Annotated in this window: 108 protein-coding genes, 2 tRNA genes and 3 pseudogenes (2 of these 113 cut by a window edge); 56 read left to right on the forward strand and 57 right to left on the reverse strand. The window is 60.0% G+C overall.

Annotation, left to right across the window (positions count from 1 at the left end; translation table 11 throughout):
* The 25 genes from QZH45_RS14180 to QZH45_RS14300 form a co-directional block, all read left to right on the forward strand.
* Positions 1–35: the end of a phage holin family protein gene (locus tag QZH45_RS14180; RefSeq protein ID WP_258650732.1), read on the forward strand. Its footprint begins 319 nt before the window's first position; 35 of the gene's 354 nt are visible here — the last part of the coding sequence; its start codon lies off the left edge, out of view; its stop codon occupies positions 33–35.
* Positions 28–318 carry a phage holin family protein gene (locus QZH45_RS14185; RefSeq protein WP_432780497.1) on the forward strand — a complete coding sequence of 97 codons (291 nt, stop codon included), beginning with the start codon at positions 28–30 and terminating at the stop codon, positions 316–318. Before QZH45_RS14180 ends, QZH45_RS14185 begins: the two co-directional genes overlap by 8 nt.
* Positions 318–662 (forward strand): HNH endonuclease, encoded by a 345-nt coding sequence (locus tag QZH45_RS14190; protein ID WP_432780498.1) that lies wholly within the window; start codon positions 318–320, stop codon positions 660–662. The genes QZH45_RS14185 and QZH45_RS14190 overlap by 1 nt, the downstream gene beginning before the upstream one ends.
* Before the next feature lie 250 nt (positions 663–912).
* Positions 913–1,389, forward strand: a complete 477-nt coding sequence (locus QZH45_RS14195) for a phage terminase small subunit P27 family (RefSeq protein WP_432783788.1) — start codon at positions 913–915, stop codon at positions 1,387–1,389.
* A complete protein-coding gene (locus tag QZH45_RS14200; RefSeq protein WP_432780500.1) occupies positions 1,355–3,115 on the forward strand; it encodes a terminase large subunit in 1,761 nt (586 codons plus the stop codon). Before QZH45_RS14195 ends, QZH45_RS14200 begins: the two co-directional genes overlap by 35 nt.
* Positions 3,115–4,536 (forward strand): phage portal protein, encoded by a 1,422-nt coding sequence (locus QZH45_RS14205; RefSeq protein ID WP_432780501.1) that lies wholly within the window; start codon positions 3,115–3,117, stop codon positions 4,534–4,536. The genes QZH45_RS14200 and QZH45_RS14205 overlap by 1 nt, the downstream gene beginning before the upstream one ends.
* 16 nt (positions 4,537–4,552) lie before the next feature.
* Positions 4,553–5,437 carry a head maturation protease, ClpP-related gene (locus QZH45_RS14210; RefSeq protein WP_432780502.1) on the forward strand — a complete coding sequence of 295 codons (885 nt, stop codon included), beginning with the start codon at positions 4,553–4,555 and terminating at the stop codon, positions 5,435–5,437.
* Between the two features lie 3 nt (positions 5,438–5,440).
* Positions 5,441–6,658 carry a phage major capsid protein gene (locus tag QZH45_RS14215; protein WP_432780503.1) on the forward strand — a complete coding sequence of 406 codons (1,218 nt, stop codon included), beginning with the start codon at positions 5,441–5,443 and terminating at the stop codon, positions 6,656–6,658.
* Between the two features lie 42 nt (positions 6,659–6,700).
* A complete protein-coding gene (locus QZH45_RS14220) occupies positions 6,701–7,141 on the forward strand; it encodes a hypothetical protein (protein WP_432780504.1) in 441 nt (146 codons plus the stop codon).
* Positions 7,142–7,143: 2 nt separating this feature from the next.
* On the forward strand, positions 7,144–7,494 hold the full coding sequence (locus tag QZH45_RS14225) for a head-tail connector protein (protein ID WP_432780505.1): 351 nt from the start codon (positions 7,144–7,146) through the stop codon (positions 7,492–7,494).
* Entirely contained in the window at positions 7,495–7,857 is a 363-nt protein-coding gene (locus QZH45_RS14230; RefSeq protein WP_432780506.1) for a head-tail adaptor protein, read from the forward strand.
* Positions 7,850–8,371 (forward strand): hypothetical protein, encoded by a 522-nt coding sequence (locus QZH45_RS14235; RefSeq protein ID WP_258650755.1) that lies wholly within the window; start codon positions 7,850–7,852, stop codon positions 8,369–8,371. Before QZH45_RS14230 ends, QZH45_RS14235 begins: the two co-directional genes overlap by 8 nt.
* 23 nt (positions 8,372–8,394) lie before the next feature.
* Positions 8,395–8,985: a phage tail terminator protein gene (locus QZH45_RS14240; protein WP_432780507.1), complete on the forward strand. Its 591-nt coding sequence runs from the start codon at positions 8,395–8,397 to the stop codon at positions 8,983–8,985.
* Positions 8,982–9,188, forward strand: coding sequence for a DUF2635 domain-containing protein (locus tag QZH45_RS14245; protein ID WP_217861829.1), 207 nt, complete (start codon positions 8,982–8,984; stop codon positions 9,186–9,188). Before QZH45_RS14240 ends, QZH45_RS14245 begins: the two co-directional genes overlap by 4 nt.
* On the forward strand, positions 9,188–10,684 hold the full coding sequence (locus QZH45_RS14250; protein WP_432780508.1) for a phage tail sheath subtilisin-like domain-containing protein: 1,497 nt from the start codon (positions 9,188–9,190) through the stop codon (positions 10,682–10,684). Before QZH45_RS14245 ends, QZH45_RS14250 begins: the two co-directional genes overlap by 1 nt.
* Positions 10,685–10,744: 60 nt before the next feature.
* Positions 10,745–11,092: a phage tail tube protein gene (locus tag QZH45_RS14255; protein WP_217861831.1), complete on the forward strand. Its 348-nt coding sequence runs from the start codon at positions 10,745–10,747 to the stop codon at positions 11,090–11,092.
* Positions 11,089–11,385, forward strand: coding sequence for a phage tail assembly protein (locus QZH45_RS14260; protein ID WP_334597489.1), 297 nt, complete (start codon positions 11,089–11,091; stop codon positions 11,383–11,385). The genes QZH45_RS14255 and QZH45_RS14260 overlap by 4 nt, the downstream gene beginning before the upstream one ends.
* Before the next feature lie 130 nt (positions 11,386–11,515).
* The gene (locus tag QZH45_RS14265; RefSeq protein WP_432780509.1) at positions 11,516–13,531 is read left to right on the forward strand and encodes a phage tail tape measure protein; all 2,016 of its coding nucleotides are present in this window, start codon (positions 11,516–11,518) and stop codon (positions 13,529–13,531) included.
* Between the two features lie 3 nt (positions 13,532–13,534).
* Positions 13,535–14,791 carry a DNA circularization protein gene (locus QZH45_RS14270; protein WP_432780510.1) on the forward strand — a complete coding sequence of 419 codons (1,257 nt, stop codon included), beginning with the start codon at positions 13,535–13,537 and terminating at the stop codon, positions 14,789–14,791.
* A 2-nt stretch (positions 14,792–14,793) separates the two neighbouring features.
* Entirely contained in the window at positions 14,794–15,909 is a 1,116-nt protein-coding gene (locus tag QZH45_RS14275; protein ID WP_432780511.1) for a phage baseplate assembly protein, read from the forward strand.
* Complete coding sequence (locus QZH45_RS14280; protein WP_432780512.1) at positions 15,906–16,412, forward strand: phage baseplate assembly protein V; 507 nt, start codon at positions 15,906–15,908, stop codon at positions 16,410–16,412. The genes QZH45_RS14275 and QZH45_RS14280 overlap by 4 nt, the downstream gene beginning before the upstream one ends.
* Entirely contained in the window at positions 16,412–16,810 is a 399-nt protein-coding gene (locus QZH45_RS14285) for a phage GP46 family protein (RefSeq protein WP_258650771.1), read from the forward strand. Before QZH45_RS14280 ends, QZH45_RS14285 begins: the two co-directional genes overlap by 1 nt.
* Positions 16,800–17,837 carry a baseplate J/gp47 family protein gene (locus tag QZH45_RS14290; RefSeq protein WP_432780513.1) on the forward strand — a complete coding sequence of 346 codons (1,038 nt, stop codon included), beginning with the start codon at positions 16,800–16,802 and terminating at the stop codon, positions 17,835–17,837. Before QZH45_RS14285 ends, QZH45_RS14290 begins: the two co-directional genes overlap by 11 nt.
* The gene (locus QZH45_RS14295) at positions 17,828–18,427 is read left to right on the forward strand and encodes a YmfQ family protein (protein WP_432780514.1); all 600 of its coding nucleotides are present in this window, start codon (positions 17,828–17,830) and stop codon (positions 18,425–18,427) included. Before QZH45_RS14290 ends, QZH45_RS14295 begins: the two co-directional genes overlap by 10 nt.
* A 10-nt stretch (positions 18,428–18,437) precedes the next feature.
* Positions 18,438–19,643: a hypothetical protein gene (locus QZH45_RS14300; protein WP_432780515.1), complete on the forward strand. Its 1,206-nt coding sequence runs from the start codon at positions 18,438–18,440 to the stop codon at positions 19,641–19,643.
* Between the two features lie 183 nt (positions 19,644–19,826).
* Here QZH45_RS14300 and QZH45_RS14305 read toward each other — a convergent pair whose 3' ends face one another.
* Positions 19,827–20,651 carry an alpha/beta hydrolase family protein gene (locus QZH45_RS14305; protein WP_432780516.1) on the reverse strand — a complete coding sequence of 275 codons (825 nt, stop codon included), beginning with the start codon at positions 20,649–20,651 and terminating at the stop codon, positions 19,827–19,829.
* A complete protein-coding gene (locus tag QZH45_RS14310; protein WP_432780517.1) occupies positions 20,648–21,763 on the reverse strand; it encodes an acyltransferase family protein in 1,116 nt (371 codons plus the stop codon). Before QZH45_RS14310 ends, QZH45_RS14305 begins: the two co-directional genes overlap by 4 nt.
* Positions 21,764–21,859: 96 nt before the next feature.
* On the opposite strand from QZH45_RS14310, the gene QZH45_RS14315 reads away from it, so the two are divergent.
* The 4 genes from QZH45_RS14315 (at position 21,860) to QZH45_RS14330 (ending at position 24,667) form a co-directional block, all read left to right on the forward strand.
* Positions 21,860–22,393 (forward strand): glycoside hydrolase family 19 protein, encoded by a 534-nt coding sequence (locus tag QZH45_RS14315; protein ID WP_432780518.1) that lies wholly within the window; start codon positions 21,860–21,862, stop codon positions 22,391–22,393.
* Complete coding sequence (locus QZH45_RS14320) at positions 22,390–22,896, forward strand: lysis system i-spanin subunit Rz (protein WP_432780519.1); 507 nt, start codon at positions 22,390–22,392, stop codon at positions 22,894–22,896. Before QZH45_RS14315 ends, QZH45_RS14320 begins: the two co-directional genes overlap by 4 nt.
* A gap of 97 nt (positions 22,897–22,993) precedes the next feature.
* Positions 22,994–23,815: a hypothetical protein gene (locus tag QZH45_RS14325; RefSeq protein WP_432780520.1), complete on the forward strand. Its 822-nt coding sequence runs from the start codon at positions 22,994–22,996 to the stop codon at positions 23,813–23,815.
* A 54-nt stretch (positions 23,816–23,869) separates the two neighbouring features.
* Positions 23,870–24,667 carry an HNH endonuclease gene (locus QZH45_RS14330; RefSeq protein ID WP_432780521.1) on the forward strand — a complete coding sequence of 266 codons (798 nt, stop codon included), beginning with the start codon at positions 23,870–23,872 and terminating at the stop codon, positions 24,665–24,667.
* An 8-nt stretch (positions 24,668–24,675) separates the two neighbouring features.
* Here QZH45_RS14330 and QZH45_RS14335 read toward each other — a convergent pair whose 3' ends face one another.
* Positions 24,676–25,395, reverse strand: a complete 720-nt coding sequence (locus QZH45_RS14335; protein ID WP_432780522.1) for a hypothetical protein — start codon at positions 25,393–25,395, stop codon at positions 24,676–24,678.
* Between the two features lie 468 nt (positions 25,396–25,863).
* Between QZH45_RS14335 and QZH45_RS14340 the strand changes: the two genes are divergently transcribed.
* A tRNA-Leu gene (locus QZH45_RS14340) sits at positions 25,864–25,950 on the forward strand.
* An 82-nt stretch (positions 25,951–26,032) separates the two neighbouring features.
* On the opposite strand, the gene QZH45_RS14345 is transcribed toward QZH45_RS14340, so the two are convergent.
* Entirely contained in the window at positions 26,033–27,064 is a 1,032-nt protein-coding gene (locus tag QZH45_RS14345; RefSeq protein ID WP_055135490.1) for a site-specific integrase, read from the reverse strand.
* A 76-nt stretch (positions 27,065–27,140) separates the two neighbouring features.
* Positions 27,141–28,862: pseudogene (locus tag QZH45_RS14350) on the reverse strand (DNA cytosine methyltransferase); the annotation flags it as partial.
* Between the two features lie 99 nt (positions 28,863–28,961).
* Between QZH45_RS14350 and QZH45_RS14355 the strand changes: the two are divergent.
* Entirely contained in the window at positions 28,962–29,606 is a 645-nt protein-coding gene (locus QZH45_RS14355) for a hypothetical protein (RefSeq protein ID WP_055135479.1), read from the forward strand.
* 300 nt (positions 29,607–29,906) lie between these two features.
* Here the strand turns inward: QZH45_RS14355 and QZH45_RS14360 are convergent, their stop codons facing one another.
* The gene (locus tag QZH45_RS14360; protein ID WP_055135480.1) at positions 29,907–30,215 is read right to left on the reverse strand and encodes a hypothetical protein; all 309 of its coding nucleotides are present in this window, start codon (positions 30,213–30,215) and stop codon (positions 29,907–29,909) included.
* Positions 30,216–30,290: 75 nt separating this feature from the next.
* A complete protein-coding gene (locus QZH45_RS14365) occupies positions 30,291–30,779 on the reverse strand; it encodes a hypothetical protein (RefSeq protein WP_055135481.1) in 489 nt (162 codons plus the stop codon).
* 108 nt (positions 30,780–30,887) lie between these two features.
* On the opposite strand from QZH45_RS14365, the gene QZH45_RS14370 reads away from it, so the two are divergent.
* The 5 genes from QZH45_RS14370 (at position 30,888) to QZH45_RS14390 (ending at position 35,982) form a co-directional block, all read left to right on the forward strand.
* The gene (locus tag QZH45_RS14370; protein ID WP_237140480.1) at positions 30,888–33,989 is read left to right on the forward strand and encodes a host specificity protein J; all 3,102 of its coding nucleotides are present in this window, start codon (positions 30,888–30,890) and stop codon (positions 33,987–33,989) included.
* Complete coding sequence (locus QZH45_RS14375) at positions 33,986–34,309, forward strand: hypothetical protein (protein ID WP_081036523.1); 324 nt, start codon at positions 33,986–33,988, stop codon at positions 34,307–34,309. Before QZH45_RS14370 ends, QZH45_RS14375 begins: the two co-directional genes overlap by 4 nt.
* Entirely contained in the window at positions 34,309–34,983 is a 675-nt protein-coding gene (locus tag QZH45_RS14380; RefSeq protein WP_081036524.1) for a hypothetical protein, read from the forward strand. Before QZH45_RS14375 ends, QZH45_RS14380 begins: the two co-directional genes overlap by 1 nt.
* Positions 34,984–35,050: 67 nt before the next feature.
* Positions 35,051–35,476, forward strand: coding sequence for a cell wall hydrolase (locus QZH45_RS14385; RefSeq protein ID WP_055137357.1), 426 nt, complete (start codon positions 35,051–35,053; stop codon positions 35,474–35,476).
* Complete coding sequence (locus QZH45_RS14390; protein ID WP_055135482.1) at positions 35,473–35,982, forward strand: lysis system i-spanin subunit Rz; 510 nt, start codon at positions 35,473–35,475, stop codon at positions 35,980–35,982. Before QZH45_RS14385 ends, QZH45_RS14390 begins: the two co-directional genes overlap by 4 nt.
* 277 nt (positions 35,983–36,259) lie before the next feature.
* Here the strand turns inward: QZH45_RS14390 and QZH45_RS14395 are convergent, their stop codons facing one another.
* The 4 genes and pseudogenes from QZH45_RS14395 to QZH45_RS14410 all read right to left on the reverse strand — a co-directional run bounded on the left by QZH45_RS14395 (position 36,260) and on the right by QZH45_RS14410 (position 39,559).
* A complete protein-coding gene (locus QZH45_RS14395; protein WP_055135483.1) occupies positions 36,260–37,108 on the reverse strand; it encodes a hypothetical protein in 849 nt (282 codons plus the stop codon).
* A 584-nt stretch (positions 37,109–37,692) separates the two neighbouring features.
* The gene (locus QZH45_RS14400) at positions 37,693–37,989 is read right to left on the reverse strand and encodes a hypothetical protein (protein WP_231983237.1); all 297 of its coding nucleotides are present in this window, start codon (positions 37,987–37,989) and stop codon (positions 37,693–37,695) included.
* Positions 37,990–38,157: 168 nt separating this feature from the next.
* A pseudogene (locus QZH45_RS14405) lies at positions 38,158–38,350 on the reverse strand (hypothetical protein).
* 846 nt (positions 38,351–39,196) lie between these two features.
* Positions 39,197–39,559 carry an NUDIX hydrolase gene (locus tag QZH45_RS14410; RefSeq protein ID WP_055135484.1) on the reverse strand — a complete coding sequence of 121 codons (363 nt, stop codon included), beginning with the start codon at positions 39,557–39,559 and terminating at the stop codon, positions 39,197–39,199.
* Between the two features lie 279 nt (positions 39,560–39,838).
* Here QZH45_RS14410 and QZH45_RS14415 point away from each other — a divergent pair, with 279 nt between their 5' ends.
* Both QZH45_RS14415 and QZH45_RS14420 read left to right on the forward strand, forming a co-directional pair.
* Entirely contained in the window at positions 39,839–40,024 is a 186-nt protein-coding gene (locus QZH45_RS14415; protein ID WP_024780004.1) for a hypothetical protein, read from the forward strand.
* A 196-nt stretch (positions 40,025–40,220) separates the two neighbouring features.
* Positions 40,221–40,448: a PLD nuclease N-terminal domain-containing protein gene (locus QZH45_RS14420; protein ID WP_024780005.1), complete on the forward strand. Its 228-nt coding sequence runs from the start codon at positions 40,221–40,223 to the stop codon at positions 40,446–40,448.
* Here the strand turns inward: QZH45_RS14420 and QZH45_RS14425 are convergent.
* The 3 genes from QZH45_RS14425 to QZH45_RS14435 all read right to left on the reverse strand — a co-directional run bounded on the left by QZH45_RS14425 (position 40,445) and on the right by QZH45_RS14435 (position 41,330).
* Positions 40,445–40,609, reverse strand: coding sequence for a hypothetical protein (locus QZH45_RS14425; protein WP_155514779.1), 165 nt, complete (start codon positions 40,607–40,609; stop codon positions 40,445–40,447). The genes QZH45_RS14420 and QZH45_RS14425 overlap by 4 nt on opposite strands.
* Before the next feature lie 87 nt (positions 40,610–40,696).
* Entirely contained in the window at positions 40,697–40,927 is a 231-nt protein-coding gene (locus tag QZH45_RS14430; protein ID WP_024780006.1) for a hypothetical protein, read from the reverse strand.
* 148 nt (positions 40,928–41,075) lie between these two features.
* Entirely contained in the window at positions 41,076–41,330 is a 255-nt protein-coding gene (locus QZH45_RS14435; RefSeq protein WP_024780007.1) for a DUF6555 family protein, read from the reverse strand.
* A gap of 235 nt (positions 41,331–41,565) precedes the next feature.
* Between QZH45_RS14435 and QZH45_RS14440 the strand changes: the two genes are divergently transcribed.
* Positions 41,566–42,465 carry a polysaccharide deacetylase family protein gene (locus tag QZH45_RS14440; protein WP_024780008.1) on the forward strand — a complete coding sequence of 300 codons (900 nt, stop codon included), beginning with the start codon at positions 41,566–41,568 and terminating at the stop codon, positions 42,463–42,465.
* Between the two features lie 87 nt (positions 42,466–42,552).
* Complete coding sequence (locus tag QZH45_RS14445) at positions 42,553–42,744, forward strand: hypothetical protein (RefSeq protein ID WP_024780009.1); 192 nt, start codon at positions 42,553–42,555, stop codon at positions 42,742–42,744.
* Positions 42,745–42,953: 209 nt separating this feature from the next.
* Here QZH45_RS14445 and QZH45_RS14450 read toward each other — a convergent pair whose 3' ends face one another.
* The 3 genes from QZH45_RS14450 to QZH45_RS14460 form a co-directional block, all read right to left on the reverse strand.
* Positions 42,954–44,747, reverse strand: coding sequence for a DAHL domain-containing protein (locus QZH45_RS14450; protein ID WP_024780010.1), 1,794 nt, complete (start codon positions 44,745–44,747; stop codon positions 42,954–42,956).
* A 262-nt stretch (positions 44,748–45,009) separates the two neighbouring features.
* Positions 45,010–45,864, reverse strand: coding sequence for a prohibitin family protein (locus tag QZH45_RS14455; RefSeq protein WP_024780011.1), 855 nt, complete (start codon positions 45,862–45,864; stop codon positions 45,010–45,012).
* Between the two features lie 121 nt (positions 45,865–45,985).
* Positions 45,986–46,073 (reverse strand) — tRNA-Ser (locus tag QZH45_RS14460).
* Between the two features lie 123 nt (positions 46,074–46,196).
* Here QZH45_RS14460 and QZH45_RS14465 point away from each other — a divergent pair.
* The gene (locus tag QZH45_RS14465) at positions 46,197–46,868 is read left to right on the forward strand and encodes a Bax inhibitor-1/YccA family protein (protein ID WP_024780012.1); all 672 of its coding nucleotides are present in this window, start codon (positions 46,197–46,199) and stop codon (positions 46,866–46,868) included.
* A 378-nt stretch (positions 46,869–47,246) separates the two neighbouring features.
* Positions 47,247–48,587, forward strand: coding sequence for a hypothetical protein (locus tag QZH45_RS14470; RefSeq protein WP_055135485.1), 1,341 nt, complete (start codon positions 47,247–47,249; stop codon positions 48,585–48,587).
* 41 nt (positions 48,588–48,628) lie between these two features.
* Here QZH45_RS14470 and QZH45_RS14475 read toward each other — a convergent pair whose 3' ends face one another.
* Positions 48,629–49,066, reverse strand: a complete 438-nt coding sequence (locus tag QZH45_RS14475) for an Lrp/AsnC family transcriptional regulator (protein ID WP_024780014.1) — start codon at positions 49,064–49,066, stop codon at positions 48,629–48,631.
* 134 nt (positions 49,067–49,200) lie between these two features.
* Here QZH45_RS14475 and QZH45_RS14480 point away from each other — a divergent pair, with 134 nt between their 5' ends.
* Entirely contained in the window at positions 49,201–50,094 is an 894-nt protein-coding gene (locus QZH45_RS14480; RefSeq protein ID WP_055135486.1) for a DMT family transporter, read from the forward strand.
* A gap of 6 nt (positions 50,095–50,100) precedes the next feature.
* Here QZH45_RS14480 and QZH45_RS14485 read toward each other — a convergent pair whose 3' ends face one another.
* The 14 genes from QZH45_RS14485 to QZH45_RS14550 all read right to left on the reverse strand — a co-directional run bounded on the left by QZH45_RS14485 (position 50,101) and on the right by QZH45_RS14550 (position 72,205).
* Complete coding sequence (locus tag QZH45_RS14485) at positions 50,101–51,726, reverse strand: NADP-dependent glyceraldehyde-3-phosphate dehydrogenase (protein ID WP_024780016.1); 1,626 nt, start codon at positions 51,724–51,726, stop codon at positions 50,101–50,103.
* Positions 51,727–52,048: 322 nt separating this feature from the next.
* Positions 52,049–52,963 carry an autotransporter domain-containing protein gene (locus QZH45_RS14490; protein WP_024780017.1) on the reverse strand — a complete coding sequence of 305 codons (915 nt, stop codon included), beginning with the start codon at positions 52,961–52,963 and terminating at the stop codon, positions 52,049–52,051.
* 300 nt (positions 52,964–53,263) lie between these two features.
* A complete protein-coding gene (locus tag QZH45_RS14495) occupies positions 53,264–55,687 on the reverse strand; it encodes an autotransporter outer membrane beta-barrel domain-containing protein (protein WP_055135487.1) in 2,424 nt (807 codons plus the stop codon).
* Positions 55,688–55,867: 180 nt separating this feature from the next.
* Positions 55,868–56,668: an endonuclease/exonuclease/phosphatase family protein gene (locus tag QZH45_RS14500; RefSeq protein ID WP_055135488.1), complete on the reverse strand. Its 801-nt coding sequence runs from the start codon at positions 56,666–56,668 to the stop codon at positions 55,868–55,870.
* Positions 56,669–56,933: 265 nt separating this feature from the next.
* On the reverse strand, positions 56,934–57,698 hold the full coding sequence (locus tag QZH45_RS14505) for a PIG-L deacetylase family protein (RefSeq protein WP_055135923.1): 765 nt from the start codon (positions 57,696–57,698) through the stop codon (positions 56,934–56,936).
* Positions 57,699–57,952: 254 nt separating this feature from the next.
* Complete coding sequence (glgX, locus tag QZH45_RS14510; protein ID WP_024780021.1) at positions 57,953–60,121, reverse strand: glycogen debranching protein GlgX; 2,169 nt, start codon at positions 60,119–60,121, stop codon at positions 57,953–57,955.
* Between the two features lie 211 nt (positions 60,122–60,332).
* Complete coding sequence (locus QZH45_RS14515; RefSeq protein ID WP_024780022.1) at positions 60,333–60,674, reverse strand: DUF2934 domain-containing protein; 342 nt, start codon at positions 60,672–60,674, stop codon at positions 60,333–60,335.
* A 20-nt stretch (positions 60,675–60,694) separates the two neighbouring features.
* The gene (locus QZH45_RS14520) at positions 60,695–63,481 is read right to left on the reverse strand and encodes a malto-oligosyltrehalose synthase (RefSeq protein ID WP_055136140.1); all 2,787 of its coding nucleotides are present in this window, start codon (positions 63,479–63,481) and stop codon (positions 60,695–60,697) included.
* Positions 63,478–65,556 (reverse strand): 4-alpha-glucanotransferase, encoded by a 2,079-nt coding sequence (gene malQ / locus QZH45_RS14525; protein WP_053191710.1) that lies wholly within the window; start codon positions 65,554–65,556, stop codon positions 63,478–63,480. Before malQ ends, QZH45_RS14520 begins: the two co-directional genes overlap by 4 nt.
* Positions 65,553–67,355, reverse strand: a complete 1,803-nt coding sequence (gene treZ / locus QZH45_RS14530) for a malto-oligosyltrehalose trehalohydrolase (protein ID WP_024780025.1) — start codon at positions 67,353–67,355, stop codon at positions 65,553–65,555. Before treZ ends, malQ begins: the two co-directional genes overlap by 4 nt.
* 8 nt (positions 67,356–67,363) lie before the next feature.
* Positions 67,364–68,935 carry a glycogen synthase GlgA gene (glgA, locus tag QZH45_RS14535; protein WP_024780026.1) on the reverse strand — a complete coding sequence of 524 codons (1,572 nt, stop codon included), beginning with the start codon at positions 68,933–68,935 and terminating at the stop codon, positions 67,364–67,366.
* A 681-nt stretch (positions 68,936–69,616) separates the two neighbouring features.
* Positions 69,617–70,579: a D-2-hydroxyacid dehydrogenase family protein gene (locus QZH45_RS14540; protein WP_053191712.1), complete on the reverse strand. Its 963-nt coding sequence runs from the start codon at positions 70,577–70,579 to the stop codon at positions 69,617–69,619.
* An 11-nt stretch (positions 70,580–70,590) separates the two neighbouring features.
* Positions 70,591–71,622, reverse strand: a complete 1,032-nt coding sequence (locus QZH45_RS14545) for an alpha/beta fold hydrolase (protein ID WP_055136139.1) — start codon at positions 71,620–71,622, stop codon at positions 70,591–70,593.
* Between the two features lie 136 nt (positions 71,623–71,758).
* Complete coding sequence (locus QZH45_RS14550; protein WP_053191717.1) at positions 71,759–72,205, reverse strand: DUF411 domain-containing protein; 447 nt, start codon at positions 72,203–72,205, stop codon at positions 71,759–71,761.
* Between the two features lie 531 nt (positions 72,206–72,736).
* Here QZH45_RS14550 and QZH45_RS14555 point away from each other — a divergent pair.
* The 3 genes and pseudogenes from QZH45_RS14555 (at position 72,737) to QZH45_RS14565 (ending at position 74,531) form a co-directional block, all read left to right on the forward strand.
* The gene (locus QZH45_RS14555) at positions 72,737–72,880 is read left to right on the forward strand and encodes a hypothetical protein (protein ID WP_155514780.1); all 144 of its coding nucleotides are present in this window, start codon (positions 72,737–72,739) and stop codon (positions 72,878–72,880) included.
* Positions 72,850–73,209: pseudogene (locus QZH45_RS14560) on the forward strand (dienelactone hydrolase); the annotation flags it as partial. The gene QZH45_RS14555 and the pseudogene QZH45_RS14560, both read left to right, overlap by 31 nt.
* Before the next feature lie 275 nt (positions 73,210–73,484).
* Entirely contained in the window at positions 73,485–74,531 is a 1,047-nt protein-coding gene (locus QZH45_RS14565) for a class I SAM-dependent methyltransferase (protein WP_024777763.1), read from the forward strand.
* A 136-nt stretch (positions 74,532–74,667) separates the two neighbouring features.
* On the opposite strand, the gene QZH45_RS14570 is transcribed toward QZH45_RS14565, so the two are convergent.
* The 3 genes from QZH45_RS14570 to QZH45_RS14580 all read right to left on the reverse strand — a co-directional run bounded on the left by QZH45_RS14570 (position 74,668) and on the right by QZH45_RS14580 (position 79,657).
* The gene (locus QZH45_RS14570) at positions 74,668–77,241 is read right to left on the reverse strand and encodes a bifunctional diguanylate cyclase/phosphodiesterase (RefSeq protein WP_055136138.1); all 2,574 of its coding nucleotides are present in this window, start codon (positions 77,239–77,241) and stop codon (positions 74,668–74,670) included.
* A 356-nt stretch (positions 77,242–77,597) separates the two neighbouring features.
* The gene (locus tag QZH45_RS14575) at positions 77,598–78,920 is read right to left on the reverse strand and encodes an ATP-binding protein (protein WP_053191721.1); all 1,323 of its coding nucleotides are present in this window, start codon (positions 78,918–78,920) and stop codon (positions 77,598–77,600) included.
* Positions 78,917–79,657: a response regulator gene (locus tag QZH45_RS14580; RefSeq protein ID WP_024777760.1), complete on the reverse strand. Its 741-nt coding sequence runs from the start codon at positions 79,655–79,657 to the stop codon at positions 78,917–78,919. The genes QZH45_RS14575 and QZH45_RS14580 overlap by 4 nt, the downstream gene beginning before the upstream one ends.
* A gap of 231 nt (positions 79,658–79,888) precedes the next feature.
* Between QZH45_RS14580 and QZH45_RS14585 the strand changes: the two genes are divergently transcribed.
* The 3 genes from QZH45_RS14585 to QZH45_RS14595 all read left to right on the forward strand — a co-directional run bounded on the left by QZH45_RS14585 (position 79,889) and on the right by QZH45_RS14595 (position 81,899).
* On the forward strand, positions 79,889–80,152 hold the full coding sequence (locus QZH45_RS14585) for a DUF2790 domain-containing protein (protein ID WP_024777759.1): 264 nt from the start codon (positions 79,889–79,891) through the stop codon (positions 80,150–80,152).
* A 98-nt stretch (positions 80,153–80,250) separates the two neighbouring features.
* Positions 80,251–81,462, forward strand: a complete 1,212-nt coding sequence (locus tag QZH45_RS14590; RefSeq protein WP_053191723.1) for a cytochrome c biogenesis protein DipZ — start codon at positions 80,251–80,253, stop codon at positions 81,460–81,462.
* Positions 81,463–81,581: 119 nt separating this feature from the next.
* A complete protein-coding gene (locus tag QZH45_RS14595) occupies positions 81,582–81,899 on the forward strand; it encodes a hypothetical protein (RefSeq protein WP_033034297.1) in 318 nt (105 codons plus the stop codon).
* 10 nt (positions 81,900–81,909) lie between these two features.
* Here the strand turns inward: QZH45_RS14595 and QZH45_RS14600 are convergent, their stop codons facing one another.
* Positions 81,910–83,790 carry a sigma-54-dependent Fis family transcriptional regulator gene (locus QZH45_RS14600; RefSeq protein WP_024777756.1) on the reverse strand — a complete coding sequence of 627 codons (1,881 nt, stop codon included), beginning with the start codon at positions 83,788–83,790 and terminating at the stop codon, positions 81,910–81,912.
* A 347-nt stretch (positions 83,791–84,137) separates the two neighbouring features.
* Between QZH45_RS14600 and QZH45_RS14605 the strand changes: the two genes are divergently transcribed.
* The 5 genes from QZH45_RS14605 (at position 84,138) to QZH45_RS14625 (ending at position 89,511) form a co-directional block, all read left to right on the forward strand.
* A complete protein-coding gene (locus tag QZH45_RS14605; protein ID WP_053191724.1) occupies positions 84,138–85,220 on the forward strand; it encodes an ATP-NAD kinase family protein in 1,083 nt (360 codons plus the stop codon).
* Between the two features lie 2 nt (positions 85,221–85,222).
* On the forward strand, positions 85,223–86,200 hold the full coding sequence (locus QZH45_RS14610; protein ID WP_024777754.1) for a thiamine pyrophosphate-dependent dehydrogenase E1 component subunit alpha: 978 nt from the start codon (positions 85,223–85,225) through the stop codon (positions 86,198–86,200).
* 36 nt (positions 86,201–86,236) lie between these two features.
* Complete coding sequence (locus QZH45_RS14615) at positions 86,237–87,253, forward strand: alpha-ketoacid dehydrogenase subunit beta (RefSeq protein WP_024777753.1); 1,017 nt, start codon at positions 86,237–86,239, stop codon at positions 87,251–87,253.
* On the forward strand, positions 87,253–88,365 hold the full coding sequence (locus tag QZH45_RS14620) for an acetoin dehydrogenase dihydrolipoyllysine-residue acetyltransferase subunit (RefSeq protein ID WP_053191725.1): 1,113 nt from the start codon (positions 87,253–87,255) through the stop codon (positions 88,363–88,365). The genes QZH45_RS14615 and QZH45_RS14620 overlap by 1 nt, the downstream gene beginning before the upstream one ends.
* A gap of 81 nt (positions 88,366–88,446) precedes the next feature.
* Entirely contained in the window at positions 88,447–89,511 is a 1,065-nt protein-coding gene (locus QZH45_RS14625; protein WP_231995063.1) for a 2,3-butanediol dehydrogenase, read from the forward strand.
* A 63-nt stretch (positions 89,512–89,574) separates the two neighbouring features.
* Here the strand turns inward: QZH45_RS14625 and QZH45_RS14630 are convergent, their stop codons facing one another.
* The 16 genes from QZH45_RS14630 to QZH45_RS14705 all read right to left on the reverse strand — a co-directional run bounded on the left by QZH45_RS14630 (position 89,575) and on the right by QZH45_RS14705 (position 105,131).
* Entirely contained in the window at positions 89,575–90,132 is a 558-nt protein-coding gene (locus QZH45_RS14630) for a DinB family protein (protein WP_053191729.1), read from the reverse strand.
* A gap of 256 nt (positions 90,133–90,388) precedes the next feature.
* Complete coding sequence (locus tag QZH45_RS14635) at positions 90,389–91,306, reverse strand: dihydrodipicolinate synthase family protein (RefSeq protein WP_053191731.1); 918 nt, start codon at positions 91,304–91,306, stop codon at positions 90,389–90,391.
* Positions 91,307–91,389: 83 nt separating this feature from the next.
* Entirely contained in the window at positions 91,390–92,418 is a 1,029-nt protein-coding gene (locus tag QZH45_RS14640; RefSeq protein ID WP_053191733.1) for a trans-3-hydroxy-L-proline dehydratase, read from the reverse strand.
* A gap of 106 nt (positions 92,419–92,524) precedes the next feature.
* Entirely contained in the window at positions 92,525–93,247 is a 723-nt protein-coding gene (locus tag QZH45_RS14645) for an amino acid ABC transporter ATP-binding protein (protein WP_024777747.1), read from the reverse strand.
* Positions 93,240–93,890, reverse strand: a complete 651-nt coding sequence (locus QZH45_RS14650; protein ID WP_053191735.1) for an amino acid ABC transporter permease — start codon at positions 93,888–93,890, stop codon at positions 93,240–93,242. Before QZH45_RS14650 ends, QZH45_RS14645 begins: the two co-directional genes overlap by 8 nt.
* A 9-nt stretch (positions 93,891–93,899) precedes the next feature.
* The gene (locus QZH45_RS14655) at positions 93,900–94,565 is read right to left on the reverse strand and encodes an amino acid ABC transporter permease (protein ID WP_024777745.1); all 666 of its coding nucleotides are present in this window, start codon (positions 94,563–94,565) and stop codon (positions 93,900–93,902) included.
* Positions 94,558–96,336: a cis-3-hydroxy-L-proline dehydratase gene (lhpI, locus tag QZH45_RS14660; protein ID WP_053191737.1), complete on the reverse strand. Its 1,779-nt coding sequence runs from the start codon at positions 96,334–96,336 to the stop codon at positions 94,558–94,560. Before lhpI ends, QZH45_RS14655 begins: the two co-directional genes overlap by 8 nt.
* Positions 96,337–96,346: 10 nt before the next feature.
* On the reverse strand, positions 96,347–97,165 hold the full coding sequence (locus tag QZH45_RS14665) for an ABC transporter substrate-binding protein (protein WP_024777743.1): 819 nt from the start codon (positions 97,163–97,165) through the stop codon (positions 96,347–96,349).
* 231 nt (positions 97,166–97,396) lie between these two features.
* On the reverse strand, positions 97,397–98,146 hold the full coding sequence (locus QZH45_RS14670) for an AraC family transcriptional regulator (protein ID WP_024777742.1): 750 nt from the start codon (positions 98,144–98,146) through the stop codon (positions 97,397–97,399).
* Positions 98,147–98,323: 177 nt separating this feature from the next.
* The gene (locus tag QZH45_RS14675; RefSeq protein ID WP_053191740.1) at positions 98,324–99,580 is read right to left on the reverse strand and encodes an NAD(P)/FAD-dependent oxidoreductase; all 1,257 of its coding nucleotides are present in this window, start codon (positions 99,578–99,580) and stop codon (positions 98,324–98,326) included.
* Positions 99,577–99,813, reverse strand: coding sequence for a 2Fe-2S iron-sulfur cluster-binding protein (locus QZH45_RS14680; RefSeq protein ID WP_024777740.1), 237 nt, complete (start codon positions 99,811–99,813; stop codon positions 99,577–99,579). Before QZH45_RS14680 ends, QZH45_RS14675 begins: the two co-directional genes overlap by 4 nt.
* Before the next feature lie 128 nt (positions 99,814–99,941).
* Positions 99,942–101,060 (reverse strand): NAD(P)/FAD-dependent oxidoreductase, encoded by a 1,119-nt coding sequence (locus tag QZH45_RS14685; RefSeq protein WP_053191742.1) that lies wholly within the window; start codon positions 101,058–101,060, stop codon positions 99,942–99,944.
* Entirely contained in the window at positions 101,057–101,989 is a 933-nt protein-coding gene (locus tag QZH45_RS14690; protein ID WP_053191744.1) for a 4-hydroxyproline epimerase, read from the reverse strand. Before QZH45_RS14690 ends, QZH45_RS14685 begins: the two co-directional genes overlap by 4 nt.
* Before the next feature lie 115 nt (positions 101,990–102,104).
* A complete protein-coding gene (locus QZH45_RS14695) occupies positions 102,105–103,016 on the reverse strand; it encodes a hypothetical protein (protein ID WP_053191745.1) in 912 nt (303 codons plus the stop codon).
* A gap of 140 nt (positions 103,017–103,156) precedes the next feature.
* A complete protein-coding gene (locus QZH45_RS14700) occupies positions 103,157–103,828 on the reverse strand; it encodes a GntR family transcriptional regulator (protein WP_024777736.1) in 672 nt (223 codons plus the stop codon).
* Positions 103,829–103,964: 136 nt separating this feature from the next.
* Positions 103,965–105,131 carry an MFS transporter gene (locus tag QZH45_RS14705; protein WP_024777735.1) on the reverse strand — a complete coding sequence of 389 codons (1,167 nt, stop codon included), beginning with the start codon at positions 105,129–105,131 and terminating at the stop codon, positions 103,965–103,967.
* Between the two features lie 138 nt (positions 105,132–105,269).
* Here QZH45_RS14705 and QZH45_RS14710 point away from each other — a divergent pair, with 138 nt between their 5' ends.
* The gene (locus tag QZH45_RS14710) at positions 105,270–106,655 is read left to right on the forward strand and encodes a PLP-dependent aminotransferase family protein (protein ID WP_055135828.1); all 1,386 of its coding nucleotides are present in this window, start codon (positions 105,270–105,272) and stop codon (positions 106,653–106,655) included.
* Between the two features lie 205 nt (positions 106,656–106,860).
* On the opposite strand, the gene pstB is transcribed toward QZH45_RS14710, so the two are convergent.
* The 4 genes from pstB to pstS all read right to left on the reverse strand — a co-directional run bounded on the left by pstB (position 106,861) and on the right by pstS (position 110,597).
* Positions 106,861–107,640, reverse strand: a complete 780-nt coding sequence (gene pstB / locus QZH45_RS14715; protein ID WP_024777733.1) for a phosphate ABC transporter ATP-binding protein PstB — start codon at positions 107,638–107,640, stop codon at positions 106,861–106,863.
* Positions 107,640–108,512: a phosphate ABC transporter permease PstA gene (pstA, locus tag QZH45_RS14720; RefSeq protein ID WP_024777732.1), complete on the reverse strand. Its 873-nt coding sequence runs from the start codon at positions 108,510–108,512 to the stop codon at positions 107,640–107,642. The genes pstB and pstA overlap by 1 nt, the downstream gene beginning before the upstream one ends.
* Complete coding sequence (gene pstC, locus QZH45_RS14725; RefSeq protein WP_033034292.1) at positions 108,509–109,477, reverse strand: phosphate ABC transporter permease subunit PstC; 969 nt, start codon at positions 109,475–109,477, stop codon at positions 108,509–108,511. The genes pstA and pstC overlap by 4 nt, the downstream gene beginning before the upstream one ends.
* A gap of 103 nt (positions 109,478–109,580) precedes the next feature.
* Positions 109,581–110,597 carry a phosphate ABC transporter substrate-binding protein PstS gene (pstS, locus tag QZH45_RS14730; protein ID WP_024777730.1) on the reverse strand — a complete coding sequence of 339 codons (1,017 nt, stop codon included), beginning with the start codon at positions 110,595–110,597 and terminating at the stop codon, positions 109,581–109,583.
* 419 nt (positions 110,598–111,016) lie between these two features.
* On the opposite strand from pstS, the gene QZH45_RS14735 reads away from it, so the two are divergent.
* Positions 111,017–113,164, forward strand: a complete 2,148-nt coding sequence (locus QZH45_RS14735; protein ID WP_053191747.1) for a TonB-dependent siderophore receptor — start codon at positions 111,017–111,019, stop codon at positions 113,162–113,164.
* Positions 113,165–113,285: 121 nt separating this feature from the next.
* On the opposite strand, the gene QZH45_RS14740 is transcribed toward QZH45_RS14735, so the two are convergent.
* A protein-coding gene (locus QZH45_RS14740; protein WP_024777728.1) for an SDR family NAD(P)-dependent oxidoreductase crosses the window boundary here: on the reverse strand, positions 113,286–113,640 show its 3' portion. The gene runs 380 nt beyond the window's last position; the window shows 355 of its 735 coding nt (coding positions 381–735); its start codon lies off the right edge, out of view; its stop codon occupies positions 113,286–113,288.

Genomic DNA, 113,640 nt, shown 5'->3' on the forward strand with positions numbered 1-113,640 from the left:
TCGTTGCTGATCAGCAAGGGAGGCAGGATGGATAGCCCTCTGGTACCGCAAATCATGACGCAGGCTACGTTCTGGCTGTGTGTTGCGTTGTTCGTTCGGTTGTTCACGTTCCGCCGTCGCGGTGCTCGATTCCGCCGGGACATGAGCTGTCTCGCCTGGCTGGTGATGGTCGCCGCGGGATCTGCGGTGGTGTACATCGGCAAGGGTCTGTTGGTGATGCCTGCCAACTCCTGGCCGCTGGTGTTGTTGCTCGCGGTGTTTGTCGGCTCGGTGTGTCAGAGCGCGGGCAACTTGGCTCGCGTATGGAAGATGGGCTGATGAATGACGAGCCGAGGATTTATAACAGTCGCTGGGAAAAGGCGCGTTCGGCATTTCTCGTGAAGCATCCGCTATGCGTGATGTGTAGCCAGCAGGGGTTGGTCGCGGCCTCGAACGTGGTCGATCACAAGGTTAGGCACGGTCTGAAGGCCGCGCTTAAGTCTGGAAACAAACAGGCAATCGCGAAGGCACAGAAGCTGTTTTGGGATCAGGGCAACTGGCAGGCCCTCTGTAAGGTGCATCACGACTCGACAAAGCAGCGCGTTGAAAGGCGCGGGCATGAGATCGGATGCAGTGAGTTGGGCATTCCACTCGACCCAGGCCACCACTGGGCCAATCCCTGAGGGCTCAGTGGCACGCCAGTCCCCCGGGATGCGCACCGAAAGGGTGCGGCACGTCACTGCCCCAGGGGGAGGGTGGGTAGGAAAGTCTGGACCTTTTTCCTCCCTGACCCCACGCCCCGCTTTCTGTGCAAAAGCGGGAAAAATGGGGGGGTACCCCTTCGGTATGTTTGGCGTGCGTATGTGAAATCTGAGGTTCGAAATGGCCGGAAACGAGAACTCCGGGCGACCCGGGAAGCCGGCCGTCGTCCACTTGATCAATGGCAACCCCAGCAAGAAGAACCGCGCGGACCTGCTGCGCGAGCAAAGCCAGCCGGTTATGCCGGTGGAAGCTCCGCCGATGCCTGATTGGCTCGACGATGATGCGCGACGGGAGTGGGAGAGGGTTGTGCCCGATCTGGTCACCTTGGGGCTGATCTCCAAGATGGACATGCAGGTTATGGCTCAGTACTGCGAGGCAGTTTCCGACTACCGCCGCTGGACCTTGAAGATTCAGGAACTGAACGACAGCCTCTCCGCCTCAACACGCGGCGATGTGCAGACCTATCGCACCGGCGCCCAGGACCTGTCGATCTGGCGCAAGTTGCGCAACGATGCCGAACGCCGCGCCAACGATGCCGGCGGTAAGTTTGGGTTCTCACCAATGGCCCGTAGATCGCTCAAGCCTGCGGCGCCTCAGGGAGACCTATTCCCAAATGAACACAAACGCATCGCCGACACCTACTTCTGACCGGGCCACAGCGTTTGCCCTGGATGTCATCGCCCGCCGCATCATCGCCGGCCCTGATGTGCGCAACGCTTGCCAGCGTCACCTCAACGACCTGAAGCAAGGCCCGTCTCGGGGGCTGCGCTGGGATCTGGCAGCGGCCCAGCGTGCCATCGGTTACTACGAAGACGTGCTGTGCCTCAACGGCGGCGAGTATGAGGGCCAGCCCTTCATCCTGAACCCATGGCAGGCATTCGTTATAGGCTCGCTGTTCGGCTGGAAAGCCGCCGACGGGTACCGTCGTTTCCGTACCGCCTATATCGAAACCGGCAAGGGCTCGGGTAAATCGCCCTTGGCGGCCGGGATCGGCTTGTTGGGCATGACCTCCGACGGTGAAGCGCGGGCCGAGGTATACGCGGCTGCGACGAAGAAAGACCAGGCGATGATCCTGTTCCGCGATGCTGTGGCAATGGTCGACCAGTCGGAGCTGCTAGCCGAACGGATTGAGCAATCTGGTCGTGGCGAGAAGGTGTGGAACCTGGCGCACGCCGCATCCGGTAGTTTCTTCCGCCCGATAAGTGCCGACGACGGCCAGTCCGGTCCACGCCCTCATATCGCGCTGCTGGACGAAATCCACGAACACAAAACGCGGATGGTCGTGGACATGATGCGGGCCGGTACCAAAAGCCGCCGGCAAGCATTGATCGTGATGATCACCAACAGTGGGCATGACCGCACCACCATCTGTTACGAGTATCACGAATACGGCATTGCGCTGTGCAAGGGCGATAAGCAGGACGACAGCCTCTTTGCGTTCATCTGCTCGCTTGATCCGGGTGACGATCCGATCAAGGACGAAGGATGTTGGTACAAGTCGAATCCTAGCTTGGCGTTCGGTCGCCCAGGCGATGCCAACGGTGGGGTGCCAGGGCTCAAATACTTGCGCGAGCAGGTCACCGAGGCCCGGGGGATGCCATCGAAAGAGTCGAGCGTGCGCCGCCTTAATTTCTGCGAGTGGGTGGACGCTGCCAACCCCTGGCTGGCTGCCAACATCTGGATGGCTTGTGAGGATGATTTTGACGTCGACGAGATACCCGAGGGTGAACCTTGTTATGGCGGGCTCGACCTTTCCGGTACGCGCGACCTAACAGCGCTGGTGCTGTACTTCCCTCGGCTGAAAAAGGCGATCGCGTTTTTCTGGACGCCCAAGGACAGCTTGCTGGATCGCGCCCGGGTTGACCGGGTGCCCTACGACGCCTGGGTGCGCGGGGGCTTCTTGAATGCACCACCTGGTATGGCCGTGGACTACGCGGCGGTTGCCAGCGTGGTCGGCGAACTTGCTGTTCGATACAGCATTCAAGGCATCGCGTTCGACCCGTACCGCATCAAGTACTTCACGCCCGAGCTGGAAGCCCAGGGTATCGAGGTTCCGTTACTGCCTCACGGCCAGGGCTACACGGTTTCGAAAGAAACTGGCCTGTGGATGCCGCGCTCAATCGAGTTGACCGAAACACTGCTCACTGAGCAGAGCATCACGATAAAAACCAACCCTGTGCTGCGGTGGAACGCGGCCAGTGCGGTGCTGGATGCGGACCAAAAAGACAATCGAATATTTGCCAAGCGCAGGAGTACCGGGCGAATCGACGGCGTTGTTGCGCTGGCGATGGCCATTGGTGCGGCAGATCTTCAGCCTGTCTTCGCTGGTGACCGCGACGGCTTCTTCGATAATCCGATCATGGTGGGAATTTAATGGCTCGCGAGAAAAAGACCGGGCGAGTTCGTGCCGCCCTCCAGCAGTGGCTGGGCGTGCCGATCGGGTTGAATAACACCGCCTTCTGGCAGGAGTGGTTTGGAACCTCCAGCAGCGGTAAGTCGGTGACGGTGGACAGTTCGCTCCGTTTGTCCACGGTTTGGGCGTGTGTACGATTGCTGTCTGAGTCTGTCTCGACCCTGCCGCTGAAGCTTTACAAGCGGATGCCTGATGGATCAAGGCAAGCGGCCACGGACCATCCCTTATATCGCGTGCTCTGCCGCTCCCCCAATATCGAGATGACCCCGCAACGCTTCATGCTGATGGTCGTGGCGAGTATCTGCCTGCGTGGCAATGCCTTCATCGAGAAGAAGATGATCGGCGGGCGCATAACGGCGCTGGTGCCTTTGTTACCGCAGTATATGAAGGTGGAGCGCGCCACCAGTGGACGCCTGGAATACACCTACACGGAGAACGGGGTGCGGCGTGAGATCCCCGAAAAGTCGTTAGTGCATATCCGTGGCTTCGGCCTCGATGGCGTATGCGGGATGCTTCCCATCACTACCGGGCGAGACATCATCGGCGCCGCCATGTCGGCTGAAGAGGCTGCCGCGAAGGTGTTTGCCAATGGTTTGCAGGCATCAGGTTTCCTGACCGTTGAGGGTGGTAGCGCGCAGGGTGCGGGCACACTAACCGACAAACAGCGAGAACTGTTGCGCGCAAGCTTGGCGGCGTTCAGCAGCTCGACCAATGCCGGCAAGACCATGGTGTTGGAAGCGGGCTTGAAGTACCAGGGGATCACCATGAACCCCGAAGCCGCGCAGATGCTTGAAACCCGCTCGTTCAACGTTGAGGAAATTTGTCGTTGGTTTCAGGTTCCGCCGTTCATGGTGGGGCACATGGACAAACAGAGCAGTTGGGCGGCGAGCACCGAGGCCCAGAACCTGCACTTCCTCACCAACTGCCTACGGCCATTGTTGGTCAACATCGAGCAAGAAATCGCCCGATGCCTGATCGGCGATTTGGACTCCGAAGAGTTCTTCGTGGAGTTCTCTGTCGAGGGGCTGCTGCGTGCAGACAGCGCAGGGCGTTCCGCCTACTACAACAGCGCGTTGGATCACGGTTGGATGAACCGTAACGAGGTTCGCCGCAAAGAGAATATGCCGCCGATACCTGGTGGTGAGGTCTACACAGTGCAGGGCGCAATGGTGTCGCTGGAGTGGCTGGGTCAGAACGGTGGGCTTTCCGCTAACGCCGCCAAATTCATGCAGGACCTGATGGCCGCCAATGATGCAGGTGACCTAGCGTCCATCCGCCTGGCCTATGCCGAGGCGGCAAAAGCGTTGCAAGCTGGCGATCCGGACGGAACCGTGATGGCCCACGCGTTGATCTCTATCGATCGGCTGAACAAGGCCGCCTGACCCTCTCGGAGTTTCCATGACTATTAAATCGCTTCCGGCAGCGCCGGCAGCTCGGCCGCGCTCGGACGTTTCCTGCGATATGTCGCCGTTGGCGCTTGATCGCTGGAACCCGGAGATCCGCGCGGCTGCCGACGACGACAACACCATTTCGATCTATGACCCCATCGGCTACGACTATTGGACGGGAGAGGGGGTGACGGCCAAGCGCATCAGCGCGGCTCTGCGCTCGATGAATGGGGCTGACGTCATCGTCAATATCAACTCACCGGGCGGCGATGTGTTCGAAGGGCTGGCGATCTACAACTTGCTACGTGAGCACAAGGGCAAAGTCACCGTTCGCATCCTTGGGCTTGCCGCCTCGGCAGCGTCGTTTATCGCGATGGCGGGGGATGACGTCCAGATCGCCCGGGCAGGTTTCCTGATGATCCACAACGCCTGGACCATCGTCGGCGGTAATCGCAATGACATTCGGGAGGTCGCCGACTTCCTGGAGCAGATCGATACGGCGCTCGCAGACATCTACTCCGTCCGAACTGGCGAATCCACACAGGACATGCAGCGCCTGATGGACGCCGAAACGTGGATGGCAGGATCGGTGGCCATCGAAGAAGGCTTCGCCGACCAGTTGCTGCCGTCCGATGCCACAAAACAGGAAGCCAAGGCCGGCAGCCCGCAACAGATCGCAGCGCGGCGCCTTGACGTGATCCTGGCAAAACAAGGAATGCCGCGCAGTGAGCGGCGTTCGCTGATTCAAGACATCAAGACCGGCAAGCCAGGCGCTGCCGATCAGGGTACGCGAAGCGCTACCGACCCCCAGGCCATTCCGGCCGACGCCATTGCTGAGTTCGAACGGGCCTTCGCCCAGTTCAAGGCAGCAGCCTCAACAGTACCTGGAGTTTGATACATGAGCGATACAGCCGAACTACTCAAGAACGTCTCCGCCGAGCTGGCGAAGGCCAGCAGCGAATTCAGTCAGAAAGCGGAAGCTGCGCTGGGCGAAGCCAAAAAGGCGGGTGCCTTGTCCACCGAAACCAAGGCCGCTGTCGATGAGCTGGCTACCAAGCACAACTCGTTGATGGAAGCCGAAAAGCAACTCAAGGCGAAGCTGGGCGAACTGGAGCAAGAGTTCGCCCGATTACCGTCTCAGTCCGCTCCGCAAACGCGCGATACCCTGGGCGGCACAGTAATCAAGAGTGAAGCCCTCAAGGCTTTCGCGGCGAGCATCGAGGGTAACAAGCGGCTGAGCATCCCTGTCAGCGCAGCGCTGCTCTCTGGTGATGTTCCTGCCGGTATCGTCGAGCCCCAGCGCCTTGCTGGAATCGACGTGTTACCCAAGCAACGTCTGTTCATTCGCGATTTGATCGCCCCTGGCCGTACCACTTCGCCGGCTATTTTCTGGGTTCAGCAGACTGGCTTCGTCAACGCTGCCAAGGCGACGGCAGAGGGAACGGCCAAAGCTTACTCGTCCATCAGTTTTGCGGCAAAGCTGACGGGCGTTTCCACCATCGCTCACATGTTCAAGGCATCGAAACAGATCCTCGATGACTTTGCCCAACTGGGCTCCACCATCGACATCGAAATGCGCTACGGGCTGAAGTATGTGGAAGAGCAGGAAATCCTGTTCGGCGACGGTACCGGGGTTCATATGCACGGCATCATCCCTCAGGCTTCCGTTTTCGACCCGGCCTTCGATGTTGAGGACCAGTCGGGCATCGATGACTTGCGGCTTGCGATGCTCCAGTGCCAGCTGGCAAGACTGCCATCGAGCGGGCACGTGTTGCACTTCATGGACTGGGCCAAAATCGAGCTGACCAAAGATTCGTTGGGCCGCTACATCCTGGCCAACCCGCTGGGTCTCGCGGGTCCTGTTCTGTGGGGGCTGCCTGTAGTCGCCACTGAGGCTGTTGGCTTCGAGGGCAAGTTCCTCACCGGTGCCTTCCAGACCGGCGCCCAGCTCTTCGATCGTGAAGATGCAAACGTCGTGATCAGCACCGAAAACGCTGACGACTTCGAAAAGAACATGATCTCGATCCGGTGCGAAGAACGTGCTGCGTTGATCGTCAAGCGCCCTGAAGCGTTCGTTTATGGTCCGTTCACGGCGCCTGCTCCCGTAGGCGGCTGAACCTGATTCGGGCCGCCCACCGGCGGCCCGTTGGAGATAGCGATGAAACTTATCACGCTGAAACCACTTTTCCTGGGCGGCACAATTTTGGTCGAGGGCAAGCCTTTTGAGACCATCGAGCAGCACGGACGCGAGCTGATTACAAAGGGCTACGCAATGTTGGATGACTCTGACGCTGAGCCGGTGGTGACGCTTGCCGAGGACCCTGCGCCTTTTGTTCCAGCATTCACCAGCGATCAACTGGCGCCGACTCAGTTGGCCGCGGTTGCTGCGCCGTTTGGTGACCTGATGGCCGCGCCAGCAGCCGGCGCGCCCGAGGCTCCGGATCTGCTGGATCCGTCAGCCGCTGATGCGCCTGATGCTCCGGATCTGCTGGATCCGCCAGCCGCTGATGCGCCTGATACTCCGGACCTGCTGGACCCTCCAGCCGACGCGCCCGATGCTCCGCAGAAGCCCGTCACCTCGAAAAAGAAAGCGAGTTGACCATGGGGGCGATTGATATAGCCCTGGCAATGCAACACCTGCGGGCAGAAGTGGATGATCAGGTTTACGTCCAGGCGTTGCTGAATGCTGCCGAAGACAGTGCCGCTCAATATCTGCAAAGACAGTTCTATGCCGATGCGGCAGCGTTGGAGGCCGCGGTGCTCGCCGGGACTGCCGGTAATGATCCGATAGTCGTAACGGGCTCTATTGTGGCGGCGTGCTTATTGATCCTCGGACATCTGTATGCCAACCGAGAAGATACAGTCACCGGCATCAACGTCTCATCGGTGGCTGAGTTGCCAATGGGTTCACGAACGCTGCTACACCCTTACCGGGTGCAGATGGGGGTCTAAATGGCTTTTCGCGAACCTGGTGCGGGCGAGCTGAACCGAAAGGTTCTGATTCGTCTGCGCACAGATCTGCCGGCGGTGGACATGGGGCTCGACTCGGTGTACAGCGACGAGCGGCCCAGGTGGGCCAAGATCGAGCCGGTTGGTACATCGGTTTATTCAAACGGTGTCCAGACAGATAACAAACTGACTCATCGCATCACGCTTCGGCTGGTTCAGGGCGTTTCCGATGCGCATGAGGTCGTGCATGGCACTACGATCTACCGAGTGAAGCGCAGTGCTGATCTGAACGGTACCCATCGGTTTACCCAACTTGAGGTTGAAGAACTGGGTTCGATCCGCGCTGGAGGTGGTATCTATGGCTAACTCCGCCTCGCTTGAGGGCTACCTGCACTTCGAAGGGTTCGACAAGTTCGAGCGTGATGCCTTCGACAAGCGAAAGATCCGCGCCGGCATGCGTAAGGTCGGCCTGCTGATCACCCAGCGCGCCCAGATGAACCTGGTGCTGGGTAAGGGCCAGGATGGCTACCCCATCAACAGGACCGGCGCGACCGTCGAATCTGTCACCTTCAAGGTTTCCCGCTCCGGATTCCTGGTGCGGATTTCCCCGACCAAAACCTCGGCCATGGAAGAGTTCTACCCGGCTTACCTGCACTACGGCGTCAAGCAGGGGCGCAGGCCCGGCAAGCTTGCGCCGGGTAAGGGGAAGGGCAGGAAGAACCGGCGCGCCGCCGGTGCTCGGGCTCGTCTCGTTGCGGAGCGCGCCGCCGGCGAATGGCGCATCAAGCCCCGCGACAACTACATGGCCGACGCACTTCAGGATTCGGCTTCGCAAGTTAAATCGATCCTCTCGGCTGCGTTCGCCGCTGCCCTTGGCTGATCGCTGCCCCAACGGACTCACGCATGAAACTCACCCCCATCGTTGCCCATCTGCGACAGACGTGCCCAACCTTTGCCGAACGAGTTGCAGGCGGCATCGACTGGGACGCCGTCGTCGAGAGTGCCAAGCTGCCGTTACCAGCTGCCTACGTGATCGCGTCGGCAGATGCTGCCACCCCGAGCAAAGCGCAGAACATGGTTCTTCAAAGCATCACCGACCAGTTCACCGTTGTGATAGTCCTAGCCACAACCGACGAGCGCGGCCAAGAGGACAACGACCTGTTGCACGACGCTCGCGCCGAGTTGTGGAGGTCTCTGGTCGGTTGGGTGCCTGGTCCAGAGTACACGCGCATCGAATACGGTAAGGGCGAACTGCTGCACATCAGTCGCGCCCGGGTGGTTTATCAATTCACCTTCTTTTCGGAATTCCAGCTTGGCCGAAACCATGCGAGCGACCCGCCGGAGACTTGGCAGGAATACGAGCTGGACGGCCTGCCGGGCTTCACCGGAGCGAACATCAACATGGACTGCATCGACCCAGCAGACCCGAACCTGAAACGACCCGGCCCGGACGGGCGCATCGAAGCGCAATTCACTGGAGACGTAACACCATGACCAATCGCATCACTGTGGTGCCGGCCTCTGGCCGTTCTGTGCCCGACCCGGAGGCCGGCGACTTGTTGCCCAAGGAAGGCCGCGAGGTTCCAGACAACGCATGGTGGCGCCGCCGTCAGGCCGATGGCGACGTGACCCTGAAAGCCGACAAGGCCCCATCCACCAAAGCCGGCGCGCCGGCGAAAGCTGAGGAAGCGCAATAATGGCTATCGGATTCAGCAACATCCCGGCCGATATCCGTGTGCCGCTGTTCTACGCGGAGATGGATAACTCGGCGGCCAACAGCGCATCGTCGGCCATGCGGCGGCTGATCGTCGGTCAGGTCAACGACAACGCGACCAGCGAAAGCATCGGCCAGTTGGTCCTGGTTTCCAGCGTGGCGCTGGCGAAGGAAATCGGCGGCCAGGGCTCCATGCTCGCCGCGATGTACGAAATCTTGCGCAAGGTCGATCCCATCGGCGAAATCTGGTGCCTGCCGTTGCAGAACGACACCGGCACCGTGGCGACATCGACCGTTACCATCACGGGCGCCGCCACCGAGGCCGGCCTGCTGAACCTGTACGTCGGTGGCACCCGGGTGCAATCGGTCGTGGCATCGGCGGCGACTCCGACGGTTGCGGCCGCCGCCCTGGCGGTGAAGATCAACGCAACCCCAGACCTGCCTGTCACGGCTGCGGCGGTCGCCGGAGTGGTGACGTTGACCTGCAAGTGGACGGGCGAAAGCGGTAATGACATCTCCATCGCCATGAACCGCCTGGGCAAGTCCAACGGAGAAATGACTCCGGCAGGCCTGACCGTCGTCACCACGGCAATGACTGGCGGTGTCGGCGTGCCGGATCAGGTGGACGCCGCGGCGGCCCTGGGTGATGAGCCGTTCGAGTTCATCTGCATGCCATGGTCCGACACGACCAGCCTGAATGTCTGGAAGGACACGATGGACGACAACACCGGTCGCTGGTCCTGGGCCAAGCAGTTGTTCGGCCACGTCTACAGCGCCAAGCGCGGCACTATCGGCACGCTGGTAGCGGCAGGCCAGGCGCGCAACGACCAGCACGTCACCATCCAGGCCGTCGAGGCGGGCGTTCCGCAGCCGGTGTGGGTTCAGGCTGCCGCATTGGCTGGGCGCACGGCGGTGTTCATCTCGGCGGATGCCAGCCGGCCTACCCAGAGCGGTAGCCTGCCGGGCCTCGACCCAGCGCCGGCTAGTGAGCGGTTCACCCTGACCGAGCGCCAGTCTTTGCTGACCTACGGCATCGCCACGGCGTATTACGAGGGCGGTTACGTGCGCATTCAGCGCTCGATCACCACCTACCAGAAAAACCCCTTCGGCCAGGCGGATAACTCCTACCTGGACAGCGAGACCATGCACCAGTCGGCGTTCATCATCCGCCGGATGCGCAGCGTGATCACGAGCAAGTACGGTCGCCACAAGCTCGCGAGCGATGGAACCGCGTTCGGCGCCGGCCAGCCGATCGTCACCCCGGCGGTCATCCGTGGTGAGCTGATCGCGCAATACGCCAAGCTCGAGCTGGAAGGGCACGTGGAGAATGCCGAGCTGTTCGCGCAGCACCTGGTGGTGGAACGCGACACGCAGGACCCGAGCCGGGTCAACGTGCTGTTCCCGCCGGACTACATCAACGGCCTGCGCGTCTTCGCCTTGCTCAACCAGTTCCGCCTGCAATACGACGAAGCGGCGTAACCCCGACCCACGACACCCAGCCCGCCCTGTGCGGGCTTTTTCATTCTGGAGACACAGACCATGGGTCAAAAAGTAGCGGGCACCGTCTACGTCAAAGTGGACGGCGAACAGCTGATCATCACCGGTGGCGCCGAAGCCCCGCTGATGGACGTGAAACGAGAAACGGTCTACCCGGGCTATTACAAGGAAGAGGCAATGACGCCTTCCCTGAAGGTGACAGCGGTGCACACGCCGAACTTCCCGATCAAGGCGCTCACCAACGGTCGCGATATGACCGTGACCTGCGAATTCAGCAACGCATCGGTCTACGTGTTGGCCGGCGCCTACCTAGTGGATGAACCATCGTCGAAGGGCGACGACGGCACCATTGAACTCCAATTCGACGGCATCAAAGGGAGCTGGCAATGAGTCATGTTCAAAAGCTTCAAGTCGCGATCGAGGCCCACGGCGAGCCGGTGACTGAGCTCACCCTGCGCCGGCCTACCGTGCAGGAAGTACGGGCGATCAAGGCGCTGCCGTACAAGATCGACAAGAACGAGGAAGTCAGCCTGGATATGGACGTCGCGGCCAAATACATCGCGGTCTGCGCCGGCATTCCCCCGTCGTCGGTCAACCAGTTGGACCTGTCCGACCTGAACGCCCTGAGTTGGGCGGTTGCCGGTTTTTTCATGAGTGCGGCGTCGCAGCCATCGGCGACCTGATTGCAGCCGCCTATGACCTGGCCTGGTTCTGGAAGGTTGACCCCGAACAGATGATGGCCAGGCCACTGGATGTGCTCCGTGAATCCCTGGAGCACGCCCAACGAATTAACGCAGCCCAGCAGGTGCAGTGATGGCGGACAAGTTCCAGCTCAAGGCGTTGATCACCGGCGTCGACAAGCTGTCGCCGACGCTGGCGGGCATTCGCAAAAACGTTGCGGGTTTCAAGAAAAACCTGGAGAAGACCGGGCTTGGAAAGCTCAGCTTCGGCGGTATCGCAAGCGGTGGCGTCCTGGCCGCTCCGTTCATACTGGGCGCCAAGGCCGCGATCGATTTCGAAAGCCAAATGGCCGACGTAAAGAAGGTCGTCAGTTTTGATACGCCCGGGCAGTTCAAGGAGATGGGCGATGATATCGAGCGGATGTCCGAGCGCCTGCCTATGGCTGCCGGGGACATCGCGAAAATCGTCGCGTCCGGGGGGCAAGCAGGCATTGCCAAAGCCGAGTTGCTGGGTTTTGCCGAAGCGGCAGTGAAGATGGGTATCGCGTTTGACCAGACTGCCGAGCAAAGCGGCGACATGATGGCCAAATGGCGAACCTCCTTCAAAATGAGCCAAGTCGAAGTGGTGGGTCTTGCCGATAAGATCAACTACTTGGGGAATACCGGGCCTGCAAATACCAAGCAGATCTCCGATATTGTTACCCGCATCGGACCACTTGGTGCGATCGCGGGCGTAGCCTCAGGGCAGATCGCGGCGCTTGGCGCCACGATGGCAGGCGTAGGCGTTGAGCAGGAAGTTGCAGCCACCGGCATCAAGAACTTCATGCTGGCAATGACCAAGGGATCGGCTGCTACAAAATCCCAAGCGGAGGCCTTCAAATCCTTGCGGTTGGATTCGAAGAAGGTCGCGGTGTCGATGCAGAAAGACGCGCAAGGGACCATAGTCGACTTGCTGGACCGTGTGGCCAAGGTCGATCCGTCAAAGCGAGCTGGTTTGCTTACCGAGCTGTTCGGTTCAGAGTCGGTGACAGCGATCGCACCGTTGCTTACAAACTTGGATTTGTTGAAAAGCAACCTGCAGAAGGTCGGCGACGCGCAAAAGTACAGCGGCTCAATGGAGGCCGAATACAACTCGCGAGCGGCCACCACATCAAATAATCTTCTTCTTCTGCGAAACGCCGCCGATAACGTCGCCCGGTCTATCGGCAGCGCTTTGCTGCCAGGTATCAACTCGGTAGTTGAAGCAATTCGACCTTTCGTAAGTCGGGTGGCTGAACTCATTAAACAGAACCCTGATTTAGTGAAGGGGCTCGCAGCCGCAGGGATAACGTTCGGCGTGCTGACTGCTGCTGGTCTCACTGCGATGACGGCGATAAAGCTGGCAAGCATTGCGTTTAGCGCTACGCCCATTGGCTTGATCGCTCTGGGCATCGCTCTGGCTGCCGGCCTATTGGTAGCCAACTGGGAAAAGGTCGCTCCCTTCTTTCGAGAAGTGTGGGCAAGAATGCTTGGCCCAATGCTCACGGTTTGGAATTTGTTCAAGTCGTTCGTTGAGTGGACCCCGATCGGTTTGATTGTTGAGAACTGGGGGCCTCTTACGACTTTCTTCGGCGCGCTGTGGGATCTGCTAACGGCGCTTTCAACACCGGTGATGGACTTCCTCAAGACCATGTTCGACTGGTCGCCGCTGGGAATGATCATCAACAACTGGGCCCCCATCACCGCCTGGTTCCAGCAGCTCTGGGAAAAGCTGCGCCCCATCATCGAGCCGATCATGAAGTGGTTCGGCGGCGGGGAGGGCGGTGAAGGAATCATCCAGACCGCCACCGACAAAGTGAACGCCTTCACCGAAGCCCAGCAGAAACGCAACGCGGGCGCCGGTGGCGGTACCGGTGAGCTGCTGATGGCGGATGCCGCTCAATCGGCCGCCGCCCGCCAGGCGATGAACAATCAGGCGTTCGGCATCAGCAACAACCAGCTCCTACAGCAGACCGCTGCCACCAACGGGCAAAAGCTCAACGGCGAACTCAACATCAACCTGAACGGCGCACCGCCGGGCACGACAATCGAGCAGCCGAAAACCAACCAGCCAGGGCTGAACATCAAGCCCAACGTCGGTACCCGTACCGTGGGCGTCATGAAGGGGTAAAACATGGCACGTGATTGGCGGAAGGAACTATTGCCGGCGTCATTCCGAGGGATCAGTTTTTTGATCCCCCGGGCGTCGGTACCGGTCGGCCAAAAAGGGCAGCTTCACGAATACCCCCAGCGGGACAATCCTTACTTCGAGCAGCTAGGCAAGCAAGCCCAGGTCCACACCATGACCGCGTGGGTGATCGGTGACGATTGCTTCGAGCGTCGCGACAAACTGCTGGAGGCGCTGGATACCCCCGGCCCGGGCGAACTGGTTCACCCCTGGCTTGGGCGCATGCAGGTCAAGGTTGGCGACTGCAACTTGTCTCACGAGCTCACCGCCGGCGGCATGGTCAGCTTTGACCTGACGTTCTACCCGGACAAACCGCTGACGTTCCCGACGGCCAAGGTGAACAGCCAGCAGCAGGTGGTGAAAGCGTCGGACAGCATGCTGGGATCGGCCTTGGAGCGGTACAAGCAGGCAATGGCGAAGGTTGATCAGGCCCGCCTGGGCCTGCTCCGTTTGCGCAATAGCCTGTCGAACGTCTACGCCGTCATCCAGCAGCAGTTCGCACCTTTCGTGGGGGTGTTCACCAACCTGACAGGGTTCGCCCAGTCATTGATGAATTCACCCGGGGCGCTGTCGTCGCTGTTCTCCAGCTACTTCAGCGACTTTTCGTTGCAGGACAGCGCTTTCGCTGACACCAGTTCGAGCTACAAGAATGCGGTGGCCACCACCACCCAGCAAACCGAGGCGGTGACGGCCATCAACACCGTGAGCCAGTCTGGCGGCATCGACTCGGCGGCAGCCGCCCAGGCCACCGCGAATCTGGTACAGGACGCGCTGCTGGTTCAGATGGCACTGATCATCAGTGAAATGCCCATCGCCTCGCAGCCCGTCTCCAGCGGATCAACGCCCAGCGTCGAGCAACAGGCCATCTTGCCGGTGGTTCGGCCAGAGGTGCCCGTGGCGGATGACGTGCTGCAGCTGCGCGACAGCCTCAGTGATGCGATTTTTGAAGCATCGCTGAAAGCCGACCCCGCTCATTACGTTGTGATGAACACGCTGCGCCAGACCCTAGTGAAACACCTGACGGCGGTTGCCGAGTCTGGGGTGCGGCTGGTTGACATCACGCCGCCCGAAACCATGTCCGCCCTGGTGCTGGCTTACCAGCGCTTCGGCGATGCCACCCGCTCGGCAGAAGTCGTGCAGCGCAATCGCATCCGTCACCCGGGCTTTGTTCCGGCGGCATCGATCAAAATCGCCCAGAGGTAAACATGACCGAAGATCAGAACACCGTCAGCCTCACGGTTGACGGTCTGGATTACTCCGGCTGGAAATCGGTCGAAATCACCGCCGGGCTAGAAGATCAGGCCCGGTCGTTCACCCTGAGCATCACCTGGAAGTGGCCGGGGCAGAACGTCGCGGTACCGATCCGGCAGGGTGCCAAGTGCCATGTGCGTATCGGTGGCGACCTGGTGCTGACTGGCTGGGTGTTCTCCTCGCCGATTGACTACGACGACAAGCAAATCACAACGACCATCAGCGGCAGGTCATTGACTGCCGACCTGGTGGACTGCGCGGCCGTGAACAAGCCGGGCCAGTGGAACAACCAGAGCGTGCTCACCATCGTCAGGGCGCTGGCGGCACCGTATGGGATATCTGTGCGCACCGAGATCCCTGAGGGTGCGAAGCTGTCGGACCACACCATCGAGCCAGGCGAGACGGCTTTTGAGTCCATCGATCGCTTGCTCACGCTGTTCCGGGTGTTCTCTACCGACGATGCGCGCGGCATGGCCGTGCTGGCCCGGCCAGGAAGTGAAGGACGGGCCTTCGATCATCTGGAGGTCGGCAAGAACATCCTCACCGGTAGCGCGCCGCTGGATTTCTCCGGAGTGTTCTCCGAATACCAGGTGCTCGGCCAGCGCTCGGGCACGGACGACGAATTTGGGGAGGCGGCTGCCGAAGTGTCGGCGGTGCTGACCGATGAGCGAACCACCCGTAAGCGGGTGCTGATCATCCAAGAGTCTGGGCAGATGACCAGCGAGCTTGCGCAGGCCCGGGCCAACTGGGAGCGCGGTACTCGCATGGGCAAGGCGCTGACCACCACCTACACCGTCCAGGGCTGGCGCCAAACCAACGGGGCGCTTTGGAAGCACAACACCCTGGTGCGAGTGATCGACCCCATCATCGGTTTCGACCGTTGGATGCTGATCGCCCGGGTGACCTACACCCTGACCGATGCCGGGATGATCACGAAAATGGAAGTCGGCCCGCCGGACAGCTACGAGCCGGAACCACATGACCCGCACAAGAACCGCAAGCTGAAGAAGGGCGGCAAGGCCGACAATTTCGAATACCTGATCCCCGCCGACTACGAGCCAAAACAATGACCGTGAAAAACATGCTGGCCCGCGGCACCGTGGTGCTCGTCGACGCCTTGAAGAAAATGCAGTCCTTGCAGATGCGCCTCACCGCCGGCGAACTGAAGGACAACGCCGAGCACTTCGAGCCCTACGGCTTCACCAGCAACCCGCTTGCCGGCGCCGAGGTGCTGACGGCGTTTATCGGCGGCGATCGCTCCCACGCCGTCGTGCTGGTTGCTGCTGATCGCCGGTACCGGATTCAGTCGCTGGAGCCTGGCGAAGTCGCGATCTACACCGATGAAGGCGACAAGATCCACTTCAAGCGCGGCCGGATTATCGACATCGAAACCGGCACGCTGAACATCAAGGCCACGACGGCCGTGAATTTCGAAACGCCGGTGATCAACCAGACCGGCCAGATTGTCTCTGTAGGCGACCAGCTGGCCGGTGGCATCAGCCAGATCAACCACGTACACACCGGTGTCCAGGCCGGTAGCGGACAAAGCGGCGCGCCCGCTGCGGGGGGCTGATGCTTACTCAACCTTCCGTTGAATCCGCGCTGATTCGGGCGGTGGTGATCAGTCTGTACACCTGGCGCCGCGCTGATACCGATGACCCGGTAGACGATGACCAGTTGTACGGCTGGTGGGGCGACAGTTACCCGGCCATCGCCGACGACCGCATCGGCTCGCGCCTCTGGTTACTGCGCCGGGTCAAGCTCACCGATGCCACGCAGCGTGACGCGGAGTTCTATGCCGCCGAGGCGCTGCGCTGGTTGATTGATGACGGGCATGTCCTGGACGTTTCCATCAGCAGCAACAGGGCGGACACCAACCGATTGAACCTCGGTGTGATCCTGACCATTGCGGACGGCACGCGCCTGGAAATTCCATCTACCCCTACATGGCAGGTGATCTATGCCGTTTGAAACGCCCTCGCTGCCGGTGCTGGTCGATCGCACCCAGAGCGACCTTGCCAGCGACACGCTGCGCCGTTCGGACGCCCAGGTGCTGGCGCGTACGCTGGCCGGTACCGCTTATGGCCTGTACGGCTATTTGGATTGGATCGCTGAACAGATCCTGCCCGACCGGGCGGACGAAGAGACACTGGAACGGATTGCCCAGTTGCGCCTGACCCAGCCGAGAAATCCAGCGCAGCCTGCGTCGGGGACGGCTTCGTTCACCGCTGTAGCGGGCGCCGTGGTTGATGCTGAAACCGTGCTCCAGGCGGCTGACGGGCGCACCTACCGGGTAACGGCAAACGTCACCACCGTTGCGGGACTCAATACCGTGACGGTGGAAGCGGTAGACGCCGGAACCTTGGGTAACGCGGACACCGGCCTGGCCCTTACCCTGGTTCAGCCCGTGGCAGGCGTTACCAATAGCTTCACCGTTCTGGCGCCTGGCCTCACTGGCGGCATCGCGCAGGAGAGCATCGAGTCGCTTCGTGCCCGGGTCATTCGCTCGTACCGCGTCATCCCGCACGGCGGGTCGGCGGCAGATTACGAAACCTGGGCGCTTGAGGTGCCAGGCGTTACCCGGGCCTGGTGCCGAGGCAACTACGTCGGTCCCGGAACGGTGGGCCTGTTCGTCATGCGAGACGGTGACGACGTGCCAGTGCCCAATCCTGCCCGGCTGGCCGAGGTGAAGACCTACATCGAGCCGCTTCGCCCTGTGACGGCTGAACTGTACGTGCTGGCGCCCGTTGAGGTGCCGGTGACCTACAGCATTCACCCGGTGCCGGACACCACGACCATTCGCGCGGCCATCCAGGCCCAACTGATTGACCTGCACGACCGTGAGGCCGGCCTGGGTGAAACCTTGCTGCTGACGCACATCGCCCAGGCCATCAGCGGCGCGGCCGGCGAAACGGACCACGACCTTGTATCACCTGTGGCCGACGTGCCGGCGGGCATCAACCAGCTGCTCACCTTCGGAGGCATCACATGGCTGTAGCCCGAACTGCCGACCAGTATCGGCGGCAACTGAGCGGCCTGTTGCCGTCCGGCCCTGCCTGGGATCCCGAGCTGGTGCCGGAAATCGCGCTGGTTCTCTCTGGCGTGTCGCAGGAGTTCGCCCGGCTCGATGCCCGTGCAGTGGACTTGCTTAACGAGATGGACCCCGCCGACGTGAGCGAGCTGGTGCCCGATTGGGAGGCGATCATGGGCCTACCTGATCCTTGCCTGGGCCTGAACCCCGCGTTTGAGGATAGGCGCCTGGCGGTTCGCCGGCGGCTCGTCGAGGTGGGCGGGCAAAGCATCTCCTATTTCATCGACATAGCCGTCAGCCAGGGCTACCCCGACGCCACCATTACCGAACACCGAGCGCCCCGAATGGGGCGTTCTCGTTTTGGCGTGGCGCGCTTCGGTGGGTGGAACGCCCAGTTCATGTGGACCCTGAACACAGGAGGTCGCCAACGGCAGGGCCGGCGTTTCGGCGCGAGTTATTGGGGCGAGCGCTTCGGCGTGAATCCAGGCAACCCGCTCGAATGCCAGATCCGGCGCGCGGCGCCGGCGCACACCGTCGTACAGATAAATTACAACTGAGGGATAAAGCGTGGACTTTCCGAAAAGCGTACCGAGTGTCGGCCTGGTCGATGGCAAATTCGTGGACGAAGATGTGGTAGCGGGAACCCCTGGCTCGTTGATCCCTGCTCAATGGGGTAACGCTGTCACTGAAGAACTGTTGAACGTTATTGAGTCCGCTGGCCTGACTCCGGACGAGGACAACAATGCCCAGCTCTTGGCAGCGGTCAATTCGAAGATTGCCGCTGCGATTCCATCGGCGCCGCCCGACGCGTCTACTACGGTCAAGGGGCTTGTCGAACTCGCCACTAGTTTAGAGGCTCAAACCGGAACGGATCCGGAGCGGGCAATAACGCCTTTGGCGCTAAGTGCACGCACGGCGACCGATGCACGCACTGGCCTTGTTGAGCTGGCGACCAATTTGGAGACCCAGACTGGTACCGACCCCCAACGTGCCGTGACGCCAGCAGGGCTGGCGTCCATTGCGACTACCTCAACGCTTGACGCCACAGTTGGAAAACTTGCACGTATTGGCGACTTTGGAATTGGCGGTTTCGGCCCGGACGCTGCGAACGTGGACACCATAACGGCGGTGGGCGTGTATAGCGTATCTGGAAGCTCGGCGGGCACGCTGCCATCCCCTGGAATGCTAGGGACATTATTCCATTTGGAGCGAAGCAGCTCTCTTGCCCGCGCTCAGATTCTCGTGGATTCAGCAGGCGTGTTTTGGTACAGAAGCTCTGTGTTCGGTACTGGTGCGTGGCGGAGTTGGTCGAACAATATGCCTACTCCAGCCACCACATCTGTGGCGGGCGTTGTTGAACTTGCCACCAGTGCAGAGACTACGGCGGGCGCGGATAGTACGCGTGCGGTAGTTTCTAGCGGGTTGCAGACAAAGATGTCTGGGGTTGTCTCGGGGCAATATCCGATTACTCCAGGTTCTCAAGCTGTCTTCAACCACAACCTCGGCGTAATTCCGTTCATGGTTGAGTTCAGCTTTGTTTGCCTTACTGCCGAAGGTGGCTGGTCGGCCGGAGACGTTATTCACCGTGGGAACTGGTATCAGAATTCTTCAGGAACAGATATCTCGGTAGGAATATTCTGGTACGGAGAAACGACCACTCAGGTTACTTTTGGAATCGGTTCTGTAGCAATGCTGTTGCCAACCAAAACCACTGGCTTTCGGTTTGGTGCCACGGCTTCAAACTGGCGGTTTACTGCGAGGGTGATCGGATGAGTGGAGAATTGAAATTCTTTGTAAATGACCAAGGCACCTATCTAGGTGCCATGGGAGGGGAGTTGTTGCCAGAGTCACCGCATCCTTACCCTGCGGGAGTGGAAGTTGGTTCGGCTCCCGAGAGTATGTCTTGCCGATGGGACTTTTCGCAGAAGGTATGGCTGCCTCCGGAAGGCACCGTTGCTACTTAGGGGCAGACATTTGCTTGTCCGTTGTGTTCGCCCGCTGTTGCTGTGCCAGGGCCCACGCGGCGGCCATCTCATGCTCGCTCGTTGAGTGCCCTTTCTTTGGTGTCACGATTGCAGTCAGGTCCACGGCGTCTGGGTTCCCCGCCTTCGTTATTCCGGAAACCAAGGACAAGGTTTCCGTAGTTCCAACCCTGTCGTCATCATTGTTGATCTGGATAAATAGGTGCTTCTTCGAAAGGGCCTCGTAATAAGGTGTCAGGCTGTATGCCGATTTATTGGCTTTGGAATTATCAAACTCTCGCAGGCGGAATACATCGGTTACGGGCGCCATGGCGATTACGGTATCGATACCCGGTACTTCGGCGGCCGCCTTCATTGCGATGTATCCGCCACGAGATACACCGAGGACGGTGACGTTCACTAGGCGAGCTTTATGTTTGTCCGCTACATCGCCAAGCACGGAGTTCAGATTGCTTATATAGCTGTCGAAAATGTTGCCGCTGGTTTTGTCTGCTCTGGCTCGCCAACATTCCAAACCAGTTCCTTCTTTTTTGATTGTGTCCTTGCCGTGGCATGGAACATCAACAGCTACAACGCTATAGCCCTTGGCAGCCAAAATCTGTCCAATAGGGCTGTAAGTGTTGGTCATTGATTCCTTTACGTCGGTCGTAATAACGATTAGAAGCGGACCGTTCGGTGCACCTTGGTGATACCCGTACTCGACGCCTGATTTTGTTTTGTCAATAGTGTAATCATCTGCTGATGCGATAGCAGGCAGCAGCATTGTTAAGGCAAAAGTGATGCTTTTTAAATCAATCATTTTGGGGTAACCAGTCTCTTGGTGTTCAGGGCAAGCGAACGGAGAAGCTGCTTGTCCTCAGCGAAGTGGGCGATTAATTTTGCGGCTGCGATTGAGAAGACAATGGTTAGCGCGCCGACGATTATAGAGTTCGTCACTGATCCATAAATAAATTGCTGAGTAGCGCCGAGGATGAACAGCATTATGGGGAAGTGGATAACGTAAAGAGTGTAGGAGTACCCGGCTTGCTTGTGGAATAGTACAGGGAATCGCGCGCCGCCACCCATGATAAGGGCCATGAAGGAAGCGAACCACAGGCCAGAAATCAACCGGAAGTGATTCATACGATCCAACCATATGCCGTTGCCGAGAGGTTCCGCGAACAGAACAAGAGCGATTGCCAGGGCAACGGCGGCGGTAAGCAACACAAACAACCAACCGAATAGCCTGTTGTTCATTTGTGGCGTGCGCTGATGTAGGAACGCCAAGGCGAACCCAGAGAACCATATCGGAGCTAGCATGTAAAACAGCTGGTTCTTGCGTGTGATAACGATCGTGATTACAAAAAGAGCGATTGCCGCTGCCTTCCTTGAAGGCCACAAAAATAAAGCAGCAGCGACAACGTAATACCAAGCCTCAATCGACAAACTCCATAAAGGGCCGTTTGCGGTTGGTGTTGTAGTTTTGAACTCGTTGAGAAATGCCAATGCACCGAACAACTGTTTCGCGATTGCTGTGAACTCGGTTCTCACGAATTTCGCGCCAGGTATCGACAACAGTTGTTGAGTCCCGGAAGGGAAAAATAACGGGGCGACGGCAGCCAGCAGAGCGATCAGGATGATAGCCACAACCAGGGGCGGATAAAGCCTAAGTGCTCTGTCTCTCGCGTACTGCTTGATGCTGAAACCCTGATTCTTTGCAATGTTGTTGCAGACCGACTTCCCGATGAGGAAGCCGCTGAGCACGAAGAACACCATCACCGAAAGTTGAGTGAAGAAGCCAACGAAAACCGAGCCTGCTTTTAGCGTCGGCAACAGGATCGTTTGGTTTGTGTGGCCGAGCAGCACTACCAGTGCAGACAGCGCACGGATGGAATCCAGCTGCTGCGATTGGTCAGGAGTGATACGAGACAAAGTGAGTTCCCATCCATTGATTGTGTCGAACCCGGTACATCATACGGGGTGGCACTATGCCCGCCTAGCCGCGGGTTTTTTCGCCCGGAGAAAGCCATGCCAGTTACCGCGCAGCAGTTGCTGCAGATCCTCCCGAACGCCGGTGCTAAAGCCGGCGTTTTTGCGCCTGCCCTCAACACAGCTATGGGCCGGTACCAGATTGTCGGCCTGCAACGTGTGGCGGCGTTTATCGCGCAGATCGGACATGAGTCCGGCCAACTGCGCTATGTCCGTGAGCTGTGGGGGCCAACGTCGGCTCAGGCCCGTTACGAGGGCAGGGTAGACCTCGGCAACACCACGAATGGCGACGGCTTCAGGTTCCGGGGACGCGGGCTGATCCAGGTCACTGGCCGGGCCAACTACGCCGAGTGCGGCGAAGCCATGGGCCTTGACCTGACCAGCCACCCTGAGCTGCTTGAACAACCAGAATGGGCCGCGAAATCTGCCGCATGGTTCTGGTCTACGCGGGGGCTCAATGGGCTCGCGGATGCAGGCGCCTTCGATAAGATTACCAGCCGGATCAATGGTGGGCAGAACGGTGCTGCTGATCGCCGGGCGCTGTACGAGCTTGCCCTGGAGGTTCTTGCATGAATCCAGCCACCCTAAAATTTCTGATCGCCAGCGTAGCCGTGGCGTTGATCCTGGCGATGAGCGCGACCTGGAAGATCCAGGACTGGCGGTATGGCGGTTGGCTGGCTGAGCAGGGCCGCCTGCACCAGGACGACCTGAACAAGATCAGTAGCGCGGCCGCCGCCCAGGCCCAGGTAGAGCAGGGCAAGCGCCTGGCTCTGGAGCAGCAGCTTTCGGTCAGCGAACAAACCCACTATAAGGAGCTGAGCAATGCCCAGCGTGATCAAGATCGCCTGCGCGATCGCCTTGCCACTTCTGATTTGCGGCTGTCAGTCCTCCTTGAGGATCCAGCCAGTTGCAGCGCAGTGCCTTCCACCACCAGCCCCGGCGGCATGGTTCATGGAAGAACAAGAGCCCAACTTAACCCAGCGCATGCTCAACGAATTATCGCCATCACCGATGACGGGAACAAAGGACTGATTAAACTGGCCGCGTGCCAAGCGTTTGTCCGAGAGCTCAACTAGGTTCGATAACCGACTCGTTATCTTGTTGGTCATAACAGATCGTGTGAAAACGTTGCTCGTAGGCTAGGATCTATCCTAAGGGACTAGGAGTGTGGCGATGTCAATTGCACAAACGATCGAAGACGCTGAATTTCTAAAAAAAGAAGGCCGGTACATCGCCGCGTTGGCTCAAGCTTTTATCGCCATTGCAGCATCTTCAAAAATCAAATTTCCCGAAGGGGTAAGATCTCGTTGGAAACCGTCTAAAAATATGAGTGACCGAGAGGCGTTTATTACTTTTTTAGGAACTGAGCTTCGAAGGAAGTACTTCAGTTATGCTTATGGCTTAGATGCAAGTTCCGGTATCATTGTGGATTTAGATGGTGAGGCTCAGCCAATCGAACGGATTTTATACGAGAAATACCGCTGCGGGTTAATCCACGAGGCTAAACTATCATCGCAATTTGAGTTGATTGAGGATGCAGATCCAGCTGCCGTTTCGATAAATAGAGCAAATGGAAAGCTTGCGATAGGGTACAGCTGGATTGACCTACTTTTGCAAATCGTAAAAACTGCGCCGAGCAATGGGAAAGAGCTCGGGTATATAGGTTACGAATTTCGGATGATAGGCGTCTTTGATGAGGCGGAGTTATCTGATGGGTTAAGGTTGAAATATATGACTTGGCCGTGGAATGAGATTCCATTTCCGCTGCATGTGTTTCGTCAGTTTATCCAGCTAATGCCTGGGGTTAATTTGTCGCGGTTAGATGACCCAGCGTTGAGTGAAATGTTCGCGGAAAGTATAGATAAACAATTGATTTCCGGTTCGATCGCGGGGCTTCGCGATCGAGGGTTAATCGACCATGCGCACAAGCTCACAAAAATCGGAATTTTGATAGCCAGGGAAGTCGGCACTCGCTATGAAATGATTGAAATCTGAATCATTCTACAGGCGGCGGGCCGCCAGTTTACTATGCACGGTAATGAGGCTTATATGGGCGAGACTCGAGATATACCCGAACCGATTAAGCGCCAAGTCAGGCAGGAATGCTGTTTTGGCTGTGTAATGTGTGGTTCTCCACTATTCCAGTATGACCATATGGTCGGCTTTGCTGAATCTCCTGAACATAAAGTAGAGAATCTGGTTCTGCTATGTGGGGTTTGTCATCCGGACAAGACGCATAAGCGGATTTCCGTTGAAAGTGTTCGTCGCGCGAGATTGAAACCTTTTAATCTAAATCGCCTGCATACGGCTGGTTACAGGTTGGCCCCTAATCACCACATAAAAATCCTGTTGGGGACTAACGAATCTGTTATCGAACTTTCAGAGCGTCGAGATATACACCATGTGCTTTGGATTAGCGGTGAAAGTTATTTGGCGGCACATTTTGAGGATGGGGCTATAACGTTTTCAATGAAAATCACGGACGCCGGAGGAAGAGTCCTCTTGGCGGCTGAGCGTGGAGAGGTAAAGGTTACTACTCAGGCATGGGACTATCGTTACGAAGGGACTACCTTAAAGATTTGGAATGGTCCAAGGCAGATTTTGCTTGAGGCAAATTTGAGTAATGAGTTAATACACGTTGTTTACGGTGTGTTTATGAGTTCACGTCTTGACGGATTCGTGGTGGAAGGTGGTGCGCTGGCCACAATTGCGGATGGGGAGATGAGAGGAATTTCGAGCGGGTCTACAATTCATGGCTGTGCATTTGGTAGTTGGGGGATCGCAAATGCTAAAGACATAGATTTTAACGAATTGCCCACAGGCTTCGGTGTAATGCAGAAAATATGAACGATTAGTCACCGCATTGGCCGTGGAGGAATACGTTTAATAAAACCTAGACCATTACAATACGTACAGGAATCCCGCTCACCGAACCCATCCAGGCAAGAAGGGCATTGAGCAAACCTTGCCAGCTCTAAGAACGGCCTGAGTTTCTCCATCAATACCAGATTTCGATTTTCGTGCGCGATTAGCACGGCATCGACAAGCCAACGGTAGACGTCAGGATCTTCTATGGGTTTGTAAACCACTCCCCGAATCATCCTTGCCGTCTCGACCAAGTCGAACCGGCGTCCGTCGTCCAGCGTGAGGACTAGTCCTTCAATCACGCCGTTCGGCGCGGCTCGACAGATCAACGTCAGTTCTCCGCCTTGTCGATAGACCTGCCCATCGTATGCATGAATCCGCTGGCTCTCGGTTTTATCGGTGAATGTTGATTGGCGAATCGTGCCCAGGCTGGGCAAGCCGTCACGTGACATAAGTTCGTAGTGGGACGCGCCGTGATAGAGGGCCGTAGTCGATTGCAGCTCTTCCACGGCGTGCCAGTAAGCAGAGTTTGCCATCTCATCCATATCGAACTTCTCGGCTCGATCAATCAACCGTTCCTCGGCCAGCCGGGCGCTGGCTGCAAGCAGACAGGACCGGTGAGCCTCCGGGTTCTGCATCCTGAAGTCGTGGTCGTCGAGCGTGTCGCGCCATTGTTGGATCCTCAGCGCCTTAGCCTGTTCAAAATTCATGATCTGGATGGATGCTCAACTACTGTTTGTATATACAGTAATCGAGAGGCGCGCTTGAGGCGAGGGTGGGGCGACGAGCTGCTACCGGCCTGCTTCTGGATCCCAAAAAGCGTTCCGCAACCAAAAAGGCGAGCCAAGCAGGGCGCGAGCTGTAGCCTGTTAAAAATCAGTAGCTTGCGGAACGCTTCCAGTGCTAACCTATTGAAATACAGACAAAAGTGGATGGATTGCAAATCCACCTACGCCGGTTCGATTCCGACTTCGGCCTCCACTATAAAAAAGCTCTGTAGATCGATGATTTACAGAGCTTTTTTCTTTCTAGGGCAATGAAGCTTTTTGTCTTGAAAACGACATGGGCAACCTTGCTTCGTCGAGGAGGGATGTATATATTTCGTCCCTCTGCTGTACCAGCCTCGATACTGCCGGATCTTCTGATCCGCCGTTTACTGGAGGCTTGGCCGCGCTACCGCCCGAATGGCGAAACTGGTAGACGCATGGGACTTAAAATCCCCCGCTCGTAAGGGCGTGCCGGTTCGATTCCGGCTTCGGGCACCATTTAAATTCAAGGGTTTGCAAGCGAAAGCTAATGCAAACCCTTGATTTTTTCCGGTCCGCTATTTTGATGCCGGTCCGCAATTCACTTCGTTGGTGATACCTTTTTGCCTTTCCGATTGCGGATGTATTGCTCTGTCATGACAACGGTCGTATACCCAAGTTGATCCTTGGCCTGCATAATGTCTCCGCTGGATTCCGCCTTGTCCGTGCCCGCCTTGGCGCGCAAATCTCGCATCTGGAACTCAGGCTTGGAAACCCCAGCCGCTTCCCGGGCGATATCAAATCTCCTCCGCAACATTGCCGCCGTCATCGGTGAGCCATCCTCAGCAACGATCAGCCGTGTCGAGCGGACCTTGTGGCCAGCCTTTCGGGCCATGATTCGATCAATTAACACCTCCAGTTCACCGCTGATTTCAATGCGCCGCTTCGCTTTGGTTTTCCCTTGGGTGACCCAGATCTGCCCGTTGCGGACATCCCGCTCGTCCATTAATCGGGTATCTGTCACGCGCTGGCCGGTCAGGTAGGCCAAGTCCATTGCGTCCTGCAGGCCTACGTCAGCCTTGTCATGCACCCGCTTGAACAGCTCGTCTTCGACGTAGGTGTCTCTTCCAGTCTCCTTGTTGCCCTTGATCCCTGCGCAGGGGTTCGCCAGCGCCGTATAGCCCTTGTCCCTGGCATAGTTCCAGATCGCGCTCAGCAGCGCTTTTTCACGGTTGGCCCGGACGGGGGCTGATTTTCGCCAGGTCAGGTACTGTCGAACGTGCAGCGGTTCTATTGTTTCGAGCGGCGCCGGTGGATCATCGAAAAAGGCGATCAGGTTTTTCAGCTCACGCTTGTTATCAGCCTGGGTGGCTGTGCTCTTTGTCGGGACAACATCCACCATGTATTTTTCAGCGACATACCGGAACGTGATGACCTTTGACACCAGGTCCGTGGCGGTGCGATCGCGTTCGAGCTTTGCGTATTCCATAATCGCAAGCCCGTAGTCGCTCCCCAGCGGGATTTCCCGACGGCCTTTGCCGCCGGTGTCGTAATAGTAGTAAATCCGGCCGCTGGCCTTTTTCCGTTCGCGCAGCCGCGCTATCGATCCTGGCTTGCTTGGTCGTCTTCCCATGTCAGCTGGCCTTACGTGGCGTCCATACGGGTTTTTCTGATTCGAACATACCTACTGCAGTCACGGCCTGGGCCGTTACGCTGGGCCAGCCGCTGACCTTGATCGTATGTCTGATGCCATTTTTTTTCAGATTGAGGATCTGGCCAGCCTTGGTCCGCGCGCCGGTGAGCTCGCAAACCTCCTCATGGGACAGAAACTGGATGCTCATGCGATGTTCCATGCCGCGCGTGGCGGCAGAAGGTGTTGATGGATCAGGCCAGGTCGGCCAGCGAGAAGACGATGCCCCGGCAATATTTTTCGACGTCGTCCAGCACTTCGAATGTGGCGTGGGGGATACCAGTTGCTGCTGGCTGCCGGTGTTGGTCACCGTCGTCAGCGGTTCATCCATGCCCTTCGCGTCGGTGGTGTTGAACCCCCCATTCATCTGGGCCATGAACACCGTGGACACGCCCATAGCGTGAGCGGCCCCGGCTGGGCGCTGGTAGTTGTCACCGCTGGTAATGGTTGGCAGCGGTTCGTCGAGCGCTTTGCCTGCATCGTTGAACCGGAACTTCACCAGGTGCGCAGCGGCCGCGGCATATTTTCCGCCCGATGCCATGATGGTGCCGAGCGGTTCACTCAGATCAGCGGTGCGTGGTGCTGATCCTGGTTTATCGCCGTTCCCCAACTGCACCAGCGTTGCCGCAGACATAGTCAGCTCGCCGCGATTGGCGCACGTCACCGTCGGCAGCGGCTCAAGCGGGTCGTTGATTCTGTCGCTGCCCTGGTGGGTGGCTGGCGCGATAACCGGGCTGACTACACTGAATGCGCCACCCTTTGGATAGGAGGTGATGGTACGCAGCGGCTCATGAGCAGACTGGACGGCCTCACCTGACCAGTTGGCGATCGGCACAATAAACGGCGACGGGTTGTCGATGACGAACTTCTTCATGCCCTTGGCAACCCGTCGCAGAGTGGCCGGTGCCAGGTCTTTCTTGCGGCCGAAGATGCTTTTGCCCAAGTCGCTGAAGTCGATGCAGTCGGCGGCTGTCTTCCACTTCTGCTGACCCTTGACCGGGTTCTTCGCGTGGGTGGGCTCAGGCCACACGATTGGCTGGCCGTCGCACCGGGCGATCATGAACAAGCGTTCCCGGCTCGTCGGCGCGCCGAAGTCGCAGGCCTTGATTACCTTCCACTCGACGACATAGCCCATGCCCTCCAGCAGGGCGACGAAACGGCGCCAGGTTCGACCGCGGTGCTTCGGGTCTGGCACCAGGAACTGCTGGCCCACCGGCACCACCTCGCCCGGTACCGCCACGTCCCCGCCGAGCTTCACGACGCGGCCTGTAGCCTTGTCACGCTTGGCGATCAGGCGACCCCATTGGAGGATCTGCTTCACGTTCTCCAGGCTGATCACCCGGGGCCGCTTCATGCCGGCCCACTTGAGCCCGATCCACGACAGGTTGCGAATCTCTCGCTTGCGCGGCTGGCCGCCGGCGGCTTGGCTGTGGTGCGTGCAGTCCGGTGACATGTGGAACCAGCCAACCGGACGGCCGCCGCATTCCGTATCCGGATCACCCTCGAAGACATCGGTGGTGAAGTGCCGGGCGGCCGGATGGTTGACGGTGTGCATGCTGATAGCGGCGGGGCTGTGGTTCTTCGCCACGGCCACAGCGCGGCCCAGGCCCATCTCCAGCCCGGTACCAGCGCCGCCACCCCCGCAGAAGAGGTCGACGACGATCTCATCATCCTGGGGGTTGAAGCCGAGTCCATACTGGGTTTTGAAATCGAAGGGGTGTTTCTTCCGGTGAGCGGACATAGGGGATCCTCGCCAACTGGCGTAGTGAAGAAAATTAGGGTATCTATGGAGTTGAGGGTGGCATTAGGCCGCCATGGAGTTGATTGTAGGAGTTTCAAAATGGCGAAAAAAAATGACGATGTCCTAGAGAAGCCACCCTTGACTTGTGGATTGGTCATGCCCATTTCGGCAATGGATGGATGTAACGCGGAGCACTGGGTTGAAGTTAAAAATATTATCTGTGATGCAGTAAGTAGTATTGAAGATGTTACATTTGTGGCGAAGCTTGTAAGTGAGCAAGATGATGTTGGTGTTATTCAAAAGCGCATTGTTCAAAATATCTATTCATCAGACATAGTTGTCTGTGATGTCAGCTGTAAAAATGCCAATGTTATGTTTGAACTAGGTATGCGGTTGGCGTTTGATAAGCCAACTATTTTAATAAAGGATGATAAGACTGATTTTTCTTTCGATACTGGTGTGATTGAACATCTTTTGTATCCAAGAGATTTGCGTTTTTCACGCATTGTTACGTTCAAAAAGTTGTTGGCTGAAAAAATCACTGCGACGTACCAAGCCTCTATCGATGACCCACATCATTCTACATTTCTCAAAAATTTTGGAAGCTTCAAAGTCGCGTCTGTCGATCAGACAGTAGGTACGCCCGATCAAGTAATGCTAGATATGATGCAGGATTTATCTCGGGAAGTTGCACGAATTGGTCGCAGAGTATCTCGTGATTACTCACCCCCCAAGTTCTTATAAAGAGCCGCTAACTTCTGAATTTATTGATGAGATTATCGTTGCTTTGAGACATTATAAGGAGAAAAATCCCGCCGCGACGGTAGACAGTTGCGTGGGTGATGAAATGTTCTACGATTTTCTACTTAGTAACACAAGAAGTGTGCGTAATTTCAAATCTTATGACGAATTCAAGAGGAATGTTAATGGGCTTATTACTATGAATCCACATCTTTTCTAGTGGCTTGCGTTATACAGAAGCTTTGTTGTCGCTGGTTCGTTCGGTGTATCTGAAATACAACGAGTCACGGCTGAGATAAAGATTTAATCGATAGAGATACGTGATGCCTCTCGTTGACTGAACTGTTGAAGCTTCCGCGCCACAGACGGCGAAACCGTGATTTCGTGTCGCGGAGGTTGAAAGAAAGGCGCAGAGCCTTTCGGACCAAGTGCATGCAAGTGATGTAGGGCCAGGGTCATTGCCTCACCCTGTTCATCGATCTGATGCCACTCCATCAAATCAGCAAGCACCTGCCTGGTTCCGACCAGCGCATGCATCCGCAATTCCTCTTCGCCGCGCTCCTTTCTCTTCGCCGAGGCTTTCGCCGAGCGATCTGCATTGCTTTTGGCCATGGCCTACCTCTTCAATTCCGCTGGCCGGCAGTGCCAGCCAGGTCTGTCGTTTGCGTTGTTGGGCGCGGAAACGTCTCACGCTGCTACCTTCACCTGGTTCCATGCGCCGACCGAGGCCAGCAGAGAAGACAGTTGCGCCTCCGTGACCCGGGTGTTGCCAGGCACGGCCAGCCAGCCCATGCCAACCAGATGGTTTGCATTGCAGTCGGCTTTCACCTCTTCATAGAAATGCTCGAGCACATCAGAAAGCCTTTCCACCATGTGGACGCCATCCGGCGTGATGTCGATGGACTTGATGTATTGGGCACCATCCTGCCGAACGCAGATGCCGGCGATGTAGATCGTCCAGCGGTGGGCTATATCGCACAGGGCGTCGGAAACCGCTCTCGACAGAATCTGCTTCCCATTCTTCCAATTGATCATTACCTGTACGCCGCTTGGGTCGATATTGATGCGCGCCTCAGGCTCCAGCTCATGGCCTCTGCGCATTTGCCAGGTTTCAAAGCCTCCATCCAGCGGCGCACCGCCAATCCGCTCGACTGCTAACTCGAAGGCGTAGGTCAAAGCGGCGCTTGATGGCTCACCGACTTTCTCGCCGTCAAGGGCACGCTGAACGACCTCGGCTTTCGGTCCAGCCTTGTAGCCGGCCAGATCGCGGGCGCGGGCCTCGCTGTGGCCGGCAAGAATGGCGTCGACGTAGGTACGTTGCTGTGCGGAGAGTCAAAGCCGCGCCCGTCTGTTGAGGCGCCGGACAATCTGCAAAGCACCGCTTTTGCGCGGATCCTTGATCTGGTCAGCGAAGGGGAGATCCGGGGCCTGGTCAATGGCATGCGCTCGGTATTCCTCGACGAGACGCCGCTGGCAAACGCGGATGGCAGCCTGAACTTCAGCGGGGTGACCCTGGACGTGCGCACCGGTAGTCAGGACCAACTGCATATTCCTGGCTTCCCTGCTGTGGAAAGCGAGATTGGAATTGGCGTTGAGCTTCGCTCCGACCAGCCATGGGTGCGGGCGATCAGCAACCTGCAGCTATCAGCGGTACGTATCCGTCTTTCGGTACCGCGGCTGGCGCAGACCAACACGACCAATGGCGACACCAATGGCTACACCATCCGCTACCGGATCGAGTTGTCCACGGACGGCGGGCCATTCGTTCCTGTGCTGACTGCCGCCTTCAGCGGCAAGACCTCGACGAAATATGAGCGTTCGCACCGTGTGGATCTCCCTGAAGCAGCCAGTGGATGGACCGTGCGGGTTGTTCGATTGACCGCCAACTCCACCAGTGGCGCTATTGCTGACACCACCAATGTCGACGCCATTACCGAGATCATCGACGCGAAGTTGCGGTACCCAGGCTCAGCGCTCATGGGATTGCAATTCGACGCCTCGCAGTTTCAGTCGATTCCAACCCGCTCGGGCGACTGGTACGGTCGGATCATCAAGGTACCGAGCAACTACGATGCGGAAACCCGGACCTATACCGGCGTCTGGGACGGCAGCTTCAAGAGCGCCTGGACTGACAACCCTGCCTGGATCTTCTACGACCTGTTGCTGCACTACCGCTATGGCCTCGGCCACCTGCTGAATGCCGCGCAGGTGGACAAGTGGGAGCTGTACCGAATCGGGCAGTACTGCGATCAACCTGTTCCAGACGGTAAAGGCGGCACAGAGCCGCGCTTCACCTGCAACCTGTATCTGTCCGTGCGCGCCGACGCGTTGCGCGTGCTTCAGGACCTGGCTACCACGTTCCGAGGCATGGCGTACTGGGCTGCCGGCTCGGTGATGGCCGTGGCCGATATTCCCGAAGATCCTGTTTACACCTACTCGAATGCCAACGTCATCGATGGCAAATTCGGCTACACCGGATCGGCCAAGAAGACCCGTTACACCGTTGCCCTGGTGAGCTGGAACGACCCCGCCGACTTCTACCGCCAGAAAGTCGAGTACGTGGACGACCAGGCGGGGATTACCCGATACGGCATCCAGCAGACCGAGATCACGGCGACGGGCTGCACCTCCCAGGCACAGGCACAAAGGATCGGTAAATGGGCATTGCTCACCAACCGCCTGGAAACCGAAAGCGTTGGATTCTCGGTCGGCCTGGACGGAACCCTGGCCCGCCCCGGGCAAATTATCCGCGTCGCCGATAACGATCGGGCAGGCCGGCGCATTGGTGGCCGTCTACGCTCTGCCACCTTGGACACGCTTGTCCTTGATGCTGATGTCACCGCCTTCCCGGGCGACACCATCACGCTGATCATGCCCAATGGCAAGGCTGTCTCTCGTTCCATCCAGTCGGTTGGCTACCCGTTGACCTGGGACAGTACCGGTATCACCTGGGACAATGGGAGCATCACCTTCGACACCACGGGCTTTCCGTCTGAGGTTCAGCAGGTGGTGCTCAGCGTAGAGCTTGAGGACCTTCCGCCGAAACACTCCATGTGGGCTATCGACTCGCCAACGTTGGCTGTTCAGCAGTTCCGGGTCATGTCGGTGATTGAGGATTTTTCGGATACGGACATCAAGTTCACCATCAGTGCTGTTCGGCACAACTCGAGCAAATATGACGCAATCGACAATGGCAGCCGAATCGAGCGCCCGCCAGTCACCGTGATTCCACCCAGCGTTCAAAGCCCGCCTACCAATGTGACAGTCAGCAATGACCACTTTGTTGACCAGGGCAGCGCCGTCAGCGTGATGACCATCGCATGGGACAAGCCAGAGTCTGCGATTGCCTATGAGGTGTATTGGCGCAAGAACGATGGCGACTGGATCTTCGCGGGCCGCACCGGGACCACTTCAATCGAGGTGAGCGGTATTTATGCCGGCCGCTATGTTGCCAAGGTTCGGGCGATCAACTCGCTCGACATTGGGTCGATCTTCGCGACATCCGAGGAAACAGTGCTGAACGGAAAGACAACGCCGCCGCCGGTGGTGTCCACGTTCACTGCTGACTCGATTGTGTTCGGCATCAAGCTCAAGTGGGGCATCCCGCAGGAGTTGAACACTGCCGATCTGCAGCGGACGGAGATCTGGTACGGCGAGACAAACCAAATCAGCAACGCGATCAAGTTCGGCGACTACGCATATCCGCAGACCGACCTGACGATCATGGGGCTGGCCTCCGGAAAAACGTTCTTCTTCTGGGCTCGCCTGGTTGATCGAATCGGCAATGTGGGGGCTTTCTTCGGTCCCGTCTTCGGGCAGTCGTCAGCGGATGCAGGACCGATACTCGATTACCTCAACGACCAGATCACGGAGACACAACTCAGTCAGCATTTGCTGGAAAAAATCGATTCTGGTGGCGGCGCTCAGATTGAAGTTGAGGCACTGAAAACCGAGCTCGCTGCGATGTACAGCATCAAGACCCAGCTTACCGTTGACGGAAAACCTTACCTGGCCGGCATCGGCATTGGTGTTGAGAATGATGAGGGAATCATCACTAGCCAGGTGCTGATCGCGGCCAGCCGCTTCGCCGTGGTCGATCCGAACACCACCAATGTGTTCTACCCATTCGTGATTCAAGGCGGTGCAGCATACATCGATACCGCCTTTATCCGTGACGGTAGCATCAGCATGCTGAAGATCGGTCAATACCTGCAATCCGATAATTACGTAGCCGGCGTTCAAGGATGGCGCCTGGACAAAGCAGGGAATCTCGAGTTCAACGGGCCAGCGCCCGGAGGCGGTCGACTGACTATGACCAATCGCGCCATCAAGGTTTTTGACGAAAACGGTGTTAAACGGGTGCAGCTCGGAGATCTATCGGCATGAGTTATGGCCTGCAAATCTGGGATGAGAGCGGAAACCTGACGCTTGATGAAACCTCGTTCACGATGCGAGTTGTTTACAGTGGGATTGTGAAGGGGGCTAACTCAGTTTCGTATCAAACAATCTCAGTCCCTGGGTTGACTCCTACCAATGGCACGGCTTTTGTCGTGCCTATTGGAAACTACAATGTAAACTCTGACAAACAGCTTGAAACACAAGTTCTGACAGGTGCTGTTCGCGTATATAGCTATATAAGAGGTCGCGAGCAATACAGTAATACTACCGGAACAACAATGCGGCTTATTGTGATAAGGTTTTCGTGATGTCATATGGATTACAGTACGCAAACAGTAGTGATGTCATAACCGTTGATTCAGAATTCACGCGGCTTGTGGTGCTTGCGAAGGGGGCATATGTTCCTAACCAAGAATCTGGCCTTGGATCGGCTACCACATTTCCTAGGACGATAACGAGCCAAGAACCACCTCTTGTATTTATAAGGCCGTCGGGTAGCAGCGGTATAGCTGGTTTGTGCCAGATGCGTGTGACCGGGTCTCCTGGAGCCTGGACCGGCTTCTATGTTCGGGCCTATGACGTAAACACGCTGCAGCCCAATGGGTCCTATTTTGCCTGTGGTTTTGCTGCGACAGCCTTGGCTGATTTCGGTATGAGGCTGTGGGACGGTGATTCGAAGCTGCTTTTTGATAGCGGCACGCCTTATGCGAGGTTTACACGATCATTTCAAAATTGGACCTATGTAAAAACCGACTACACAGGTCCGGGGCTTCCCAGAAACTATTATCGAGTTGCGTTTAATTTTCCTGCTGGTGAGTTTATGCTGATTAATACATTTGGCATGCCTATGCTTGATGATGGGGTGCAAAGTAGGCAGCTTTACTGTTGGTGGGATTTCTCTGGAGGAAATCTATATGCATTAACGGTTGGTTCTTCAAACCCATTTGCATTCTTTCTACCTGCTGTATTTGCCAAACTCTAATTACGTTATTTAGATCAACCAACGAAACCCGCCATTGAGCGGGATTTTTTTTGCCTGGAGAAAAACAATGACAGTTTCCGAGAAAGACCGCGACATCCTGGCTCGCACGCTGTGGGGTGAGGCTCGCGGGGAAGGTCTGGCAGGCCAGATCGCCGTGGCCTGGACCATCCGCAACCGGGTGGAAGACGGCCGGGACAAGTCCTGGTGGGGTGAGGGCTATGCCGGCGTGTGCCAGGCGCCGTACCAGTTCAGTTGCTGGAACAAGAACGACCCGAACTATCCGTACCTGAGTGGCGCGAAGCCGATCCCGCCGAAGCAGTTCGCCCAGGCCCAGCGGGCGGCAGACCTGGTGATTTCCGGCGCAGAGCCGGACCTGACCAAGGGCGCGACCCACTACTACGCCACGACCATGCCGAAGGCGCCGGTCTGGGCCGCCAAGGCAACCCAGACCCTGCGCCTGGGCAATCACCTGTTCTTCAAGGATGTGCCATGAATCCCGTGGGCGTGAAGGCCTGGGCAGTCGGCTTGCTGGTGGCCGTGCTGCTGGCATTCGTTGCAGCTTGGAAAGTCCAGGACTGGCGTTATGGGAAGCAGTTGGCGGAGCAGGCCGGCCTGCACAAGGATGACCTCACCGCCATCAGCAACGCAGCCGCCACCCAGGCCCGAGCCGAGCAGGACAAACGCCTCGCGCTCGAGCAGCGGCTATCAGCCAGCGAACAAACCCACTTCAAGGAACTGAGCGATGCTCAAACCAATCAGGCTCGTCTGCGCGATCGCCTTGCCACTTCTGATTTGCGGCTGTCAGTCCTCCTCGAGGATCCAGCCAGTTGCAGCGCAGTGCCTGCCACTGCCGGCGCCGTCGGCGTGGTTCATGGAGGAGCAAGAGCCCAACTTGACCCAGCGCATGCTCAAAGAATTGTCGCCATCACCGACGACGGCGACCGGGGGCTGATCGCGCTGAAGGCATGCCAGAATTATGTGCTTGAAAATTCTCGCTGAAAAAGTTCGGCGCAAGCACATTTAGGACGAACAGTTGGCTGTTTGGCCATCCAGTACCGAATTCAGTAGTTGGCTCAGGGCTAAAACCGTGTCTGATCAGCAATTGATTGCCGTGGAATATGTCAAGCTTGTGTGCGAGAGACTAGCAAGCCTGAAGCAGTTGGGAGTGACGACCGGAGAACTGCCAGTGGACCAGCTATGTATGTGCGTTAATCTCTTAGAGCCTCTCGCAGTTCAGATCTTATGGTGATTTCTGTTGGTTTTTTCTGCAATGTCTTCAGACGTCTACTATTTTATTGCTAGAGCGGGTTGATATTTTCTTTAGTCCTTCATCTAGTTTCTTTTCCAATAATTGTCTTCTTTCGAAATCGTGAGTTTTCATTATGGTGCTGTCTAGTTTTTGAAATTGATCTAACTCTTTTTCGTTGCCAGTGAAGGCGATTTTATGGCCCTTGAAATAGTTTCCTACATAAGTGGTATAACCCTGGACTCTACAATTGTGAAACATTAATATTTTCATCTCTTCGCTGAATCTCTTTGCGAAGGATTTACTTTCCGCTGATATTCCCAAGCCAGAATAGCAGCCATATATTTTAATTTTTCCGGCGTAACTAGTTTTTAATCCTGCCTCTTTCAGAAAGTCGGCTAATTCCTTTGCGGTTATTCTGCTGTCGTTGTCGATAGATGAGATCGAATCTTCTCCAATGGAGCAGTGACCCAGAATGTATATTGTATCAAAGGACGAAGCTGCTGAGCTTATAGTAGATTCAGCTTTTGTACGGATTCTTTGGTTTGTAGACTTGATGTCTGATCCATTGATGAAGCGATAGTCTGTGTAGTGGTTTTTTATTGAATTAATTCGCTCGCTCGAATCCATTTTGACTTTTTTGATATTTTGCTCGGTGATTTGGTTGTGTAATTGTCTTTTTTTGTGTTTTAAGGATGGTTCGTCGTCGGAGTCTGAGTCAGCAGGTTCTTTTTCTTCTATTTGTATCTCCTTTCGTATTTCTTCATATAGGATTTTTCTTTTTGCGGTGCGTGCGTTATTCCAGTTTTTTTTGGTGTCGGAAAATTGAGTGTCTTCTTCTGTTTCGAAAGGATGTATAACGATAATATTCCTATTCATTGTGGCTCTTCCATGTGGTTGTATGCCTGATAAATTTTAGAATATGACATGAGGGTCACAAAGCTTTCTGTATACGCTATCTCTCAACCCTGTATGGGAAGTCTAGGCGATGGATTGAGTTATGAGCTCGTTCTGTTTGCCTCGCCGACATCGCGCACTTCATTCGGATACTGGCCGATGGCGGCAGAGTGGCTTGGCGCTTGCTCCATTTGCCTAATCAGGTAAGGCTGTTTGTTGGTCCGTCCTCGTCAACCCACTCAAACCGTATTTCGGTCGCCGATTATCGCCTGGTGCGGCCAGTTCGCGCGGAAGAGTGGGCCGTGGGTGACCTTCTCTACTCTGGCATCATCGGTGCTTCCCGATCTTTTGCCCTGTACGACTTCCAGCCGCAGCGTACTAGTTCGGCGTACAAATCGTCGCCCTCCTGGTGGAAGAGGGCGAGCAGTTGCGAAGGCGCTGCACTGTACCGCTCCGGGGGCGCCAGGGTATCGACAAAGGTCCCGGACCACATGACCGACCCAGCCACGAAGTCGTGGATGCCGGTTATTGCGAGAGACGTCCGCACATAAGTTCTCCGGGGCTGGTCAGGATCGATTCTTCCCTGTTCGCATATCCGGAAGGCGATCACCCTCAAAGACCTTAAGCCGCTTGTATAATTCAGCTATTAGGGCGTCCTGGCCCAAGAGTTCCGACCGAGTGCTGTTCGCGAGTTTCGTATTTTCCCGGTACTGATCGCTCAGGTTCCGTCTGATTTTTGCCAGCTCAGCCCGAAGTCGGGCGCACTCTTTAGCCTCGGCTGCATGCATTTCTATCAAGCCGAAAATATCCTGGCGAGCCTTGCGAAGCTGGGTGGTCAGCTCCTGCACTTCGTTCTCCAGCATGAGGCAGGAGTGCCTGTACATCTCCAGAGGAGTAGGGCAGCCCAACCAATCGTCGGTGTCTTCTATGTCTAGCGGATCCACGGGTAACGCCTCAAGCTTTACTGTTTGGATATACAGTAATCGAGGCGCTAGGAAACCGGTGAGGACTCGCCGACGAGCAGCGTGCTGTCAGTCGGGAGAGCTTATTACCGCCAAGGCCATTTTGATGAACTCATCATTCTGAACGAGTGTATCCAAGGCGCCGCACGGCCGAGCCGTTGAGAGCGACCCAGTTAGACAACTCCATGATGGCTGCCTCGAGCGCAAGCTGGTTTTCGTTGATCTTGGAAAGCAGTTGGGGAAGCAGATCGAGGTTGTGCATTTTTGACTCCCGCTGAGTAGAGATCAGCGTAGCAGGGTAGGGATTTTCGGGAGCCATGACGCCGGAGAGGAGAGGGAATACTGTAGGAATATCCAACGCTAAGTTATTGATTCTTATGGGGCAATATGCTTGTTTTTTACCTACTCAATGACACCTGTTTTCCTTTTTAGATCAAGCGGTTGCGCAGGTTTTATGGTCACCTTGACATGGTGGTGGGCTGACAACGATCCGGCGCCTAAGCGCGGGCGCCGGTTGCATCGTAATCACTTTCCTTTCGGTGCCGCATTTCCACGGCCGCCACCTGATGGGTTCCCGGTCTTGCTTGGCAGATTGGGAACAGGTGCTCCTTTCGATCCGCCAGACTTTCCGCCCGTGTTGGGGCCTCCTGATCCGCCACTTGATTTGGTCATGTCAGTCTCCTGGGTAGTGCGATTCCGATTTGCTTATCCACGATGGACATACCTGTGACTCGTCGGCGGCACCTCGGTTCTGATTGCCTGCTGGGCGAGTGAGATGTATGCAACATTGGCATAACGCGTCCGGCCGTTGCATCTGCGGAGTCGTCAATCGCCGTCGAAATCTCCTACATTTTTCTGGTCCGCAATTATTTACAGGTATGCAGAAATATTGGGCTGTATGGCAGGCATTTGCGCACGATTGCGAACCAAAAAACCTATCGGAAGCCGCATCCTCATTGATTTCCTCTCGGGACTTAAAATCCCCCGCTCGTAAGGGCGTGCCGGTTCGATTCCGGCTTCGGGCACCATATAAAACAAAGGGTTGCGTGAGGTATCTCAGGCAACCCTTTTTGTTTGCACCTCAGTCTCCCGAGAGTGCGGGCCGCCCTCATAGCCGCCGCCTGAAGGCCTCAAGTATTTCCCGCATCCCCTTTTTCATCTGCAATTGCGCAATGGTGTCCAGCGGATACCAGAGGCAATCACTGATTTCATTCTGTGGCCTGGCCGCCCCGATGTCGCTGACTGAGGCCTCGAATACATGATGCAGGGTATCGCCGTCGCTGAGGCGCATCAGGTACAACAGGTTTTCGGCGCCCAAGCCAGTTTCTTCTGCAAGTTCTCTGAAGGCGGCATCGGCATGGCTTTCCCCGCGTTCGACGGCGCCGCCTGGCAAGGCCCAACGGCTATTGGGTTTGCGCACCAGCAAAATATGGCGATTTTCCTCGCAGATGACGGTCGCTCGAATTTTCATGGGCACGCTCGTTCAGTGACTGTCATTAAAGTGAAATATAAATGAAATATTAAAGCCCCGTCATCGTCAGTTCCAGCAACATATATAGGCTCATACCCTTACGACCGCAGCGCTGCGGAAAAGACTGAACTTCATTTTGTGCTTTGATTCGTCATCTGTCGGTTTTCCCGACCTTGCCTGCATTCATGACCGGCCATCGCCAAAAATGAATCAGATCCGAAAATAGGTATCCATCTTGGGTGGATGGCCGACCCCTGGGCAGTGGGGGAGAGAGGAAAGATGACTACTGTTGAAGATTTCAAAGTCAAATCCCATGAGCTCCTGGTGGAGCTCGACTCGGCGACATCGGAGATGATGACGCTCATTTGTGCCCATCAGATGTCCGGGGACGCTTGGGAAGAAGCCGTAAGGCGTCAGCACGAAGCTTATGAGCGATGGGTCGGTTATATGAACGAGCGCGCCTAGACCTGCCGAGCCAGATTCTTTGAACCGACCCGGAGAGCCTGTGCCTAATCAACAGTGACCTGTGTGGCTGATTAGTACCGGCCACCAGGCTCTGTACGAAAAACCTTGATACTCGTTCATGCTGCGTTGAAAACAGCCTGACCTTCGTCTCAAGACTTTTCGTACAGCGCCAAGAGACCGTCAGGAGGATTGGGCCATGTCTGAATTAGCCAGTTATTTCTGGATTGCTGCCGCGGTGCTTCTATTGCTCGTGGATTTGTGGGCGATCGTCAGCGTGTTTCGTAGTGACAAGTCGGCCGGGACCAAGGCGGGTTGGGCCTTGTTGCTGATCATTCTGCCGGTGCTGGGTTTGATCATCTGGGGCGTTGCCGGGCCAAGGGGGATCAAGGAAGGGCCCTCCTCGCCGGAGCACAGCAAAGGCTAACGGTTCTGCCAGCGGCCGCCGGTGCTTTCACAGTCTTTTTGTGCTTGTTGCAGTGGCTCGACGCGATGGTAATACCAGATGATTTGCGCATGATCGGGAATGTTGACCGAGCCACCGCCGCTGTCTTTGCTGGTGGCGCTCCTTTTCGCGGTTTTCTGCATCTATCAATTTCGAGGTGCAATAGAATTCCGCATTCCATCGGCTTTCCAGCCGGTAGAACTCAGGAGAAGCTGGGCTGACGCAAAGCGCTAGCGGAACTTGGGCAAAGGCCGTTCAATGGGCTTGAGGGATGACAGTGCGTGCTGGATCGATGGAACGTCTTTATCGATATCGTTCAGGCGATCCCGGATACGCATGGCAGTCGGGTGCCCGCCATTGTGGTCGACCCAGTCGGCAATTTCCTTGCAGGCCGCCGTCAGGCGGGTCTGGCGCGATTCCAGCAGGGTGAGCAGGGTGGTGATGGACTCTTTTTCAGACATGTCACACCTCCATTCAGGGTTGATGAGGCAGCACGAAACCCGCCGCAGACGGGTCGTACTGTCGTTTAAGCGTAGTTCAGTTATTGCCGGTTTGCCGGGGGAATACGGCGCCCGGCGGGTAGCCGGCGCCGAATGATGAAGGCCACGATCAGCCGGACTCCTTGATCCAGGTGGGCGCGACGCTCGCTCGCCAGCGCACGTCGGTGATGCCATATTTTTCCGCAAGGGGTTTGGTAACCCGCTTGACTTTCTCCCTCCCGAATTTGGGTATGCGCCCGACACCTGCGTCGCAACTGGCCCAATGCCAAGCTTCGGAGTTATTCATCGCTTCGGCTCGAATGATGAATGACTTGGGCTCGCCATGGAGCATGTAATCGATGATGTAAAGCGATGGCCCGCCCATAAATCCTCCCTAATTAGTTCTATACGGATGGATGCGGAGGCGTTCGGAAAATTCAATCCAATTTCCGGACGGTCGAAATAGACCGGTCAGGCGCCAGGTCTGATCAATGACAAGCGAGACGAAGCAGTGCTCACCGCCAGGAACCAAACCCGGTTAACCTTCTCCAAGGTGGGTTTCAAACATCATGCGCCAGGGAGCGGAGGCGTAGCAGTGCGGTATTACCTAAAGGCAGAACATGAAAAACATCGCCAGGGCGCTGGTCATTGCGGTCATCGCCAGCGGTTTGTCGGGGTGCATCGGCTCACCCATCGAATTGACTGCGCAAACCGAGCAACGTTTGCGTGAACAACCCCCGATCCGTTTCCTGCTGACCTTCGATGACGGTCCGAGCGCATCCTCCTTCTGGAACCCGAGCATTGACGTATTGGATGCCCTTGCACAGAACCCGGTCCAACCCGGGATCAAGGCAGTATTCTTTGTCCAGACCCGTGCCTGGCGCGCCGGCGATAGCGATATCGGCCGCTCGGTGATGCATCGTGAGCAAAGCGAAGGTCACGTACTGGGTTTTCATACGGCCACCCATTGGCACACCAATCATCGCTCCCTGAGTCCCGAGGACCTGGAACAGTCGCTCATCGACGGTGGAACCGACATTGCTGCCATCACCGGTGCGGCGCCGACCCTGGTAAGGCCGCCGTTCTGGAGTTATGACCGGCGCACGTTCGCGGCCTACCAACGGCATGGCATGCATGTACTGCTCACCGACCTGAGTGCCAACGACGGCAAGATCTGGGGGATTACCGTCAGTCCGCGACGACGGATCAACCTGGTCCGCCAGCTCTCCGAAGTGCGCGAGCGCATCGCGGCCGGGCAATTGCCTGCAGTCGATGGCGTGATTCCGGTGGTTGTGACGTTCCACGATCTCAATCGCTATACCGCTCGACACGCCCGGGAATACCTGCAGATCCTGATCGACAGCGCCAGGGTTACGGGCGTGAGGACCGACGCCAAGCCATTCTATGACGATCGCCAGGCGCTGACGCGGGCGGCCATGGCGCGTACGGTCAAGGAAAGCGGCCAGCCGGTGCGCTTGCCCGGCCTGTGGGATTGGCTTTGGGACTCGGATTCGCACTGAAGGATGTGGCGACGTTCGGTCGTCTCTACGGCGCAACTGAGTGTAAGGTAGGCGATGTAACCCTTGGTCCTACCGGAGGAGGTGACGATGAGTACCGCAATGCTGACGAAAATGCACATCAACGGTTATGACGTTCTCAGCGTAAACAGCGGCCCATGGAGAGTCTGTACCCAGGCTGACCGGTTGGGTTCCTTCGCTTCGCGTGAAGAAGCACTGGCTTACGCCGCGGCGTTGCCGACCAGGAGAGACCGCGAGGCGCGGGCGACGAACGCCAAATAACCGCGGCGGACGCTAACCCCGTGGGAACGGGCTGCCCGCGAAGGCATCGGCAGATCCAGCCTCGATGCAACTGAGCCAACGCCATCGCGAGCAAGCTCGCTCCCACAAGTATTCCGAGTGATCACACCAGCTGTGTTTGCCAGCAAGACCTGTGGGAGCGGGCTTGCTCGCGATGGCGTCGGCACGTCCACCAACGATGTTCGCCTTGCTCAGGGCTGCGCCAGTTCCAGCGGAATCTCCAGCGTGAAGAGGGCGCCTTGACCAGGTCCGTCACTATGGACATGGAGACGGCCATTCATCTCGACTGCTGCCAAGGCGCAGCTGTGCAAACCGAACCCATGGCCATCCTTGCGAGTCGTGAATCCGTGATTGAAGATGCGGGCCAGATTATCGGGGGCAATACCTTCACCTAGATCCTTGACGCTGAGGCATAGCGTTGTCCGGTCGATGATCCGTATGCCCAGGGTCATCTCCCGTGGTTCGGGCACATGGGACATTGCGAACTTTGCATTACTGATCAGGTTGATCAGAACCAGCAGCAGCCTGTGTTTATCGCCCAGGATCATGGGCGTATCTTGATATTCCTTGATGACAGTGACGTGGTGCCGGCTCAGCGCACCCGAGTTCATACGTAATGCATCTTCGAACAAGTCACTGACATTGAGCGGTTCGATCAGCCGTGCCGCCCCGGCATAGGATTGTTGTGTGGTGACAATTTCCTTGATGTGGTCGACGCTCTTGGTCAGCTGCGCCAGTTCATCGATGAGCAATGCTTGCTCGGCGGCGATGGAATCGACCAGTTCGTTGAAGTAACGGGGGAGCAACTTGCCCTTCTCATCGAGGGTAATGAACTGGCCCAGGTCGCCGGCGTGTTCATTCATCATATTGACCGCTTTTCCGAGTCCCAGTGTCTTGCTGTTCTTCAATTTGCGGGTAACGAGCTCCGCGGAAATGTTCACGCTGTTAAGCACGTTCCCGACGTTGTGCAGTACGTTGGTGGCGATCTCGGCCATGCCCGCCATTCGCGCCGCGTCCACGAGCTCACGCTCGGCCTCCATCAGTTCACGAGTGCGCTCTTCGACCCGTTCCTCCAGTCGTTCATTGGACGACTGCAACGCCTGGTTGATCAGGTTGATGACGGCGTAGCTGCGCACCAATCGCACGGCCAGGTAGATCATCAGCAACGCCATGAGCGTGGCGCACACGCCCAGGTAGATGTGATATTGACGTTCTGTTTCAGCTGTCCGGCGCTGTGTCTCATTCAACAGTTCATTGATGTTATCCAGCTCCTGGGCCACCGGAATCACGTTGATGCGGTCAAGCAGATCATTGACGATCGGCTGCTCCTCGATAATCGACCGGACATGCTGCGTCAGCGTGATAAAGGGAGGCTGGTAGGAGGCGGGCAACTGCTGGATGTAGTTCTTCAGCTCGTCCAATTGACTCTCTATCTGCCTGGCTTTGTCTGATGTGACATACGCCGCGTACTCCAGGGTCGTCAAGGTCAGTTCAAGGACATTGGAGGCAGCTGTCAGACGCTCCGTCGCACTGCCGATGTTCAACGTCTTGAGCAGTGCCTGAATGTCATCCTCGGCCGTGGGCAACGCATCCAGGGCTGTACGCAAGCTAGCATTGTGCTGTTCGAACTCTTCTACCAGCAGGGTCTTGTTCTTGATCGCGTCGACATAACCCTGGCGCCTGGAGTTCCAAAGTGCGGCCAAGGGGCCTGCGTTGTTGAGCTGTTCCAGTTGCTCCCATCGACTGCCCGCTTCCGGCGGCGGCGCCAGCGACAGGTTGTTATTGACGCCGATCTTCTTCCTCAGAATCTTGACGTTCCAGTTGGCGTCGGACTGTTTGAGTTGCCGGATGAAATCACGAGATTCGAAGTAGGTTGTGGTGTCGTACGTATACGACTTGATCAGAAAGAATATCAAGGCCGAGAAAACGGCCAGCGCGACAGCCAACAAGGCAGGCCACTTATATTTTTGGATAATTGTGGTCACGCTGTTCTCCTGTCCGGGATGTTGATCGACGGATTCGCCGGGCTTCCGGATCGGGCAAGGTTTTCAGGGGGTGGGACGATGAGCTGAAGCTGTATGGATCGGATGGGATGGCGCGCTGGCCTGTTTATGCCTGGGTACACGTTGAGCTCCCTGCTAACGATGAACTGTGGGTTCGTCATTCAGGCCAGTGTAGCGCTAACGGGGAACGGGGCGATGTTCCTGCTGGGAAACAGGCGCGGCCATGGCGGGCCGCGCCGCAGAATCACTTGGTGTCGATAAAGGGCAGGGTGCCACCGGGCAGCACGGTGGTCGGCAGGACTCCGTTCCAGCGCTCGGCCTTGGTCAGTTCCACCAGGTTCTGGTTGCTGGCCAGCGCCTGAGCCCGAGCCTTGATCGCCTCGGCTTCGGCCTTGCCGCGCAATTCGGTGGCCAATGCATCCGCCTTCGCCTGGGCGATCTGCGAGTCGGCTTCCGCCTGGGCCTGGGTCACGCGAATCTGTGCCTGGACCTGCTCAGTGGCGAGCTGTTGCTCGCGGGTCTTGACCTGGACTTCCGCTGCCATGCGCGCTTCGATCGCTTTCTCGTAGGCGTCACTGAAATCGATGTTCTCAACCTGGACGCTGTCGATGATCACAGGGCCGGTGATGGTGGACTTGATGGCGCTCGAGATATCGTTGACCAGCTGGACGCGGTTCTGCACAGCGGCCACGGCATTGAACCTGCCGAACACGTTTTCTACCTGGGTCGGCACTTGCCGGCTGATCATCCGGTCGCGAATACCTTCGATATCCTTGAACTGGCTGTAGACCTTCGCCACGTCCGCCGGGGCTATGTGCCAGGACACCGACACCTTGAGCTGGGCGGACTGTTGATCCTTGCTGTAGGCCTGGAGGTCTTCATAGGAAGTGACCTGGCTTTGTACGCTGATCAGGCGCACGGATTCGATGAAGGGCGCCTTGAACGACAATCCTGGCTCCACGACTCCGACCAGCGCGCCGTTGCGCAGAAGTACGCCGCGCTCGGTTTCGTCGACCGTGTACCAGCTGCCAAAGAATACGCATAACAGGACGATGGCCATGATTGCTGCAACGAGAGAGCCGATGGTTTTGCGGGTCACTGTTCTTTCCTTGAGTGAGGGCTGCGCGCGATGCGCCTTGTCCGGTACTGAAGTCGACGGCCGCTTTCTGGACGCCAGACACGAAAAAGCCCTGAATTATCAGGGCTTTAACGTACAAATATGGCGGAGGCGATGGGATTCGAACTCATGGACCTGTTACAGTCGACGGTTTTCAAGACCGTTGCCTTAAACCACTCGGCCACACCTCCGTATTGCGTTGCGGGCGCCATAATACCCGAATGAAACACACTGTCAAACTCTCTGCGTAGCTTGTTACAGGGCGTCTGTTATGATCCTTGCCACTGAATGTTTCAAACCGGAGGAGTGTCGCCATGCGCGAACAGGATTACGCAGTGAACAACAGCGTGCAGGCCGAGCAGCTAGAGGTTAGCCGCGTCCTGCGCAACACTTATGGCTTGCTGGCACTCACGCTGGCTTTCAGCGGTGTGATGGCTTACGTCGCCCAGCAGATGCATGTCGGCTACCCGAACGTGTTCGTGGTGCTGATCGGCTTCTATGGGCTTTTCTTCCTGACCAACAAACTTCGCGATTCGGGCTGGGGCCTGGTTTCGGCGTTCGCCCTGACCGGCTTCATGGGTTTCATACTTGGCCCGATCCTCAACCTTTACCTCAAGATGCAGGGCGGTGCTGAACTGGTCAGCTCGGCTTTTGCCATGACCGCGCTGGTGTTCGGTGGGCTGTCGGCCTATGTACTGATTTCCCGCAAGGACATGAGCTTCCTGGGGGGCTTCCTCACCGCCGGTTTCTTTGTACTGGTTGGGGCGATGCTGGTCAGCTTCTTCTTCCAGATCAGCGGTCTGCAATTGGCGATCAGCGCAGGTGTCGTATTGTTTTCCGCGCTGATGATCCTGTACCAGACAAGCGCCATCATCCATGGCGGCGAGCGCAACTACATCATGGCCACCATCAGCCTGTATGTATCGATCTACAACCTGTTTATCAGCCTGTTGCAGTTGTTTGGCCTGATGGGCCGCGACGACTGATTGCATACGCTACCCAAAGCCCGCTTCGGCGGGCTTTTTTTCGCCCGCGGTTTGTGTTGTGGCTAATTGCCTTGAAAGTGCCGCTATGTGATGGCGGCTTCAAAAAAATGATCTACACCTAGGGCAAGGGAGCGGTATTGCCAGGAAGGTGAAATGGACCGTTTGGCCATGCGCAGTCTCGCATCAACCGTTGAGGCACTTGTGTTCGGCGACCGAGCCTGGACCGACCGTGCCCGGCCTCAAGCCGAAGGAGCTAACTGACAACTATTGAAAGTGGACCGTGACAGGCTTGGCGCCGTGCCGCCTGGAAACAGAAGGAGGTCCTGCGCATCGGTCAGGAGGCCGATGAGAGGGCGCTTCCCTATAAGGAGATATCTGATGACCCATCCTCAAGGAAAAGCCGCTGCATTTCTGATCCTGGCAGGCGCGATGTCCGTGACCAGCGCCCACGCCGGAATCTTCCCTGATTTTGGCTATGCCCCCCCAAAAAGTGACTACTCTGGAGAGCTTTTCCAGCTCAGTCAGAACTATCCCACCGTGGCGCCGGGCGCATCTTCGATGCCGGCGTTCTTCAAGCAACTACCCAAGACATTCTCCAACGACTTTGAAACCTGGCGCCCGTATATGAACGAGGCGAAGAAATACTGCCTGGAGGGCAATATCGGCATTGGCTGGAATGTGCAGAAGAACAAGGTTCGCCAGTGGTACCACATGCCTTGGCAGCATTACGGTCTCAATGGCCGCGAGGGCATTCACGGGCTTACCAAGGAGGCGCCAATCCAGCCCCAGCAGTTGGCGAGTACGCAAACCGGCAGCGGGCAGACCTATGCGGTGGGTATCTACAACGACATAGGGGCCTACACCATTGGCCAGGTCTGGAAAGACCCGCAGAACCCCGATCCGAGCTACACCTCCAAACCCAAGGGCTTTGGTAACGGCACGGTCGTGTGCAAGGCGCTGTTTGCCGATATCGATGTCAGTACGGTGCCGTTCCTGGCCAACCCATTGCTGTGGAAGGCTTACACCGCCAAGACGTTCACCTCGACAAGCCGTGCCGTGACCAATGTTGCGCTGATACAGATGGACATTGCTGTGCGCGACACCCGGGTGAGCGATACCGGGTGGCTCTTCGGAACCTTCCAATACAACGGCGCCATTACCGGTAAAGCGAATTGGGACAACCTGGTGCCGGTGGGAATCATGTGGGGGAACGATCCCCAGGAGAACGGCCATGCTTTCACCAACCCAACACCAACCGAAACCAAAATCAACAAGGCGTTGAAGCAGACCGCAATCAATGCCAATACCAAGGAACTGCCGCCGACCCATCTGGGGTGGAACGGGCGCCTCAATGGTCCGGTGGACAATCCCCAAGCGTCCTGCACGAGCTGCCACATGACCGCGGAATACCAGCAACGGGCGCTGATGAACCCGACGTTCCAGGCCAATCCGCCGCCGGTCGGGGGTGATGTCTGGATGCAGTGGTTCCAGAATATTCCGGCCGGACAGCCTTTTACACCGAGTGCACAAAGCACCGACTACAGCTTGCAGTTGTCCGGTGCCCTGGCCAACTTCTATAACTGGAAGTGCAACCTCAGCGGGGTTTATGCGGACAAGAAAAATGTGTGCGACAAGGCACAGCCACTTACGTTGATGAAAGAGAGCAATGTGCCCGAGGAGCAGGTGCACAAGGTACAACGCAGCCCGGAACCGGAATGACGTGAGCCCGGCCTCGGTCCGTCGCCGAGGCCGGATCCGACTCAGGCCATCGGTGGCAGGCGCCGCTTGACCGGGGTCTTCTTGACGATGGCAGTATTGGTTTCGGCAAGGACGTTGAGCTTGTCCAGCACCGTATCCAACTGTTCCATCGAGCGAACGTGCAGCCGGGCAATGAAGCAATCGTCGCCGGTCACCTTGTCACATTCGGTAAATTCGGCGATGGCCTGGATCTGCCGTTCCACTTCCTGTAACTGCCCCGGTAACGGGCGGATACGGACAATGGCCTGGAGTTGGTAGCCGAAACACTTCGGGTCTACCTCAACGGTATAGGCCCTGAGCACGCCGCGTTCCTCAAGCCGCCGCAGGCGCTCGGCCACGCTGGGCGAGGAGAGGCCGCTCAGGTTCGCCAGGGCCTTGAGCGAGCGCCGTGAGTCTTCCATCAACGCGCTGATGAGAATCTGGTCAATATCGTCGGTCATCTCGACTCCGTTAGGCGATTGGCTGAAGTTGCCTTGAAAAAAAAGGTCGAATGCCAGTTTAGCCTTTTTCAAACCATGGAGAAGCCCTTCACTGCCTTGTCATACTGTGCTCCACTTGCTGAAGGAGCCTGATGATGGACAAGACCTTACGTCGCGGTTCGCTGGAAATGACCGCCGCCATGTTGATTTCCGGAACCATCGGTTGGTTCGTGCTGGTTTCCGGCCTGCCGGTGCTGGATGTAGTGTTCTGGCGCTGCGTGTTCGGCGCGGCAACCTTGTTGTTGATTTGCGCCGGTTTCGGCTTTTTACGCCGGGACATCCTGACCCGAAGGACATTTCTGCTGGCGGTGCTCAGTGGGGTGGCGATTGTCGGTAACTGGGTGTTGCTGTTCGCTTCTTACTCACGGGCCTCGATTGCAATCGGTACCGCGGTGTACAACGTCCAGCCGTTCATGTTGGTGGGGTTGGCTGCGCTGTTCCTGGGGGAGAAAATCACCGCGCAAAAATTGTTCTGGCTGGCGGTGTCGTTTCTCGGGATGCTGGCGATTGTCAGCGCCCACGGTGAGCAAGGGCAGGGCAACGGCGAGTATCTGGTGGGTATCGCCCTGGCACTTGGGGCTGCGTTGCTGTACGCGATTGCCGCGCTGATCATCAAGCGCTTGACCGGTACGCCACCGCACTTGATTGCGCTGGTGCAGGTCAGCACCGGGGTATTGCTGCTGGCACCCTGGGCAAACTTCTCGGCTTTGCCGCAACAGCCAGAGGGCTGGGCCAGTCTCGTCACCCTCGGCATGGTCCACACCGGGGTCATGTATGTGCTGCTGTACAGCGCGATTCAGCGCTTGCCGACCGCGATCACCGGCGCGCTGTCATTCATCTATCCGATCGCGGCGATCTTCGTCGACTGGTTCGCCTTCGGCCATCGCCTCGAACCGTTGCAATGGCTGGGTGTCGCGGCGATCCTGCTGGCGGCTGCCAGCATGCAGCAGGGCTGGGGCATCAAGGCGCGGCGTCCAGCCCTGCAGTAACGCGGGTCAGAAGATGTAGTCGGTGGTCAGGAAGTTCGAGTCCCGCTCGCGGATGATGTCGCTGATCAGTGCCTTGTTGCTCTCCTGGAATTTGGTCGCTACCAGGGTGCGGATCGAAAAGGTACGCAACGCATCGTGCACCGACAAGGTGCCCTCGGCCGAATTCTTCCGGCCGTTGAACGGGAAAGTATCCGGCCCGCGTTGGCACTGGGCATTGATATTGATGCGCCCGACCTGGTTGGCGAATGTGTCCACCAGCCTGCCGACTTCAGCCGGATGAGTGCCGAAGATGCTCAGTTGCTGGCCGAAGTCGGACTCCAGCACGTAGTCGATCACTGTGTTGAGGTCGCGATAGGGCACGATGGGCACGACAGGGCCGAACTGTTCCTCGTGATAGACCCGCATCGCGGTGTTTACCGGATAGAGCACGGCGGGATAGAAGAATGAACTGCGAGATTCGCCGCCGTGTGCATTGGTCACCGCCGCACCCTTGGCCACCGCGTCGTCCACCAGGGAACGCAGGTAATCGATCTTGCCGGCCTCGGGCAGCGGCGTCAGTGCCACACCGTCCTCCCACGGCATGCCCGGCTTGAGGGCGGCGAGCCTGGTGTTGAATTTCTCGATGAACGCGGGTGCCACGTCTTCATGGACGAAGAGGATTTTCAGTGCGGTGCAGCGTTGGCCGTTGAATGACAGCGAGCCGGTCAGCGCTTCGCTGACGGCATTGTCGAGGTCGACGTCCGGCAACACCAGTCCCGGGTTTTTCGCATCCAGCCCCAGGGCGGCACGCAGGCGGTGTGGGCGCGGATGGAGTTTCTTCAGGTCGCTGGCGGCCTTGTTGGTGCCGATGAAGGCGAAGATGTCGATCTTGCCGCTGGCCATCAACGCGCTGACGGTTTCCCGGCCGCTGCCGTAGATCACGTTGATTACGCCCGCCGGGAAACTGTCGCGGAAGGCTTCCAGCAGCGGACGCACCAGCAGGACGCCGAGCTTGGCCGGCTTGAATACTACGGTGTTGCCCATGATCAAGGCGGGAATCAGGGTGGTGAAGGTTTCGTTCAACGGGTAATTGTAGGGCCCCATGCACAGGGCCACGCCCAGGGGAACGCGACGGATCTGCCCGAGGGTGTCCTGCTCCAGTTCGAAACGACTGGAGCGCCGGTCGAGCTCCTTGAGGGCATTGATGGTATCGACGATGTAGTCACAGGTGCGGTCGAACTCCTTCTGGGAGTCCTTGAGGTTCTTGCCGATCTCCCACATCAGCAACTTGACGACGGTTTCGCGCTGCTCGCGCATGCGTGTCAGGAAAGCCTCTACGTGCCGGATGCGCTCAGCTACTCGCATTGTCGGCCACGGGCCCTGGCCGCGGTCGTAAGCCCGGACGGCAGCGTCCAGGGCGGTGAGGGCGGTCTCGGCATCGAGCAGCGGCGTACTGCCAAGTACGACCTGTTCATCACCTTGTTCACCGGCCAGGCATACCGGGCTGCGCACGACGGCCAGCGGTCCCGGCCAGGTCTCGAGGACACCATCGACCAGGTATTCACGCTGCTCGATCCGCTCTTCGAGGCGATAGGCCTGGGGAATATCGGTGGGACTGGGAAACAGATCGGCGAGAAGGTTGGTTGTGGTCATGTCGTTACTCCCTCAAAGAAATGAACCCTGACGACTGACCGTCGTCTTCGCTTCCAGGGTTATACGCCTTAATGGGGGGAGTTTTTAAGTGGCAAGGGCCGGCAGCTGCGTTTTTGCCGACCCGGATGCGCAATGCTGCTCACTTGAGACTTGCGCAGTTCATTGTGGCGAGGGGATTTAGCGAAACGTCGCACCGCCCCGCTGGGCTGCGATGCAGTCCCTGAATACAGGCATCGTGTTGTGCCGAGCTGATCGCATTCAGGCTTTCTGGGACTGCTGCGCAGTCCAACGGGGATAAATCCCCTCGCCACAGTTCGGGGTCTCACCAACGCATCCGTACGCCCAGGCTGGCAATGACGCCATTGAGGTCGTTGTCGTCGACGTCGCTGCTGTAATCGGCGCTGACATACAGGCTTACCACGGGCGTGACCCGGGCGACCAGGCCCAGGCCCAGCTCGACGGTGGAGGATTTGCGACTACTGCTGATCTTGTCAACCTTGCCCAGGGATAGGGTGTCGGCGCTCTGGACGGTGTGCCACAAGTTGGTCCGCACGTAAGGCTCCACGCCCAGGCCGTTGACCTCGTAAGTACCTTTGAGCCGTGCCCCCACACGCCCGCTCCAGGTCCTCAGTGCACTGCTGTTGCCATCCTCGGCGTTACCGGTGTCGAGGGTCACACGCTGGTTGATCAACTGTGCCTGGGGCTCTACCACCCAGTTGTCACTGATGCCAATGGGAAAGCCGCCTTCGACCGACAGCGTGACGGCATGGCCCTCGGCCGCCTGGCGCTGGCCCTGCTCGGTGCGGCTGTAACCGTTGACCCTGCCGCCACTGGCGCTCAGGTCCACATGCCAGCCAGTGGGGCCAGTGAGGCTCCAGTAGGCACCCAGGTTCGTTCCTTGCAGATTCAACGCGTCTTTGCCCGGTTCGGCCATGGCCGGGCTTACCAACACGCCGCCGACATTGGCGATGATCTGGTTCTGGCCACCGATCAGGCCCATGCGCTGGGTATGGCCATTGTCGTTGGAAAGCGTGAACAGCCCTGGGCTTTTGTCGGATGCCGAGTCGGTGTTGATGAGGGTGGCATTCGGGTTGTCGGAGGGTGTCTGGCCGTACCTGGATTGCGGCGATTGCTCGACGGGCCAGGCCATGACCTCCATGGATGAGCACAGCAACAACGAAGTGGACACGGCGTAAAAGGTGGTCGTGATTTCTTGTGAGCGGGGGGAAGTTCTCATGGGGGTCTACCTTGCAATCGCATGCGTCTCTCGCTTAGGGCGTCTCTCCTACCCCGAATGAGGGGCGACCGAACGGATTGAGGCAAGTCTCGGGCGGCCCGCCGCAACGGGTTCCCGAGGCCTGCCCCTGACTGTATTTCCGGGGGTAGTACGGTGTAGTCAAGAAGACCGATGTCATCGCGTCAAGAAACTGTGCGATGAATGGCGATATGAAATCAGCTCAAATAAATAGCTGATTCTTTTCAGTTATCCGTAGAGCAGAATGACGTCAAATCACCGTCGTGAGCGGCCGCTTCAATGTCACCAACTGACCCGCACACCGAGATTGCCCGCCACGCTGCGTTGCTGGTTGCTGTCCAGGTTGTTGCTATAGTCCGCGCTGGCGTAGACGCTGACCGAGGGCGCCAGGCTTACGATCACGCCGACCCCCAGATCGCCGGTGGAGGCGCGCTGTTGGGTTTCGACCCGCTCGGTGTTGTCGAACGTCACTGTGTCGGTGCCGGAAAAGGTGTGCCACAGGTTCGCCCGCAGATACGGTTCGGCGGGCATGCCACTGACCTGATAGTGGCCCTTGAGCCGGGCGCCGAGGCGGCCGGTCCAGGCACTGTCGGAATCGAATTCGACCCTGGAGATCCCGTCGTCCTGGGTGTCCAGGGATATTTTCTGGTGGATGACCTGGACCTGTGGTTCCAGGACCCAGTCAGCGGCTACGGCGAATGGATAGCCGGCCTCTGCGGAAAGCGTCAGGGCGTGCCCACGATTGTCGATCTTGAGACCGCGTTCGGAGCGATTGTCGCCGTCCAGCCGCGTGCCCATCACGACCGCATCGACGTAACCGCCAGAGGGATCGGCGAGCGTCCAGTAGAGCCCGTAGCTGTCGCCGTCGAGTTCTATCTTGCCGGCGCGTCGGCCTCGGAAGCCCTGGTTGAAGCCGTCGACGTTACCGTTCAGTTCCGTGTGGCCGACGAAGAAACCGATGCGTTGGGTCTGGCCGCCGGACATCGGCGAGCTGTACAGGTCGTTGCCCACCTGGAAGCCTTTGATGGAACCGTCGAACCGAGGCGAGACCGTACCGGCCCAGGCCTGGTCCAGATCCTTGCCATAGACCCGGCCCCAACCCGCGCCGAACGCACCGGTTTCGTTGAGCAGGCGCTGGTCGCCCTGGCGGTCATGGAAGGTGCCCAAGGCCATCAGGGTCAGTTGCGCGGCGGCAGGAGGCAACACCGACCAAGTGGGCACTTCCGGGCGATACAGGGGAATGGGCGCGGCGCCCGGCACGGCAGTGGGCAGCGCAGGCAAACCCGGGCTGGCCGCCGCCACCGGGCCGGCGACCACGGTCGAGCGCAGGTACCAGTTGTTGTCATTGCCGTTCACGCCGCCCTTGAACAGACGGTAATCGAAGGCGCCGGCCGACACCGCATTAGCCAGCGAAAACGCGCCACTGTCGCTGACCGCGCCGCCTTGGGCCTGGACCAGCTCGATGCCGTTCTGCGTGGTCAGTGCGCCCGCGCCCCCCAGATTCGTGACCGTGATGGCGGTGGTTCCCGTGAGCGTTCCACCATTGACCACCAGCTTGTCGCTGGGGGAATCATCGGCCCCCAGGACCGATTGCAGGCGTAGCTGGCCGTTGTTACCGACGTAGTTACCCTGCACGGCGAGGGTGTCGCTGGTGCGGCTATTGCCCTGGGTAAGGTCCACCGTCCCGCCGTTGTTGAGCGTTGCCAGTTGGCCGGCGGCGAACGGTGTGAGGCTGCCCTGGGTCGAGGTCAACACGCTGCTGCCATCGAGGGTGAGGGTGCCCGTGGCGGTGGCGCTGTCGCCCAGGACCAGAGCGTCATTCAGGTCCAGGCGCGAACCCTGGGTGAGGTTGACGCTCTCCCAGTTGACGTAACGAGCGCCCGTACTGGAGGTGCTGCCTTCAAGGGTCAGGACGTCCTGGCCCAACCCGCCGTTCAGGCTTGGGGTGATGGCGAGCGTCGTTTCATCGAGACCGCCCAACAGCGCCGTGTCATTGCCGTCGCCCATCAGAATGGCAGAGTGGATCAGGCCGCCGCTCCACTGCAACTGGTCATCTCCGGCACTGGCTCGGACCTCGCCGATGATCTCGCCACCGCTGACAGTAATGCTGTCATTGCCGCCACTGACGCTGACGTTGCCGCCAATGCGTCCCGCAGACAGGATGATGGTGTCCTGGCCGAAGCCGGTCACCAGGTTACCGATGATCTGGCCGCCCGACATGTCGAAAAGGTTGTCATCGAGCTTCATATCGACCCGGCCGATCGTACCGCCGCTCATGTGCGCGATATCGCCGTCTTCGAACGCATCGACAATGGTGCCGCCGGACATCGTGAAGGTATCGAGGCCATCACCCTGGGACAGGGACAGGATGCGGCCGCCCGTCATGAGAAAGTCGTCGGCCTCGGAGCCTTGGCTGACGTCACCGTCAATCACACCGTTGGCGTGGATTTCGATGTGATCGGCACCATCGTCAAACGTGACGTCGCCCTGGATGACGCCACTGCCGTTGGCAGGCATCGTCAGGCTGTTGTTGCCTGAAAGGTCCGTCAGCCCGGGGCTGGTGCCGCTGTCGCAGACATAGGTGTCATTACCTGCGGTTGGCGTCAGCGTACAAGCCGCCATGGCGGTGGGAAAGGGCAGCAGGAAGGGGGTCGATATCCATAAGGCATTGAACAGCCGCTTGAAAGCGTGATCTTGCGAGCTCATGTGCTATCCCTCTGCATCGGCATTCGAGGAACGCCGGTTTCAGCATCGGCTGCACGACAGCTGGCACACTGGGCCTGGCAACGCTCGCTGTATGGGATGGCACCGTAACAATGAAAAATATACGTCGCTACTGTCAGAACTTACAGGTGGCCCGTTGTCATCAACGATTCGTCACCGGGTTCACAGATGCACTTCCACTGACAGCGGCAAGTGATCGCTCAGGTGTGTCCAGGGCTTGCTTCCGAGGATTCTCGGGCCATGGCTGGTGGCGTTTCGCAAGTAGATACGGTCCAGGCGCAGCAGGGGGAAACGGGCGGGGTAGGTTCTGGCCGGACGGCCGTGGTGGTGTTCAAAGGCTTCATGCAGATACTGACGCTTGGCAAGGGTGATATTGCCGCGCAGTTGCCAGTCGTTGAAGTCGCCGGCGATGATCACCGGAGCGTCATCGGGCAGGGATTCGAGCAATTGACAGAGCAGTTTGAGCTGCAGTTGACGATGGCTTTCCAACAGGCTCAGATGCACGCAGATGCCGTGGACTTCGGCATGGCCCGGCACGTCCAGCACGCAGTGCAGCAAGCCACGTCGCTCCGGGCCGGTGATTGAGACGTCGAGGTTGCGGAACTGGCGGATCGGGTATTTGGACAGCAGCGCGTTCCCGTGATGGCCGTCGGGGTACACCGCGTTGCGGCCGTAGGCGAAGTCGCTCCACATGCTGTCGGCAAGGAATTCGTACTGTGACGTTTGGGGCCAGTTGTCGTAGCGCGAGGCATGGCGGTCATGCTCGCCGAGGACTTCCTGCAGAAAAACCAGGTCGGCACCAGTACTGCGCACCGCTTCACGGAGTTCCGGCAGGATGAAACGGCGATTGAGGGCGGTGAAACCCTTATGGGTGTTGACCGTCAGTACCCGTAGCCGATGGACCGCCGCAGGCGAGTCCAATGGCACCGATTCGACAGCTTGCCAGTCGGGATCGCGAGTCACGTTCACTCCTGAATCAGACGTACCTGTTCATGCGACTGACGGGCAGCATCGGCAGTTCCGGATATTTGCTGCGTTTTCGCGGACCGGCTCGTGTCGATAGAGAAGAATGGCGTTCACAGAACTGCGTTGGAACCTGTGGGAGGGGGCGTGCTCGCGGAAGCGGTATGGCAGTCACAAAGATGTTGAATGTGCATACGCCTTCGCGAGCGAGCCCGCTCCCACAGGGATCACTGGTGTTCACAGCATCCGCTGTGGCAGTCGGGGTCTAGATGAACACTATCTCGTACGGCAGCCCCATGCGATCCAGGATGACCCGCGGCACCAGCGGTGCGATGCCGCTGGCGGGTTCGCCGTTGAGCTGGCTGGCGTAGGCGTGCATCGCGTGGCGTTTGCGGGCGGTGGTCCAGACGTCCAGGCGCAGTTTTCGTGCGCGGTGCCAGGGAATCTTGTTCTGCTCGCGAACCGGCCAGTGCCAGGCCCACACCGGCAGCTCGTTGAACGTCGCTCCCACGCTTTCGGCTGCCAGGGCTCCGGCGCGGCCGACGGCTTCGTGATCGCTGTCGCCGTCCTTGCGCCAGGTGCTGAATACCACATCGCCGGGTCGTAGGTAATGCCCGATGAAGGCGGTCAGTTGTGCCTCATGTTCGGTCAGGGCTTTTTCCGGGAAGCCGCCGCGTACCCACTGCAGACCGTGGTCCGACACGCCCAGGCGATGCAGGGCATCCACGCTTTCCTGGGGATGGGGCCGATAGATGCGCAGGCGCTCATCGGTCCACAGCGGCGAAGGGGAGTGGTTGAGGTCCCCGTCGGTGACCGAGATCAGCAAAATCGGATAGTCCAGGTTGCCAAGCAACTGGAGCAACCCGCCGCACGCACCGATTTCATCGCCAGGGTGCGGGGAGAGGATAACGGCACGGGTGCCGGCAGGGATGAGTGTCTGGGTGCTGATGATGGGAATATCGGCCAACTGGGGCGAGCTGTTCCAGATTTGCGGGTGCTGCCGGCCTTGCGAGCGAGAGGCAAGTTTCATGGGGTACGTCCTTGTCGTATTCAATCTTTCAGCCACGCATCGGGCCGATTGCCCGGGCGCCCCGAAGGGGCTGGCTGTGATCTGCAGTGTTCCGAATCCTGGAATACCGCCTGCGAAGTATTGACCATGACGCTCGATTCGTCGCGTCACTTGTGTATCTGAACTGCAATTTTTTATTCGAACTGGACTGCGCAACGGGGGAGCACAGCTCCAGAGCCGCGTCCTTGCGGCTCTTGATGCTCTGTTACCGTTTATCACCGATCCCGTGTTTCCTCTTCGCGCTGCAATTCGAACAACAGCAACGAGCGGCCCGTGACGGAGTATTCGGAATCGAAATCGAAACGCTCCCGGCCCCGCACCGTTGGCTGGTTGGTGTCTACCATGCAAGTCCAGAAACTGCCTTCGGGCACTTCAGGCAGGCGGAAATTGACGATGTCGTGGTGCGCGTTGACCACCAGTAGCAACGTCGCATCACCGCCCTTGCGGCGGATGCCAGTCTCCTGGGCACGGCCGTCCATCAGCATCCCCAGGCAGCGACCATGGCTGTCCTGCCAGTGTTCAATGGTCATCTCACTGCCATCCGGTGCCAGCCAGGTTACGTCCTTGACGCCGATGTCCTCGTTGTAATTACCCACCAGGAACCGTCCACGCCGCAGGATCGGGTAGGCCAGGCGCAACTTGATCAGGCGCTTGACGAACTCGAGCAGTGCCGCGCCGTCTTCGCTCAAGTCCCAGTTGACCCAGCCGATTTCGCTGTCCTGGCAATAGGCATTGTTGTTGCCATTCTGGGTGCGGGCGAACTCATCCCCGGCGACGATCATCGGTGTGCCCTGGGCCAACAGCAGGGTCGCGAAGAAGTTGCGCATCTGTCGATGGCGCAGGGCGTTGATCTGCGGATCATCCGTCGGTCCTTCGACACCGTGGTTCCAGGACAGGTTGTTGTTGCTACCGTCCTGGTTGTTCTCGTCGTTGGCTTCGTTGTGCTTGTCGTTGTAGGACACCAGGTCATGCAGGGTAAAACCGTCGTGGGCGGTGACAAAGTTCACCGAGGCATAGGGACGGCGCCCGCGCTGATTGAACATCTCGCCCGAGGCGGTCATGCGACCGGCAAAGTCGGCGAGCTGGCCGTCGTCACCTTTCCAGAATGCGCGCACGGTATCTCGAAACTTGTCGTTCCATTCGACCCAGCCCGGTGGGAAGCGTCCCACCTGATAACCGCCGGGACCGCAGTCCCAAGGCTCGGCGATCATTTTTACCTGGCGCAGCACCGGGTCCTGGCGGCAGGCTACGAGGAAGCTGTGGCGCTCGTCGAAGCCGTCGTGATACCGACCGAGGATGGTTGCAAGGTCGAAGCGGAACCCGTCGACATGCATCTCCGTGGCCCAGTAACGCAGGGAATCGGTGACCATCTGCAGCACGCATGGATGGCTCAGGTCCAGGGTGTTGCCGGTGCCCGAGTCGTTGATGTAGTAGCGTTTGTCATCGGGCATCAGCCGATAGTAGGAGGCATTGTCGATACCGCGCATGGACAGGGTCGGGCCCTGCTCGTTGCCTTCGGCGGTGTGGTTGTAGACCACGTCGAGAATGACTTCCAGATTGGCATCGTGCAGGTGCGCGACCATTTCCTTGAATTCGGCAATCTTGCCGCTGGCCAGGTAGCGCGGGTCAGGGGCGAAGAATGCGATGCTGTTGTAGCCCCAGTAGTTGGTCATGCCTTTATGCAACAGGTGCTGGTCGTTGACGAACGCATGGATGGGCAAGAGCTCGACCGAGGACACTCCCAGCTTGCGAATGTGTTCAAGCACGTCGTCGACCATCAGCCCGGCAAAGGTGCCGCGCAGGTTCTCGGGTACGGCGGGGTGGCGCATGCTGATGCCGCGTACATGGGTCTCGTACAGGATGGTCTTGTCCCAAGGTACGCTGACGCGATGGTCATGGCCCCAGGTATGAGCAGGGTCGATGACCTTGCACTTGGGTACGAACGGGGCGCTATCGCGCTCATCGAAGCTGAGGTCGCCATCGGGGTGGCCGATGGTGTAGCCGAACAGTGCCTCGGACCATTTCAATTGGCCCACCAATTGTTTGGCGTAGGGGTCGATCAGCAGTTTGTTGGGGTTGAAACGATGACCGTTCTCAGGATCATACGGACCGTAGACCCGGTAGCCGTAGATCAACCCGGGATGGGCATCGGGCAGATAGCCGTGATAGATCTCGTCCGTGTACTCCGGCAGTTCGATGCGTTCGAGTTCGACCTCGCCGTTGTCATCGAAAATGCACAGTTCGACCTTGGTGGCGTTGGCTGAGAACAACGCGAAATTGACCCCCAGGCCATCCCAGGTCGCGCCGAGCGGGAACGGCAGCCCTTCACGAATCCGCGATGCCTCGATAACAGGCGGCGGGGTGGTTTTCTTTGGACGGGTCATGGGTTGCTCCTGCAAAAGACAAACAGATACGGCAAAGCGGGTGGCGTAGGAGCTGTCGAGCGAAGCGAGGCTGCGATCTTTCCTCTGCCACTTGAGTCTCAAGCGCAAAGATCAAAAGATCGCCGGCTTCGCCAGCTCCTACAAAGCGGGCGGTGCGACGTCTCGCTGAATCCCCTCGCCACAGGGGGGTGTGCCAGCCTGAGCCCGAGGATCAAACCGCCGGTGGCTTGCGTGCCGCGCGTGGCTTCTTCTCAGCTGGCTTGCCAGCTGCTGGTGCCGCCGCAGCGGGTTTAGCCGCTGGTTTGGCCTTGGGCGTGGTGCTTTTTGGGGCAGCCTTGGCCGTGGTGCTCTTGGCCGCCACAGGCTTGATGCCGTTGGCCTTGCTGGCGGCCGGTTTGCTGGCAGCCTTGGGTGGCTTGCTCGGCGCCAGCGCTTCGGCCTCGGCGAGTTTGCGCGCCATATCCCAATGACGCTCTTCCTGCCCGGTAGGCTTACCTTCGGATTCCCAGATCTGATAGGCGAATTCACGAATGCGTTTATCGTCGGTACTCATCGCAATGCTCCTGACATGACTCAAGATGGGATAAAGACGTTGACCGGGAAATCCCCCAGCGCGGTGCTGACCATCAACTCCCCTTGGGGTGTGACTGCTGCACGTGTAAAAAGTCCCTTCAGTTTTCCATCCTCCACGGCGAACGGTAACGAAACGCGGGTATCGCCCCAGTTAGAAGCGGTCACCCAGGGTTCGCTACCGTCCCCCAGCAGGCGAGCGGCGTGGATCGGCACCACCACGATGGCCCGTTGTTGCTCGTGCTCGCGCATGAACGCCAGGACCCGATCGGCGTGTTCGCCGATCACGGGTAGCGGCTTATAGCTGCCCCGTTGGAACAGCTGCGGGTATTCGGCCCGCAAGGCCAGGGTCTTGGCGATCAGCACCTGCTTGACCCGGCCATCGCGCCAGTCGCTTATCAGCTCGGCAGGAGGATTGCCGACTTGCAGTGCCTGACGGCGGGTGTCGAAGTCCACCGGGCGACGGTTGTCCGGGTCGACCAGGCTGAGATCCCAGAATTCGGCGCCCTGGTACAGGTCCGGTACACCGGGTACCGTCATGCGCAACAAGGTCTGTGCCAGGCTGTTGAGGGCGCCCGCCGGAGCGATGAGCTGGACAGCCTCGGCGATGGCACTGCGCAGCGGTAATCCTTCATCGCACAGCAGCAGTCGTTCCAGGAACATCTGGGTCGCCTGTTCATAGGCGTCGTTGACGGCCGCCCAACTGCTTTGAAGCTTGGCTTCACGCAACGCCTTTCGCTGCCACTGCCACAGGCGTTCATTGTAGGTCGAGAGTGCCTGGTGATCGTTGAGATCAAGGTCCAGCGGCCAGCTTCCGAGCAGCGCCTGGTACATGATCAGCTCATCGCCTGCCGAGGGCGCGGCGGGATCACTGTGCAGCGACGGCGAGAGAATGCGCCATTGCTCGACGCATGCGGTGTACCAGTCAGGACGTTCGCTGAGCACCGCCAATCGCGCCCGGGTGTCTTCGCCGCGCTTGTGGTCGTGGGTGGCAGTCGTGACCAGATTGTCGGGAAAATGCATCTGTCGCTCAAGGCAAGCGTCATGGAACTCCTGCGCCGGAGCGCTGAAACGCTCGGTGTTGTAGCCCACGTCGTTGCGCGACAGCAGTACCGCGCTGCGATACAAGGCGGTGTCCTCCACCGCCTTGGCGGCAGCGGGTGAGGTCAGTTGCTGGAAGCGCACACAGGCATGGCGTAGCCGCTTGCGCTGGTTTCCTCGCGGGCGTTGCCGCCAGGGCATGCCACCGAGCCAGTCGGCCAGGCAGTCGAGTACCGGCCAGTCGGCTTCGCCGAGAGTCTGCCTGGCGCCTTCCAGGGCCTGGCGGAAAAAGCTTTCGTCTTCGGCGCCACGGCCCAAGGCGCTGATATAGGTGCGGTACACAGGGAAGTGCACGATGAGCTCCTGCAATGCCCGGCGAATCGCACCGAGGGTCAGGTCGCGGGTCATCACGTCGTCCCGGGCGACTTGCAGCAGGGCCTGGGCAACGCTTTCGAAGTCCCCGGCCAGGGAGCCGTTGAGAATCTGCTGGCGGGCCAGTCGGGCTTCCTCGATAAAGTGCGCCGGGCGTTCGCTGTGTCGGCTCCAGAACTCGGCGAGGGGAGCGGCACCGTTCGGATCATGCTGCAGCAGCGAAACCTGATTCATGAATTCGTAGCCGGTGCTGCCATCGATGTTCCAGTCCCGGCGCAGCGTCTCGCCATTGCCGAGGATTTTCTCGACGAAGATCGGCAGGTGTCGCGACGGTGACAGCGCATCGACGCGCCTGCGCAATTTGCGACAGTAACCGCGAGGATCGGCCAGGCCGTCGATGTGATCGATCCGCAGCCCGTCCACCAGTCCGTCGGCGATCAGCTGGAAAATCTTTGCGTGAGTGGCTTCAAACACCGCAGGGCGTTCGACCCGCAGGCCGCCCAGTTCGTTGACATCGAAAAACCGCCGCCAGTTGATGTCGTCCGCCGCTGTGCGCCAGCTGGCGAGGCGGTAGCTCTGGCGCTCCAACAGTTGATGCAGGCGTTCGAAGCCCTCGGGGTCTTCGGAATCGTAGCCGCGCAGGTTGTCTTCGATGGCCGCCAGGATGTCGGCTTGCCCGGCCAGCTCGCTCAGTTCCTGCTGGAGGGGGCGGGCGAGGGTATGGGCATCGGTCTGGTAGTTCAGCGTGGTGAAGCGTTCCGCCAGGGACTTGAGGGATTCGGCCTGTTCGGCCGGCAAGGTGTCGGCGGGTTTGAGCAGTTCGCCGTACTGCATCGGGCAGATGGGAAAGTGGTGCTCGTAATGTTCAACGTAGAAGCGGCCCAGTGCAGGGGCGAAGCGCAGCCTCAGCGTTCCTTCCTGCAATGCCACGCCGTAATCGCTGCCCAGGAACGGCAGCAGCAACTGGCCTTCCATCAGCGGATCGGGAGAGTGCCACTGGATATCGAAGAACTGGCCATAGGGGCTCAGGCGCCCCCACTCGAGCAGGTCCAGCCACCAGGGGTTGTCGTTACCGCCGACGGCCATGTGATTGGACACGATGTCGAGGATCAGGCCCATCCGATGCTCGCGCAAGGCCGCCACCAGGCGCCTGAGCGCGGCTTCGCCACCGAGTTCGGGGTTGACCAGGGTCGGGTCGACTACGTCGTAGCCGTGCATCGAGCCGGCCCGGGCCTTGAGCAGGGGGGAGGCGTATACATGGCTGATGCCCAGCGAGGCGAAGTACGGTACCAGCGGTACCGCATCGTCCAGGGTAAAGCCTTTATGGAACTGCAAGCGCAGGGTTGCCCGCAGGGGGTGGGTCGACGTCTGTTTCATCGGTCACGCTCGTTCGCCTGAAGCCTTGCACAGGCGAGTATTTCCAGGCGCCGAGCGGCGTCCGGGCCATCCAGTAGCGCCTGGCTCTCGCCGGGCAGGCGCCTGCGCCAATTGGGATGAGTGTCGGTGGTGCCGGGCAGATTGGCCTGCTCATCGATGCCCAGTGCGTCTTCGAGCGGCAGCAGCACCAGCGGGGCACGGGTATGGCCGAGGAAACGCACGCTGGCGTCCAGTACTTGATCAGTCTCGTGATGTTCTTCGCGAAAATTCTGCGGGTCCTGGTTCAGCACGTCGCGCAGGCCCTCGCGTTCACGCTCGCGGTGCCGGCGCCAATCCATTTCGGTGTGGGAGTCGATCAGGTCCAGCCGGGCATTCCAGTCGATGTCATGACCATGCCACCAGCCGTTGAGGGTCGGCAAATCATGGGTGCTGGTGGTCGCCAGGGCATTGTCCGGCCAATCGAGAATGGGCTTGAAGCGGGTGTTGTCTTGTTCGAACAACAGTACCCGCATGCCCAGGATCGAGCGGGCGCTGAGCTTCTCCCTCAGGCCATCAGGTACCGTGCCAAGGTCCTCGCCGAGCACTATGGCCCGGTGGCGATGGGATTCGAGGGCCAACAGGCGCAGCAAATCGTCCACCGGATAATACAGGTAGGCGCCATCGGACGGCGGCGCATCGTTGGGAATCACCCACAGCCGTTGCAGGCCCATGACGTGATCGATGCGCAAGCCGCCGGCATGGGCAAAGTTGGCCCGCAACATCTCAATGAAGGCGCGAAAGCCATTGCGGACCAGGCCTTCCGGCGAAAACGCCGAGATGCCCCAGCCCTGGCCGGAACGATTCAGGATGTCCGGTGGCGCCCCCACGGTCAGCGAGGCCAGCAGTTCATCCTGGCGGCTCCAGGCCTGGCTGCCGGCACCGTCGGCACCCACCGCGAGGTCAGCGATCAGGCCGATGCCCATGCCGCTGGATCTGGCGGCGCTCTGGGCCCGTTCCAGGCACCGGGCAATCAGCCATTGGCAAAAGGCGTAGTAGCCGATTTCGTCGGCGTTTTCCTCGGCGAAACGAGCCAGCGCCGCACTGCGCGGGTTGCGCCACTCTTCGGGCCATTGACGCCAGTCGAGGCTTTCACCCCGAGCCGCGCGTTCCGCTTGCAGGGCCTCGAAGCGGCAGTGGTTTTCCAGGGCTTCGCCGCTGGTGTGGCGGAAGCTGCTGAAGTCTTCATGTAGCGGATGTTCGCCCTGACTGAAGCCATCGTACAGGGCACGGAGGATCTTCTGCTTGGCCTCGGCGGCTACCGGCCAGTCCACCAGGGGCTGTTCTTCCAGGTGGCGCAGTTGATTGACCAGGCCTGTGGCGTCGATCGCGGTGCGCAAGGCCCGCTCACCCAGGATCGTGCCCGGCGCGGCATACAGGCTGTTGAGGAACAGCCGGCTCGACGGCGAATAGGGGCTATAGCGACCGGTGTCGCTGCTGAACATCGCGTGTATCGGGCTGATAGCCAGAGCATCGGCACCGCGCTCGCCAGCCACCCGTGCCAGTTCTTCCAGCGCCTGGGTGTCGCCGAAACCGCCGTCGCCGGGGCGACGCAGCGCATACAGCTGTGCGCTCAAGCCCCAAACCCTGGGCGTCGGGTCGTCGACGGCCTCGGCCACGCTGTAGCAGCGGGCAGGCGCGACGGCCAGGGTGAAATGCTGGTCCTGGATGCGGACCTGCTGATAGCCCACCGGAACCATTCCCGGTAGCTTCGCGTCGGCATCGAGCTTCAGGTTCAGCGTAGCGCCGTCCTCGAGCTGGATTTCGCAGGGCGTCGAGCCTTCGAAATAGCGGCTCAGGTCGACGTTGGCACCGACGTCGGCGGTGATCAAGGGGGGCAGACGATGATTCTGTTGATCTTCCTGCAGTTGCAGAAGACTGGCGTCGATTTCCTGGGCACTGCTGGCCGGATGGCCCAGGCCCGTCAGCACCGAGCGCAATACCGCCGGCGAGACTTTCTGGGCCCGGCCATTGGCGTCGATCCAGTCCACCGCCAGGCCCGCGCGGCCGGCGAGGATTTCCAGTTGCGCATCGCTCATGGGCGCTCTCCAGTAATGTTGGGCAACGTTGCCGCTTGCGTCAGAGTGACCAGCGCGCTGTAGGGCGCAAGGGCGCCCTGTTCCAACAGACCCATGGCTTGCCGCGGATGTTCGAAAAGAATGCGCGCTTGTTCCGGGGCGCTATGTTCAACCGGCTGTTCGCTGAGGTTCAGGTCGATGCGCAGTACGCTGCCGTCCTCCATCCGCCAACGCGCACTGATCGCGCCGTGGCCCAGCACGTCGGCTCCCAATGCCTGGATCGCGGGCAGGCGCGGGACGATCTCTTCGCGACGGATTTTCAGCAACTGACGGTACAGCGCTTCGCTGGCTTGCTGCTCCGGTCCACGGGACTCCAGGTTCGGTCGTGAGGCATCGAACGTAGCAGTCGCGTTGGGATCGGGAATGCGTTTGCGCTTCTCGGGGTCGGCAAAGGCACTGAAGGCCTTGAACTCGTTGCGCCGACCCTCACGCACCAACTCAGCCAACTCACCGTGGTGGCTGGTAAAAAACAGGAACGGCTGTTCGGCGAGCACTTCGTCACCCATGAACAGCAACGGAATCATCGGACTCAACAGAAGAAGCACCGTCGCCGCCTGCAGGGCCTGGGGCGGGGTCAATTGGTGCAGGCGCTCGCCCAGGGCCCGGTTGCCGATCTGGTCATGATTCTGCAGGAACAGCACGAACGCGCTGGCGGGCAGGTGGCCACTGGATTCGCCCCGGGGCTCGCCGTGGCGGTTGATGTGACCCTGGAACACGAAACCCTGGCTGAGACAGCGTGCCAGTTTCTCCGTTGTCTGTTCGGCATAGTCGGCGTAATAAGCGTCGGTTTCCCCGGTGAGCAACACATGCAGGGCGTTATGGCCGTCGTCGTTCCACTGGGCGTCGTAACCCTGTTCGAGCAGGCTGGCCTGGTTGTGTTCGTTTTCCACGGTCAGCCAGACATGCCGCGCCGGGTCGACCTGTTGGCGCACCCTGGCGGCCAGTTCCTGGAGAAAGTCCGGATCTTCAATTGCGTGCACGGCATCCAGGCGCAAACCGTCGAAGCGGTATTCCAGCAACCACATGAGCGCATTGTCGATGAAGAAATCCCGCACCTCGCGGCGCCGGAAATCAATGGCCGCGCCCCAGGGGGTGTGCTTGTCTTCGCGAAAGAAGCCCTTGGCGTAGCGGTGCAGGTAGTTGCCATCGGGACCGAAGTGGTTGTAGACCACGTCCAGGATCACAGCAAGGCCGTGGCCATGGGCGCTGTCGATCAGGTGTTTGAGCTGTTCCGGCGTGCCATACGACGCCTGGGGCGCATAGGGCAGTACACCGTCGTAACCCCAGTTGCGATCACCTGGAAACTGCGCCAGGGGCATCAGCTCGATGGCGGTGACACCCAGCCCGGCCAAGCGTGCCAACTGCTGCTCGACCCCCTCGAAGCCACCGAGGGCGCCAACATGCAATTCGTAGATCACTGCTTCGTACCAGGGGCGGCCGGACCATTGGGTGTGACGCCACGCATAAGCGTGGGGATCGACCACCACGCTGGGGCGGTCGATGTCCCCGGCCTGGGCACGTGAAGCGGGGTCGGGTACCTCCAGTTCTCCATCGATGTTGTAGCGATATCGAGTACCAGCGGGGCAGCGGGTCTGGATCATGAACCAGCCGTTGGCTTGGGGCAGCAGCGGTATTGAATCGCCAGTGTCGAGTTCGACACTGACGTAAAACGCATCCGGGGCCCACAGTGCGAAGCGAGTGTGCTCGGCATCAAGCATGATCGCGCCGTGGGTCCAGGTATCAGGCGTCCTTGACGGCATCGATCACCTCATTGTCTGGCCGATTTACCCAGGGATTTCGCCACCAGTTGTTCGTAGAGTTCGGCGTAGGGTTCGACCGCCTTGCTCCAGTTGAAAGGCGCCGACATCGCCCGGCAACGCATGGCGTTGAGCAGGTCGGGGAAAGCGAAGACCTTGAATGCCCGGCTCAATGCCAGTTTGTAGCTGTCCACGGTGGACTCGGCGAACAAAAAGCCGGTAATGCCGTCTTCGATGGTGTCCGCCAGGCCGCCGGTATTGCGCGCCACCGGCAGCGAGCCGAAGCGCTGGGCATACATCTGGCTCAAGCCGCAGGGTTCATAGCGCGAAGGCATCAGCAGGAAGTCGCTGCCGGCGAACATCCGTCGTGCGTCGGTTTCGTTGAAGCCGATACGCACGCCGATCCGGCCGGGGAAGCGCAGCGCCAGCTCGCGCATGGCCTGTTCCTCTTCCGGTTCACCACGGCCGATGATGGCGATCTGGCCGCCGGATTCGACGATGAACTCGGCGACGGCTTCGGTCAGGTCCAGGCCTTTCTGATACACCAGGCGCGACACCACGGCGAACAACGGGCCGTTGGACTCATCGAGACCGAACAGTTCGCGCACATGATCGGCATTCACCGCTTTGCCTTCCCAATCACCGATGGCGAAATTGCGGAACAGGTGTGTATCGGTGGCCGAATCCCAGCTTTCATCAATGCCGTTGGGAATCCCGCTGAGCAAGCCTTGTTGGGTCTTGGCCGCGAGAAAACCATCGAGCCCGCAGCCGAACGCCGGGGTGGTGATTTCCTGGGCATAGGTGGCGCTGACCGTGGTGATATGGCTGGAATAGGCCATGCCGGCCTTGAGAAACGACAGTTTGCCGTAGAACTCCATGCCTTCCTGTTGCAGCGCGTGCTCGGGAATGCCCAGTTCAGGGCAGGAGGCCAGGCTGACGACGCCCTGGTACGCCAGGTTATGGATGGTGAACAGGGTCGGGGTGCGCTGTCCGCGCCAGTGCATGTAGGCGGGTGCCAGCCCGGCCGGCCAGTCGTGGGCATGGACAAGGTCGGGGCACCAGTGGATCTGGGCCAGATTGGCGGCGATGTCTGCCGCGGCCAGGCCCAGGCGTGCGAAGCGGATGTGATTGTCCGGCCAGTCGCGGCCATTGTTGGCACCGTAGGGCGAGCCTTCGCGGGCAAAGAGTTCGGGGCAGATCAGCACGTAGATCACCAGGCCGTCAGCCATGTCCATGCGACCGATCTTGCAGGGAGGCAGTGCGGCATGGCCGCCGAGTTCACCAATGATGTGGATCGGATTGCCGCTGTTCATCACTTGCGGATAACCGGGGATCAGCACCCGGACATCATGCAGGCCGGCCATTGCCCGGGGCAGTGCGGATGAGACGTCGCCCAGGCCGCCGGTTTTCACCAGGTCGGCGATTTCCGAGGTGACGAACAGAACTTTCTTGCGGTTGGGATTCTGGCGGACGACGGGGAGCAGTGCCTTGCCTCCGGTGGATAGCACCGGTGCCATCGGCGATTCAGTCGCCGGCGGTAGTTGTGAACGGACTTGCTGGGGTTCCAAGGCAGCACTGATCATAAATATCTCCTGTTTCTCGATCTGTTTCCGGCAAGCGCCAGAGCTGTTGTTTCATTGGCCGAATCCTGCGGCCAGGCGCACAAGCGCTACGCAAGGAGAGCAAAGCGCTGCCCAATGCGGCGAAGCGAATCAGGTAATAGGGCTGTGCAAGGACTGCACCACCCGCTGTTGCCCTACCTCTAACCTGACCCGTCGCCGTCACGAAAAGTTTCGACTTTTTTTCCTCTGGATGACCGGTCGGTTTTCCACCCGGATTGGCAGTCTAGGTCAGAACCTAGAGCGGTGCGGTGCGCTTCGTCGATTTGTCGGACAATCACGTTTTTTGTCGGCAATGTCTTACAGGACAAAGGGAGATACCCGCCGACGAAGTGCACGTGTTTGAAATAAAAATGCGGTAGGGGGGCAGGAGCGGTTTCATCGACGTGCGCGATAGGGTGACGTGTTGCACCATTGGAGGGCGTGAGAAATGGAGGCGTTTTGATGGCCTCTATTCATCAACGGCTGGCACTGTTCTGGGGAACGGATTTCGGCGATTGCGCGCTGTCAGCTATGAAGGTGTCAGTTGCTGAATCGCTATCGCGAGCAGGCCCGCTCCCACAGGAGATTTGGCGTGATCTCGGATCTTGCGCACACTGGAGAACCACTGTGGGAGCGAGCCTGCTCGCGATAGCGATCTGTCGACTATGCGGTCGGGGTCAGTAAGCGGATCGGTGCCCCGGCGGCCCAGGCTTGCAGGTCTTCGATCATCTGCGAATAGAATTGCCGGTAGTTCTGTTGGCTGACGTAACCCACGTGCGGTGTGGCCAGTACGTTATCCAGCGTCCGGAATGGGTGATCGGCAGGCAGGGGTTCCTGGGCGAATACATCCAGGGCGGCGCCGGCCAGGCGCTTGTGCCGAAGGGCATCGATCAGCGCGTTTTCATCGACAATCGGCCCCCGAGCGGTGTTGACCAGCAGCGCCTCGGGTTTCATCCAGGCCAGCGCCTGGGCGTCCACCAGGCCTCGGGTGCGTTCGCCGAGCACCAGATGGATCGAGAGTATGTCTGCCTGCTCGAACAGCTGCTGTTTGCTCACGTAGGTCACGCCCGCCTCGGCGGCCTGTTCTGCACTGAGGTTCTGGCTCCAGGCGATCACCCGCATGCCGAATACCTGGCCGAACTGTGCCACTCGCTTGCCGATGCTGCCCAAGCCCAGGATAGCCAGGGTCTTGCCATACAAATCGCCGCCCAGGCCCTGCTGCCACAGGCCCGCACGCAGGGCATTGGCTTCCTGGACGAGGTTGCGGCTCAAGGCCATCACCAGCGCCCAGGTCAGTTCGGGGGCGGCGTGCTTGTAGCTTTCGGTGCCGCACACCTGAACGCCCAGCTCGGTAGCGGTCTTGAGGTCGAGGGCGGCGTTGCGCATACCGCCGGTGAGCAGCAGTTTGAGATTTGGCAGGCGACGCAGCAGGCTTTCGTCGAATGATGTGCGCTCGCGCATCACGCAAATCACTTCGAAGGGTGCCAGGCGCTCAGCGAGCGTATCGCGGTCGGCAGGGTAATCATGAAGCAATGTGACCTGGCCGATGTTATCCAGCACCGACCAGTCCACCACGTCCCGTGCCACGTCTTGCCAATCGTCGATGACCGCTATTTGCACTGCCATGGAGCACCTCGTCAGGAAAAGGGTTTGTTCAGCCAGCTCAGCAATGCTTCATGAAAGCGCTCCGGTTCTTCCATCTGCGGAGCGTGCCCCAGATGAGGGAACTCCACCAGGGTCGACCTGGGAATGAGTTGAGCGGCCTGCTTGCCCAGCACCTCGTACCGGCCGAGTCTGGCTTTCACGGCCGGCGGGGCGATGTCGCTGCCGATGGCTGTGGTATCGGCGGTGCCGATCAGCAACAGAGTTGGCACTTTCAGGTTCTTGAATTCGTAGTAGACCGGCTGGGTGAAGATCATGTCGTAGATCAGCGCCGAGTTCCACGCGACCTGAGTATGTCCGGGCCCCTTGTTCAATCCGGCGAGCATGTCCACCCAACGCTCGAATTCCGGCTTCCAGCGGCCGCCGTAGTAAGTCGTGCGTTCGTAATTGCGAATGCCGTCGGCGTTGAGTTTCAGCTCCCGTGCGTACCATTGATCGACGGTGCGGTAGGGCACGCCGAGGGCCTTCCAATCCTCCAGGCCGATGGGGTTGACCATCGCCAGGCGCTCTACTTGCTCGGGAAACTGCAAGGCATAACGGGTGGCGAGCATACCGCCGGTGGAGTGCCCCAGGATGATTGCCTTCTGTACGCCAAGGGCCTTGAGCAGGGCCTGGGTGTTGGTGGCCAATTGTTGGAAGCTGTACTGATAGTGATCCGGTTTGCTGGACGTGCAGAAGCCGATTTGATCAGCCGCAATCACCCGGTAACCGGCCTCGCTAAGGGTCTTGATGGAGTCGCCCCAGGTGGCGGCGCAGAAGTTCTTGCCGTGCATCAACACGATGCTGCGGCCATTGACCTTGCCCTGGGCCGGTACATCCATGTAGCCCATCTGCAGGGGCTTGCCTTGGGACTGGAATGCGAAGTGCTTGAGGGTATAGGGGTATTCGAACCCCTGGAGCTCTGGCCCGTAGGCCGGCCCCTCCGGAGGGTTCTCGGCGTGGGCGAGCAGCGGCAGGGTGGCGATCAGGAACAGGCTGGGTAACCAGCGAAAGTTGGGGCGCGGCATGGTCAATCTCCTTGTGGCAGCCGGCCGCTCCTGGAACGGTCCGGTTATAGCGACATTAACCACAGGCAACCGACAGGCCGGAATGTTCAACCCACCCAGGAGAAAATGCACCATGACGCAGCGCAGCGTTCCCCTGTCAGTGAGCCGGGTAATCCGCCACCACGGTTTGCGTTCCGTCTTTTTTCAAGCCAATTACCTGATAGGCGTCGCTCATGCCGTCCATTTCCATGCCGGGCGACCCCATGGGCATGCCGGGTGCGGCCACGCCGAGCAGGTCATCACGTTGGCTCAACGCTCGTACCTGATCGGCAGGGACGTGACCCTCCACGAATTTGCCGTTGATCTCGGCGGTATGGCAGGAACGCATGTTCGGCGCCACGCCCAGGCGCTGCTTCACTGAACTCATGTCGGTTTCGACATGGTCGTTGACCTTGAAGCCGTTCTCTTGCAGATGAGCGATCCATTTTTTGCAGCAGCCGCAGTTGGCGTCGCGGTGCACATCGATGGTGGCAGGCGCGGCGGCCTGGGCCAGGGTGGTCACGAACAGGGCGCTCAGGGCGAGCAGGTGCAGGGGATTGGCCATGAAAACGGTCTCGTGTGGAGCGGGTTGGGGGGAGGATACCAGAGTAGCGGTTGTGAGCTGACAGGCTGCTGAGAGACAGATGACAGAATTGTCAGGTGGGGGCATCAAGCTGAATGCACAGGCCGCCGGACCCTATGGGCACTGGGTTTGCTCGCGATGGGCAGGGACATTCAAAATTGATGCAAGCTGTTTCGCCGCTATCGCGAGCAGGCTCGCTCCCACATTGGATTCGGGGTATACGCAGCACCCGCATACGCCGCCCACCCCTGTGGGAGCCGGGCTTGCCCGCGATGGCGGTGGCCCAGCCAATATGGATGCAGGCTGACCCGGCGCTTTCGCGAGCAGGCTCGCGAAATACGAACGTGTCGCTCCTTCAAATTGCCCGTTGAGCTGGTTATCAAAACTATGTGCGGGAATGTCAGATGGGCTTTAATGCCCGTGCGACTTATCTTCACCGCCAATGGGGTGCAGACCGCGCCTGATAGCGCGTTCAAGTTTCCGCGCTTTTTCTGATCAAGGAAGATAAAAACATTGAAAACAACTTTCGGCGCCTTGCTTCTGACCTGCATGACGACCATCGCGCTCGCGGATGAAAGCCCTGTCGGTTTCTACGCTTCGACCCTGCCGGACACGCACAATGGCCCCTGGCAACGTTACCAGTACCCACGCTGGTGATCGCCGCCGGCGTACCGTCTCATGATCTTCCCGCCCAGTTGGAGTCCGCCAACCTGGCAAAACGCCTGGCGCCGGCGTCCAACCGTTACATCGAAATCAGCGATGCCAGCCATTTCAGCTTCCTGTCGATGTGCAAACCTGGCGCGCAGGCGTTGCTGGAAGACGATGTACCTGGCGATGGCATCATTTGCCGCGACGGTAACAACGGTCGTCCGCGTGGGGTGATACAGCAGCAGATTACATCGCTGATTACCGAGTTTCTCGCGCAACCATCAGGCAGTCCGGAGGCACGTGCCCACCGGCTGACGGAAGAGCGGTTCAGCCTATAGATAACCCGGACGCCTGTGGGCGCGAGCCTGCTCGCGAAGAACGAGCACACCGAGTGTCGCGTCAGGCACCATGAGCGCTTCTCCAGGATTAGACTGAAAGCCCCCGCGCAGATCATCGTGGGGGTAGCCAGGCGCGTGCACCCGCGTTCGCCAGGCGTTTCCCCACTCGGTGATGCGGCAGCGCGCAGCCGGGTGCCAATCCATCCGACCACCGCTACAGTTTTCAGGTCCTGCATGCCCGTGTCGACGGTGGCCTTCTCACAGGAGGGTACGTAATGGACGAGGCAAAACTTAACGAGTTCATGGGCAGGCTGGTGTCCGACATGGGCGCTTCGGCAATGCTCGCCAACGTGATGCTTGGCGATGAGCTTGGGTTGTATAAAGCCATGGCGGATAGCCGGCCGGTCACTTCTCAGGAACTCGCGTCCAGGACAGGCTGCAATCCACGACTGATCCAGGAATGGCTCAGCGCCCACGCAGCATCCGGGTACATGGAACATCAGGACGGCCAGTTCGTCTTGCCTGAAGAACAGGCGTTGGCGCTGGCCATCGAGGACTCACCGGTTTACGTAGCGGGCGGGGTCATGGTGGTTGCCTCCATGTTCCACGACAAGGATAAGCTGGTGGCGGCCATGCGCGGAGATGGAGGCCTGGCCTGGGGGGACCACCATCCCTGCATGTTCCACGGTACCGAGCGATTTTTCCGGCCCGGGTACAAATCCTATCTGGTGTCGCAATGGTTGCCGGCGCTGGAGGGGGTCGTCGATAAGCTCACCGCCGGCGCGAAGGTGGCGGACGTCGGCTGCGGGCATGGCGCATCGACAATCGTCATGGCGAAGGCTTTTCCGGCTTCGCGCTTTGTAGGTTTCGATTATCACGCACCCTCCATTGCCACGGCGACGCAGCGTGCCGAAGAGGGTGGCGTCGACGACCGCGTCAGCTTTGTCCAAAGTACCGCGAAGAGCTTCCCGGGGGATGATTACGATCTGATCTGCTATTTCGACTGCCTGCACGACATGGGGGACCCGGTCGGTGCAGCACAGCACGCCTTTCAGGCGCTGAAGGCAGACGGTACGGTGCTGCTAGTCGAGCCCTACGCCAAAGACACGCTGGACGAGAACATTACCCCCGTCGGCCGGCTGTTCTATGCCGCTTCCACGTTTATCTGTACACCGAACTCGCTGTCCCAGGAAGTGGGGCTGGGCCTGGGTGCGCAGGCCGGAGAGACGAGGTTGCGGGAGATATTTGCCGAGGCGGGTTTCAGACACTTCCGTCGGGCAGCGGAGACGCCTTTCAACCTGATCCTGGAGGCTCGCAAGTAGTCGCGCGGGGGCACGTACTCACTCGGACTCCTGTGAGAGCGAGCCTGCTCGCGATAGCGGTCTATCCGCTGATGGCGAAGGTGGCTGTGCTGACGCCTTCGCGAGCAGGCTCGCACAAAGGGCTATCGGTGCTGCTTTATAGCCACCGGGGTGTGGTGAAGAACGAGGCCATTTCCGAGCGGGCCAGCGCCGAGCCGAAGTAGGGGCCCTGGACATGATCGCAGGCGACGTTGCGCAATTGTCTGAATTGTCTGGCGTTTTCGATACCTTCGGCGGTGACCATCAATCCCACGCTGCGGCTCAGTCGGATCATCGCCAGGACACCTTCGTGATCATGCTCCAGGCCCAGTTGCGAGAGGATATTGCGATCGAAGCGGATGCCGTCGAACGGTTGGTTCAAGACTTCGCGTAGAGAGGCGATGTTGGTGCCGAACTTATCGATGTTGATACGCACCCCCAGATCCTTGAGGGCATGCAGGGTGTCGGCCACTGTCTTGTGGTCGACCAGCAGAATGCCCTCGGCCACTTCCAGGACCAGTCGATGGGGGGCCAGGTTGCTTGTCTCAAGAGCTGTCTGCACTTGATTAAGCAAGAAGCTACTGCCGAACCATTTCGGCGAAACCGCGATAGATACGTTGACGGGTGTCGGCCAGCTCATCGCTTCCTCGCAGACGTTGATCAACATCCAGGCCCCCAACTCTTCCAACTGACCTGACGCTTCGGCAACCGGAATGAAGTCGGCCCCCCCCAGTTCACCTTTTTCTGGATGGTGCCAGAACGTCTGGGCTTCGAAGCCGTACAACTGCTCGGCGTTGACGTCGAAACGGGGCAGGTAACGCAGTTCCAGCTGGTCCCGGTGCATGGCGTCGCGCAGTTGCTGTTCATAGCGCCGACGGTCGCGGGCCACGTTACCCATTGCTTCCACGTAGACGCGCCAGGTGTTGCGACCGGCTGCCTTGGCCGCATACAAGGCAATGTCGGCCTGGCGCAACAGTTCATCGGCCCGGCTATCACCGGGGTGCGCCCAGGCCACGCCGATACTCACTCCCAGGTACAGGGTGTTGCCGTCCAGATGCATGGGGCGCTGCATGCAGTCGATCAGGCGTCCACAGAGTTGATCGAGATCGTCAGCATTGCCTGGTTCGGGCATGACAATGACAAACTCGTCACCGCCCAGGCGGGCCACCAGATCGGAGTCGCGTACATTCTGTTGAAGGATATGGGCCACTTCCTTCAACACTTTGTCGCCCACGGCGTGGCCCAGGGAGTCGTTGACCGGCTTGAAACGGTCCATGTCCAGGTTCAGCACCGCCAACGAAACGCCGCTGGCTGGGTCCAGGTACTCGCTGAGGCAATCGAACAGCCGGTTGCGGTTGGCCAGCCCGGTCAGCGGGTCATGCAGGGAGAGGTGCTTGATCTGGGCCAATGCCCGCAGCTCATCGGTGATATCGGTGGCGGTACCTCGAAACCCCAGAGCGCCGGCATCAATGGCCCGGACCGAGAGTTTGCAGGTACGTATGCGTTGATTGCGCGCGGTGTACTCGCACAACAGCGGGCTCGATGACGCGTTGTTGGCGCCGCCGAGCAACCACTGGGCAATGGAAATCGACCCGCCGTGAGGGTGTAGTAGCCGGTGCAGGGGCTTGCCCAGCCACTCGGAAGGACTGAATCCGGTCACTTGCTCGAAGCGTTCCGACAGATAGGTCAATGTCCCGGCGGAATCGACCTCCCACAACCAGTCGGAGGACACCTCGGCAATGTCGCGAAAACGTTCTTCGCTGCGTTCCAGCGCCTTGCGGTGGGCCAGGAGGCTGTCGTACTGGTACTCCTGGGCGCGAAGCATCGTCAGGGCATGGCGCAACACAGCGAGGGCCAGGATCCCCAGGATCAGCAGAGCCAGCACCAGCAAGGGCAACAGTACCTTGCGCAGATCGTTGCCGGGGGTTGGTGGCCGCCATGCCAGGGCCTCATGGATATTTTCGCCGAGTGATAATTCGGCCGTTCCGTCCGGGCCCGGTTTGTGGGCGATATAGGCATCCGGGAGAGCGAAGTCCCGGGCCAGACTCTCCAGCGACGCCGGGTCAAGGACCTTCACGAATAGCAGCAGGCTGGGCGGTCCAGGAATCTCGGGCACGCTGTTGTCGGTGCCGGTGGTGATGGCCGACGCGGCGACGAATGCAGGCGCCCCTTCGTGATGCAACAACTTGACAATCACTTCATCCCGGTTTTCCGAAGCGCTGGCGGTCTTTCCCAGGCCTTGCAGGTCGCCCGTCAACCAGGTGCCGGCCTCGGCGTCGCTCATTTCGCCGTTGATCACCGAATAAACCGTCTTCCCCGTGGGAGAAATGACGAACACAGCCTGGTAACCGTAGAGCGAATAGACGCTGCTGCCGATATTTTCCTGGTCGTAGGCCCAAGCCTTATCCACCGTCACGTGCAGATGCCGGTAAGCGTCGCTCCATTTGGAGTAGTCGCTCAGGTCGCGACCGATGCCGGTGCGGATGCCGTCGATGGCGCGCTGGGCAAAAAACAGGCTCTGTTCCCGGGCACGCTTGTCCTGGGCCCCGGTGATGTTGAGCAGCACGGCAATCGCCAGTGCGGACATGACAAACAGCAGGAGCATGATGGCCGGGAAGGTGCGTCGGGTGAAACTTCGGGTCGGCTTACCCGGGGAAAGGTCGGTGGAGTCGTTGCCTGCATCTTCAGTCATAAACAAGTCATCAGCTAAACGCGAAATATCCCGCACGCTTCTGTATCGGCTGTCAGGCCAATTAACTTAACTGACCTGACACCCGGTAACTTGATAAGACGGTCAAGTATCGGCGTGGGGCGCGACGACAGCTGATAACGCGCCTATTCCCTGTCTTTGCGATGGCCCGGCAGCAGTGCGCCCAGGACCTGCTTGGCGGTTTCCATCACGATGTCTCGTTCGTTCGGGTCCCCATGCGATTCTGTGGGCGCCCGAGGAATCTGTGGGAGCCGGGCTTGCCCGCGACGGCGTCAGCACATTCAACATCCCTGCAAACTGAGCCTGCTCGCGATAGCGGTAGACCGGTCAGCCCAAGGTCAATTGCCGAGCGAGGCGTCGCGGCTCAGGCGCAGTTCGGCGCACAGGCCGCCGCCTTCGCGGTTGCTCAGGGTCAGTGAGCCGCCCATGGCCGTCGCCAGTTGCTGGGCGATGGCCAGTCCCAGTCCGGTTCCGCCGGTCTCACGGTTGCGCGAGCTTTCCACCCGGTAGAACGGCTTGAGCACTTCGGCCAGCTCCTGCTCGTTGATGCCGGGGCCGCGGTCCAGGACCTGGATCGCCAGTTGGCCATCGCGATCGGCCTGCACCTCGATCCGGGCCGCGCCACCGAACTTCAGCGCGTTGTCCACCAGGTTCACCAGCACCCGACGCAAGGCATGGGGGCGGGTGTCGATGACGGCGGCATTCTTTCCGGACAACTGCACATCCTGCCCGGTGTCCTGGTAGTCGAACACCAGACTGTCGAGAAACGCATCCAGGCTGATTCGACAGCTGGCCTCGGTAGCGCCATGGATGCTGCGGGCATAGGCCACGCCTTCGCGCACCAAATGCTCCATCTCACCCAGGTCGCTCCAGAGTTTGTCCTTCTCAATGCCCTCATCCATGAATTCCGCCCGCAGCTTCATGCGGGTGATGGGGGTCTGCAGGTCGTGGGATATCGCCGCCAGCAACTGCATGCGCTCCTTCAGATAGGCGGCGATACGGTCCTGCATGGCATTGAACGCCTTGGCCGCATGGACCACTTCGGTCGGGCCTTGCTCATCCAGGCGTACGCTGTGGGCGTTCGGATCGAGGGTTTCCACGGCCTGGGCCAGCCGGGTCAGGGGGCCGACGGCGATGCGCACAGCCAGCCAGGTACAGCCGATCAGCAATGCCAACTGTCCCAGCAGCACCACCGGCAGCCAGGGGGAGAGGGGCATCATGGCCGGACGGACGTCGATGGTCAGTGGACTGCCATCGCTCAGGCGCAAATGAGCCTGATAATGCTTCTGTGGTCCCGGAATGTCGATAAAGGTCAGTGGATAGGCCTGGCCGATGGCGTCTTCGATCGAACTCACCGAGATCGGCGCGTTGCCACGTTCTATCGGTTGGCCGGGTTGACCTTCATTCAGCAGGTAGCCGTAGTTGCGCCGGGTGAGTGTGGGCAGCCAGGCCGGGCGTTCAGCGGCGGGCAGGCGATCCAGGATGGCGACGGAGGTCGAGACATCGGTTTCCAGATTGCCGAGCATGGTGGACTTGGCGGTCTGGTAGCGTTCGTAATATTGGGCGCCGAACGACAAGCCCTGGGCCAGGATCAGACCGATCAGGAAAATCAGCGACAGCCGCGAGGCGAGGGTGCGCGGCCAGCGTAGCGGCAGACTCATGTCGATGCCTCGAGAATTTCCACTGGCAAGGAGAAGACATAGCCTTCGCTGCGCACGGTCTTGATATAGGCCGGCTCGCGGGCATCATCCAGCAGACGCTGGCGCAGGCGGCTGACCAGCAGGTCGATGGAGCGATCGAACAGATCGGCGTCCCGACCCTGGGTAAGGTTCAGCAGTTGGTCGCGGTTGAGCACCCGCTGTGGGTGGTCGAGGAACACCCGCAACAGCCGGTATTCCGCGCCGCTCAGGGCGACCATGGTGCCGTCGGTGTCCAGCAGGTGACGCGCCGTGGTGTCCAGGCGCCAGCGACCGAACGCCAGCAGGCGGCCGCTTTCGGTGACCACCAGATTGGGCGGCAGCATGCGGGTGCGGCGCAACACCGCGTTGATCCGGGCCAGCAGCTCACGTGCGGCAAAGGGTTTGACCAGATAATCGTCGGCGCCCATTTCCAGGCCAATGATGCGGTCGGTTTCGTCGTTGCGGGCGGTGAGCATCAGGACCGGCGTGGCCTTGTGCTTGCCGGCGCGCAGTTCCCGGCACAGGACCAGGCCGTCATCGCCCGGCATCATCAGGTCCAGCACGATCAGGTCCACCGGCGTGGTTTCCAGAAAGGCGCGCATCTGCCGGCCATCGGCGACGACGGTGGTACGCAGTCCATTCTTTTTCAGGTAGTTGCCCACCAGTTCCCTGATTTCGCGATCATCATCCACTATCAACACATGATCGACATGATCCATGGTGTCCAGCCCTCTTGGCGTTTTGTTGTGGTCAGAATACAGGGCGCGGCGGGCCTGGCTCCCGACGGTTTGTATTGCAGTGTATCTGGCGCGCGACGGATACACAGCGATGCAAAAAGCCCCCGGCTCGATACAGGCGCGATACCTCAGCGGCATTCAATGGCATCCAACGAGGCAACACACCCGGCCTCGACAGCAAACACACCCATTGAATGAATCGAGGACACCGCCATGAACACCAAAGCCATCTACGCCGCCTGCCTGTTCGCCGCGCTGAACATCTGCACCCTGTCGGCCCGGGCCGAAAGCAATGTCCAGACGCAGACCTACGCCTACGGCAATCACCTGGACATCCAGAAAGTGCTCTCCATCTCCGAAGACAGCGGTCCTTCCTGCGGCGTCGTCAATGCTCACATGACCTACCTGGATTCGGCGGGGCACCGCCAGGCACTGGAATATCGCAAGTTGGCTGACAACTGCAGCAACGAAAACTGAAAGTTAAATATCAATAAAGTCATATAACTGATTGTTTTAAATCGATAAATATTTGTGGTTTAGGCCTGGTCCGGCCTGACTGCCCATGAGGTGATGCCATGCTTCTGATCGCTTTCCTCGGCGGGATTCTGACGATCCTCAGCCCTTGTATTCTCCCCGTGGTGCCGTTTCTGTTCGCCCGGGCCAACCGTACGCCGGGCTCGATGTTGCTGACCCTCGGTGGCATGGTCCTGACCTTCGCCCTGGTATCGAGCCTGGCGGTGGTCAGCAGTGACTGGGTGCTGCGTGCCAGCAGCGTGGGACGGCAGGTCGCCCTGGGGGTGATGGTGCTGTTCGCCTTGTCCCTGATCTTCAGCCGGGTTGGCACCTGGTTGGCGCGGCCGCTGGTCAGGCTGGGCAATCGCGTCGATGCGGGTGCCGGGCGACTGGATGGGCCGTTGGCATCGGTATTGATCGGTGTCGCCACCGGGCTGCTCTGGGCGCCCTGTGCCGGGCCGATACTCGGTGTGATCCTGACCGGGGCCATGCTGCAGGGCGCAAGCGCCGGGACCAGCCTGTTGCTGCTGGCCTACGGCCTGGGCAGTGCCTTGTCGCTGGGAACCTTGATCTTCGCCGGACGTGGTTTGGTTGCACGGCTGAAGCTGTCGTTGCCGGTGACAGCCTGGTTGCGTCGTGGCAGCGGTGTGGTGGTGTTGCTGACTGCCGTGGCGATCGGTACCGGCGCCGATGATCGACTGTTGGCCAGCACTTCTTCCCAAGGCGCCGCAAGCCTGGAGCAAAGCGTACTGGAAAAGGTACCCCAGGCAATCGACTACGTGATCAGCAAGGCCAGCGCCAACCCGATGCCGAACCTCGAGGCCCAGGGCGCCATGCCTTCGCTGGACGGTGCGGTGCAATGGCTGAACTCGCCGCCGCTCGACAGCGAAGCGCTGAAGGGCAAGGTGGTGCTGGTGGATTTCTGGACCTACGACTGCATCAACTGCCAGCACACGCTTCCCCACGTGAATGACTGGGCCAAGAAGTATGAGAAGGACGGGTTGGTGGTAATTGGCGTTCACACCCCGGAATACGGCTACGAGAAGATCATCGACAACGTGCGCCAGCAGGTTCGCAAGCTGGACATCAACTACCCGGTGGCCATCGACAACCAGTATGCGATCTGGCGCGCGTTCAACAATCAGTACTGGCCGGCGCATTACTTCATCGATGCCAAGGGGCAGGTGCGCTACAGCCACTTCGGTGAAGGCCGCTATGGCGAGCAGGAGCAGGTGATCCAACAGTTGCTGCAGGAGGCCAAGGCGAGCCAGTAATAACTGTGGCGAAGGGCCAGTCGAGTACTGGCCCCTAGTCCATTCAAAGGTTGTCAAACTTCTTTTATTTCAGAATGTTGGACGACAAACTTATGCGATTTTCTATGTGGGGCGTGGCCATGTGGGTCGTAGTGACATCCTTCCTGGCCTGCGTATCGCTCGAAACCCAGGCGCGGGCGCTGACGCAAAACCAGCAGTCCGTATGTCGCTGGGGGGCGGACATCGCGGCAGGCGCACAAGCTTCCAAGCTCTCCGGTGTCTCCCTGTACGGCGCCCGGAAAAAGCTGCAAGCGCGCAAGTTTCCCCGGCCGTGGATGCGCATGACCGCCCTGGGCATCACCGAACAGACCTACGACAGCGCCTCTCGCCTCAAGCCCGCCGCAGTCAAGCAGACCTACTACGAGCAATGCGTACGTCACGAGTTGGCGCGCCGCTAGCCGATCCCGCTCATGCCGGGCTTCGGCCAGGCATGTCGATGCCGTGCTGATGGACCCTTCGGTACAGGGTGGCCCGGGAAATGCCAAGGGCCCGGGCGGCGGCAGTGGGTTTCCAGCGATGGCGCACAAGGGCATCGAGCAGGGCCTGGCGTTCCGGGCTGGCGCTCGGCTCAGGCGCAAGGGCGGTGACTTGCGCGCCGTGTAACGACTCGGGCAGGTGAGCGCGCTGGATCACGCGGCTGTCGCATACCGCGCAGGCGTAGCGCAGCACATGGCGCAACTGACGGATGTTGCCCGGCCAATGGTAACCGAGCAGGCATTCCAGGGCCGCGCTGCTCAACTGCACGGCGCCGCCGCAGCGAGTCGATTCTTCTTCGAGGATGCGGTTGATCAGCGTCAGCCGGTCACTGCGCTCGCGCAACGGCGGCAGTTGGAAGCGGGCACCGCCCAGGCGGAAGTACAGGTCCTCGCGAAACTCGCCGACGGTGACCAGGGCTTCCAGGTCGCGGTGAGTGGCGCAGATCACCTGGATGTCCACGGCTTTGCGGCGTGACGCACCGAGTGGCGCCACCTCTCCCTCCGCCAGCACCCGCAACAGGCGGGTCTGCAAGGCCAGCGGCATGTCACCGATTTCATCCAGGAACAGCGTGCCGCCGTCGGCCTGCTGCAACAGGCCCTGCATACCCTTGCTCGATGCACCGGTGAAAGCTCCGGCCACATAGCCGAACAACTCGCTCTCGATCAGGCTTTCAGGAATCGCGGCGCAGTTCAGCGCGACGAACGGGCGCTCGCGGCGCTGGCTGGCCTGGTGCAATTGGCGGGCGAATACCTCTTTGCCGGAGCCGGTTTCGCCCTGGATCAACACCGGCAGATTGCGATCCTTGACCCGCACCGCCAGGCGCAGGCTGTCGGCCAGGCGTGGATCGATGTCGACCGGGGTCATCGCCACCCGCGCATGCGGCTGCGCCCGATGCCGTGGCGCGCTCAAGCGGCCGTGCAGGGACGACTCGGTGCCCTGACGGCTGAAGGGGTAAAGGCTCTCGTCCCGGGCACGGTGCAACCATTGTTGGTCGAAGACCTGGCTGATGTGCTGTGGCAACTGGCCGTACTGTTGCAGCAGGTACTGGCGTGCAGCGGGGTTCAGGGCTTGCAGGCAACCGTCGTCGTCCCAGGCGAACAGGTAATCGGGCTGGCTGTCGACGTAACCGGCGTTGCGATGGGCCCGCAGCACCCAATAGCCCTGGGCGCTGCTCATGAAAAATGCCTGTTCGATTTCCCGGGCACTCTGCACCACCATCTGGCGGATCAAGTGCTGCGAGCGGCGGTCGTCCGGTGAGCGAACCGCCGACACGTCCAGCACCCCGAGCAGTTCCCCCTGGGGGTCGAAGACTGGCGCGGCGGAGCAGGTCAGGCCAATGAACGCTGCGCGGAAGTGATCGCGCTTGTGCACCGTCACCGGGGTCTTGGCCGTGAGCACCGCGGCCACGCCGCAAGTGCCTTCCTCGCCCTCCGACCAGCAGGTGCCCAGGTAGAGCCCGGCCTTGCGGCAGTCATTGCGAATGGCGGTTTCGACACGGTAATCGATGGTCTGGCCCTGGGCGTCGGTCAGCAGCACACAGTAGTCGGCATCCCGTACCCGGCCATGGAGGCGCGCCACTTCTTCGCTGGCGATATTGAGGAACAGCTCGGAGCGCTCGCGGCATTGCTTGAGCACATCTTCGGACAGGATGCGCGGGCCCTGCAGCGAGCCGGGGTCGAGGTGATGCTGCTCCATGGATCGACGCCAGGAGTCGAGGATCAGGTCCGGGACAGGCAACTGCGGCAACTGGCTCGCGTTCTTCACGACGCGGCTGACGCAATCCACATGGGCCCGGGAGTGAGCGGAAAGCATGATTGGCCTCCGGTTCAGCTTCTTATCGTTGTGCGCTCATTAAGCGCCGTTCACTGGACACAGACAAGCCTGGCAGTAGGGGGGAGCGACTTGAGACGCCACGTCTCACGGTCTCGCCGTCGGCTCGTGCAGGCTGACATGTGGCGTCTCACAGAGCCCTGTGCCGGCTCGTCGCTCATCTGGCTTGGAAGGCTCTGGCCCGGGTATCCGCCGGCTTTTCTCCATGCCTGGCACCGGCCTTGCTCTATGCCCAGAGCCCGCACGGCGACGGGTCTTCCAAGAATAAAAACGAGGTATGCCATGTCTTTCTGCCCAGGTCATTCTCCAGTCACATCCACGGTGGTGCCATGAGTCATCGTCCCCTGACCGTCGGGATCATCGCCAATCCTGCCTCGGGACGTGACGTGCGGCGCCTGACGGCCAATGCCGGGCTGTTTTCCAGCACCGACAAGGTCTCGGTGATCCAGCGCCTGCTGGCGGCCTTCGGCGCCACCGGCGTCGAACAGGTGCTGATGCCCACCGACTTGACCGGCATCGCCGCTGCCGTGCTGAAGAACAGTCACAGCCGCCAGGCGCGCGACAGTCATTGGCCGGCCCTGGAGTTTCTCGACCTGACCTTGCGCCAGACCGTCGAAGACACCCGCAGGGCCGCACGCCTGATGGCCGAGCGCGAGGTGGCGCTGATCGCCGTGCTCGGCGGCGATGGCACCCACAAGGCCGTGGCCGCCGAAGTGGGCGACATTCCGTTGCTGACGCTTTCCACCGGTACCAATAACGCCTTTCCCGAATTGCGCGAGGCCACCACGGCGGGGCTCGCCGGCGGTTTGTACGCCAGTGGCCGGATCCCCGAACAGATCGGCCTGCGGCGCAACAAGCGCTTGCTGGTGTGCGAGGCCCGTCGCGGTCTGCGGGAAATCGCCCTGGTGGACGTCGCGGTTTCGCCGCTGCGCTTTGTCGGCGCCCGTGCAATCAGCCGGGCGGCGGATCTGGCCGAAGTCTTCGTGACCTTTGCCGAGCCGCAATCCATTGGCCTGTCGGCCTTGTGTGGCTTGTGGCTGCCGGTGACGCGGCAGGAGCCGGGCGGTGCCTGGATGCGCCTGGACCCGCAATCGCCTGAGGCGCTGCTGGTGCCGCTGGCCCCTGGCCTGTTGCAGGGCTGCGGCGTGCTCGCGGCCGGACGCCTGGAGCCCGGCGTGGCCCATCCGCTGGCGCTGTCCAGCGGCACGCTGGCCCTGGATGGCGAACGGGAAATCGAATTCAACCCGCAGGACCGACCCACGGTCACCCTCGATGCTGGCGGCCCGCTGAGCATCGATGTCGACGCGGTGCTGGCCTACGTCGCGCAACAGCGCCTGTTGGGCATCGGCCGCGAACATCCGCAACACCCCCTGAACCTGCAAGTCAGCCTTCAAGACACCCCTGGAGAATAAAAATGTCGACACCGCTCACCCACGATCAACTGCTGCACGCCTATCAGGTGATGCGCACCATCCGCGCGTTCGAAGAGCGCCTGCACGTGGAGTTCGCCACCGGCGAGATTCCCGGTTTTGTCCACTTGTACGCCGGCGAAGAGGCGTCCGCCGCCGGGGTCATGGCCCACCTGGGCGATGACGATTGCATTGCCTCCAACCACCGTGGCCACGGCCATTGCATCGCCAAAGGCGTGGATGTCTACGGAATGATGGCCGAGATCTACGGCAAGAAAACCGGGGTCTGCCAAGGCAAGGGCGGTTCCATGCACATCGCCGATTTCGAGAAGGGCATGCTCGGCGCCAACGGCATTGTCGGTGCCGGTGCGCCGCTGGTGGTGGGCGCCGCGCTGGCAGCCCGACTCAAGGGCACCGACAGTGTCGCGGTGGTGTTCTTCGGCGACGGCGGCTCCAACGAAGGCGCGGTGTTCGAGGCCATGAACATGGCTTCGGTGTGGAACTTGCCGTGTCTGTTCATTGCCGAGAACAACGGTTACGCGGAAGCCACTGCATCCAATTGGTCGGTGGCTTGCGATCACATCGCCGATCGCGCCGCCGGGTTCGGCATGCCGGGGGTGACGGTGGACGGTTTTGACTTCTTCGCCGTTCACGAAGCCGCCGGGGCGGCCATCGAGCGTGCCCGGGCCGGGGAAGGGCCATCGCTGATCGAGGTCAAGCTGACCCGCTATTACGGCCATTTCGAGGGCGATGCGCAGACGTATCGGGCACCAGATGAGGTCAAGCATTTCCGTGAACACCAGGACTGCCTGATGCAGTTCCGCGAGCGCACCACCCGGGCCGGGTTGCTCTCGGTCGAGCAACTGGACCAGGTCGACCGGGAAGTGGAGCTGCTGATCGAAAACGCGGTGCGCAAGGCCAAGTCCGATCCCAAGCCTGCGGCAGCGGACCTGCTCACCGATGTCTACGTCTCCTACCCCTGAACGCCCCTTCATAAAACAAGAACAGAGAATTCCATCATGGCGAGAAAAATCAGCTATCAGCAGGCAATCAACGAAGCCCTGGCCCAGGAAATGCACCGCGATACCAGCGTGTTCATCATGGGCGAGGACGTGGCCGGTGGCGCCGGCGCGCCCGGTGAAAACGACGCCTGGGGCGGTGTGCTCGGCGTCACCAAGGGCCTCTACGACCAGTTCCCCGGTCGCGTGCTCGACACACCGCTGTCGGAAATCGGTTACGTCGGTGCGGCGGTCGGGGCCGCGACCTGCGGCGTGCGCCCGGTGTGCGAACTGATGTTCGTCGACTTCGCCGGCTGCTGCCTGGACCAGATCCTCAACCAGGCGGCGAAGTTTCGCTACATGTTCGGTGGCAAGGCTTCCACGCCTTTGGTGATCCGCACCATGGTCGGTGCCGGCCTGCGCGCCGCGGCCCAGCATTCGCAGATGCTCACGTCCTTGTGGACGCACATCCCCGGGCTCAAGGTGGTATGCCCATCGTCGCCCTACGATGCCAAGGGCTTGCTCATCCAGGCGATCCGCGACAACGATCCGGTGATCTTCTGCGAGCACAAATTGCTGTACGGCATGCAGGGTGAAGTGCCCGAAGAGCTCTACACCATCCCGTTTGGCGAGGCCAACTTCCTGCGCGACGGCAAGGACGTGACCCTCGTGTCCTACGGCCGCATGGTCAACACCGCCATGGATGCGGCACGCAGCCTGGCCGGGCGCGGTATCGATTGCGAGGTCATCGACCTGCGCACCACCAGCCCGATGGATGAGGACAGCATCCTCGAAAGCGTGGACAAGACCGGGCGCCTGGTGGTCATCGATGAGGCCAACCCACGCTGCTCCATGGCCACCGACATCGCGGCGCTGGTGGCGCAGAAAGCCTTCGGCGCACTCAAGGCGCCGATCGAGATGGTCACCGCGCCGCATACGCCGGTGCCGTTCTCCGATTCCCTGGAAGACCTGTACATCCCTGACGCGGCGAAGATCGAACAAGCCGTGCTCAACGTGATCGAGTGGAGCAAGCGCTGATGAGCCAGATTCATACCCTGACCATGCCCAAATGGGGGCTGTCGATGACCGAAGGCCGGGTCGATGCCTGGCTCAAGGAAGAGGGCCAGGCCATCACCAAGGGCGACGAAGTGCTGGACGTGGAGACCGACAAGATTTCCAGCAGTGTCGAAGCGCCGTTCTCCGGTGTGTTGCGCCGGCAGGTTGCGCGGCAGGATGAAACCCTGGCGGTCGGCGCCTTGCTGGGCATTGTCGTCGACGGCGAGGCCAGCGACGCCGAGATCGATGCGGTCATCGAGCAGTTCCAGTCCAGTTTCGTGCCGGGCGACACCGGTGATGAAGACACCGGCGCGAAACCGCAGAAGGTCGAGCTGGATGGCCGGGTGATTCGCTACTTTGAACGTGGCGAAGGCGGCATGCCCTTGGTGTTGGTCCACGGTTTTGGCGGGGACCTGAACAATTGGCTGTTCAACCATGAGGCCTTGGCGGCCGGCCGCCGGGTGATCGCCCTGGACCTGCCGGGTCATGGCGAGTCCGGCAAGACCCTGCAACGTGGCGACCTGGACGAGTTGAGCGGCGCGGTGTTGGCCTTGCTCGATCACCTGGACATCAGCGTCGCACACCTGGTGGGCCATTCCATGGGCGGGGCCGTGTCGCTGAACACCGCACGCTTGATGCCCCAGCGGGTGCGCTCCCTGACGCTGATCGGCAGTGCTGGCCTCGGCCCTGAGATCAACGGCGACTACCTGCAAGGCTTTGTCGACGCCTCCAATCGCAACGCCCTCAAGCCGCAGTTGGTGCAGTTGTTCTCCAACGCCGAGCTGGTCAACCGGCAGATGCTCGATGACATGCTCAAGTACAAGCGCCTGGAGGGCGTGGACGCTGCATTGAGGCAGCTGTCGACGACCTTGTTCGCCGATGGTCGCCAACAGGTGGACTTGCGCGAAGTGGTGCAGGCCGGTCACGTGCCGACCCTGGTGGTCTGGGGCAGCGATGACGCGATCATCCCGGCGGCCCATGGCGAGGGGTTGGACGCCCAGGTGGAGGTGCTGAGCGGCCAAGGCCACATGGTGCAGATGGAAGCGGCCGAGCAAGTCAATCGATTGATCCTTGGGTTCATTGAACAGCACTGATCGAACGGGCGACGCGCGAGTCGTCGCCCCCAAGTATTCTGGAGAAACGCTATGAACGCTTCAATCACGCCTACCCGCAGCATGCGCGCCGCCGTCTGGCATGGCCGCAACGATATCCGTGTCGAAGATGTACCGTTGCCCGTTTCGCCGCCCGCCGGCTGGGTGCAGATCCGCGTGCAGTGGTGCGGCATCTGCGGCTCCGACCTGCATGAGTATGTGGCCGGGCCGGTGTTCATCCCGGTGGACGCGCCACACCCGCTGACCGGTATCAAGGGCCAGTGCATCCTCGGCCACGAGTTTTGTGGCGAAATCGTCGAACTGGGTGCCGGAGTCGAGGGCTTCAGCGTTGGCGAGCCGGTGGCGGCGGATGCCTGCCAGCACTGCGGCACCTGCTACTACTGTACCCACGGGCTTTACAACATCTGCGAAAACCTGGCGTTCACCGGCCTGATGAACAATGGTGCGTTCGCGGAACTGGTCAATGTGCCGGCCAATTTGCTCTACAAGTTGCCTGCCGATTTTCCTGCAGAGGCCGGCGCGCTGATCGAGCCGTTGGCGGTGGGCATGCACGCGGTGAAGAAAGCCGGCAGCCTGTTGGGCCAGAACGTTGTGGTGGTGGGCGCCGGGACCATTGGCCTGTGCACCATCATGTGTGCCAAGGCCGCCGGGGCGGCCCAGGTGATTGCCCTGGAAATGTCCGGTGCACGCAAGGCCAAGGCCCTGGAAGTCGGCGCCAGTCATGTCATCGATCCCAACCAGTGCGATGCGTTGGCTGAAGTGCGCCGCCTGACCGGGGGGCTGGGCGCCGATGTCAGCTTCGAGTGCATCGGCAACAAGCACACCGCCAAGCTGGCCATCGACCTGATCCGCAAGGCCGGCAAATGCGTGCTGGTGGGGATTTTCGAGGAACCGAGCGAATTCAACTTCTTCGAACTGGTGTCTACCGAGAAGCAGGTGCTCGGCGCGCTGGCCTACAACGGCGAATTTGCCGATGTCATTGCGTTCATTGCTGATGGCCGCTTGGACATTTCTCCATTGGTAACCGGGCGCATCCAGTTGGAGCAGATTGTCGGGCAGGGATTCGAGGAACTGGTCAACAACAAGGAACACAACGTGAAAATCATTGTGTCACCGGCCCGGATCTGAGCTCAGCCTGATGTGGGCGATTGGCGATGGCCGGTAGCGACCATCGCATTTTTTGCCGTGGGCTCAATCCGCTAGATAGGCTCGCCAGACGCGGCCCTCGTCGAGTTGCAACTGCTGTTCTTCCGTTTGCCGAAACTTGTGGTCGCAGTCGAGGAAGAACTCGTCGAGCTGTGGCGGCTCGATGTCGGTGTCGCTGAGCATCGTGTGGACCTGTCCACGGTGGTGAATCTGGTGTTCGAACAGGTGCAGGAGCAACCGGTCGATTCGCTCGGGCACCACCGCACCGTCGGCGCGTACCAATTCGACGGACCGGGCGAGGTCTTTCTCCCGCAGGGATTCGCAGAACGCCACCAGTCGCCGGTCGGTGCGGGCCTGGCTTCGAACCAGCTCGGCAAAGGCCAATGTCTCGGAGAAGTTCTTGATCTGACCGTCACGATCACCCTCCAGGGCGGTGAGGTAATAACGATCCACCTCCAGGATATGGCAGAGCGTGGCTTGTATGGACGGAAAGAACCCCGTGCGTCGCGTCAGGTATTCGTCCTCGCTCAACTGCGCACAGGTGCCGAGCAGGCGGTGGTTGGCCCACTGGTTGTTCAGGGCCTGGGCGAGGAAATAATTCATGGTAAGCCTTCCTTGTGGGAGCGAGCCTGCTCGCGATAGCGGCGGTACATCCAGCATAGCCGTTCCAGACAGACCGCTATCGCGAGCAGGCTCGCTCCCACAGTGGGTTTATGTGCTGGCTGATAGTCCTCCATACACCTCGGTCAGTGTGGGAGCGAGCCTGCTCGCGATGACGGCGGTACATTCAGCATAGCCGTCCAGACAGACCGCTATCGCGAGCAGGCTCGCTCCCACGGGGGAGTTCATTTGCCTCGGGTCAGAGCCCCACATCCGGCAGCGCCGGTCGATTCGCCAGGGCCTTGGCCATGATCTGTTCCACATACACCCGGTCTTCTTCCGGCAGGGCCAGGCGTGGTGGGCGGGTGAGGGCGCTGCCGCGGCCGGCGATGGCTTCGCACAGCTTGATGCATTGCACCAGGTCGGCGCGGGCGTCGAGGTGCAGGATCGGCATCAGCCATTCGTAGATCGGCATCGCTTCGGCGAAACGCCCGGCGCGGGCCAGGCGGAAGATGGTTTCGCCTTCCTTCGGGAACACGTTGGACATGCCCGAGACCCAGCCTTCGGCGCCCACGGCGAGGCTTTCCAGCACCACGTCGTCGAGGCCTGCGAACAGCACAAAGCGATCACCCACTTCATTGCGCACGTCGATGAAGCGTCGGGTATCGCCGGAGGAGTCCTTGAAACACACCACGTTGTCGCAATCGGCCAGGGAAATCAGGATATCCGGGGTCACGTCGTTCTTGTAGATCGGTGGGTTGTTGTAAACCATCAGCGGCACGTCGGCATGCCGGGCGACATAGCGAAAGTGCTCGGCGGTTTCGAACGGCTTGGAGCCATAGACCAATGCTGGCATCAGCATCACACCGTCAACGCCGACCTTGCGCACCGCGTTGGCGACCTTGGCCGCCTGCACGCTGGTGAACTCGGCCACGCCGCAGATCACCGGCACCCTGCCGCGGGAGGCGTCCACCGCGACTTCGGTCACGGCGATTTTTTCTTCGGCGCTCAGCGAAGTGTTTTCCCCCACCGAACCACAGACCACCAGGCCCGAGACGCCGTCACGGATGACGTTGGAAATGACCTCATGGGTCTTGTCCAGGTTGATGGAGAAGTCTTCGTTGAATTGGGTGGTAACGGCGGGGAATACGCCGCTCCAGTTGATGCGTTTGCTCATGGGTGGTTGTCTCCGGTGGTTAATGGTTTGTGGCGAGGGGATTCATCCCCTCGCCACAAAGGGAATGTGCAAAGTCGAGAAAATCATGCGCCAGGCCACGTATCTGAAAGCCGATAGCCCTGCGGCCATGGATCAGCCGGGTCCAGCAGCAATTGATGCGTGCCGGTGATCCACGCCCGTCCGGCAATGCACGGATAGATCGCCGGGCGCCCGGCCACGTCGGTCAGCGAGTCGATGCGGCAATGGAACTCGGAGCCGATGATCGAGCGCCCGATGAACCGCTCGCCCACGTGCATCAACCCCTTGGCCTGCAGCACCGCCATGCGCGCCGAGCAACCGGTGCCGGTGGGGGAGCGGTCGATCTTGCCGGGCTGGATCACCACGGCGTTGGCGCCGGTCGCGACACCGGCTTCCATGACGATGGGCGCGGCGATCTGGCAGAACGAGATGTGCGACCAGTCTGGGTTCAGCGGATGCTCGAAACCCAGTTGCTCATTGGCGGCCCGGGTGATTTTCAGCCCGACGGCTACCAGGTCGGCGGCCTCGTCAGGGCGGATGGCAAAGCCCAGGCGCTGGGCGTCGGCGATGACGAAACTGTCGCCGCCATAGGCGGTGTCCACCTGCAGCGAGCCCAGGCCCTCGACTTCGATCCAGGCGTCGAGACGGTCGGCGAAGGAGGGCACGTTCTTGATCTCCACCCGTTGCACCTTGCCGTCGCGGCAGTCGGCGAGGGCTTCAATCAACCCGCCAGGGGCTTCGAGCACCAGGCGGGTCTGGGGTTCGGTCATGGGCAGGATGCCGCTGTCCAGCAGCACGGTGGCCACGCACAGGGAGTTGGAGCCGGACATCGGCGGCGTGTCGACCGGCTCCATGATGATCCAGGCCATCTGCGCCCGAGGGTCCTTGGCCGGCACCAGCAGGTTGACGTGGCGGAACACGCCGCCACGGGGTTCGTTGAGGACGAAGTTGCGCAGGGTCTGGTCCCGGGCGATCCAGCGCGACTGTTCCCACACGGTGGCACCGGGGGGCGGGGCGACGCCGCCGACTATCACATCGCCGACTTCGCCTTCGGCGTGGCAGCTGACGATGTGGATGATTTTTGATGAGCGCATTGGGCTGTTCCTTGTGTTGTCCGTTCCGGCCTCATCGCGAGCAGGCTCGCTCCCACAGGGTACAAATCCCATGTGGGAGCGGGCTTGCTCGCGAAGGGGTCATTGGCTATTTCACCGACTTGAGAAACGCCGCCGTCTCCCGTTGCATCGGGTTGCCGATCACCTGGTCCGGCGGCCCGATCTCATGCACCCGGCCATTGCAAAAGAACGCCACGCGGTCGGACACGTCCCGGGCGAAACGGATCTCGTGGGTCACCAGCACCATGGTCATGCCGTCCTCGGCGAGCATGCGCATGGTGTCCAGTACTTCCCCCACCAGTTGCGGGTCCAGGGCCGAGGTGGCTTCATCGAACAGCATGTAGTCCGGCGACATCGCCAGGGCCCGGGCGATGGCCATGCGCTGTTGCTGGCCGCCGGAGAGCTTGTTCGGAAAGGCCTTGAGCTTGTCCCCCAGGCCCACGTGCTCCAGCTGTTTCACCGCCAGGGCCTCGGCCTCCTGTTTGCTCTTGCCCAGCACCTTGCGCGGCGCCAGCATCACGTTCTCCAGCACGGTCAGGTGCGGGAAGGCGTTCCATTGCTGGAAGACGATGCCGATCTTCTGCCGCAAGTGATTGAGGTCGGTGGCGCGGTCATGCACCTCGACGCCGTCCACGCGAATGCTGCCTTGCTGGATCGGCTCCAGACCGTTGATGCACATCAGCAGGGTCGACTTGCCGGAACCCGAGCCACCGATGATCGACACCACTTCACCCTTGTCCACGGTGAGGCTCACACCCTTGACGACTTCCAGGTCACCGAAGGACTTGTGCACGTTCTCGATCTCAATCATTTTCCTGCCACCTTCTTTCCAGACGTGCGCCAAGGCGGGCAACCACCAGGCTCATCACGTAGTAAATGAGGCCTGCGATGCACAGCACCAACAGGGGTTCCTGAATGCGCGTGACGATGGTTTGCGAAGCACGCAGCAGTTCGACGATGCCGATCCACATCACCAGCGCGGTATCCTTCATCACCCCGAGTATCAGGTTCAGCCAGCCGGGAAAGGCTACGCGCGTGGCAATCGGCAGGACGATGAAGCGCAGGTCCTGCAGGTAGCTCAAGCCCAGGGAGCGGCTGGCCCGTCGGGTGCTCAGCGGCACCGCCAGCACCCCGCCACGGACGATTTCGGTGAAGTACGCGGCGGCGTAGACCCCGAGCACGATGCAGCCGACGGCGAAGGCGCTGAGGTTCAGGCCGACGATGCTCTTGAGCGAGTTGAACAGCACGAACTGGATCAGCAACGGCACGCTGCGAAACACGTCCAGGATCCAGGCCAGTGGCAGGCTGGCACGGGGCAACAGCGCCCGGAGCAGGCCGCACAGCAACCCGGCCAGGGTGCCGAGCAGGATCGACCAGGCGGTCAACTGCAGCGTGACCCAGGCCCCCTCGAGCAAGAACAACAGGTCGTTAACGGTGAGGCTTGTTGCAAACATGACCAACCCTCAGTAGCGGAACAGGCGCCAGGACAACAGTCGGGCGAGCCCGACGATGAGCTTGGCGATCAGGTAATACAGCGCGGCCGCGAGGGCGAAGTATTCGAAGGTGCGGAACGTCTTGACGTTGTATTCCTGGGTCACCCCGGTAAGGTCGTTGTTCAGGCCGACCACCACCCCCAGTGAGGTCATCAGCACTGCCCAGACCATCTGGTTGGTCAGCGGGTAGAACACGATGCGCAGCAGTTGCGGGACGATGATCATCCGATAGGCCTGGAACGCGCTCATGCCTAGAGAGCGGGCGGCGCGCATCTGCGTCCCGGGCACTGCCTTGAGGCCTCCGCGAAAGTTCTCCGCCAGGTAGCCGGCATTGTTGAAGGTGATCCCGGCCAGCAAGGCCAGCCAGGAACTGACGTGCAGGCCGAGGGAGCCGAGGCCGAAGTAGAGGATGTAGATCTGGAACAGCGACGGTGTGTTGCGGGCGATGGACACCCAACCGTTTCCGATACCGCGCAGCACTGGATGACGCGCCTGGCGCATGACCGTCAGCACTAGGGCGATCAGCACGCCGAAGATCATCGACAGCGCCGCGGTCTCGAACGTGACCCAGGCCCCGGCGAGCATGTCGGGCAACGCGCGCAGGGCCGGGCGCCATTGGAAGCTGTAGTCAAACATGGAAGGGGTTCCCCTGGCGGGTGGCAGGTTGCAGCCAGAGCGGCGGCTGACCAGTGGCGGAGGCGTTGCACGCGGCGTCGACGCAGGCCGCGAGGCTGGCGAAGTGCACCCCGCGTCCCACCAGACCGGGCGCGTAATGAGCGTATTTGCCGGAGTTGGTCATCAGGGTGATGGCAGCGGGTGGGATGACCGGTTCGCCCAGCATGCACCAGCAGGTGTCGGTCACCAGCGTCGCGCCGAAGGCTTCGATGGCGTCCAGGTGACCTGCCAGGCGGGCCTGCTCCAGTACTGCTCGGCCGCAGGTGATGGCCAACACCACGCCCGGGTGCTTGCTCCGGCTGGCGCAGAGCGAAGCCAGGGTTGCAAATTCGCTGAGGGAAAAGTGCGGGTTGCCCAGGGAGACCACGTCCACCCGGTTGTCCCGGGCGCTGTTGAGTTCGCGCCAACTGGCAAGCAGGCCCGCAGCATCGACCGTTTCCACCTGCGTCGGACAGTCTGCTGCCACGGCATTGACCGGCTCGAGGGCTTCCGGCGTCACCCCGGCGAAGTGGAACAATGGCGCGGCACTGGTGGTGGCGAAAGCAGCGCCGAAGGCCTTCAGGTCATCCAGAGTGGGCGCGGCGTGCTCCAGACCGCGTATCAAAGGGATACGCCGGCCCGTCAGGCTGCCGATGTGATAGCCCAGCAGCGGATAGAAACTGTCGTCGACGTCGCCCAATCCCTGCACGTCGACGATCAGCCTGGCCTTGCGCGGGTCGTCCAGGTGACAGCCGGTCAAGGGTGCCCGGCCGCACAAGGCGATACAGATATCCAGGAAGTCCGGGTACTTCTGCGTGCGAGCCCCGAGCACACTGTTGGCGTAGACCACCGCGTTGGACTCGGCCCAGACGATCTGCTCGCCGGCCTTGGGCGCGGTGTCCAGCAGATACGGCGCGCAAGTGAAGCTCAACTGCGCGCCCATCGCCATGTAGGCATCGCCCAGGGCACTGGCCGGTTCACCCAGGGTCGGGTCTACGCCCAGTTCACGCCAGCGGCGCTGGTCCACGGAAATGGAATTGAGGGTGGTGGGTACGCGCACTTTTGCGTCCCACTGCACCAGTTGCTCGGCAAAGCGCAGGCTGGCCGGGCCGGTGTAGATGCAACCGTCGATGTGGGCTTGGGTCACGTCCAACAGCTGCGTGGCTCCCTGGATTTCGGCCATGCGCAGTACGATTTGCATGGCTACCTGGGCGGCCTTGCCATGGCTGCCGTCGAGCAGTGCCCGGTCCTGTTCGGTGAGGTTGACCGTAGACGGCGTGGGCGGCTGCAAGGGGATGTCGGCCCCATACCAATGATCGTTGGGGCGACGGCCGGACAAGGTCAGGCAATTGCCTTCGACGCGCACAAAACCCTGGCCGCGCAAGCTGTCGAAGGCTTCACGACCGATCTGCACGACCGGCAGGGAACGCTGGAAAATCAACTGCGCCACCAGCACGCCCAAGGTCAGGATCTCGTCCGTTTCGGCCAGCACCAGCGCTGCGGGTGCATGGCCGTTACTGATTAGCTCCATCAAGACGCTGCTGCCGGTGCATGAGCCGCGTCCGCTGGGAATTGCCAGCACGCGCCCGGCCAGACGCTCGCCGCTGAGCGGGTGATGCCGGTCGATGATTTCACCGCTGGACGGATCCACACCGCCCCAGAAACTCAAGCCCACATCGGCAAAGAGCAGGGCGCCCTGGGCGGCACCCTCCACCAGACTGCGGCCCATGACGCGGACAGGCGTACTTGGCATGCCGCGATCCTCAGTAATAGACCTGGGGAACGGTCAGGTCGGCCGGCGGGATATCGGTGCCGACCCATTTGACGAACAGCTCTTTGTAACGGCCGGTGCGCACCTGTTGGTTGACGAACAGGTTGAGGTAGTTGATCAGGCCGAACTCGCTACGCTTGGCGCCGAGGGACACATAGTCGATGACATAAGGCGCGTCACCGGCGATCTTCAGGTTTTTGTATTTGCCCGACTTGATGGTTGCGGCCGCCACGGTATTGGTCACCACCGTCGCGTCGATGTGCCCTTGGGCGACGGCCAGCAGCGTGTCGTTCTGCGACTGGTAGGCACGGAAACTGCCGCTGCCCCAGTTCTTCTGGTCTTTCTCCAGGGCGATGGCTTCGTAGGTGCCGCTGGTATTGCCCACGGCCTTGCCCTTGAGGTCGGCGAAGCTGTTGATGCCGGTGTTGTCGCGGGTCAGCACCACCATCTGGAAGGCGAAGTAGGGCACGGTCAGGCCAACCGTCTTGGCTCGCTCCAGGGTGTCGGAGGTGGAGGCGACGATGACATCGGCACGCCCGGAAATCAGCGCCGGGATCCGGTCCGGGAACGGCGTTTCCACCACTTCGGCATCTACCCCCAGGACCTTCGCCAGATCATGACAGTAGTCCACGTCGAAGCCCGCCGGTTTGTTGCTTTCGTCACGAAAACCCATCGGCGGGAAGTCCAGGGTCACGGCGCAGCGCAGCTTGCCGGAGCCGATGATGTCATCGAGCTTGTCGGCATAGGCGGGGGTGATGAACAGAGGTGCCAGGACGACACTTAACGCTACGGCCAATGCAGGGTTTTTCATAAATGCCTCGCTGTCGAATAAATGCGGTGAGATATCGTATTGAGGATTTCGTATACGATATTAGATAAGCAATCGGCGTGCCTGTCTGGCGAACTTCTCGCTTTCATGGGTAATCCATTGATTACAAAGCAGTAATAAGAAGCGTGGGCGCGAAAGGTGCCAATGGCCGTTTCAGTCAGGTGTTACAGATGGGAGCACTGGGCGCTCCGGCGCCCTGTAAGGGAACAGAATTCAGTGCCGGTTTTCCCGATATTGGCTCGGCGACAGGCTGGTCAGGGCCCGGAACTGGCGACTGAACGCGCTGTGGTCGGTGTAGCCGCAGCGCAAGGCGATGTCGGTGATGGGCAGGTCCTGGTCCAGCAGCAGGCGCGAGGCTTCTTCCAGCCGGGCCTTGTGGATCATTTGCCGGGGCGTGAGCTGGAAGATGCGTTTGCAGTGCCGCTCCAGTTGGGCCACCGACAATCCGGCGATGGCGGTCAGTTCGGCAAGGCTGATAGGGCGGGAGAAGTGGCTCTTGATGTAGGCATCCACCGCCGCCAGTTTCTGGAACGCCGGGTGGCTGGACTGAGGCAGTTGCAGATCCCGTGAGATGCCGGCCAGGCCGACGATCTGGCCGTTGGGCTCGCGCAGGGCGATTTTATGGGTCAGGCACCACACAGGTTGATTGCCGTAGTACAGGTGGAGTTCGAGTTGGTCGGCCAGCTCCCGACCGCTGGCCAGCACCCGTCGATCCTGTTCGGTGTACAGCGGGCCGAAACGCTCGGGGAATACTTGCTCAGCGGTGAGGCCCAACAGATCGCTGCTGTGCTTGAAGCCACAGCGCCGGGCCAGGGTCTGGTTGACGAAGGCGTAGCGGGCCTGGGTGTCCTTGATGAAGAACACCACGTCCGCGAGGGTGTCGAGCAGCGGTGCGATGGATTGCAGGCTGTGGAGCAGGGTGTCCAGGTCGCAGGGGGGGAAGGAGGTGAGCGAGGGATACATGGGGTTGGCATCATCTCGGGTGGTGGCAAGGGTTGCGCAAGAGTAGCAGCTGAATGATCGGCCAACTCATGTGGGAGCGAGCCTGCTCGCGATAGCGGTGTGTCAGCAACCTATCGGTATCTGATAAAGCGCTATCGCGAGCAGGCTCGCTCCCACAAGCAGCCGCGCTTATGCAGCCTATGTGGGCGGGGTTTCTTCCAGCCCCAGCAAGGTTTCGATCCGCGCCGGGCTGAACGGCGGGCGTGGGGTGGGTGGCGTCCAGTCGAACAGATACTCCAGGGCGGCGCCGCAGACCCGGCCCTGGCACGCGCCCATGCCACAACGGCTGGCGAGCTTGGCTTCGCGCCAGCTCACGTGGCCGATCAGGTCGCCATAGGGTACGTCTTCGCACCGACAGACCAAGGTGTCGGCACGGGCCAGAGACTTGAGTCGCCCATCGAGGGCGAAGGCCTTGTTCAGTGTCCGGGCGAAACCCTGCCAGCGTTCCCGACGCGGCCACAGGCGTTGGGCGAGCGCGGTATCGCCGACCGCCGCGTGACCGGCGATGGCGCCTTCCACCAGCGCCAGTTCGCTGCCCCCGAAACCGGTGCATTCGCCCGCGGCGTAATGGTCCTGGCGGCTCGTTGCCTGCCACGCATCCACCGCGAGGGCATTCTCGGCAAGCTCGCAGCCCAGGGCCTGGCCGAGCTGGATATTGGGGATGAGCCCGAAGCCACAAGCCAATCGATCACAAGCCAACTCGACGATCTTGCCCTGTTGCAGTAGACGGACGCCTTCGAGTCGCTCCCGTCCCAAGGCCTCCAGCACATGGCTGCCGGTACGATAATGCCGGTCGAACAGGCCGAACCCTTGCAGGAATTTGCCCGGCCAGCGCGGCAATTGCGCGGCGAAACCGGCCACGGCGGCACGGCCGGCCTGCTCGGCCACCCGTAGCACGCGGGCACCCTGGTGCCTGGCCGTGGCCGCGCTGGCCAGCAGCAGCGGCCCACTCCCGGCGATCACCAGGCGTTCCTCCCGCACCGGCAGGCCTGCCTTGATCAGTGCCTGCAAGCCGCCGGCACCGGTAACGCCGGGCAGGGTCCAACCGGGGAAGGGCAGCAGCAACTCCCGGGCGCCGGTGCACAGGATCAGGCGCTGGTAGGTGATCTGCCAACCGCGCTCGGCATTCTCTACCAATAGGGTTTTATCGGCGGCGCAAGCGATCACCCGGGTGCCGGCATGGCAGCGCACATTGGCGCAGGTCTGCAACCGCTCACGCAGGCGGCGTGCCGCGCTGGGCAGACTGGCCTGGGGGCCGTCGCGCCAGATCTGCCCCCCAGGCAACGGGTTGTCGTCCAGCAGCACGATAGACGCGCCGCGGCTGGCCGCAGCCAGGGCGGCGGCCATGCCGGCGGGGCCGGCGCCGATGATCAGCAGGTCGGTGGTTTCGTTCATGGTCGGGTCTGCACGTGCATGCCGTCGCGGCACAGGGTCTGGCAAGCCAGGCGGCGCTGGCCGTCGATTGTTACCCGACATTCCTGGCAAATACCCATGCCGCACAAGGGCGCACGTCGCTGGCCGCTGACCGAGGTGCGACTGCAACCGTCCGCGCCCAGGGCCAGGGCGGCGGCGACACTGGTGCCGTGGGTGACCGTGAGGGGGCGGCCGTCCAGGAATAATTCAGGCATCGGGAGGATTCCAATATGAAACCGTGGCGAGGGGATTTATCCCCGTTGGGCTGCGCAGCAGCCCCTCTGGATTACCCTGACACATCGAGTAGCCAGACTTCAGGGCCGCTACGCGCCCCAACGGGGATTTAGCTGACATACACAGGTTCTCCCAGAAAACGCTGCGGCAGATAGGCCTGAGGGGCCAGTGGCGAGGCTTCGTTGAACAACTGCGCCACCAGCAAGTCAGCCGTCGCGGGGGCCGTTGTGACTCCCAGTCCTTCATGCCCCACCGCCAGCCACAGGCCCTTGCGTTGCGGGTGCTGTCCCACCAGCGGCAGGCCATCGGGGCTGGCGGCGCGGAAGCCGGTCCAGGCGCGGATGCCGTTGAGTTGTGCCAACCCGGGCATGTAGTCGACGGCGCGCTTGAGCATCTTCGCCAGCATCCAGCCTTCCACTTGCGGGTCGACGGTGCCGAACTGCCGCGAGGCGCCGATGAACAGTTGCCCGGTGGGACGGGGCTGGATATTGCAGGCCACCGACGGACCGCTGGCGTTGTGGGCGCTGGTGACATAACCCAGTTCGACCAGGGTGTGGGTAATAGCGGCGGGGTAGCGATCGGTAATCAGCAGATGGCCTTTCTTTGGCTCGATCGGCAGCTCCGGGCACAGCTCGGTGGCCTGGATGCCGTTGGCGAGAATCACCGCCTCGGCCCTCAACCAGCGACCATCGTCCAAACGTACACGCGGGCCGTCCACTTCGGCGACTTGTGCCCGCTGCTGGCGGATGTGCGGGCCGCTCAGCATCCAGCGGGCCGCAGCGGGCGCATAGAGGATGCCGTCACCTTTGATCAGCAGGCCACCTTCCAGGCCTTCGCGCAGCTCGGGTTCGCGTTGGCGCAAGGCCCCGCGTCCGATCAGTTCGCAGTCTTCTCCATGAGCCAGCAGATTCAGGTACTTGCTGTTGGCTACCGCCATTTCCTGCGCATTGGCCGCCAACCACAAGGTGCCGTTATTGCGCCATGCGCAGTCTTCGGGCAGGACGTGCGCCAACTCGCGCCAGCGCTGCAGGGAGTATTGACTGAGGGCCAGTTCAGCCGGATTGTCGTCCAACACCAGCAGATGCCCCATGCCGGCCGCCGTCGCGCCGTGCCAGCCGGCGTCGAGCACCACCACCTTCAATCCACGCAGGGACAAGGCCCGGGCACAGGCTGCACCGATGATGCCGGCACCGATGACGATCACGTCGGCGATCAGGCCCTCGGTCACAGGCGAATGCCCCAGGCGAACGGGTCATCCGCTTCGATGATCAGCGTGGCTTCGGCGCTGATATAGGCGCGGCCGCGAATCGTCGGCACGATGCGCTCGCCCGCCTGCTCATAAGCGCCTTCGAACTCGCTGCCGATCACGCTGGCCTGACGCCAGGTCTGGCCGGGTTGCAGCTTGCCGTCCGCAGCCAGGCACGCCAGCTTGGCGCTGGTGCCGGTGCCGCAAGGGGAGCGATCGTAGGCCTTGCCGGGGCAGAGTACGAAGTTGCGGCTGTCGGCTTGTGGGTCGTCGGCGAACAGTTCGATGTGATCGATCAGCCCGCCGTCCTCGCCACGAAAGCCTTGCTGCTCCAGCGCTTGCTGCACGGCGTAGGTGTAGGCAGTCAATGCGTCGAGGTTGTCGCTCGCCACTCGCTGGCCGTGGTCGGCGATAAGGAAGAACCAGTTGCCGCCCCAGGCCACATCGCCTTCCACAGGGCCGATACCGGGTACTTCCAGGCGCAGCGCCTCACGGTAACGATAGGCGGGCACGTTGCGCACGCTGACCGAACGATCCTCATGCAAGGTGGCCTGGACGGTGCCCACCGGGGTTTCGATGCGATGCACGCCCGGGCCGATCCGCCCCAGGTGAGCCAGCGAGGCCACCAGGCCGATGGTGCCGTGGCCGCACATGCCCAGGTAACCACTGTTGTTGAAGAAGATCACCCCCGCACAGGCACTTGGGTCGACCGGTTCACAGAGCAGCGCGCCCACCAGCACGTCGCTGCCCCGGGGTTCCAGCACGCAGGCGGCACGCCAGGCATCATGCTGCGAGGCCAGGCGCTGCCTGCGCTCGGCCATGCTGCCCTGGCCGAGATCGGGAAAACCGTCGATGACCAGTCGGGTCGGCTCACCGCCGGTGTGGGAATCGATCACAGTGATGCGCTTCATGGGACCACTTCCGTTCAGATAAGTGAGCGCAAGCGTGGCCCGCAACAGGGGGTAGCGGCTTGATGGTTTTATCTGTTGCCCATGACGAAATCGGCACAGCGCGGCGCGGCACTCATCAGTCGGACGCGTATCTCCACTGCCACTCGATGTGTTCTGTATTGATGCCCAGGGCCTCGAACTTTTCCGCCACGTAGCGCAGGCAGGCACCTCCGTCGGGGCGGTAGTGCCCGGAGGCATCGTTGACCATGGCAATCACATGTTCCATGCGATGTTCCCTGATCCTGAATTCCCCCGCGCACATGACGGGCCTGCCACTGCCGAGTTGGCTATGCCTGATGTAGTTGGCCCGATCCGCGTGTTCCCAGCGTTTATAGATAATGGAATTCTCGGGGGTATAGACCCAGGTGTAGCTATTGGACTGGTCGTTGGGAGAGAGCATTTCACTGGTCTGCGATTTCAGTTGATTGCCGATCAACTTGCCATCCCACATACCCACCAGTTGACCGACGCCGTCGATTTTCGACGGGTCATAGCAACGCCAGTGCATGAGATCGCCGATGAAGGGCATCCACCTGATCGGGTAGGTCTGAGCGTTGAGATCAACCGATCGATGGTCGGAATTCATCCAGTCGGAAAAATGCACATGGCCCGACCATACGGCCAGCAAGTGCGAGGAGGAATTCCTGAGCCAACGGTGCACCTGTTTGAAGGACAGGTTGGTGTAGATGTCATTGGCCTTGATCAGCACGGATTCCAGTTCCCAGTCATCGGTGGCGATCGGGTGGGCTTCGGGCCTCTGGTAGAAGGTCACGCCGTCGATTTCGGACAATGAGATCCGGGGGCGGCCGAACAGTCTGGGCAGGTCGATTTCCACCGTGATGGTCTGTCCGACTCGCGGGGCTTCACAGAATAATTGCATCTGGCTGAGGGGGCCCATGGACACATACAGGGTGTCGTCGGTGCCAGCCCAATGTTCATTGGTGATCGAGGCTGTCACCGTCAGGGTGTCTACAATGGTGTCGGTCATGATTGAAGGTGCGTTCTATCTCTGATTAAGAAGTCACCGATTCTGGCGCCGCATGGCAGGACCCTGGTGGTACATATGTATGCGCGCAAAAAAAATGCCGGGTCGCTCAGAGCCCCGGCATTGTCTTTTAGCGATCAGCTTCAATGGCTGGAAGGCAGGAACTCGAACAGCGTCTTGCAGACGCCGGCAATGTGCTCATCCAGCAGTTTCACCGCCCGTTCAACATCACCGGCACGGCAGGCATCGAGGATTTCCCGGTGCTCGTGATCGGCGCGTTCCTTGCCGGCCGACAGGCTCATCTGCATGCGCAGGTAACGCTCCAGCTTGTCGTGGACCGAGCGGATCAGGCCGACCAGGAAGGGGCGTTGTGCCGGCTCGTAGAGGCAGGCGTGCAACTGCCAGTTGAGCTCGGCCCAACGCCCGACGTCGTCCTCGCCGATGAACTCGCGGCAGATTGCCTCGGCGCGAGCGAACGTGTCTTCGGTCATGTTGGGAATCGCCAGGCGCAGCACTTTATCCTCCAGCAGCATCCGCACTTCGAACATCTGCGCCAGCTCCACCTCGGAAATCCGCGTGACCATCGCGCCGCGATTACGCTGGAACATCACCAGCCCCTCGGCCTCCAGCCGCTTGAGGGCTTCGCGCACGGGGATCTTGCTGACGTTGAACTGACGGGCGATATCGTCCTGGCGAATCGGCTCGTCCTCGGCAAAATGCCCGGCCACGATGGCTTCGCGCAGGTGACGGGTAATGATTTCCGAAGTAGAAGGGGTGTTGCCCAGGTCGGGCAGGTTGAACTTGGATAAAGTCACGGCGGCGGGTCGGTGGCTGAGTTGGGGATATGGTATACGACTTGGCGGAGGTGGTGTCTCGGATCTTGACGCTACCCTCCAGACGAGTGAACCCTTGTGGCGAGGGGATGAATCCCCTCGCCACAAGGGGGATGTGTCAGCCGTGGGACATGCGGGTGACATACGCCTCTGTCCGCACGATGACCCATCCCGTCACCAACGCACCCAGCGACAGCGCCACCCCAAACAGGACCAACGCCACATCGGCGCCGAATCGGTCAGCCAAAAGGCCTGTGACCACCACCGGAATGCTGAACCCGACGTACGCAAACAGGAAGAACCCGGCGCTGACCCGGGCCTTTTCCAGGCCGGCCATTGCGGTGATCGCCGATAACCCGCCCAGGTAGAGAAAACCGTAGCATGCGCTGCTGGCTCCCAGCGCCCCAAGCAGCACCGCGATCAGCGAACCGGTGCTCGCCCCCCAGGCCAGCAGCACATAACTCAAGGGCAGCACCAGCAAGCCAAACCCGGTGGCCCTGGCCGGTTGCATGCGGCGCACCCACGGCTGGAACAGCAACCCGCAACTGATCACGGTGAAGGTCGACAGGCCCGACCATTGCTGCAGGTCGTGGCGTGCCAACACCGAGGGCAGTATCGCGATGACCAGGCCCGAGGTTGCCCAGGCCAGCAACATGGAGAAGCCGTAGGGCAAGCTGCCGCTGGGGAACAGCGGCAGGCGCAGCATCGGTGCCCGAGGCGTTCTGGCGGCAGGGTCGGGCAGCCTGGAAACCACGATGAGCGCGATACTGGCCAGGAGTAATTGCAGCAAGAAACTGCCGGGCACGACACTTTGATGGGCGAACAGGAAAAGACTGGTCAAGGCCGCCCCCAGGCCGAAGCCAAGGGACGTACTGGCGGTGATCCGATTGGCAGCAGAGCGGGTATCGCTGCCCGCCATCAGTTCGGTCATATAGGCCGTCGACGTCGCCGAGGCCAAGCCCGTGCCCACGCCCATCATCAGCCGCGCCAGACCCAGCGCGACAAGGTTCGGCCAGATCGAAGTGATGACCGTCGCCAGCATCGACAAACCCAGCGCCAGCAGTATCAGGGGCCGGCGTCCGACCCGGTCGGCCAGCCCGCCGAAGGCCAGCAGCACCGGCAGCACCCCCAGCACATAACACGAGAACGCAACCGCTGTTGCGCCGGCCCCGTAGCCGGACGCCTGGGCGTAGGTGGTGTACAGCGGCGCCTGCAAGTTGACCGCGAGGGTGATCAGGCAAAGACCGAAAGCCAGTCCCCACGAATGTCGATGCTGTGCGTTCAAGCGTATTCCCCGGAAGTCCGATGAGTAGTCGTCCAGCGGACTATTACCGCCTGGCTTCACGGGAACAAGGAACAGGCCTAGGGGTTTTGTGATTAACTGTTTGCTCGAAATCGGCGAACACTTCAAGAGTCTCCCAGCATGGACCTGAACATCGACCGCAATGCCGCCGAGCCCATGACCCGGCAACTGATGACTCAGCTCGTTGGCTGGATCAGCAGCCATCGCATCCGCCCCGGGGCACGAATGCCTTCCATCCGGCAATTGGCCCAGGAAAATGACGTCAGCTTGTCGTGTGTGATCAAGGCCTACGATCAACTGGTCGCCAGCGGTGTATTGGAGTCCCGGCATGGATCGGGTTTCTTTGTCGCCCAACAAGTGTCCCGGCCCGTGGGGCCGGATGCTGAGACAGGTGAGGGGGCGTGGACGTTATTCGACAACGAATCGACGCAGCTCAAGCTTGGCTGCGGTTGGCTGCCCGACACCTGGCGCGACGACACCGATCTGGGCCAGGCGATCCGTCAGGTAGTGCGCAGCGACAGCCACGCACTGTTCAACTACAGCACGCCCCTGGGCTCTGTACCTCTACGCCAGCACATTCAGAAACGCCTGAGCCTGATCGACATACACGCCGATCTTGCGCAGATCCTCACCACCCAAGGCGCCAGCCACGGCCTTGACCTGCTGGTGCGCACGCTCCTCAAGCCTGGTGACCTGGTCCTGGTGGAAAGCCCTGGTTACTACAACCTGTTCAATCTGCTGAAACTGCATGGCGTCAGAACCCTGGCCGTCCCAAGAGGCACCCAGGGCCCGGATCTCGACAGCCTCGAGCGCTTGCTCGGCCAGCACAAACCCGCCTATTTCTTCATTAACAGCATGTACCAGAACCCCACCGGCACCAGCCTTGCGCCGAGCGTCGCATATCGTCTGCTGCAACTGGCTAGCCAGCATGATTTGCGCCTCATCGAAGACGACATCTACGCCGACTTCCAGAACGGGCCGACGTCCCGCCTGGCGACCCTGGACGGCCTGGACCGGGTGATCTACCTGGCGAGCTTTTCCAAGACGTTGTCCAATTCGCTGCGCATCGGTTATGTCGTCGCCCAACCCGACATCATCAACCGGCTGGCCGAGGTCAAAATGGTGACCGGCATCGGCTGCTCGCTGCTGGCGGAAAATGTCGTGGCGACTTTGCTGGCCAACGGGGCCTATCGCAAGTTGTTGCAACGCCTGCGTCAGCGTTTGAACAAGCAGATGGCGAGCACGCTGCGTCAGCTTGACCAGGCGCACTGGGAGGTTTTCGCCGAGCCGACCGGTGGCCTGTTCGTGTGGGCCAGGCCTCGGCATGTGGAGAGCGGGCGGGTGCAGCAGATCGCCCGTGAGGCTCAGGTCCAACTCTCCCAAGGCGCCAGTTTCATGCCAGCGAGTGAAACGTGTGACTGGCTGCGGCTGAATGTGGCGTTCGTCCAGGACATTCGTGCGCAGACGTTTTTCCGGCGGATCGAAGAGGCGTCGCTGGCTGAATAGCAGAATGAGGCTGTGTGAGAGTGGGGCGGAATATCGGACTGTTCCCGCAAGCTGCGACAACAGCCGAGGAAGCGCAGTGTACTGGAGTACATGAGCATTCCGAGGCTGTTTTCGCCTTGCCTGACCTTCGTCTCAAGGCTTTTCGTCCAGAGCCTAGGGGCTGAGAGCTGAGAGCTGACGAATGTACTGCACGAGGAAGGGTTTGTTATCCGAATCGACCGGTAATGTAGTCTTCCGTCTGTTTCACTTTTGGCGTGGTGAAGATCCTATCGGTCACATCATGTTCAATCAATTCGCCCATGAACATAAAGGCGGTGGAGTCTGACACCCGTGCGGCCTGCTGCATGTTGTGGGTCACGATGATAACGGTGTATTGCTCTTTCAGCTCAGTGATCAGTTGCTCGATGCGCCCAGTGGAGATCGGATCAAGGGCAGAGGTCGGTTCATCCAGAAGTAATACTTGAGGTTGCAACGCAATGGTGCGTGCGATACACAGGCGCTGTTGCTGGCCACCCGACAGGCTCTGTGCGCTCTGTTTGAGCTTGTCCTTAACCTCGTCCCAGAGTGCTGCACCTTTGAGGGCCTGCTCTACGCATGCATCCATCTCACGACGGGAGAGTTGTTTATGATGGCGCACGGCGTAGGCAACGTTGTCGTAAATGGACATCGGAAACGGCACCGGTTTCTGAAACACCATGCCTATATGGCTACGTAGCCGGTTCATCGAGTAACCAGGCTCGAGGATATTCTCACCGTTAAGCAGCACCTCGCCGCGCGCCTCCTGCTTTGGGTACATGGCGTAGATGCGGTTGAATACCCGCAGTAGCGTCGACTTCCCGCAGCCCGAAGGCCCAATGATTGCAGTGATGCGTTTCTCTGGAATATCCATATCAATGGATTTCAGAGAGCGCTGGTTGTTGTAAAAGAATTCCAGGCCACGAACGCGAATTTTAATTCTTTCGTTGGCAAGGTCACGGCTATTCATCAGGTCGACCTATTGCGTAAAAGGATCCATCGGGACAGTAAGCTGAGTATCAGTACAAATGAGGTCAGCACTAATGCGCCAGCCCAGGCCAAAGAGTGCCAGTCATCGAATGGGCTCATGGCGTACTGGAAAATCACTACGGGCACGCTGGCTATCGGTTTGAGCAGATTGCTGCTCCAGAACTGGTTGCCGAACGCTGTAAACAACAGCGGTGCTGTTTCACCGGTGATTCTGGCGAGTGCGAGAAGCACGCCGGTAACCACACCGGCTTTTGCCGCTCGCAATACGATTTGCAGAGTCAGCTTCCATTGCGGGACACCCAGCGCCAGAGCGGCTTCGCGCATGGTTGAGGGTTGTAACTGAAGCATTTCGTCAGTGGTTCTTACCACCACTGGAATCACTAAAAGGGCCAAGGCCAGGGCACCGGCGATCGCGGAGAAACCGACCTGATGGTTCGTCAGCAGGTTCAATGGCAGGATCACGCCGGTGTAAATGAACAGACCCAGCACAATGGACGGTGCCGACAGCAGAATGTCATTAATAAAACGGACAGTGTTGCCCAGGCGCGAATGTCGGGCGAACTCCGCTAGCCAGATTCCTGCCATCAAACCAATAGGCGTTCCGATGAGCAGGGCGATAGCCGACATCAGGGCACTGCCGTAGAAAGCATTTGCCAGCCCACCTTCCGTACCGGGCGGCGGCGTCATCTGTGTAAAAAGACGAAGGTTGAGCGCCTGGAATCCGTTGATTACCGTGGTCAGTAGAATCCAGACCAGCCAGATGAGGCCGAAAGCAGTAGCACCACAACTGAGCACCATTGCAAGTCGATTCTTGAAAGCTCGGATTTGGTAGAGACGTTCGTTGCCAGTCATAGACCCTCCTTGCGTGAAAGCCGCATAAGCAGGAGTCGGGCTAGCGCCAAGACGATAAAGGTGACGACAAACAGCAAGAAGCCCAGCGCAATCAGCGCGGAACGATGCAGGTCGGTATAGGCTTCGCTGAACTCGTTGGCGATGACTGACGCAATGGAGCTGCTTGGCATCAGCAATGAGGCGGAGAATTGTTGAGCATTACCCAGCACGAAAGTCACCGCCATGGTCTCGCCCAATGCGCGTCCGAGTCCCAGAAAAATTCCCCCGACAACCGCGGACCGCGTATAAGGCAGAACGATGTCCCAGACCACTTCCCAGGTGGTGCTGCCCAGTGCATACGCAGACTCCTTGAGTGTTGTGGGAACGGTACGAAACACTTCATTCATGACGGAGGTGATGAAGGGCATGATCATGATTGCCAACACGATGCCCGCTGTCAGCATGCCGATGCCTAACGGAGGGCCTTGAAACAGCGAACCCACCAAAGGAAGTTCACCCAGATAGTCGTTGATCCAGGGTGATAGATGTTCTGCCATGAACGGGCCGAAAACGAATAAGCCCCACATGCCATAGATAATCGATGGAATCCCCGCAAGCAGTTCAACCGCCGAGGCAACAGGCATCCGCAGCCAGGGCGGCGCTACCTCAGTGAGAAAAATCGCGATGCCAAAGCTGACGGGAACTGCGATCAGCAGCGCCAGAAGAGACGTTACGAGGGTGCCGTAGATCGGTACCAGAGCACCAAAGTGGTTGTTGACAGCATCCCATTCAGTACTTGTAAGAAAGTCAAGGCCGAAGGTCTTGAAGGCAAGACTTCCGCCCCAAAGTGTCGAGGCAGCAATGCTCGCCAGTAGCAACAGCACCAGCACTGCGGCGCCCAGCATTGACCGTTTGAACCAGAGATCATGACGTTGATCGCGCATTGCACGCCGATCACTCGCAACGTCGTTCGTGTGAGTGGTCATGGCCAGAGGATGGACTGTGTCGTTCATAATTCGTCTGCTCACAAACAAACCCCTTCGCCAGGCAACACGTGCTTGAGGAAGGGGTGTTTTAAGTGTTGCCGGATCAACGGGCGAAGTCAGACTTCCAATAACCTTCGATCCGCTTCACCAGGGAGTCAGGCAAGGCGACATAGTCCAGTGCCGATGCCTGTTGCTGGCCATTTTCCAACGACCATTTGAAGAAATTGAAGGCCGCTTGGCTTTGCTCGGCATTCTTGGGCTGTTTGTACATGATGATCCAAGTGGTCGCCGTGATCGGCCATGCGCCATCGCCAGGCGCATTGGTCATGATCAGGTTGAAGTCCTTGGCGTTAGCCCAGTCCGCAGTATCGGCAGCCGCCTGGAACGCTTTGGAATTGGGTTGTATGAATTTCCCGGCGGCGTTCTTCAACTGCGCATGCGTCATCTTGTTCTGCAGGGCATAGGCGTACTCAACATAACCGATTGAGTTTTTGATCTGCTTCACGTAGGCGGAAACACCTTCGTTGCCTTTGCCGCCCACTCCAACGGGCCACGGCACAGTAGTGCCGAAACCGATTTTCGATTTCCAGCCATCACTCACTTTGGAGAGATAGTTGGTGAAGTTATATGAGGTGCCAGAGCCGTCGGAACGGTGAACGACGGTGATCTTGCTGTCGGGCAGTTTCATGCCCGGGTTCAGTGCGACGATAGCCGGGTCGTTCCAGGTAGAAATCTCACCCAGGAAGATTCTCGCCAGGGTCTCACCGTCGAGCTTCAATTGGCCCGGCGCGACGCCTTCAATGTTCATCACCGGCACGATACCGCCAATGACACTGGGAAACTGGCCCAGACCGCCAGCCTTGAGGTCATCAGCGGACAGCGGGGCGTCGGACGCACCGAAATCTACTGTTGCAGCCTTGATCTGAGCGATACCGCCACCCGATCCAATCGACTGGTAGTTGATACGGTTGCTGGAGCTTTTGCTGTAGTCCTGCGACCACTTGGACAAAACCGGATAGACAAAGCTGGAGCCTGCACCGTTAACATCGGTCGCATGAGCAAGGCTACTCATGCAGAGGGAAGCCAGCAGGACAGACAGGCTTTTTTTAGTCAGCAACATCACGACAGCACCTCAATGAAAGGAGTTAAGTGGGGGATACCCACCTATCGGAGAAGTGACGATTTAATTCTTTAAATATTTCTGTCTAATGACAGTTTCGGTGTTTTTGGCAATATTTTGAAATAAATGTGAGTCGATCACATTCACTCGTCTGCTCGCCGAAATGCTCGACTGTAACGGTATAGAGCCATTGGGATGGCCATCAGGCATGCAGAAACGATGAGGCAAGCTTGCTCACATGACGGTTTCCCAGCGGATAGAGGAGGCATTGCTTGTACTCAGCGGAGGGTGGCCGCATATAGCAAAGAGATGTTAATGGGAATAGATATCAAACGGTAATGAGTTGCTGTATCTTTCGCGACACATTCTTGTCGACCGTCCGGAGACGGTCGGTGTCTTCCCATTAAGGTTGTGCTTCGATGCGTCGGATTCTCGTTTCACTGTGTGTGCTCCAGACTTGTTCCGTTTCAACCTGGGCTGATGAGCCCATTGCCCCGGACCGGGCGCCGCTGGAGTTGCAGGCCACGGATATCGTGGGCCTTTCGGACACTGAAACCGCACAGGGCCCCGTCAATGGCTATCACGCCACCCGTTCGGCCAGCGCCACGCGCACCGACACCGCCCTCCATGAAACCCCGCAATCCATCAGCGTAGTGTCCCGCGACGTGGTGGAAGACCTCGGCGCCACCCGCCTGCAGGATGCGCTCGATTATGCGGGCGGAGTGGGGCGGGCCAACAATTTCGGCGGTCAGGGCCTTACCACGTTCACGGTGCGCGGCTTCACCACCGGAGAGTTCTACCGCAACGGATTCCCGATCAACCGTGGCTACCCGAACATGCCCGACGCCAACACCATCGAGCGGCTTGAAGTGCTGCGCGGCCCGGCGACCATGCTGTACGGTCGTGGCGATCCGGGCGGTACATTCAACGTGGTGTCCAAGCAACCGCTGGCCGAACGCACGGTGACCCTGGGCAGTCAGTTCAACGACCAGGGCATGCGTCGCGGTACGCTGGATGCGTCCGGCCCGTTGGATGAAGAAGGGCGCCTGGCCTATCGCCTGAACGTGATCGGCGAGGGTGGCGACACCTTCCGCGACCATGTCGAGACCGAGCGCTATGGCGTCGCGCCGGTGCTGACCTGGCAGGTCAACGACACCACCCGCCTGACGCTCGAGGGCGATTTCATGCGCAACAACCATCCGCTGGACCGTGGCCTGACGCATTATGGCGGCCAGCGTGGCACGGCCTCCCGCGATACCTTCTTCGGCGAAAAAGACGCCGGCAAACTGCACAACGACAACAACATGCTGCAGGTACGTTTCGAGCACATGCTCAACGACGACTGGACCCTGGCCGGCGGCACCCAGTGGCTCGACGGCACCTTGCAGGGCAACGCGGTGGAAGGCAACGGCATCGCGGCCGACGGGCGTACCCTGGGCCGCAATTTCAGCTACCGCAAACTGGAGTGGACCGACCGGGACACACAGCTCAACCTCACCGGGCACTTTTCGACCGGCGGGTTCGAGCACACGCTGTTGACCGGGGTCGAGTATGAGGACTACGACTATCAGTCCATCATCCAGCGTTCCGCCGCAGGAGCGGGTGCCTACCCGATCGATATCTTCAATCCGGTGTATGGTCAGCCTCGCCCGGCATTGACCCGTACGCCTACCGATGATCAGGAAAACCTCAAGACGTTCGGCGTGTTCGTCCAGGATCAGGTGGCGCTCACCGAGCGCTTGAAGCTGTTGGCGGGGGCGCGTTTCGAGCGCTTTGAGCACAAGTACGAAACGTTCGTCCCACAGACCCCGGCTGGCAGCAAAAACTGGAACGTGACTGACAGTGCCGTAACCCCGCGCCTGGGAGTGACCTACGACCTGACTGACACGGTGGCCGTCTACGCTAATACCGCCCGCTCTTTCAAACCCAACACCGGTGCCAGCCGTGAGGGACAAGGGAACGGCTTCAAGCCGGAGAAGGGCAAGTCCTATGAAGTGGGTGTCAAATGGGAAGCGCTGGATCGTCAGCTGAGTGTCGATGCCGCCATCTACCAGATTGAAAAACGTAACGTGCTCACCACCGATCCCGTGGATTCGACTTTCAGTGTGGCGGCAGGCGAAGTACGCAGCCGTGGCTTCGACCTGAACGTGGCCGGCAACCTGACGCCGGAATGGCGCATGATCGGCGGCTATGCTTATGTCGATGCCGAGGTGACCAAGGACATCAGCATCCCCAGCGGCACCCGCCTGCTCAACGTGCCGAAGAACACCTTCAGCCTGTTGAACGTCTACGAGCTCCAGGACGGTGGCCTCAAGGGGCTGGGCCTGGGAGCAGGGGTCAAATACGTGGATGAGCGGGCCGGCCAGACCGCGGCGAATGCGTTCTCGATGGACAGCTACACCGTCGTCGACCTGCTTGGCTACTACAAGGTCAACGAACGGATCCGCCTCAACCTGGACCTGAAAAACCTGTTCGACGCTGATTACGAAGAAGGCGCCTTCGGCAACGTCTACGCCTACCCGGGCGCACCGCGAACGGTGCAGGCGGGCATTTCCTATACCCTCTAAAGCAAGTGCACTCCCTGTGGGAGCGAGCCTGCTCGCGATAGCGGTCTGTCAGTCAATAATTTCCAGCTGACACACCGCCATCGCGAGCAGGCTCGCTCCCACAATGGGGCTGTGGCGATGCCTACCACTTACCCGTGCTCATCCCGCCATCCACCGGCAGTACCGCGCCGGTCGTAAAGTCGGCACCCGCCAGATACAGCACGGCCTCGGCGATTTCCCCGATGGTGCCCACACGGCCGGCCGGGGCCAGGTGGTTGAGGAATTCGCGATGAGCCGGGTCATGCATCGGTGTATCGATGATGCCAGGGGCGACGGCGTTGACCTTGATGTTGTACGGCGACAACTCGAGGGCCAGGGCTCGGGTCATCTGGTTGACGCCACCCTTGATCAACACCGGCAGCGCGGCCGGCACCTGGATGTTCGGCTGCAGGGCCACAGCGGCGGAAATGTTGATGATAAAGCCCTGTCGGCGACCG

The sequence above is a fragment of the Pseudomonas corrugata genome, assembly GCF_050920615.1.
Lineage (GTDB): Bacteria > Pseudomonadota > Gammaproteobacteria > Pseudomonadales > Pseudomonadaceae > Aquipseudomonas > Aquipseudomonas corrugata.

Excerpts from the sequence above, each read along its gene's own strand:
- QZH45_RS14185 (WP_432780497.1), top strand. The coding sequence starts at position 28 with ATGGATAGCCCTCTGGTACCGCAAATCATGACGCAGGCTACGTTCTGG.
- QZH45_RS14190 (WP_432780498.1), top strand. The coding sequence starts at position 318 with ATGAATGACGAGCCGAGGATTTATAACAGTCGCTGGGAAAAGGCGCGT.
- QZH45_RS14200 (WP_432780500.1), top strand. The coding sequence starts at position 1,355 with ATGAACACAAACGCATCGCCGACACCTACTTCTGACCGGGCCACAGCG.
- QZH45_RS14205 (WP_432780501.1), top strand. The coding sequence starts at position 3,115 with ATGGCTCGCGAGAAAAAGACCGGGCGAGTTCGTGCCGCCCTCCAGCAG.
- QZH45_RS14210 (WP_432780502.1), top strand. The coding sequence starts at position 4,553 with ATGACTATTAAATCGCTTCCGGCAGCGCCGGCAGCTCGGCCGCGCTCG.
- QZH45_RS14215 (WP_432780503.1), top strand. The coding sequence starts at position 5,441 with ATGAGCGATACAGCCGAACTACTCAAGAACGTCTCCGCCGAGCTGGCG.
- QZH45_RS14220 (WP_432780504.1), top strand. The coding sequence starts at position 6,701 with ATGAAACTTATCACGCTGAAACCACTTTTCCTGGGCGGCACAATTTTG.
- QZH45_RS14225 (WP_432780505.1), top strand. The coding sequence starts at position 7,144 with ATGGGGGCGATTGATATAGCCCTGGCAATGCAACACCTGCGGGCAGAA.
- QZH45_RS14230 (WP_432780506.1), top strand. The coding sequence starts at position 7,495 with ATGGCTTTTCGCGAACCTGGTGCGGGCGAGCTGAACCGAAAGGTTCTG.
- QZH45_RS14235 (WP_258650755.1), top strand. The coding sequence starts at position 7,850 with ATGGCTAACTCCGCCTCGCTTGAGGGCTACCTGCACTTCGAAGGGTTC.
- QZH45_RS14240 (WP_432780507.1), top strand. The coding sequence starts at position 8,395 with ATGAAACTCACCCCCATCGTTGCCCATCTGCGACAGACGTGCCCAACC.
- QZH45_RS14245 (WP_217861829.1), top strand. The coding sequence starts at position 8,982 with ATGACCAATCGCATCACTGTGGTGCCGGCCTCTGGCCGTTCTGTGCCC.
- QZH45_RS14250 (WP_432780508.1), top strand. The coding sequence starts at position 9,188 with ATGGCTATCGGATTCAGCAACATCCCGGCCGATATCCGTGTGCCGCTG.
- QZH45_RS14255 (WP_217861831.1), top strand. The coding sequence starts at position 10,745 with ATGGGTCAAAAAGTAGCGGGCACCGTCTACGTCAAAGTGGACGGCGAA.
- QZH45_RS14260 (WP_334597489.1), top strand. The coding sequence starts at position 11,089 with ATGAGTCATGTTCAAAAGCTTCAAGTCGCGATCGAGGCCCACGGCGAG.
- QZH45_RS14265 (WP_432780509.1), top strand. The coding sequence starts at position 11,516 with ATGGCGGACAAGTTCCAGCTCAAGGCGTTGATCACCGGCGTCGACAAG.
- QZH45_RS14270 (WP_432780510.1), top strand. The coding sequence starts at position 13,535 with ATGGCACGTGATTGGCGGAAGGAACTATTGCCGGCGTCATTCCGAGGG.
- QZH45_RS14275 (WP_432780511.1), top strand. The coding sequence starts at position 14,794 with ATGACCGAAGATCAGAACACCGTCAGCCTCACGGTTGACGGTCTGGAT.
- QZH45_RS14280 (WP_432780512.1), top strand. The coding sequence starts at position 15,906 with ATGACCGTGAAAAACATGCTGGCCCGCGGCACCGTGGTGCTCGTCGAC.
- QZH45_RS14285 (WP_258650771.1), top strand. The coding sequence starts at position 16,412 with ATGCTTACTCAACCTTCCGTTGAATCCGCGCTGATTCGGGCGGTGGTG.
- QZH45_RS14290 (WP_432780513.1), top strand. The coding sequence starts at position 16,800 with ATGCCGTTTGAAACGCCCTCGCTGCCGGTGCTGGTCGATCGCACCCAG.
- QZH45_RS14295 (WP_432780514.1), top strand. The coding sequence starts at position 17,828 with ATGGCTGTAGCCCGAACTGCCGACCAGTATCGGCGGCAACTGAGCGGC.
- QZH45_RS14305 (WP_432780516.1), bottom strand. The coding sequence starts at position 20,651 with ATGATTGATTTAAAAAGCATCACTTTTGCCTTAACAATGCTGCTGCCT.
- QZH45_RS14315 (WP_432780518.1), top strand. The coding sequence starts at position 21,860 with ATGCCAGTTACCGCGCAGCAGTTGCTGCAGATCCTCCCGAACGCCGGT.
- QZH45_RS14320 (WP_432780519.1), top strand. The coding sequence starts at position 22,390 with ATGAATCCAGCCACCCTAAAATTTCTGATCGCCAGCGTAGCCGTGGCG.
- QZH45_RS14325 (WP_432780520.1), top strand. The coding sequence starts at position 22,994 with ATGTCAATTGCACAAACGATCGAAGACGCTGAATTTCTAAAAAAAGAA.
- QZH45_RS14330 (WP_432780521.1), top strand. The coding sequence starts at position 23,870 with ATGGGCGAGACTCGAGATATACCCGAACCGATTAAGCGCCAAGTCAGG.
- QZH45_RS14335 (WP_432780522.1), bottom strand. The coding sequence starts at position 25,395 with ATGAATTTTGAACAGGCTAAGGCGCTGAGGATCCAACAATGGCGCGAC.
- QZH45_RS14345 (WP_055135490.1), bottom strand. The coding sequence starts at position 27,064 with ATGGGAAGACGACCAAGCAAGCCAGGATCGATAGCGCGGCTGCGCGAA.
- QZH45_RS14355 (WP_055135479.1), top strand. The coding sequence starts at position 28,962 with ATGGCGAAAAAAAATGACGATGTCCTAGAGAAGCCACCCTTGACTTGT.
- QZH45_RS14360 (WP_055135480.1), bottom strand. The coding sequence starts at position 30,215 with ATGGCCAAAAGCAATGCAGATCGCTCGGCGAAAGCCTCGGCGAAGAGA.
- QZH45_RS14375 (WP_081036523.1), top strand. The coding sequence starts at position 33,986 with ATGAGTTATGGCCTGCAAATCTGGGATGAGAGCGGAAACCTGACGCTT.
- QZH45_RS14380 (WP_081036524.1), top strand. The coding sequence starts at position 34,309 with ATGTCATATGGATTACAGTACGCAAACAGTAGTGATGTCATAACCGTT.
- QZH45_RS14385 (WP_055137357.1), top strand. The coding sequence starts at position 35,051 with ATGACAGTTTCCGAGAAAGACCGCGACATCCTGGCTCGCACGCTGTGG.
- QZH45_RS14390 (WP_055135482.1), top strand. The coding sequence starts at position 35,473 with ATGAATCCCGTGGGCGTGAAGGCCTGGGCAGTCGGCTTGCTGGTGGCC.
- QZH45_RS14395 (WP_055135483.1), bottom strand. The coding sequence starts at position 37,108 with ATGAATAGGAATATTATCGTTATACATCCTTTCGAAACAGAAGAAGAC.
- QZH45_RS14400 (WP_231983237.1), bottom strand. The coding sequence starts at position 37,989 with ATGCTGGAGAACGAAGTGCAGGAGCTGACCACCCAGCTTCGCAAGGCT.
- QZH45_RS14410 (WP_055135484.1), bottom strand. The coding sequence starts at position 39,559 with ATGAAAATTCGAGCGACCGTCATCTGCGAGGAAAATCGCCATATTTTG.
- QZH45_RS14415 (WP_024780004.1), top strand. The coding sequence starts at position 39,839 with ATGACTACTGTTGAAGATTTCAAAGTCAAATCCCATGAGCTCCTGGTG.
- QZH45_RS14420 (WP_024780005.1), top strand. The coding sequence starts at position 40,221 with ATGTCTGAATTAGCCAGTTATTTCTGGATTGCTGCCGCGGTGCTTCTA.
- QZH45_RS14425 (WP_155514779.1), bottom strand. The coding sequence starts at position 40,609 with ATGCAGAAAACCGCGAAAAGGAGCGCCACCAGCAAAGACAGCGGCGGT.
- QZH45_RS14430 (WP_024780006.1), bottom strand. The coding sequence starts at position 40,927 with ATGTCTGAAAAAGAGTCCATCACCACCCTGCTCACCCTGCTGGAATCG.
- QZH45_RS14435 (WP_024780007.1), bottom strand. The coding sequence starts at position 41,330 with ATGGGCGGGCCATCGCTTTACATCATCGATTACATGCTCCATGGCGAG.
- QZH45_RS14440 (WP_024780008.1), top strand. The coding sequence starts at position 41,566 with ATGAAAAACATCGCCAGGGCGCTGGTCATTGCGGTCATCGCCAGCGGT.
- QZH45_RS14445 (WP_024780009.1), top strand. The coding sequence starts at position 42,553 with ATGAGTACCGCAATGCTGACGAAAATGCACATCAACGGTTATGACGTT.
- QZH45_RS14465 (WP_024780012.1), top strand. The coding sequence starts at position 46,197 with ATGCGCGAACAGGATTACGCAGTGAACAACAGCGTGCAGGCCGAGCAG.
- QZH45_RS14470 (WP_055135485.1), top strand. The coding sequence starts at position 47,247 with ATGACCCATCCTCAAGGAAAAGCCGCTGCATTTCTGATCCTGGCAGGC.
- QZH45_RS14475 (WP_024780014.1), bottom strand. The coding sequence starts at position 49,066 with ATGACCGACGATATTGACCAGATTCTCATCAGCGCGTTGATGGAAGAC.
- QZH45_RS14480 (WP_055135486.1), top strand. The coding sequence starts at position 49,201 with ATGGACAAGACCTTACGTCGCGGTTCGCTGGAAATGACCGCCGCCATG.
- QZH45_RS14485 (WP_024780016.1), bottom strand. The coding sequence starts at position 51,726 with ATGACCACAACCAACCTTCTCGCCGATCTGTTTCCCAGTCCCACCGAT.
- QZH45_RS14490 (WP_024780017.1), bottom strand. The coding sequence starts at position 52,963 with ATGAGAACTTCCCCCCGCTCACAAGAAATCACGACCACCTTTTACGCC.
- QZH45_RS14495 (WP_055135487.1), bottom strand. The coding sequence starts at position 55,687 with ATGAGCTCGCAAGATCACGCTTTCAAGCGGCTGTTCAATGCCTTATGG.
- QZH45_RS14505 (WP_055135923.1), bottom strand. The coding sequence starts at position 57,698 with ATGAAACTTGCCTCTCGCTCGCAAGGCCGGCAGCACCCGCAAATCTGG.
- glgX (WP_024780021.1), bottom strand. The coding sequence starts at position 60,121 with ATGACCCGTCCAAAGAAAACCACCCCGCCGCCTGTTATCGAGGCATCG.
- QZH45_RS14515 (WP_024780022.1), bottom strand. The coding sequence starts at position 60,674 with ATGAGTACCGACGATAAACGCATTCGTGAATTCGCCTATCAGATCTGG.
- QZH45_RS14520 (WP_055136140.1), bottom strand. The coding sequence starts at position 63,481 with ATGAAACAGACGTCGACCCACCCCCTGCGGGCAACCCTGCGCTTGCAG.
- malQ (WP_053191710.1), bottom strand. The coding sequence starts at position 65,556 with ATGAGCGATGCGCAACTGGAAATCCTCGCCGGCCGCGCGGGCCTGGCG.
- treZ (WP_024780025.1), bottom strand. The coding sequence starts at position 67,355 with ATGCCGTCAAGGACGCCTGATACCTGGACCCACGGCGCGATCATGCTT.
- glgA (WP_024780026.1), bottom strand. The coding sequence starts at position 68,935 with ATGATCAGTGCTGCCTTGGAACCCCAGCAAGTCCGTTCACAACTACCG.
- QZH45_RS14540 (WP_053191712.1), bottom strand. The coding sequence starts at position 70,579 with ATGGCAGTGCAAATAGCGGTCATCGACGATTGGCAAGACGTGGCACGG.
- QZH45_RS14545 (WP_055136139.1), bottom strand. The coding sequence starts at position 71,622 with ATGCCGCGCCCCAACTTTCGCTGGTTACCCAGCCTGTTCCTGATCGCC.
- QZH45_RS14550 (WP_053191717.1), bottom strand. The coding sequence starts at position 72,205 with ATGGCCAATCCCCTGCACCTGCTCGCCCTGAGCGCCCTGTTCGTGACC.
- QZH45_RS14565 (WP_024777763.1), top strand. The coding sequence starts at position 73,485 with ATGGACGAGGCAAAACTTAACGAGTTCATGGGCAGGCTGGTGTCCGAC.
- QZH45_RS14570 (WP_055136138.1), bottom strand. The coding sequence starts at position 77,241 with ATGACTGAAGATGCAGGCAACGACTCCACCGACCTTTCCCCGGGTAAG.
- QZH45_RS14575 (WP_053191721.1), bottom strand. The coding sequence starts at position 78,920 with ATGAGTCTGCCGCTACGCTGGCCGCGCACCCTCGCCTCGCGGCTGTCG.
- QZH45_RS14580 (WP_024777760.1), bottom strand. The coding sequence starts at position 79,657 with ATGGATCATGTCGATCATGTGTTGATAGTGGATGATGATCGCGAAATC.
- QZH45_RS14585 (WP_024777759.1), top strand. The coding sequence starts at position 79,889 with ATGAACACCAAAGCCATCTACGCCGCCTGCCTGTTCGCCGCGCTGAAC.
- QZH45_RS14590 (WP_053191723.1), top strand. The coding sequence starts at position 80,251 with ATGCTTCTGATCGCTTTCCTCGGCGGGATTCTGACGATCCTCAGCCCT.
- QZH45_RS14595 (WP_033034297.1), top strand. The coding sequence starts at position 81,582 with ATGTGGGTCGTAGTGACATCCTTCCTGGCCTGCGTATCGCTCGAAACC.
- QZH45_RS14600 (WP_024777756.1), bottom strand. The coding sequence starts at position 83,790 with ATGCTTTCCGCTCACTCCCGGGCCCATGTGGATTGCGTCAGCCGCGTC.
- QZH45_RS14605 (WP_053191724.1), top strand. The coding sequence starts at position 84,138 with ATGAGTCATCGTCCCCTGACCGTCGGGATCATCGCCAATCCTGCCTCG.
- QZH45_RS14610 (WP_024777754.1), top strand. The coding sequence starts at position 85,223 with ATGTCGACACCGCTCACCCACGATCAACTGCTGCACGCCTATCAGGTG.
- QZH45_RS14615 (WP_024777753.1), top strand. The coding sequence starts at position 86,237 with ATGGCGAGAAAAATCAGCTATCAGCAGGCAATCAACGAAGCCCTGGCC.
- QZH45_RS14620 (WP_053191725.1), top strand. The coding sequence starts at position 87,253 with ATGAGCCAGATTCATACCCTGACCATGCCCAAATGGGGGCTGTCGATG.
- QZH45_RS14625 (WP_231995063.1), top strand. The coding sequence starts at position 88,447 with ATGCGCGCCGCCGTCTGGCATGGCCGCAACGATATCCGTGTCGAAGAT.
- QZH45_RS14630 (WP_053191729.1), bottom strand. The coding sequence starts at position 90,132 with ATGAATTATTTCCTCGCCCAGGCCCTGAACAACCAGTGGGCCAACCAC.
- QZH45_RS14635 (WP_053191731.1), bottom strand. The coding sequence starts at position 91,306 with ATGAGCAAACGCATCAACTGGAGCGGCGTATTCCCCGCCGTTACCACC.
- QZH45_RS14640 (WP_053191733.1), bottom strand. The coding sequence starts at position 92,418 with ATGCGCTCATCAAAAATCATCCACATCGTCAGCTGCCACGCCGAAGGC.
- QZH45_RS14645 (WP_024777747.1), bottom strand. The coding sequence starts at position 93,247 with ATGATTGAGATCGAGAACGTGCACAAGTCCTTCGGTGACCTGGAAGTC.
- QZH45_RS14650 (WP_053191735.1), bottom strand. The coding sequence starts at position 93,890 with ATGTTTGCAACAAGCCTCACCGTTAACGACCTGTTGTTCTTGCTCGAG.
- QZH45_RS14655 (WP_024777745.1), bottom strand. The coding sequence starts at position 94,565 with ATGTTTGACTACAGCTTCCAATGGCGCCCGGCCCTGCGCGCGTTGCCC.
- lhpI (WP_053191737.1), bottom strand. The coding sequence starts at position 96,336 with ATGCCAAGTACGCCTGTCCGCGTCATGGGCCGCAGTCTGGTGGAGGGT.
- QZH45_RS14665 (WP_024777743.1), bottom strand. The coding sequence starts at position 97,165 with ATGAAAAACCCTGCATTGGCCGTAGCGTTAAGTGTCGTCCTGGCACCT.
- QZH45_RS14670 (WP_024777742.1), bottom strand. The coding sequence starts at position 98,146 with ATGTATCCCTCGCTCACCTCCTTCCCCCCCTGCGACCTGGACACCCTG.
- QZH45_RS14675 (WP_053191740.1), bottom strand. The coding sequence starts at position 99,580 with ATGAACGAAACCACCGACCTGCTGATCATCGGCGCCGGCCCCGCCGGC.
- QZH45_RS14680 (WP_024777740.1), bottom strand. The coding sequence starts at position 99,813 with ATGCCTGAATTATTCCTGGACGGCCGCCCCCTCACGGTCACCCACGGC.
- QZH45_RS14690 (WP_053191744.1), bottom strand. The coding sequence starts at position 101,989 with ATGAAGCGCATCACTGTGATCGATTCCCACACCGGCGGTGAGCCGACC.
- QZH45_RS14695 (WP_053191745.1), bottom strand. The coding sequence starts at position 103,016 with ATGACCGACACCATTGTAGACACCCTGACGGTGACAGCCTCGATCACC.
- QZH45_RS14710 (WP_055135828.1), top strand. The coding sequence starts at position 105,270 with ATGGACCTGAACATCGACCGCAATGCCGCCGAGCCCATGACCCGGCAA.
- pstB (WP_024777733.1), bottom strand. The coding sequence starts at position 107,640 with ATGAATAGCCGTGACCTTGCCAACGAAAGAATTAAAATTCGCGTTCGT.
- pstA (WP_024777732.1), bottom strand. The coding sequence starts at position 108,512 with ATGACTGGCAACGAACGTCTCTACCAAATCCGAGCTTTCAAGAATCGA.
- pstC (WP_033034292.1), bottom strand. The coding sequence starts at position 109,477 with ATGACCACTCACACGAACGACGTTGCGAGTGATCGGCGTGCAATGCGC.
- pstS (WP_024777730.1), bottom strand. The coding sequence starts at position 110,597 with ATGTTGCTGACTAAAAAAAGCCTGTCTGTCCTGCTGGCTTCCCTCTGC.
- QZH45_RS14735 (WP_053191747.1), top strand. The coding sequence starts at position 111,017 with ATGCGTCGGATTCTCGTTTCACTGTGTGTGCTCCAGACTTGTTCCGTT.